The following is a 115,343-nucleotide window of genomic DNA, read 5'->3' on the forward strand; positions in this document are numbered from 1 at the left end:
TAGACTTCACCTAAAAGGTGCTCCTCTCTTTGGGTGATGTTGTCCTGGACAAACACCATTCTACCAAAGATTTGGAGCCCTTTTTATGTTTTTAATGCGCAGTACTTTCGAAATTCAGGTTTATTTATTGAAAGCCGGCCGGCATTTCAATCTATTTAACATTCAGCCCTTACACTCTTTTGAACACGCAAAGGATTGATCTGGTTGCATGTAATTTGGTAAAAATGACAAAAAAATTATCGACAAAAGCCGAGGGATGGAAGGCTCTATCACCTTTTTCCCTCGGTTCTTCAGACCACTATAATGGATTACAGTATCCAGTACCCTAGAACCCCGCCAATGCCCGCAAGTATGAACAGAACGCCTCCAATGCGAGCAGACACAACATAGAGTCCGGACGGTTCGGTTGCATCATGTGATTTCCAACTTTCGATGATGGTCCAAACAATCGACGGCCGTATTACCATTAACAACCCTAAAATAATAAGAAGCAAGCTAATGAACCCCATAAGAATGCCTCCTGACGATAGTAACTACCCCTTTTATAATAAAACACGAAAAGAGCGGTCTTGGTTGCAGGAATTTGAGGATTTTTTTCAGAATCGCAACCAACTCAAGACTGTTGGTGTTCTTCAATATGGTAGGAAAATCATGTGAAAGGGTGTTAATATGAAGCAAGTGAAACCGTTGGTCTATTTGTTTGCAGTGGTGGTATGTTCCATGCTTTTAGTTCCACCAAGCGTTACACACGCCGCTAAACCCAGTACAACCGAAGCGAAAACACCGCCTCCGCCAATCGAAATGACGATTGAAGGTTTTTTTGACCCATCCTTCAAATACCTCGATCAAGGCGATAGCAATACAGTAGACAAGGGGAATCAGACGGCCGAAGTTACAGTTACAACCATCGCGAAGCAAATCGTTGCCTCGATCGGGGCGACCATATATTTCGATAAATGGACGGGGAGCGCTTGGGTGCAGGTTGGCTCTCAAACGGTAAGTGCTTCGAATAAGATGCTGTTTAATGGATATGCGGTCTTCGGCACGGTTTCCGGTTACTATTACCGGGCGCGCACGGTGCATTGGGTCAGTAACAACGGCACATATGAGCAAGGCAATTACACGTCGAATACGATTTTAGCCAAGTAAAACAAACAGGGAGCGGCAGATATTAGCCCTCCCTGTGTTTATTTTATCCAATATTGTCGGCTACCTTAATAATATCGTCTTCCGCTAATCCGCCGGAGATCGAGATTAGAATGTTACCTGTCATATAGTCCAAACTGGAACGACCATCCTTCGTCAAGAAGAGAAAACCGTTCTGACCTTTGACATTAACTTTTTTGTAGTCACCAGCATCCTTATCAAATCCTGAAGTCACCGTTTCGTTTTTCTCCAACATGCGAATGGTTATCATGAACGATTTTCCTGCATTCGGATCCCTATAGATAAGGACAGCCTTCTTCGCGTTCTCTCCGCCTTTTGAAAAAACAAGGATATCATTCAAAATGAACGCCGGGGGTATATAGCCGATTTTAGGAGCTGGAAATAGCAAGTGGTCGCCCGCTTCTTCCCACGTTTCATAATGCTGCTCTTGAAGTACGCCGGAATCGATGCTTTTTCCTTCGTTTTCGAGTGGAGAGTCAGGAGGAGGCGCTGTTCTCGCCTTGCCGGTCGGTTCAGCATCGTTCCCGAAAATAAAACTCACGACACCCGATTGAATTTGCTTAATGGTCTGAAAGAACGGGCTGAATGCTTTTGTGGCTGTCGGTGATCCGACGATGAACGCGCCAATAAGAAATGAAGCGGCCACTACATATGGTAAAAGCAAAAACCGTTTATGCGATCGACGTGCTTTCAATTTTGGCTCAAGCCGCTGCCATGAAGGTTCGGGGTTTGCAACCGGCAATTGTTTTTTGACTGCTTCTTCAAAAGCAGTATCAAAGAGCCGATCAAATTCATCTTTGTTCATTTGCTCTCACCCCACTCCTTGATAAAGCGCTTTTTGATCGAATTCCGAGCTCGGTGCAACTTATATTTGATTGAATCCTCGCTTGTATGGAGTTCCTCTGCAATTTCTTTATACGACATACAGTTTTTCCAGCGCATTTCAATTAGACAGCGGAATTCTGGTTTAAGGTCCTGAAGATATCGACCAATCATGTCGGCCATCATTTTCATCTCAATGTGGTCCTCGATCATTTCTGCATCAGTAGCGTAGGCAATATTGTTATCTAAAAAAACATTATCGGAGTCAATTTGGTTGCAGTTTTTTTTATTTTTTCGGATGTAGTTGTATGTGGTGTTCCGAACGACAACTTTTAACCAGCTTTTCAGTTGGGTTTCATTATCAACAATTGGAACATTTCGAATCACCTTCAGAAATGCCTCTTGTATAATGTCCTCTGTGGCTGCATGATCTTTGACCATTTGTATGACCACCCTATAGACCAAGGTGTAAAACTCACGGTATACACTACGTTGAATGGTTATATCAAGCGCCGAAAAATTAGAGGAAGTCAAGAGAAGTAATATGTTTTCCAAATCCACTGCACCCCTTCCTTCTTTAGGGAGTGTGCCTCCCTTGTTGTGTCTTTCTAACATTCAAAGCATGCTCCCGCTTTTTATGGATCTCATCGACGGAGTAATCCTTCCGTTCCGGATATGAAACATAAGCTAATGGATCCTTGATCGGGGCACGTCCCATTGATTTAATCTCGATTCGACAAATCATCGGGGGACTTCTTCCGGCAAATATCGGAGTTCCGCATTATTCTGGGGGCTGCCGCCACACTCTCTGTTGCCTCGTCGCTGTATTCTACAATCAGATCCTCTAAGAACTTATCCGAAAACCTCTGCATGGCGGAAACAAATCCAGGTGCAAGCAAAATGGAGCATCGCCTCGTAGTTCTCCACTTCTTCTCCCAACGAACGAGCAGTCGGCGAAAACGGTTGATCCAGGAGTGGGTTGTTCGACCATCCATCGCTGTACCCGGTATCCCGGAATCGATGCCTTCTCTTACCGCGCGAACACAAGTTAAAGATGTATCCCAACTCGGCCACTTGTTCCCGAATGATCGGATAGTCGTATCCCTTATCCGGGTACAAATACTACGGGTTCTTTTCGTCCGGTTCCGGTCTTGGTGCAATTGCCTCAGACAGCGCGGTCTTGAACATTTTCATATCATGGAGATTCGCCCCATCTATAACGACGCCGTCCATCCGGCCACAGACTCCGTTTCGCGCCACGCTTGCCGCGATCCGTCGGATTAGGTCCCGTTCCTTTTCCCCAAGCGGAGCCTTGATCATGGCTCCGTCCACCGCTTGCCAGGTCTATTCAATACCTTTAAATTCATTGTACGCCTGTAACCCCGCTTCCCACATGCGTTTGAAAAGGCCTTGCTTTTGCCAGCATTGAAAACGATCATACATCGTACAAGCGGCCCCCATCTCACAAGGAAACGCTTTCCATTGGATGCCCGTGCGGAGCACGTAAAAGATTGCCGTCATCGCCTGATGATCGTCCATACGCGGACGACCGCTCTTCGGGTTTCGCGGTTCCACCGGTAACAAGGTTGGATTTTATTCCACAACTCATCAGGAATTGTAAAGGATTGCTGTTTCGGTGCGGTTGCCATGACGATCGTCTCCAAACTTTTCTCTTGAAGGAATTCGACATTTTCCACCGTTTTCCTACTTTTTCACAAATGGTTTCGGATAGGGTCTTAGTAGGAGAAGGCCAGGAAAAAAAGGGAATAGCCCAAATGCTTTCATATTTTCACGCATTTATGCTACGTTGGATTTGCTTTTGAGACCATGGTTTACGCCATGGAAGCGAAGCAGCGGGCTTGCGTGGCGGCGCAGGGCTCGCTGTTTTTGTTTCTGGCTTGGTTTCCTGACGACGGGATGGTTTTTGGGTTTCCCGTGATTCTAATGCATGTCCTTTATGCCAAATGACCAGCGTAACCTGCATAGTTTCCCGTACTTCCTCGCTTGTTTTCGTCTCAAAGGGCTGTGAAGGCTTTTCGGCTAGTGTATAAAGTTTCCCCTATAGGAAAGAGTTTGGCAAGAACCAATCTGTCTATAAGTTCGAACAGCAAAACATACTCCAAATCGGTCTCCGCAGGTAGAGGACGGTATGCGGATTCCGCCTCCTATGGTTCAACCGCAAAAGTGCGGTTATGTTTTTCTATGAGTTCCGGCAATGCTCGATTTGCTTCTTCCAGCGTATTTAAACCCAGCAGCCGAAGTTCAATGACCAAACGGTCTTGAAAGGTACCCCACAGTCGCTCTCCTGTCTCATAGTGACATTATCTCAAAATAGTTACACCGTGACATTATCACAGACGAATAACAATTTGAGTAATAACCTCCTTGACAATCTGCACCGGAAGGAACGGGCTATCGGGCGAAAACCCGGTTTGCCCGTTTTTACAATTTGCCGGAACTGATGAATATGTTCAAGGAAGTGGCCGACATCCAGACGGCTGACATGCTTCAGCTTCCCGTGCCGAAAGCCCACTTCCATAATGTGGCCGTGCCGCCGAGCGATTTTCAACGCGACATGGTTGCGGATCTCGCCCGCCGCGCCGAGCGGGTGCGGGCGAAAGAAGTGGAGCCGCACGAGGACAACATGCTGACGATCACCAATGACGGACGCAAACTGGCGCTCGATCAGCGGCTGGCGAATCCCCTGCTTCCCGACGACGAAGGCAGCAAAGTCAGCGTCTGCGCGGACAATGTCTTCCGGTATTGGGCGGAACATCAGGAGCAGCGTTTGACCCAGTTGGTGTTCTGCGATTTGTCCATTCCGAAACAGGATGGTGCCTTCAATGTGTACGACGAGCTGCGGCGCAAGCTGATGGAGAAAGGTGTTCCTGCCGAGGAAATCGCGTACATTCACGATGCCAATACCGAGGTCAAGAAAAAGGAACTGTTCGCCAAAGTACGCAGCGGACAGGTTCGGATACTGCTCGGATCGACATTCAAAATGGGCGCGGGCACGAACGTGCAAACGAAGCTGATTGCCCTTCACGACCTCGACTGCCCTTGGCGTCCGCGGGACCTGGAGCAGCGCAGCGGACGGATTATTCGGCAAGGCAACCAGAACAGTGAGGTTCACATCTTCCGCTATGTCACAGAGAACACGTTCGACGCGTACCTTTATCAGACACTGGAGAACAAGCAGCGCTTCATTTCGCAGATCATGACCAGCAAGTCGCCGGTCCGTTCCGCCGAGGATATCGACGAGACGGCGCTCTCCTATGCCGAAGTGAAGGCGCTGGCGACCGGCAACCCGTACATCAAAGAGAAAATGGACCTGGACATCCAGGTATCCAAACTCAAGCTGCTCAAAGCCAACCACTTGAGCCAGCGATATTCGTTGGAAGATCGGCTGCTCAAGCTGCTGCCGCAGCAAATCAAGTCCACGGAGGAACGAATTGCCGGCTATGAACAGGACGTCGCTTTGTATATACGTTCTCTGGCATCCGAGGCGGATGGGGCAGATAAATTCCCCGGCATGACGGTAAAAGATTACACCTACTCGGAGAGGACGGCAGCGGGCGCGGCTTTGCTGGACGCTTGCAAAGGAATGACTTCGCCTGATCCGCAGGAAATCGGCGGCTACCGGGGATTTTCCTTGTGGCTGTCCTTTGACAGCTTCCATAAGGAGTACAAGGTTACGTTGCGCGGCGCACTCGGTCATACGGTGACGCTCGGAGCGGATGCGGGCGGCAACATTAGCCGCATCAACAATGCCTTGTCCGACTTGCCTGCGAAGCTGGAGCATGCCCGCGAGCAGCTTGCCACCTTGCGGCAGCAAATGGAAACGGCGAAGGAACAAATCGCGGCTCCTTTCGAGAAGGAGCAGGAGTTGCAAACGAAAGCGGCGCGGCTTGCGGAACTGAATGCCCTGCTCAACATGGACAAGCGGGAAAACGAAGCCGTGGACAGCGTGCCGGACGAAGAAATAGAAGCACCGGAACGGCGGGCTGTGGGTCGTGAACGATAACGGTCTGGTATCGGGCTTTACATCCAAGGCCATGCCGATGTTTCGCATATTTGCGCACAATTGGCGTGTTGTAACATGCCGATGTCCCGGCGAAGTATTTCATCTTCCAGGACGAAAATGATATACTAAAAAGGAAAGGAATGGGGTGGTTTTCCGATGCATGACTTGCTTGATCCCCGCGTGGATATTGTTTTCAAACGCATTTTTGGCAGCGAACATAATCGGGATGTGCTGCTTGCTTTTTTGAACAGTACATTTCGCGAGGCGGGCGAGACGCCGCTGACGGAGATTGTCCTGCTGAACCCGTATACGGAGGCGGACGGCCCCGACGATAAGCAGTCGATCATGGACATAAAGGCCAAAACGGCAAAGGGCGAACTGCTGAATATTGAGATGCAGCTATTTAATCCGTATCATATGGAGAAAAGGACCCTGTTCTATTGGGCCGAGATGTACTATCATCAGATTCCGAAGGGCAGCAACTACAATGCGTTAAAAAAATGCGTGACGATCAACATTTTGAATTATTCCTGTCTACCCAATGATCGTTACCACAGCGTGTTTCACTTGCGGGAAGATCATACCGGGATTGCGCTTCTGGATGATATCGAGATTCATGTGATGGAGCTGACGAAGCTGGATCAGCATTCGATTCCGCTTGACCGGGGTGGATTAGTCAATTGGTTGTTGTTTTTGAAAGGCGTAGACAGATCGAATTGGGAGGTGCTCACGATGAAAGAACCAATGCTGAAAAAAGCGATGGACACGCTGGAATTTTTAAGTCAGGATGCCGCGGCGCGTATGGCTTACGACGCCCGGATGAAGGCGCTCAGCGACGAAAAGTCGCGTATTGAAGGAGCCAGAGCAGAGGCAAAAGCAGAGACCGCGGCTAGGCTTCTTGCCATGGGAATCGATATCCAAACCATTGCTAAAGCAACAGGACTGTCGGTTGAGGAGATTAAAGCATTAACTCCTCTTCAATAGTTCAGAAAATTAAAAGGTGCTTGCGATGAATGAACAGAAGCTGAAAAAAGCGATAGACACGCTGGAATTTTTAAGGCAGGATGCCGCAGCGAAGATGGCTCATATCGAACATGTATATGGCAGCCACTCCCTTTGGAGTTGGCTGTTTTTGCTTAATTTCTAATCCCAATTAGTGGCGTATCTATGCCTTTCAGCTAAAAACCGGAACTAATGAACTACAGGCGGAGGGAACGAAGATGAACGCTTTCTCGGATAAATTTGCATTGACCAGGCAACAGAGCGTGTTTCTGGCCAAAAAGAAATGGGATGAAAATATATATTGCGGCATGAAGATGGAGAACCGAAACATCACCTTCCCGCAGACGCGAACGATTTTGAACGGTGTGAACGTACCCGGTGTTACCTTGGACGACATTCAGGCCGTACTGAATATGCGGGATGCCTGGCGCTACCTGGTTACTACCATTGACGAGCCGACAACGCTGACATACATTTGCAAATTGGACGTATATGTGGCGAGAAATGAAGCGTTGGAATGGGGCGTTTTGCGAACGGGAAGAATCGGCATTCCCGGAACGGATGATGTGCCCCCTCTCACCGTAAGCGGTGAAATCGAGCAGGAATTGTCCGTGCTTTTGTCTGCGGATATGACAAATACCGAGAGGGCGATTACCGCTTTTCTGTGGGGCGCGCGGAGGCAGATGTTTTGGGACGGCAACAAGCGGACTTCACTTTTACTGGCCAACAAGCTGCTAATGGAAAAGGGAAACGGTATGCTGACCATTACAGAGAAAAACATGGAGAAGTTTAACGAGCTGTTGACAGCGTACTACAACACGAATGATATGCGCGCCATCAAGGTCTTCCTTTACGAGCATGCCATCGACGGCATCGAGTTTAAAGAAATGGAAAAAAGTGAACCGGACAGGGATCGGTAAGTCATCGCAATATCGATAGGAAAGCTTGCCTCGCTTCATCGCGCGGCAGGCTTTTTGTTGTTTGGGGCACTATGTGTTCGATTCGTAGCAATTCACAGATCGAAGATATGTCCGTCAGATAAAGTTATCAATCATATGACGAATTGGACTCCGATTTTGGGGTCCTTTTCTCATTTCCGGAGGAATGAACATGTTGTATGCCATCCCAAGCGGCGGATGCTTTTGTCCGATTCTACCGCCTTTTTGTTATAGAACCGGCTTGATCGAGGAGGGAGAAGCCGTGCCAACATTGGAGTTGATATCCAAAGAGAAGAACGGATTTGGCGACACGTATTATTACATCCGCGACTCAAACGGGGTGACCAGTCAAGTTTATGAAGGCGATTTAGACGCATTCATGAAAAAGAATGGAGTTACGAAGTTGAATGAAGGCAGCGCTTATACGTACCTCAAAAAGCGGGGTAAGGCACGATGAACCATATACCCATCGGACGCTGCCTGGATTTCCAAAAGGGGCTGCGGCAATGAGCTATGTAAACAAGGAACAGATCGAACGTGCCAAAAGACTGGACCTGCTCACATATTTGCATATGCACGAGCCGGCAGAACTGGTCCGATGCTCTCACAATGTCTACACCACCCGGACACATGACAGCTTGAAAATTTCCAACGGCAAATGGTACTGGTGGTCAAGGGGGATCGGCGGGCGCTCGGCGCTGGATTACCTAATCAAAGTGCGCGGCATGTCTTTTCCCGATGCGGTGCTGCAAATTGAAGGCGTTCATCCCGGCAACATGCTTACGGTTTCGCAATCGTGCCAACAACGCTCATCTCCAGCGCGGTTTGAGCTTCCAGAACCGTATGAAAACTCTCATCACGTCATCGCTTATTTGAGCAAACGGGGCATCCACCGCTCGGTGATCGACAACTGTCTGGAAACGGGAAGGTTGTATGAAAGCCTCCGCTACCACAACGCGGTATTCGTCGGATTTGACCAGGAAGGGACGCCGCGCTATGCGGCGATACGCGGTACGACAAGCACCCGTTATATGGGGGAAGCCGCCGGCAGCGACAAGCGGTATTCATTTTCCATTCCGGCCTCGGAAAACAGTACGGAACTGCATCTGTTTGAGAGCGCCATTGATCTCTTATCCTACTGTACGCTGGAACATCTCGCCGGCCGGGATTGGCGGCAGGTGCATAAGCTGTCGCTGGCCGGAATATACAGGCCCAGGACAAATGGGGAGGACTCTACTCCCCCGTCTGCCCTAACGCATTACTTGAAGTGCTTTCCCCAAGTAAATCGACTTGTTCTGCACCTGGATAATGATGAGCCGGGGCGATTGGCGGCAGCCACGATACAGAGGCTCCTCTCCCCCACCCTTCTCATATCCGATGAGCCGCCTAAGTTCGGAAAGGATGTAAACAACGAATTGATGGAATTCCGACGAAGACGCGGTGAACCATCCCGATAGCGGTAGACGCTGAACGGTTGGCGTCTTTTCTTTTGGGTTACGGAAAATTTTCGCAGCATGTGGATAAGATGTGAATAGATTGGGGATAAGCGCAAATTCATTGATTGTATAGCATGTAATAGGTATAATAAAATCACTATACAGCTATGCAAGGAGTGACCAAGATGATTATCAAACCTTCCGCCAGTATCCGGCAAAACTATAATGAAATCGCCGATCTATGCAAATCTTCCGGGGAACCGGTTTACCTGACCAAGAACGGTGAAGGCGATCTCGTCGTGATGGACATTGAGACGTTCTCCCGTCGCGAGAAGATGTTAAAGCTGCGCGAAGAACTGCTCGCTGTGCAAGAGGATCGTTTGGCGGGCCGTATTGGTGTAACGCCGGATGAACTGGACGCTTACCTGGAGGGCATTATTGACGAGGTTCAGCATGGAAAAGATGCCCCGTTATAAGATCGTCGTCTCCGATCGTGCCCGCCAAATGCTGGCGGTTCATGTGCGATTTCTTGCGGAGAAAAGTCCGGATGCCGCGCGGAAAACGAAAAACGAATTGCTGCATGCGATACGTTCCTTAGCGCAAATGCCGGAACGTTATCCTTTTCTCGAAGCGGAATTTATCCCGTCAAACAAGTATCACAAGATGTTCGTGGAAAAATGGTATCTGGTGTTGTATCAGATTCAGGGTGAAATCGTGTATGTCGATTTCATTGTAGACTGCCGCCAGGATTACCGCTGGTTGGTGCGATAACAAAAAAGTTCTGCGGAAGACGCCCGAGCGGATCGGCGTCTTTTTGTGTTTTTGGGGTTCTCTCTTGTTCCCGGCAGGTGCTTTGAAGGCGACGCGAGACGAATGTCTCGTGTTGCAGCAAGCACTGAATTTGGTCTCCCAAATTCGGCTTGTTAGGGGCAGGCCCCTAATACCCCACATCTAAACAACACGCTGTTTTTCAAGAATAAAGGTTGCAACAATGAACGGTATTTTTCAGAGACGGCAGAAGCCATTTAGCATTTTTATTAAGACCATTCTTTTGAAGAAAGAAGCGAAAGCGATGAGAAAACGAGGGATTCGCATTCAGGTATGGGTGAACAATGAAGAAGACGCAAGACTCCAAGCTAATGCGAAAAAATCCGGACTTTCACGGGAAGGTTATCTCCGTTCCTTGATCAATGGCTATATCCCGAAGGCGCTGCCGCCGCCGGATTATTACGCCATGATGCGCGAGCTTCACGCCATCGGCAACAATCTCAACCAACTGGCGGTGAAAGCGCATGCGACAGGCCATCTGGATCGGGCGGTGTTCCAGCAGGAGGCCGATCGGTTGCGCCGCGCGGTGCAGCATATCCAGGAGGCCGTGACTTCGCCGGAGAGAAGAACCGAGCAAGCGACTCCAAATGTGCATCCGCCGTAAAGGGGGCGTCACGTATGGCGACGACGGCGATATGGGATGTCACCGACCGATTGAAGCGGGTGATTGATTACGCCATCAATCCCGACAAAACAGCGCAAGATCGCGCCGAGAAGAATGAAGGCTTGCGGCAGGTGCTGGAATATGCAAAAGCGGATGTCAAAACGGAAAGGCAGCTTTATGTGAGCGGCATCAATTGCGACCCACTCACCGCATACGAGCAAATGCAGCGCACCAAGCGGCAGTTTCAAAAGACGGATAGCATTGTGGCTTTTCACGGGTATCAGGCGTTTGCGCCGGGCGAAGCTACGCCGGAGATCGCGCATGCCATCGGCGTCAAGCTGGCGCAGGAGCTATGGGGAGATCGCTTTGAAGTCGTGGTATCGACCCATCTGGACAAGGAGCATTTGCACAATCACTTCGTGCTCAACTCCGTTTCCTTTATAGACGGCAGACGGTATTACGACAACAAAGCCTCCTACGCACTTCTGCGGAGAACATCCGACCGGTTATGCCGGGAACATGCATTGTCAGTAATTGAGCAGCCCGAGCCGGGCAAGGCCAAGCACTACGGAGAATGGAAAGCGGATCAGGAAGGCAAGCCGACTTGGCGAGGATTGATTCGGACCGATGTGGATCAGGCGATTGCAGCATCCATGACGTGGACCCAGTTTATCGCTGCTTTGCAGAAGCAGGGCTATGAAGTGAAAACGACCGTGAAGCATATGGCGGTTCGTCCACCGGGCAAGGAACGCTTCGTTCGTTTGCGCAGTCTGGGAGAAGATTACACCGAAGAGGCTCTGAAGCAGCGTATTTTACGAAACCGTCTCCCCCGGCGGCAACCGTCTTTACCCATGCCGCGACGCAGACGGGCCGTTTGCAAAGGAACGCTTCGATCCGGCAGGAAGTTCAGCGGCTTGCAAGCATTGTACCTGCGCTATTTATATGAGATGGGCATATGGCCTCATTTTCGCGCGTCCCCCAGAAGGACGCATTTTTTATTGCGGGAAGACTTGCGGCATTTGGCGGTTATTACCGCGCAGACCAAGCTGCTCTGTCAGCACCGTATTTCCAGCAAGGATCAGCTTTTGGACTATGTATCTGTCACCCGGCAAGAGATGCGCTTGCTTTACGGCGAGCGCAAAGCGCTGTACAACCGTCTTCGCCGCTGCAAGGAGGAAAGCCAGATCGTTGCTCACAAAGAGCAAATTGCCGCGCTGTCCAAGCGGCTTGTCAAGTTCCGAAAGGAGGTGAAACTTTGTGCGGGTATCCTTTCCCGGTCGAGTGAAATGATGACCAAACTTTATGGGAACGAGCAGTACAAGCCATATCGAAAGGAGGACGCCATTCATGAGCAGTGGAGCCGAGGCGGCCGATCAGGTCGTCAACATGAGTCTGCGGGGCATCGAAGTGATGGCCAAGATTTCCGGCGAAGGCGCTAAGCATCTTGCCGTCTATTTGTTTGCCGCCCTGCAGGGGCAGAAGCGGACGAAAGGCAGCATCCGTCTGGAAAGCTTACTCCGCAGCGGCAAGGAATTGAAAGTGTTTGCCGTCAGAAACGAGGACCTGCCAACGTTCTGCAAGGAGGCCAAACGTTACGGCGTTCTGTACTGTGCCCTGCGGGACAAAAAGAATGTCGATGGGTTATGCGACGTGATGGTGCGGGCCGAGGACGCGTCCAAAATCAACCGCATCGTCGAGCGGTTCAAACTGGCGACCGTGGATACGGCCAGCATTAAAAGCGAAATTGAAAACTCCCGCAACGGAAAGCAGCCGGACCAATCAACACCCGGGCAACACCGGCAACAAGCATTGGACCAAACCCGGCAGAGGACAGAGGTACAAGGGGCGGCGGTCAAGGGAACGCCAGGAGCGAAGAGCACCGACGTTTTTTTGGACGAACTGATGCAGAAGCCCGAATCGACGCAGCCTGCTTCCCCAGTGAACGGCAACCCAAACCCTGCGATGGCGACGACGGAGCCGCCCCATCCGTCCGAGCCTACCTCCGGGCGCAGCGAAGCATCCGCAAGGGGTATGATTGAGCCGGATGGGCGGATAGCGCCGCAGCGGCCATCGATCCGCGAACTGCTGCGCGAGATCCGGGAAGAAAATCGGAAGGCGGAGAAAGAACGGCGTCAGATGGTCAAGGAATCGTCGCTGCCCAAGCGAAGCGAGCCACATAATGGAAAAGCGAAGACGGACAAAACCAAATCCAACGGAACCCGAAAGCGAGGGAAAGCGAAATGAACAATCTGGACGATTTATTCCGGCAGGAAGCATCCGGCCATTCTTCCACGAATTCGTCCGAGCAACCTTTTGACAAGGAAGCGTGGACACAGAAAAAGCAGGAACTCAGGCAATGGGCCTACGAGACGATTGATTCCGCCACGACCGCCATCTTGCAAAGCGGCGATGAATTTCAGCGGTATTTGGATGTGCAAAGCCGTTTCGACCGCTCCAGCGTATCCAATGCGCTTCTGATTCTCATGCAGCGGCCGGAGGCGACCCGCATCGCCGATTTTGATTCGTGGAAGGAACAAGGCGTGTTTATTCGCCGCAAGGAAACCGGCTTTTACATTTTGGAGCCGGGCGAGGAGTACCGGAGGGAAGACGGCAGTGCCGGCATCAGTTATAACCTCAAAAAGATGTTCGACATCGCGCAAACGACGGCTAACCCAAAACGGGAACAACCGGCCTATCCGGACGACCGGATGCGTATCAAAGCGCTGATGGATCGCGCCCCTGTTCCAATCGTCATTGGGGATGCGATGCCGCCGGAAACGCATGCGCTCTATCAGCCAGACATGCGGAATATTGTCATCCGCGGCGGCATGGATGCCGGGGACATTTTCCGGTCGCTCGCGCAGGAGCTGGCGCATGCGGAACTGGATCGCGGCGATGGCCGTTACAGCCGTTCCGATTTTACGTTCCATGCATATTGCGCCTCTTACATGCTGTGCAAACAGTTCGGCGTAGACACGTCTTCCTTTGGTTTCCATCGAGTGCCGGAGAAGCTGAAGGACATCGAGCCGCAGCACATTCGCGCCGAACTGACGGTGATGAAGGATGCCGCGCATGACATGGCCCGCAGGATGAACCGGATGCTGGCGCAGCAGCGGCAACAACAGCGGCCGGAACCTGCAAGGTAAGCGCCGTCAAGTTCAATTTTACTTGGGAGGGAGCGCCTGTGAAGGAAGAAGAACGGATTCTCTGTTTGGATTATTACGAGCATGGCATTGTGGTGCATGCGCTGAATGCGCTGCGTAATGATTTGATCGGCGAGAAGCGTCCCACCGACGCCGTCGATGATCTGTTGCTCAAAACGATTGAAGCCCCTTATCAAAAACATAAACGCCGGAGCCATCATGAGGCGCGTTGAAACCGCAAGGAGTTATTTGATACTCTTTGCGGTTTTTTTGATTCCCGTCGTTTGGGCGGGATTGCTCACCGCCCCTTCTCTTTCCGGCGGGCTTCCGGCGATGGTGGAGCATCTCAGCGCGGCGATCAACCACCCGTTCGACATTCAGTGGGTAGACGATACGCCGCGCTGCCTACTCATTTTTACGCTGGCCTATGGACTCGGCGTCTGTATTTACTTGGCCTCCCCGCGAAACTATCGACGACGGGAGGAGCACGGCAGCGCCCGCTGGGGCCGGGCGAAAAGCATATGCGCCAAATATAGAAGCAAGCAGCCGGGACAAAACAAAATTTTAACCAAGCAGGTTTGCATCGGGCTCGACGGTCGCAAGCATCGCCGAAATGTGAATGTGCTCGTCGTAGGCGGTTCCGGCTCAGGCAAAACGCGTTTTTATGCCAAACCGAACGTCATGCAGGCGCATACGTCGTTCGTTGTTCTCGACCCGAAAGGCGAAATCTTACGGGATACCGGTCATCTGCTCAAAGCCAAAGGGTATGACATCAAGGTGCTCGATCTGATCAATCCTCACCGCTCCCACGGCTACAACCCTTTCGCCTATTTGAACGACGACAAGGATGTGCTGAAGCTGGTCACCAACCTGATTCGCAATACAACGCCAAAGGGCAGCAATACGAACGACCCGTTCTGGGAACGTTCCGAAACGGCGCTGCTGGAGGCACTCATGTTGTATTTGCTTTATGAAGCCCCCCCGGAGGAACAGAATTTTCCGATGGTGATGGAGATGATTGCCGCCGCCGAAGTGCGGGAAGAAGACGAAACCTACCAGAGTCCGCTGGACGAGTTGTTTGAACGGCTGGCGATGCGCGACCCGGAGCATTTGGCGGTCAAACAGTACAACATCTTCAAACTGGCGGCGGGGAAAACAGCCAAATCGATATTGATCGGCCTAGGCGTTCGGCTGGAGAAGTTCAACTTGCATTCGATTGCCGGGATGAGCCTGGTCGATGAAATGGATTTGGCTGTCATGGGAGAAAAGAAGACGGCGTTGTTTGCCGTTATTCCCGATAACGACAGCAGCTTCAACTTCATCGTCGGGATGCTCTACACCCAGCTTTTTCAATGCCTGATGTATGAGGCTGACTACCGGCACGGCGGACGCTTGCCCGTGCACGTGCATTTCGTGATGGACGAATTTGCCAACGTTGCCTTGCCCGATGAATTCGACAAGCTGCTCTCCACGATGCGCAGCCGCGAGATTTCGGTTTCCATCATCCTGCAAAATTTGGCGCAGCTCAAATCGCTGTACAAGGAGTCGTGGGAATCGATCGTTGGGAACTGCGATGTGTTTTTGTACCTGGGCGGCAATGAACAATCCACCCACAAATACGTATCGGAGCTGCTGGGCAAGGAAACGATCGACACGAACACCTATGGCCAAAGCAAGGGACGCAGCGGCAGCTATTCGATCAACTATCAGTTGTCCGGCCGCGACTTGCTGACGCCCGATGAGGTGCGGCTTCTCGATAACCGTCATGCCTTGCTCTTTATTCGCGGCGAGCGTCCTGTTCAGGACGACAAATACGATTTGCTCAGGCATCCCCATGTCGCGCTCACGACGGATGGCAACGGTCCTCCCTACCAGCATGGGGGCACGGAACTTGCGCTCGATTGGCGAACCGTGACGCTTGATGAAAACGGAGAGTACGAGCTTCTGTCGGAAGAAGACATGGAGTCGCTATTTTTACGAGGGGAATGATGAAAATGAAGTTCAAAAAGAAACGGCTGCTGGCACTGTACATCATGCTGATGTTAACGGGAACCGTATTCGTCTCTACCGCTTATGCCGAGGGCGACCCGATGACGACGGTCAATAATTTGTCCACTTTCATATTCGGATTAATACGGGCCATCGGTATGATCATACTCGGCTTCGGCATTGTGCAGATCGGATTGTCGCTCAAGTCTCACGATCCTTCCCAGCGAGCGAACGGGTTCCTGACGCTCGCCGGCGGGATTATCATTACCTTCACGAAGGAAATTCTTACCCTGATTGCCGGTTAAACGGGAGTCGCAAATGAGGGGAACGGGCGATTTGTCCGTTCCCCGTTTACAGAAAAGGGGTGAGAATATGGCCAAAAACAGTTGGATTATTGACAATCTCGAACATGCGCTCGATACATGGAACGAGAAAATGAACGAAATCTGGCAGCTTGTTACCGAGTCGCCGGCCGACTTCAAGGGCGGCGGCGTGTGGCGCGTCATTACCGACATTCACGGCGCGTTGCAGGCGACGGGACTGGCGCTTCTGGTCTTGTTTTTTGTGATTGGCGTGGTGAAAACGTCCGGCAGTTTTGCCGAAATGAAAAAGCCGGAGATGGCCGTCAAGCTGTTTATCCGGTTTGTCCTGGCCAAAGCGGTCGTCACCTACGGGCTGGAGCTCATGATGGCGCTGTTTACCATTGTTCAGGGAATCATCTCCACGATGATGGGACGTTCCGGGTTCGGAAAGACGGAGGCCATGACCTTGCCGAACACCATTGCAAAAGCGATTGAAGACGTCGGCTTTTGGCAAAGCATTCCGCTGTGGGTCGTCTCCCTTTTGGGCAGTTTGTTCATTACGGTGTTGTCTTTTGTGATGATTCTCTCGGTGTACGGGCGGTTTTTTCGCATCTATTTATATACGGCCATCGCTCCCGTTCCGCTTTCCGCCTTTGCCGGGGAGCCAAGCCAAAATATCGGCAAATCGTTTCTCAAAGGGTATGCGGCCGCTTGTCTGGAGGGAGCGATTATCGTACTCGCCTGCATCATCTACTCCGCCTTTGCCTCCGCTCCCCCGGCGGTCGATGAAAGCGCGGGCGCGGTTACGATGGTGTGGACCTATATCGGAGAGTTGATTTTTAATATGCTCGTTCTCGTCGGCACGGTGAAAATGGCGGACCGGGTGGTGAGGGAGATGATGGGGCTGTAGCTTCATTCCGATTCTTCGCCCAGCAATTCCCGGACGGAAACATCCAGCGCTTTAGCAATCGCCACGACTTCGTAGTCTTGGACAAGCCGATACTGTCCTTCCAGACGCGAAAGACTGGTAGGACTGATGTCGAGACCAGCCGTTTGCAGTCTGGCGAGAAACTCCTTCTGTTTCATCCCCTTTGCCTTGCGGATGGCAACGACTCTCACACCGATTATATTTTTGTCGCCTGGCGGTTCTTTTCGATGTTTCATTTGTATGCACCTCACATTACAAGCAAAATTGTACGTGAGTGCATCGTTGTTTTAATGCGAATATCGAATTAAAATAAAATAAACCGATTTGCGCAATAAAATGGAGAGGCAATCTATCTTTCAGACAGCCAGGAACGCCGATCTAATGAAGACACGGGGAGGCCGACCGATGACACGTTTGCTAGGTCAATTAGAGGAGGAAAGAAGGAAGTTGAACGAACTGGAAAAAGAATCTCTTGAACAGGGAATTCCCCTGTTCGAGAATGAGGCGGTTCAGGCTCAAAGCCGGAAGGTAGACGAGTTGATCGTCCAACTGCACCGCAAGAGGGCCGAACGAGAGCACCAGTTACGCTAACACTCGTTCGCGAGGAGGGGGCAATCAATGCAATTACCGTCATGGTTTCAAAACGCGATTCAGCGGCGGTTGGATCACGTTACAGCTCGGATTGAACGCCATCCCGAGTTGCACAGATGTCGCGATGAAGAGGAATCGGCTTTTCAAGCGATGTTTTCCGGCGTGGATATGACGCAGTTGCCGACGTTTATGGAATGGGAGGACAAGCACCATTTTAAGCAGGCGATCATGAATGAATGGATATATTTGCAAGGCATGCGAGACGGTGCTCAGCTTGTATTTGCGCTTTTGGCAGATCCTCTTCTATCCGGTGATGAGTTGTTGGCAAGCTCGAAAAAGACAGAGCCAACTACGGATAAACCGGAGGATGGGGCCGAACTGTAAACCATAACGAGCATCGTTAATGGGAGGGCTTCAAATGGAAGTGAAAATCAACCGGGAAATCCGGGATTATACGGAAAGCTTATTCTTTGGACTGTCCTTGCGGCAGTTCTTTTTTTCTGTGCTTGCTGTTGGCGTGGCGATCGGACTATATTTTGGACTGCGCGGCCGCTTTGGCTTGGAAACGCTCAGTTGGATGTGCATTTTGGGGGCCGCGCCCTGCGCAGCCTTGGGTTTCATCAGCTATCACGGCATGACGGCCGAGCAGCTGCTTTGGGCGTATGTGAAATCGGAATTTCTGCTGCCAAGGCGATTCGTCTTCTATTCGACCAATATCTATGTTGAAGCGCTGAAAAAGAGCATGCATAGTCATGAGCAGGAAAGGATGAAGCGCCATGATTAAAACGCTCAGACGCATCATCAAGCAGGACAAGGAACGATTTGTCATTCCGAAAGGCGTTCAGCAAGTCATCCCGATTCGCGCCCTCTGGCCGGACGGGATTTTTTTTGTCGGCAACAAGTTCTCCAAATCGTATCGGTTCGAGGATATCAACTACGCCGTAGCGTCCAGGGAAGACAAGGAAGCGATGTTTTTGTCTTATTCCGAGCTGCTCAATTCCTTTGACAGCGGAGCGACCACGAAAATTACAATCCATAACCGGCGTTTGAATCGGGCCGATTTTGAAAGCTCGATTCTGATTCCGCTACGGCAGGACCATCTCGATGTGTACCGGCAAGAGTACAACGAGATGTTGCTCGCAAAGGCCATCGGCGCGAACGGAACGATTCAGGAAAAGTACGTTACCATTTCTGTCGTCAAGAAAAATGTAGAGGAAGCCCGTCAATACTTCGCGAGGGTCGGAACCGAACTGATGTCGCATTTTTCCCGTCTCGGTTCCAAATGTATCGAACTGGATGCAACCGACCGTCTGCGCATTTTCCATGATTTCTTTCGGAGCGGCGAGGAAGCGGATTTTCGTTTCCATCTGTCCGAAACAATGCGTAAGGGGCATGATTTCAAGGACTACATTTGCCCGGATACGTTCGAGTTTGAAAAAGATCATTTTCGGATGGGCCACTTTTTTGGCCGCGTCATCTTTCTGCGGGAATACGCCAGCTATATTAAGGACAGCATGGTGTCCGAGCTTTGCGACCTGAACCGGAATTTGCTGCTGTCGCTGGATATCATCCCGATTCCTACCGACGAGGCCGTTTGCGAAGTGGAGAGCCGTTTGCTCGGCGTGGAGACGAACATCACGAACTGGCAGCGGCGACAAAACCGGAACAACAATTTTTCCGCCGTGGTCCCTTACGATATGGAGCAGCAACGCAAAGAGAGCAAAGAATTTCTGAACGACCTGACCACCCGCGACCAGCGGATGATGTTCGGCCTGCTGACGATGGTCCACATCGCGGACAGCAAGGAACAACTCGACAGCGATACGGAGGCGCTGCTCACAACCGCCCGCAAGCATTTGTGCCAGTTTTCCACGCTGACCTACCAGCAAATGGACGGTCTGAATACGGTGCTCCCCTACGGCTTGCGGAAGGTTCACGCTCTGCGGACGTTAACGACGGAAAGCACGGCTGTCTTTATTCCGTTTCGGGCGCAGGAAATCGTGCATCCGGGCGGCATTTACTACGGACAAAATGTAATTAGCAAAAACATGATCATCGCCAACCGCAAACAATTGCTGAACGGAAACAGCTTTATCCTCGGCGTATCCGGTTCCGGCAAAAGCTTTACCGCAAAACGGGAAATCGTCAACCAGATGCTGGCCAGCGACGACGATATTATCCTGATCGACCCGGAACGGGAATACTCCGCGCTGGTAAACGCAATGGACGGCGAGACGATTCATATATCCGCCACCTCGCCCAACCATATCAATGCGATGGATATGAACCGGCAATATGGCGACGGAGCCAATCCGATCATTCTCAAATCGGAATTCGTCCTCTCGCTTTGCGAGCAATTGATTGGCGGTTACCAGCTGGGAGCCAAGGAAAAGTCGCTCATTGATCGCTGCACCGCCAGCGTGTACAGGAAGTATTTGCAGAGCAACTATAAGGGGCAGCCGCCGACGCTTCAGGACTTTCGCGCGGAACTGCTCAAGCAATCGGAGCCGGAAGCGCAGGACATCGCGCTTGCGATCGAGCTGTTTACTTCCGGCAGTTTGAATACGTTCGCCAAGCCGACCAATGTCAATGTCCATAACCGGCTCATCTGCTACGACATTCTCGACTTGGGCAAACAGCTTCTCCCGATCGGCATGCTGGTTGTTTTGGACAGCATTCTGAATCGGATTACACAAAATCGGGTTAAAGGCAAAAATACGTTTATCATTATCGATGAAATCTATCTTTTGTTTCAGCACGAATACAGCGCCAACTTTCTGTTCACGCTTTGGAAGCGTGTCCGAAAGTATGGCGCTTTTTGTACGGGCATTACGCAAAACGTGGACGATTTGCTGCAAAGTCATACGGCCCGGACTATGCTCGCGAACAGAGAGTTTATCGTCATGCTGAATCAGGCAGCTACCGACCGAGCAGAGCTTGCTGGGCTGCTTAATATTTCGGACCTTCAACTCTCTTATATTACCAATGTTGACGCCGGGAATGGCTTGATGAAGGTAGGCAGTTCCCTTGTTCCGTTTACCGACAGGTTCCCGCGGCATACGAAGCTGTATCGGCTGATGACGACGAAGCCTGGTGAATAGAAGGAAGCGGCCAGAAGGGGCTGGACTCAGGTTAGGTCAGCCCCTTCTTGTCGATGAATAATTATGATATCGACAAAAATACGATGAACTGCTTCTTAATACGGCGGACTATGAAATAAGTGCCAATTTCGAGTATAATAGGTATGGAATCATAGGCCTTTGAGAGCATTGGCATGAGGGAGGTTGTCATGGCCAAAATTATGATTGTGGACGATACGGCGTTCATGAGAATGATGCTGAGAGAGATCATAACCGACAGCGGCTTTGAAGTGATAGCGGAAGCGGAGAACGGAAAGGAAGCCGTGCAATTTTTCAGGCAGTACAGACCCCAACTTGTCACGATGGATATTACGATGCCCGAAATGGATGGCATTGCCGCCTTGAAGGAAATCAAACGAATGGATCCTGGGGCGAAAATCATCATTTGTTCCGCAATGGGACAAAAAGATCGAGTTGTCGATGCGATTACGTCGGGGGCCGCAGATTTTATCGTCAAGCCGTTTCAGAGGGAAAAAGTTCTGGAGACGCTGGCCAAAGCGTTGAAATAGTCGAGCGTTTATGAACAAGATTGGTCGCGTTACAGCTGTCGTTTTCGTTATCTCTCTTGTCGCAATTCTGCTAATTTATATTAAACTTGTTTATGATGTAGTGGATAAGGCCGTGGCCATGTCGCTCGCGGTCTTTTTGCCATTGGCCTACTTGTACGGCAAGCGGTTCGATGCGCTGCTGCGGCTCTCGCAAAGAGACGACTTGACCGGGGTGTATAATCGCGGGTTCATTCAGCGCCTCTTCCCCAAACTGGTTCGCCGATCTCAAAGGCTGCGAAAAAAACTGCTCGTCTTTTATGTTGATGTAGACAACTTCAAGGTTATCAACGACACCTACTCTCACGAAACCGGAGATCGTGTGCTATGTCAACTTTCAAGCCTGCTTACAAAAACAGCGAGCAAATACGACTATGTTGCACGATGGGGAGGCGATGAATTTGTAGTCATTGTGCCGCACACCGACGAAGAAGGAGCCCGGGTGCTCCAGAGACGCCTTGGCAGTGCGCTGTCCATATCGCTGAATGAATTAAAAACGCACGTGCACCTTTCTGTCGGCTATGCGGTTTGTCCCGACGAAAGCGCCGATCTTGGCGAGCTCTTGAGAAGGGCGGACAAGAGAATGTACAAGCAAAAATTCAGCCAACACAATGACTGACATGTGCGTCACAGACAAGGCTTAACGATTTGAACAAAGCCATTTTACGTTATTCCGGTTCTGAATTCAACCTACAACAAGGAGCGCTTAAATTTATGAAAACTGTACCTATCCGTCTAAATCGCATCCAAAATAAAATCGGCCTTGGTTTTCTGGTCGTCGTCATTTTTTTTGTCTTCGCCATTCTTAGCGTAACCCGGCAATTATCCTCTTTCCAGAAGGAAACAAGGTTCATTACGGATCATGATATGCAAGTACATAGTCTGGCCCAGTCCATTGAGAAGGATCTGGTAGATATGGAAACCGGTCAAAGAGGTTTTATTATAACCGGGGAAAACAAATATTTGGACCCGTACAATAACGGCAAATCCAATTGGCAAAAGCACTATGAGGCCCTTTTCCAGCTTGTGGCCGACAATCCAAGACAGCAGGACAACTTGAAAGCCATTCAAAAAAACGTGGAACATTGGATTCAAAACGCCGGCGAGAAAGTAATTGCCTTGAAAAAAGCTAATGACAACAAGGGAATCCAGCAGTTTTTCCAGGACGATCCGGGAAAGCAGGATATGGATGCCCTGCGCGAGCAGCTTGCGTCGTTCCGTTCCATCGAAAAACAGCTCACGTTGAATCGGGTGTCGGCGCTCGAGAAGAAAAACGGTCAACTCCGATTGCAGCTATACGGTTCTCTGTTGCTGGTACTTATCGTTTCGGTCATTTCGTCTTACTTCACCGGCGCATTGACGGCCAGAAACGTACGCAAAGTCGGGAATGCCATCGCAGAAATTGCCTCCTCCGGCGGCGATTTGACGAAACGAATTACAGTGAAAACCAAGGACGAAACGAAGGATTTGGCCGATCAAACGAATTTGCTGTTATCCAGTCTTCAAAGCATGATCGCCGATATTCAAATGAAGACCCTGGAATTGGAACGTTCCTCATCCATGTTGAAGGTTGGCGCTGACGAGAGCTACAAAGCGGCCGATCAAATCTCCGAATCTGTTCAGCGCGTAGCGCAGGGAGCTGAGCAGCAAGTATCCCAGACGGAAGAGATGTCGGCGATTTTGCAGGAGACGGTATCGGGACTGGAGCAGGTTGCCGTCACGACAACCGACGTTTCCGGACTTGCCAGGCGGGCGCAGTCCGTCGCGACGGAGAATGCCGGCGAAATGCAGGCAAATGCGGAAAAAATCGGCCGGATCGAAGAAACGTTTTCCGAAATTCAGGCTTCCGCCGCGGAACTGGCATCGCTGTCTGAAAAGATTCGGGATGTGGTCGGATATATTCAAGACGTCTCCAATCAAACCAATCTGTTGTCGCTGAACGCCGCCATCGAAGCGGCGCGCGCCGGGGAACAAGGGCGCGGGTTTGCCGTCGTCGCCGGTGAAATCCGCAAGTTGGCGGACCAGGCCGCACATTCGACCCTTGAGATTCATGAAACCATTGAAGTGATGTTGAACGGCATTAACGGACTCGTCCAGAAAGTAAACGAGAACAGCCATGGCGTCAAGGATGGCGTTCAGGCCATGCTGAAGGCCAGCGATTCGTTCCGGGCCATTATGAACGAAGTGAACAACTTAAGCGTTCAAGTCATGGAGGTTGCCGCTTCTGTGGGACAGATGTCCGCCGGCAGCAAAGCGATTGAAGGTTCCATTCGGGAAATTACGAAGATTACGGAAGAAACCGCTTCGTTCACGGAAGAGGTTGCGGCCATGACCGAGGAGCAGGCGGCCACGAGCCAGGAAATGCTGCAAACCGCTCGCCAGCTTGGCGAAATGTCGGATTCCCTGAAAGCGTTAGTCGGCAAGTTCAAAGTATGACTGCAAGTCCCGATCATCCGATGGAGATCGGGATTTTTTTAGTGTTTGCTCCCCTCATTGACACTGATTAAAAAGGGAACATATTGTCAACAATAAAATGGAATTGAAATATGAGGGGATCGTAATGGGGAAGACGAAAGGATTTTGGAGCCGCCGCCCGCGCTCCGATCAGAGCGAGGCCGAACGCTTAGCACATCAGGAAGAAAATCGGCAAGTCGATCAGGTTCTTTCCGCAAATCTGTCCGAGAATGTTCATGCGCTTCAGCGCTTGTATACCCGTTGTTCAGATGTGATTTTTCACGAGTTCTGCATAGGCAATTGCATGGAAGCTATGCTCGTTTATATCGACGGTCTCGTTCATATCGAAGAAGTGGATCAACATGTGCTCGCTCCGTTGCAGCGGGATCTCCCCATGGATTGCACGCTGGCGGATATTCGCGGAAAAATCGCTGTTTCCTCGATAAAAAAAGTGGATACGACAGCCGAAGTGATTGAAGAAATATCCGGCGGAAATCCCGTATTGCTGATGGAATGCGAGCCTCACGGACTGGCAATCGGCTTGCCGAAATGGGAAAAACGGGCCATCGACGAGCCGTCCGCCGAATCGGTGTTGCGCGGCCCTCGGGAAGGGTTCATCGAGTCGCTTCGCACCAATACGGCTCTGTTGCGGCGTAAAATCCGAACCCCTCATCTCAAAATCGTCACGATGCATATGGGGACTTATACGCGTACGCAGATTGCGCTCGCCTATCTGGAGGGGGTTGCAGCCCCTTCCTTGGTAGAAGAAGTCACAAGCCGTCTGCAACGAATCGAGATCGATGGCATTTTGGAGAGCGCGTACATTGAGGAATTGATTGAGGACAACCCGTTCTCCCCGTTCCCGCAATTGCTCTCTACCGAAAGGCCGGACGTGGCGAGCGCTTACTTGCTCGAAGGACATGTCGTCGTGCTCATCGACGGTACGCCCAGCGTGCTGATTGCGCCGATCACCTTTTACTCCTTGCTGCAGTCTCCGGAAGATTACTACGAGCGGTATGTTGTCGGTACCGCCATACGCTGGCTGCGCTATTTGTTCTTTTTGATCTCCTTGCTGGGTCCGTCTTTCTACATAGCGGTTATTACTTACCATCAGGAAATGATACCGAACGCTCTGTTGATCACAATGGCCAGATCCCGGGAGCAAATCCCGTTTCCCGCCATTGTCGAAGCATTGCTGATGGAATCGATGTTTGAAGCGCTGCGCGAAGCCGGCGCGCGGCTGCCGAAGCAAATCGGCACCGCCGTCAGCATTGTCGGAGCGCTGGTTATCGGTCAAGCGGCCATTGCCGCCGGCATCGTCTCTGCGCCGATGGTAATGGTTGTGGCCATAACGGGCGTCGCGTCGTTTATGGCTCCCCGCTTTACCGTCGGCATTGCCATCAGGCTGCTGCGGTTCCCTATGATGGTGCTTGCCGGCTTTCTTGGGCTGCTGGGATTGATTATGGGGGGCATACTCATTCTGAATCACCTGTTCAAACTGCGTTCGTTCGGCGCTCCGTATATGGCTCCCTTGGCCCCGATGCAATCACGCAGTCTGAACGATGTGCTCTGGCGCGCTCCGCGCTGGCTCATGACCAAACGTCCCCATATGACGGGGGCGTGGAATCCCAGAAGGCAGCCCGCCGGTCAACGTCCGGGCCCGCATAAAGGGGAGACAGACGATTGACGAGATCGGGTGCTATGTTGATGGGGGGGCTGATTGTCTCGTCGGTGCTGCTGTCCGGATGTTGGGATCGGACCGAAGTAAACGATTTGGCGATTCTTACGGCCGGTGGATTGGACTTGACGGAAGATCGGAAACTGGAGCTTTCCGTTAAGCAATATGTGGTATCGCCATCTTCCTCCGAACAATCGGGAAGCTTATCTTCAGACACCGGCGGAGGTTCCGGCAAGTCGGTCGTTCGTTCCTCCTGCGGTGTATCGATGGCCGATGCGGAATCCCATTTGCAGCAAGTGTTGAGCCGCAAAGTGTTTTGGGGCCAGGACGAAGTATTCGTATTCGGTCAGCGGCTGGCGAAAGAAGGACTCGCCGAACCGATGGAATTTTTGACGAGGCACCCGATTCCGCGGGAGCGGGCCAATGTTTTCGTCAGTCAGAGTCCCGCGAGCGAGATACTGGAACTTGATCCGCCGATTGAACGCTCGGTTTCGCAAGCTTTGCGCAAAATGGCCGAAAATGAAACCGGGCTGAATATTACGATAAAAGAACTGGCCGAAATGATGGCGGGAAGATCCAGATCGGCTGTCATTCCCTGGGTAGAAATCAAGCCTGGCGATGGAAAACAGGCCGCATTCGCATACATTATCGGCTCGGCAGTCCTGAAAAACGGCAAGATGATCGGACGAATGAACGATGCCGAGACGCGGGGAATCATGTGGTTGAGAAACGAAGTGAAAAAAGCGACGGTGACCGTTTCCCCGGGCAAAGGCAAGGGACTCGTGTCGCTTCAGTTGCTCAAAAGCCGCACCGAGTTAATCCCGCATATTCAAGGGAGGCAATGGAGCCTGACGGTTCGGATCGAGACCCGGGACGACATCATCGAAAATACATCGGATCTTGATCTTTCCGTGCCGGACCATATCAGCGAGTTGGAGCGCGAGCTCGAAGACGATATTAAACGTCGCATTCAAATGGCGCTAAAACGCGCGCAAAAAGAGATGAAAGCCGATATTTTCAATTTCGCGGACGCCTTCTATCGGAAGTACCCGAGGGAGTGGAACCGAAACAAGGACCGCTGGGACGATCTTTATTCCCATTTGGAAGTCAACGTACAAGCCAAGGTCAAAGTTGTCCGTCCCGGCATGACCAACAAAAGCATATTTAAGCCGGAACAGAGGTGACATTGGATCATGATATGGGGGGGATTGCTGGGCGTTGCCGCGGTGCTCGCTTTAATGATTTTGCATGATTGGCGCGCCATGCCTTCTTATACCAAGAGGGAGAAGACGGCTTATGGCGTCCTGACCGGATTGGGGGCGATATTGGCAATCCTGCTTGTTCTTGATCCCCAAATGCCGGGTCCTACGGAGTGGATGGATGTTATTTACAAACCGCTGGTGAACTTGCTGGAGAAGCTCGCCTTACAAAGGAGCGGGTGATGGGTGATGAAAAAAGAAAACATATCCGTCCTGCAAATCGGAAAAATGATGTATTTGGCGGTAACTCCGACGGCTATATTAAGCACGCCGGCAATTACATATAAATTTGCCAAGCAGGATTTGTGGATTTCTCCGATGTGGGCATTCAGCGGGGTCATTGCAATCTGGATTGCGCTCGGCATTCACCGATTGTTTCCGGGCGAAAATCTCGTTCAGGCAGGCGAACGCATTCTAGGTCGAATGTTGGGAAAAGTGTTTGGGTTGATTCTTCTGTTGTACTATTTGTATTTAGGCGGCGTCATCGTGAGGGAATACGGCGAATTTGTAGTCGGAGCGTTTCTTGTCCAAACGCCGTTGCTGGTAGTATCCGGGAGCATGGTGCTTGTATGCGCCGTTGTAGTTCGCAGCGGCGTGGAAATCATTGCGAGATTCGCCGATCTATTTATTCCTGTTTTTGCGCTTCTTTTTCTGCTTCTGATCCTCCCCCTTCTTCCGGAGCTTCATATTCTGAAGATGCTGCCGATCATGGGAGAAGGTATCGGGCCTTCCCTCTCCGGTGCGGTTGTATTGCAAGCATGGTTCAGCGAATTTCTGACGGTGTCGTTTTTAATTCCATTTGCAAACCGTGCGGGAAAAGTGAAAAAAAGCATGGCGATCACTTTGCTGGCCGTCATTGTGACGCTTGTGTCATCCAACCTGGCAACGCTGTTGCTGTTGGGGGATATAACAGGAAACTATACCTATCCCTTTCTGATTGTCGCCAGATACATCAACCTGGCCGATTTCTTTACGCACCTGGAGTCGATTTTTATGGCCATTTGGGTATTGGGGGCGTTCGTTAAAATATGTGTTTTCTTTTATGTAAGCGTATTGGGCACTGCTCAATGGATGGAGCTCCGGGATTACCGTCCGATCGTACTCCCCGTAGGCTTCTTGCTGCTATTAATGAGCATATGGGTTGCGCCCAACCTGCAGGAATTGACGCACGCTTTATCGACTTCGATCATTTTTTCGGCGCTGACGGTATTGGTTTGCATTCCCGCGGCGTTGCTCGGTTTGGCCTGGTTCAGAAGACTTTGGGAGAAGAAAAATATACAGGATTGAACCATCCATAATAAAATAATAGCGCCAACCTTCTGTTCACGCTGAGGAAGCGTGTCAGAATGCTTGACGCTTTTTACGCTCCCAAGTTTAGCAAAAAGTCGAGTTTTCTATCATGCAAGAGATTTTTGCTTCAAAGAAGTGGATAGAAGACTGGCTCTGCTGATCAATTCTCGAAAAGGCAGCGAAAAAAAGTCAGGTACGAGATAGCCGTTTATGATTCCCACCGATGCGGATAATGTAACGTTATGAATGACGACGGGTTGGGACAGGGCAGTTTCTAATTGCAAGGCCTCGTGCTCATTCCGGCATGTAATCACAACAAACTCATCCCCTGCGTACCTGCATACGTAATCCTGTTCGCTCGTTAATGCACGCAAGCGATTGGAGAACTCGACAAGAAAATCGTCCCCTACCGGATGCCCGTGCAATTTGTTGATTTCACCGAAATTATTGAGATCAATAAAGAGCAAACGGAAATGTTGGCGACGGTTCAGAAAATGTTCGCCGATATGTTGGATATAAGGTGCGCGGTACAGTCCCGTTAGAGGGTCAACGAGCTGGTTCAGTTTGATTTGAAGCTTCTCGCGGGTCACGATCCCGAGTACCCGATCTTCATGGACGACAAGAAGTCGTTCAATGCGATGCCGCTCCATCAATTCCAACGCTTCCCAAGCAAATTGGTCAGGCGAAATGCTGATCGGGCTTGGGGTCATTGCGTCGGCTGCAATCCGATTGGGGTGGGAAGAGCGGATGTCCCGCGACGTAATAATTCCTACGATTGTCCCATGATCTGTGACGGCCAACGAACCGATTTCAAGTTCATTCATTACATCCGACACATGCTGGACGCTTCTTTCAGTTGAAACCGTATAGACGGGGGATGACATGAATTCCGCCACCTTCATTGTAACTCCACCTCCCGCTGAACCGATACCGAAATTTTCAGTTCGGAACGAAGCACCATGTTGTCGCTGATCAACCGGTCCGCTTCTTCCATTATGATTTGCATCAGCAAACGTTCGTCCAACATTTGAAGAAGGGAGTTCCGAATCAAGACCGCTTCAATTTTGGCGTGCTCCAGTTTAACGATTGTAAATTGTTCCGGCGATAGCGCCTGCGCCATTCGCTTTACCGCTTCCGGCCCGATCGGGGCTTTTTTTCCGATGATCAACAAATCCTGCATGGGCGGAACTTCAAACTCTGAAATTTTTAAAGAGAGCGTTGCTTTGCGGAAATAGTTCAGTTTATCCTGCATCCTGATTACTCCTTCGTGTTCGGGTGAGACTTCACGTTCAACCGTTTACGTTAACCGATTCGGTTTTCCGAATAAATAGCCTTGTCCCATCTTGATACCCAAAGACAGCGCGGTATCCAAATCCTCTTCTTTTTCGATTCCTTCCAGGATCAGATTGGCCTCGTTATTGCAGTACTCGGCAAACAGTGCGACAACTTTTTGTTTTTTCCTGGATGTACTCAAGTCAGAAGCAAAGAATCGGTCGATTTTGATAAAATCAGGCGAGACGTCCACAATATTTCGAAAAGAAGTTGTTCCATCTCCTACATCGTCCAGGGCTATCAGGAAATTCAGTTCACGCAGCAATCGGATGGCATCTCTGAAAGAAGCGCTTTTCCATAAGAGGCCCTCATAAATGGACTCGTTAATCTCAAATACGATTTGGTTTCTATATAGCTCGAATCGCTCGGCAAGGGAGTCGAGTAAGTCGATAAATAAAGGCGAGACCAAAGTTGAAGGGAATATGTTAATAAACAACAGGTTATGTTCACGTGAGCCCGGAAATTCAAAGTAGGCTGAAATCGCCTGGAAAATTGAAAAAGAATCGACTTCGAACAACTTGTTCTGCTCCATGGCGCGCTGAAATAAAAGATCCGGATTCATGTTGGAGTTACTGCGAATGAGGGCCTCGTAACCAAGGATTCTCTTTTCGGGAAACCCCAAGATGGGCTGGAACACATGATAAAAATCGTTTTGTACTATTAATTGTTCAATATTCGGCATCGAGGCTACTCCCTTTGCTGAGAATCAAAATAAGAAGCCACCCCGATCTGGGGCAGCTTTGAGCTCGGAAGCAATAATTTCGGCAACCCAGCTACCATAGATATCATCCTTAGGCCTGAAGTTTTGCGCCCCCATTTTTCAATGGGTTTGCCGTTTCGTTTTTTATGATCCTGAAAGAAAGGGATCAGCCTGAGGACCTACGAATAGAACCTCCCCCTTTTGAATGAAGTTAGATCATTTACGACAAAATCCTTCTTTATACCCAATAATTCGCGCAAAAAGCGCCAACTCCTTCCAAACGGGTGTTCCTAAGAAACCGTATTTATCCAAAAAATCGGTAAAGACTTGCCATTTAACATAGAGAATCGCGGTAAATAAGCAGCAAGCGGTTGGTTCAGATCGTCCCAACCGCTTGCTTTTTTCATAGCTTGAATCACTTTTTACGAATCTTCGGTTGCCGGTTCCAACAGTTCCCGTAAAATACGATACGCTTGTCGCTGTTTGGCATCGTTGTGTTTGAGCAATAAGAGAATGCTGGCCCATAACCATCTTTTTTGTTGCAGATAGGACTCTTTCTCGTCGCTGAATAAATCGTATACGCTCATATGTAATGCCAAAGCAATTTTTTCAATCGTTTGAAGTTTGACGTTTTTTTCGCCGCGTTCAATCTGACCAAGATATGTCGCGGCCATGCCGATCGATTCGGCTAGTTTTTCCTGAGTCAAATTTTGCTCCAAGCGGTATAAGCGAATTTTTGCTCCGACTATTTGTGCAAAGGTAGACATAATGTCCCTCACAACCCCTCTCTATAGTAAAGTGTAGTCAAAGCAGTCGGAGGGATGGAGTACTCTTAAACTACAGTCTATTCAATTGATTGTACCTTGAAAATCTTTGCGATATAATTTTCCACGGAGTTTATTTTGTCACAAATTCCTTTAAGCCAATATTCGATAAAAAGGAGTCAGAAGTCATGCATCATTTCATGATCGCTGCGCAGACCGTATTGTATGGGAAGCGGCAGGAAATCGGCTTGAGCCATAATCAAGTGGTCCAGCTTTCCAAGGAGATTACAAGAATGACTCGACTATTGGAAAACGTAAGTCAACAGACTGAGAATGGAATGCGAGAAATAAGGGGGAGGGTTGCCACGAGGCTGCTTAGCAAGGAGCAACTGCTCGAATGTATAGCGACAGCTTGGAACATGGGACTTGAAGAAGAGTTTGTTGCTTTTTTGTTCAAGGAACTGCTATGGATGGAATCCGATACGAAATTGTCCGAAATGGAATAGGAGGTTGTCTTCAGAGAGAAAGCTTGATGGATGTAAAATGGTTACGGCATTGCTGCCGACGTGGAAGCGCGATTGATCGGATGTATCAATCGCGCCGCGAATCCATCATTTGAAAATCGGAATTTTCAACATCAAGGCTTGACTGGGCTTTAACTTGTACCTCCCCGTATTGGTCAGTTGAACATGGATTCGTATGTTTCGTAAAGAATCCTCATGCAGCACAAAATGATTTTCGTCTTCAATCCGGTGCCATACCGTGGGATAGCGTCGAAACAACGACTCGCCGAGACTATAAACATCGACCTTTCGCTCAAAACCCTTCCGGTAAGTATGGCGGATTTGTTCTTCAATCTTTCGTTCGGCCAAGTCGATCAATTCTTTCTCGGACATTTCCTGATGCAATTCGTTAATGCCTGCTTTTACCGTCAGCTCGACGTCAAAATAAACGCGAAGATCTTGAACCGACGGCCTGATGCGCACTTTTGGCTTCTCCATGACCAAAACAGCCGCTAACGATTTTCCGCGTTCGAGAGAAAGCGGCACGCGAACTGTTTTTTTATGCAGCCAGGGCAATCCATGCAAATCGTCCGGATCCAATTCTCCATGGTACCGATTGTTCCAAAACACGGTTATACCTGCATATTCCAAAAATGGATGCGTTTTTCTGCTAACTTCCCACTGATTCTTCTCGATACGCAGAGAAGGCAAGTAAGTCATGCGCGCAGCTTCTTTCAGCGTCATAACAAATTGATACAGCCTGATTGGCGGGATGATCGACCGTTGCCGATACGGTTCCTCCGGGCTATGCAAAATGGACATCATCGGGGACTCATTAAAGAAAGGAGTCGAGTTGAAAATATTTTCAATTGATTCTTTGGTACTAAAAACCCAAACCAAATAGCGGATTTCCCTGTAACGGTTCAGCAAATCCATTACATCCTGAAATTTGTTCTGTTTCAAAATAGGTTCGCTGAACACGAGCGCGGAAACATGCCCCCAAAACACTCTTTGTTGCGACGTCTCATATAAATGGTTTACCGCTTCCGTAAACGATGCGCCCGTTCCTTTCCCCACCCATACAGGCGCTTCTTTTGCTTTTTGCTGGCCTTCCAGCTTGGCGACGCTGGAAAAATCAATCAGTTGCAAATACACAATGTACTTTCCGTCGTCATAATCAAACCCGATAGCCGTTACATAACTGATATTTTGAATTTCCTTCATATTCCAGCAACCGGTCGTGATAACGAGCAGAACAATCAAGATTCCTGTTAATTTCACGCCTTTCATTTTGACTGTTCTCCCTGGTTCGTATCGTCAATCGGATGAAGCATCTTCGGACGCTTTCGCTTCCATGCCATTGGTAACCGAAACAATGCATGCGGCAAGTCTCTGAAATACGGAGGTGACATCGGAGCCAGATACGGGACCCCGAAAGATTGGAGAGACGCCAGCAAAACCAGCAATAAAAATACGCCCACAAAAAAACCATATAAACCGAAAATGCAAGAAAATATAAACAATACGATTCTCAGTATGCTTACTGCACCTCCTAACGCTTGATTGGTAAGCGTTGCGCCGAATACATGCGTAATCGCGCCGATGATCACGATGCCAGGCGACAAAATTCCGGCCCGAATGGCTGCGTCGCCCAAGATTAGACCGCCTACCACTGTAAGTGTCGAACCGATAGAGGAAGGAAGGTGAACACCGGCCTCGCGCAACATTTCAAGAAAAATCAAGGCAAGAAACATCTCCAGACCGGTAGATAAAGGGATTCCGAGACGATTCACAGTCAGCGTCGCAAGCAAATAAAACGGAAGTTGGTCTTGATGATAAGAAAGCAGGCAGAGCCAAAATGCCGGAAGCATGAGCGACACGAAAAAACCTAACAACCGCAACATCTGTCCGAACGTTGAGGATAACGCTGTAAAGTGGATGTCTTCCGGCGTTTTGATCAGGAGCATTAAGTTGGCGGGGCCTATGAGCGCTGCCGGCGTTCCGTCCACCAATATAACAAATCTTCCGTTCGTCAAGCAGTTGACGGTAAAGTCGGGTCTTCCGGTATACGCCATAAGGGGAAATAACGCCCATGTCGGTTCAATCATTTCTTCAAGTTCCGTAGCGCTGAATACTCCGTCTATCGTTATCTTCTGCAGGCGCTGTTTCACCTCCTGTATGACCTTTGGATCGGCGATATCGTACATATACATCAATCCGATCCGGGTTTGCGTACGTTCGCCAAGCACCATTTGCTCATAGGCTAACGAAGGCGATTTAAGCCGTTTGCGGATGAGCGCGGCATTGGTGGCCAACTCTTCCACAAAACAATCCTTGGCTCCCCGAACGGAGACTTCGACATTTGATTCTTCCGGTTTTCTCGCCGGAAGCTTGGCAATATCAACGGAACAGATGATCTGAAGCGCAGGAAAATACATGAGCAATTTGCCTTCAAACACCTGTTGTGTTGCTTTCCGTTGCCAATTATCATCCGGCAGACGTTCCAGTTGAAGCTGACTCGCCGTTTGAAGCATGCCCGCGTCCGTAAAGCCGTATGTCTCATAAAAACGTTGCAAACGGGGAAGCACCACCTCATGAATCATATGTTGGCTATCGCTCATCCCTTCGCAGAAGACGAATAGTACGGTTGAACGTTCCTCCAGTGCGTTCAAGGTGTAAGTATGATGCTTGACATCGGCGCAACGATTGAACAAATTTAAAATAACTGAAGCATCGGCCAGTTCAACGGCTGGCCGTTCGGAAGTTGAAGGGGATGGTTGAAAAGAGTCGGCGACAGATTTTTTGAAAACAAACGGCCTCAACCCCCTTTTGAACATGGGAATTCACCTCCTCATTCTGTTGGAAATCCAGATTTTCGCGACAAACAATGCCGTCAAGCCCAAAGCAGAGTAAACAGACGCCGGGAAAAACACGCTCCCAAGAAAATCGAGGAACAGTGCATCACTCACGGGCAGCACAACGACAACGATCATCAGCGCGCCGTATAGGATGAGCCACGGCAATCGCTTGCCCGGTTTCCAAATGTCAACCATAAGAAACAGGGCCAGCGAGACGCGAACAAACGTGCCGGAAAGCCACTGGTAGATGGAGAAGAAATCAAGGTGCGAAATATATTGCCCGAGTTGAACCAAACGCCATTGCTCGTATGCAGGGTAGCGTTGATTTGCCGCCTCAGCAGGTCCAAACACGGCGATGGCACCCATCAGCGGTCCCAGAATCAATCCGGCAAGCAGCACATTCACCAGCATGAGAGTGCCGAAGCGAGGACGTTTGGATAAATGCTCCTGATAAAAAAGGATGCAGATGATCTCCAAAAGCCCCCCAGCCGCATATAATGCGCCTTTCCATACAGGCTCCCACCCGAACTCGAAGACCGGAAACAGCAGGCTGTAATCCTTATACTTGTAGTTGGCTGTCATCACAAAATCGCCGAGCACGATCACAACCGGGAGCAAAATGCCGGTGACGATTGCAATCACGCGCAACCCGGCATATGCCGCCAATAGATTGCATCCGACTCCCGCAAGTACTAACGCCAAAGCAGGCGTCTGCGGCAAATAGGAGGCAATCGTCCATGTGATGGTGTCTTTTAGCGAAATGGCGCCCATTACGAACATATATATCGTGAAAAAAACGAGCATACCGGTTGCAGGCAGTTTGCCGAAATGACGATACAACCAGGTTTTGACCGGCGTCCCGTTCATGTTTTTGAGAATATAAGATAAACAGGCGATCCAGACTGGCGATGCTGCCAATACGGCTAAAACGGATACCCAGGCATCCCTTTTGGAAGCAGTCAGCAGAAGCGGGATAATAATCACGTGATTCAGAATGCCTATCGCCATCAGGATCACCATGTATCCTTGCAGCAACGAAATTTTTTGATTGACCGATGCGATACTTGTCACCACTTTCAGATGAACCTCTTCTTATGCTTTCCAAATCCCCCCCTTTCTAAAACAACGTGCATGGATGGACCAATAGCATTTTAATTCAGATGAACGGCAACGAAGGCTGACGACTACGTTCGTAGTATGCGAATCCGACGAAAGGCAAGGAGTTGGACCGTTGTTGTCGAATATGTCCGTAATGTGGTCATGAAATTGCATTGAATGTGCAACAATCGGTATCGCGCATCTAGCAACCTTATCCGCGGTTCGAGCTCGCCCGGACGCCAACGTCCGTCCTTTGATCCGATGTATGGGGGGCTTTTCCATTGGGCTTCCTCATGCCGAAAACAAGCTGCTTTCCTGGAAAACGAACAAAGAAAAAGAAGTCTGCGCTTTTTTGATCCATCACGAAGAGACGCCCGCGGATACCGCGCTCATCATTGAGTCGATTTGGCCGGGGTACGATGTGAAAAAGGCGAAAAGCTACTTGTATACTTGTCTGTCCTACTTGCGGAGAAGCTTGCAGGAGCATGACGTCCCCATAAGCGTAGACAAAGCCGGAAACGGGTTCACGATCCGGCTGGACGGGGCGGCTGCCGATGTGACGACATTCGAGGGGATGCTGGACGACATGTTGTCCGAATTTCCCGCCAGCAGCGGCATCAACGAATCGATCTATTTGGGGTATGTCGCGCAAGTTTCCGGGCTGCGCGACAAGGCGCTCACGCACGACTTGATTACGTTACAGCCTTTCTGATGATGTGATTGTATTTTGTCGGCTAGTACTCCCAACGGAAAAACGATTATTCCCTGATCGTATTCGGGCTGGTGTGCATGTTTTTCGCCCTGTTCACCAGCACGCGCGGCGAAAGAGTGTTGTTCAGCCTGTTCGGCTCCGTTCCGTTCTGGCTGTATCTTCGCATTCAGATGGTTTCGGCGATTGGCGCGGCATGGGATTTCTCCTGTACGTGTATACGGCGTTCCGTCCGGTTTACTCCTGATGGTTGATCCGGATCGGGTTGATATTTGGGACGGTTCTGGCGGTCTGGGCAATCGGCTTCATCCCCCGTTCGCGACGGATCTGTTTAGGCAACTGGTCACGATCTACGCCACCTTCCCGCAAAGTGGAGGGGAGCCTGTATCTGGCCTTCGCCGTGATCGCCCTGAACGTCTTTGCGCTGGTGCAAAATCTGAACGTCTATTTCGCCGTACCGGTTGATTCGGTGCCTCCGTTCGAACCGCTCGTGTACCTGCTGATGCTGGCATTGCTCATGTCGCTTCGCTTCTCCAACGCATTCCGGAAAATCGAAGAGCTCTCCGTTCAATTGCTGAAAGCGGACAAGCTGAAAGACGAGTTCCTGGCCAGAACGTCGGATGAGTTCAAGTCGCCGTTGCACGGCGTCATGCATATCGCAAGGTCGATGCTTGACAACGCCAATCATCCGCCGACGGCGGAGCAGCGCGAGAAGCTTGAATTAATCACGAGCATCACCGGCAGGCTTTCGCAGCTGGTTTACGATATTCTGGATTTTTCCAGGCTGAAGCAAGGTGAATTGGCCGTCGATTCGATGCCGGTCGATGTCCGCCCGGCTGTCGAGATGCAGGTGCGCATCTATTCGTTTCTGTGCGCGGACCGCAACATCCGGCTCGAAAACCGTGTCCCCGAACATTTGCCCTATGCGATTGCCGATGAAAGCCGGTTCGGCCAGATCGTCGGCAACCTGCTCGGACAACGCGGTCAAGCATACGGTGAACGGGAGCATTGTCGTCACAGCGGCGGAGAATCGCAGCATGATTGAAGTTTCGGTCAAAGATACGGGGGAAGGAATCGAAGCGCAGCACATCCCGCACCTGTTCGAAGCGTTCCAATTGTTTGATGAGCGAGCGGAACGCCGGGGCTTCGGGCTCGGGCTGTCCATCGTCAAACAACTGGTCGAGTTGCTAAAGGGAACCGTAACGGTATCTTCGACGAAAGGCGTCGGCACGACGTTCACATTCACCCTGCCGATCGCAGGCAACGCGGGAAACCGATAGCGGCTTCCCTGTTAAGCGAACGTCCGGTCAAAGCACCGGAGTACGCTTTCGTGACGCCTCATTATCTGAATTAAAAAGGGAAGCATACCAGCGGTCGATCTGGAAGTGGCGTTTCTGCATTCGCAGATCAAGCCGCATTTTTTGTACAACGTCGTTGCATCAAGTTATACGGATGCGGAACGTTCGCGAAAATTGACCGCGGATCTGGTCGATTATTTGCGAGGCAGCTTCCGGTTAAGCCATATGGAGAAGCGGATCGCTTTCGTGAAGAGTTCAACCTGATCCGGACATACGTCGATATTGAAAAAGCGCGCTTCAAGGATCGCTTACAATTCGAGGATGTACCGGGTGAGCATCCCTCCCCTGCTGCTGCAGCCGCTCGTCGAAAACGCGATTCGGCACGGGATCGGCAATCGGATAGAAGGCGGAACGGTCAAATTGACGACTTTTGAAACGGAGGGCGAATATTGGTTTGTGATTGAAGATAGCGGTGTCGGCATCGAGAGCGAACAGCTAAGTCGACTGCCGGCTTCCGGATCGGACAGGCGTCAGGGCGTCGGGCTGCTGAACATCAACAAGCGTTTGAGACACGAATACGGCATGGATCTGCGGATGTACGGTTATGCTAGCAGACGCACTGAGATTGGAGGGAACTGATGCAACCCTTACCTTCACGGATCAGACGAAGATCGGTGACTGGCCAACCAGGCGGTTGCTCTCGCTGTAAAAGCGGGAATCGTCAGCGGGTACGAGGACGGCAGCTTCCGACCGGATGCTCAGATCATCCGAGCGGAGATGATATCGATGATCGCAAAACCGCTGAAAGTCTCACTTAATTCGCATACAACAACGGGCTTTGCTGATGACGAAAACATTCCGAGGTGGGCAAAAGGCTCGGTGGAAACGATCCGCAAACTAGGTATTATTGACGGCCGAACGGCAGCAAATTCGTTCCGGACATTACGGCCACTCGGGCGGAAGCGGTAGCCATGCTGCTAAGGTTACAGGAACGAAGCGGTTACGGGTGTTTCAAAGACGACCGAGATGTAAAGGAGATGCCCCGAGGCATCTTCTTTCGTAGCCCTGCGAGCTTCCGGATTATGCTTAGTGGTGATGAAAAAGACAACAACGGACATGGGGCAGTATAACGAATGACGACAAGTTCCAACAGGAAAAAGGCAAACCAGTGCGAAAGACTGTGACGCAAAGCCACGGGTCTTCCGCATGCTTGCAATGATCGCCGGGTTACCCTCTCTAATGCTGTCAGGAAAAGGCACGGCCTTTCGAGGGTACGTGTCTTTTCGTTTTTCCAGAACAATCAACGAGGTGATGAAAAGATGGAGGAGCGTGCAAGTTATGCCGTAGAAGTTGATGAAGTCGTTCGTTGGAAAGAAGGCAGGATACAAGTATTGCTGGTGGACAGCGACCCCATTTGGCAACAACGGACGGCGGGGCTGATCAATACAGAGCCGGATATGAATATATTTCATATTGCAACAGATAAGGAATCAGCCATTCGAGCCAGCGCGCAATTGGATTTAGACGTGATGATTCTTGATCTGATACTTCATTCATCGCAACAGGATGGACTCCATACAATTTCCGAAGTTCTGAAAATGAAATCAATGCCAATCATTATCTTGACCTCCCTCTACGAGCCTGAAATCATTGTGGAAGCTGTGCTAGCCGGGGCGATCAATTATATTACCAAGATAAACTATGCTGATGTCGTAAATGCCGTAAGGGAAGCGTATCGGGGGCAACCTTCTCTTCATGCCGATGTTGCATCCATTATCCGTAATGAAATTGGGCTGGATAAGCGAAAAGAATTACATCGAATGCTGACGCCCACTGAAAAAGAGATCTTGCAGTTGATCGGTTGGGGCTATAGACAGCCGGTGATCAGAGAGTTATTAGGCGTCACAGCGAACACCATGAAATCGCACGTTCGTAACATCATTCGAAAATTCAACGCTTGCTCCATTCATGAAGCGGCGGAAAAAGCAAAACGAAGAGGCTTGTACGATCGGCATGATCGAATCATGTGTTAGCGATTCGTACTCGATTCGAGTCATTTTGCGTTCATTCGACACTTTATGAATTGATAGCGTGATGAAAAAATCACCCTCCATATTTAAGCGCTTTATAGGTAAAATGGTAGGTGCAGATGGATATTATTAGGAGGAATTTACCGGAGGTGAGAGTCGTAAAAAGCGGAACGAAGGTTGTGAAAATAGTACCTTGTCAACTTATGCCAAACTAGAAAAGAAGGGAAGATGACGATAGAAATGGAGAGTGAACAAAGTACAACGAAGTCGATTGACTGCCGAAACTGGCGGAAAACGTTAGGAAAGCATGCACAGCAAGGAGGGATTTGTGATGTCGCGGACCCGGTCTCCATTCCCTACGAGAAAGTTGAATCATGGCTAAAGTCCTATAAGGACTGGAAAGCGAGATTGAAGTATGTTCAATCCGAACTCACTTACATCCCAGAATTGACGCGCACCCTGGATATGGTTGCGGCTCATAGCAGCAGAAAACAGGAAACGGTATTGCGAACGGTCATTCGACGCATACAGATCACTGAACATGAAATCCCATTGTTGCTATCCAGAATCGGTCTGATCGACTACGCTCTCACGGCGCTCACCTCGGAAGAGGGCTTATTTGTTCGGTTGAGATATTTTGATAATCTGGGTCCTCAGAAGCCATGAGCCGCCTGGCACTTTCCCGCCGCGCATACTTCTATCATCGGAAGCGAATTTTACGCAAAATCTACATGAAAATCAAAGATCGGACGGTTTTGCTGGATTTGGAGTCTTCTCAAGCAGATTGAATGAATTCAGAAGATTCGTTGCGCATAGATCTGTCCCAGTAATTCAATTTTGAGGATTGGAGTGCCGGAATTGCATCGAACATGCACCGAACGCTGCACCGGATGTGCCTTTTTTTGCACGAAGTATGCACACGATATGCACAGATTTCGTGTTATGATGATAGTGTGGACAGACAGTGCAGCGGTAGCAACAAGAAAACTCTGTGGTCACTCTTTATCAAGCGTCGATTCTTTCCCTGCTACCCAGCGGAAAGGATTACGGCGCTTTTTTTATTGTGTCAATGCGGTCGTCGGCTAAATCCCGGTTGCCAAGGAGCTGAACCAAGCTTAGGGCAGCACCATACATCATAGCCCGCCTAATTTCTCACTCGGTGTTGCCAGGTGAGAAAGAGGGTGAAGGTAATGTATCCCTATTGCTCTTAACTGCAAACGGCGAATTAATCGGCAAGAATGTAATCCAATTGGCCTGGTCGCAATCGCGCGTTGGCGCTCTCTGCGGGTGGGTCTTTTTTGTTGTGCTTCCTGCTTGTCGGGGAGCGTTGGCTGTCGCTCCCCCCCCTCTGTTTTGGTTTGCCATTAAACCAAAATGGAGGGACTTGAATGAAGAAGATGAATTTGCGAGATATGTATCCTTTTTTCAGGTCGGATGTATGGGTTGATGTAGATGAAGAGGTTGCCGATGAAATCCGTCGCTTTGACTTAAAAGAGAGCGCTTACAGACTGCGGACGTATCGTCATAGGGCCTATTATTCGCTGGATCGCAACGACGGGATTGAGCAGCATGTTTTATTTCTCTCGATTTCACCGGAGGAGGTTTACGAGCGCAAGCTTTCACGGCAGCAACTCTATGAAGCTATGTGTCAATTGCCGGTGAAATCAGCCAGACGGATTTATGCCCATTATTTTTTGGGTATGAGCAAAGTCGATATTGCCAGAGCCGAGCATGTCGATGAGCGGGCGGTTCGTAAATCGATCCAACGAGGCTTGAAAAAAATGGAATACTTGCTCAAAAACATGTAATCGATTCGTCGGAGGGTCCGATTTTCCTGCCAAAATGAACGGTTATATAGAGGACCATGTTCAGACAGCGGCTGGTTGCAACCAGCCGCTGAATTCTCCATGAAAGGGGTATGTGACGATGCATCCGATTTGGTTTCGAGATGATGAACACGAGAGATTTTACGTTCAGATGTTGGATGCAGAGAAATGCAGCGATGGCTACCACCGGGCACTGTTCTATACATTGGGCATTTCCCGAGAAACCAGAAGTCATATCCGCGATTTATATGATTTCTCTAATGGCGGCATTAAGCCCGAAGGTCTTTCGGCCCCATGGCAAACCGGCGGTACCATCCGAGTGTGTCGGCTCGCCTTTAATTTATGGAACGGCTGGACCGAAGCAGGCGACGAACGTTACTCCACTCCCCACGAATTATTCGATTGCAGCTATGCCCCCTATTTTTTTGAAGCGATTCGTCTTCGTTACCCTGATTATTGCCAAAGTAACGAGAGAACGATCAAACGGCTGGCCGAACAAAACCGCTGAATGTCTGCCGACATTGGGAGTTGAATGGAACGATGAAGGAGATTAAAACGAGGAATGTTGTGAAGGACATTAAACGTTTGGAAAGATTCCCAAACGTGTTGCATCGTGTAAAGCGTTCAAGCGCTCATGCCAAGCGGCAAGTTGATCATGACAAGACGACTTCCCAGTCTCCAGTTGAATTTGCTCAGCGCCATTCCGCAGCGGCTACGAAAAAAACAATACGTGCCCAAATGGGGATGAGTGTGCGTATCAACAAGAGATTGATCCGGCACATTCTAAAAAGGAAGCCGTTTCCAGACGGTGATTCTGTCACAAGTCAGAGTCCGATTGATGTTCATACGGAGTCATCGATTTCGCGTACACCGCGACTTGCCCGTAGGATACGTCTGCGAAAGCCGGTTGATGGAAAATACATCTTGTCTTCTGGCTCGCATTCAGGAAAACAACGATTTATACGGAGCCGGGTCAATGCCCGGCTTCTGCATCGTTCTCGAACAGGCAGCTATCCTGACTGGATGCAAAAACGGGATATCGGCCCTCTAAAACCGGTCGGGAAGAAGGAATCATTCTCCGCCGCGGTATCTCATTCAGCAAATGGACGCGTGAAACCGTTAACCCGAGTCCCGTCTACTATAATGAAACAATCAGGTCATACGATCAAACGGAAAGCGCGAAATTTCAAGACGTTAGCGCCATTTATAAAAAATGGGCATCGGCTAGATCACGCTAACGATTATTCGGATGCTTCAACTGAAGGGAGAATGGATGCTGTCAAGGAAGCTCATCGGGCTGCGCATATGGCGATATCAGCTCGCCGGTCCATTCAAACCGCGCGTGCAGCCGCGAGATTGAATCGCCTTATCGTTAAATTGCTTGTAAGAGCCACTGCCTTGCTTGTCAAGGGATTGACGGCGCTTCTGGGATTCAGCGGTTCGGTAATTGTAGTTTTGTGCATTATCATGGCGGTAGCCGCTGTCATTTCCTCTCCGTTCGGTATCTTTGTGTCTGGTGAAAATACGGATGCCGATGTAAAGCCGCTTACCCGAATCGTTCAGGAAATAGACGATGAATTCGCCGCCCGAATTGCAGATATGCAGCGATCCGCTGGCCATGTAGACCGGGTGGAATATCATTATCCCGGCAGCGCGGACAACACTAGAATTGATAACTGGATGGACATTATCGTCGTCTTTGCCGTGAAGACCGTCACAGATGCGGAAAACGGAATGGATGTGGCTACGCTTGATGCAACAAGAATCGGTATCATTCGATCGGTGTTTTGGGATATGAATTCGCTGGAATCTCGTGTTGAAACGATAGAACATAAGGAAACGGTTACGGTAGAACATGAGGACGGGAGCACCAGCGAAGAAACGATTACCCGATATGAGCGCATTTTGCATATTACCGTCACTAGCCAAACTGCGGAGCAACAGGCAGATATATATCGCTTTACAAATGAACAGATGGAATTAATGAAGGAAATGCTGTCCGAGGAGTTCCGCCCGCTCATGTATGCAATACTTGGAAAAGGTGCGGATATTGGTTTGACGCCGGAGCAGCTTGATTTGGTTCAACAGCATTTGCCCAAAGGCGAACTGGGCAGTGAAGCCGTCAAATTGGCGCAGACTCGTCTAGGCGATCCTTACAGCCAACCGAAGGCCGGGCAGGGTAATTATACGGATTGCAGCTATCTCGTCCAATGGGTTTATCGTCAGCTAGGTATTAGCTTGCTGCGAACCGCAGCTGAGCAGGCCAGATTTTGCGTGGAGAATGGCCTTACAGTAGGCGCGGCCGACTTGGTTCCGGGTGACCTTGTGTTTTGGAGCTACGAGCGTAATGGTAGATTTATGGATATTACTCACGTTGGGATTTATGCGGGTGATGGCAAAGTTGTAGATGCTTCCTCAAGTCGCGGGCAGGTGGTGTTTCGGGACTTGTTTGATTCGGATAAGCAAGTGTTGTTTGGAAGGCCGAGTCTTTCTGATTCTTCGCAACAAAATTCCTCCCTGTCGGCAGAAAAATAGCGAAAGCAAGAACCAACTTTAAAAAAATGGTGCAACGGAGCGGATGTGACAAAATGGCCGGGTTACGAGTGAACGCTCATTTTTGTATTAATTTGGTTTATTTCCTGCATTCGGGTCTGCAACAAAATCAGTCCTATAGTCTATATATTTTCATTCCCTTACCATACCAGACGAAGCATGATGAAGATCGTGACAATGGAACATCCAGTTCCCTTCATTATCTGCTTCGAATGCAACAACGTACTCTTCCCCCGGCTTCAAATTCACCGTATCCTTAATAACGGAGGACCCTTCAAGCGGTTTCCCGTTTTTGTTTAGGCCTTGGAAGAAGTGCCCGTATAGGTGCATCGGATGGTCGTCGCTTATTGAGTTATTGACACGGTGAACTTTGACGGTATATCCTTATTTGATGTTTATCGGAACGGTATCCGCAGTAGTAGATGTCGTCTCTTATGTAGCAGTTTGATTGGATTTACGAAAAAAGTCATTTGTAATATGTATGCGGTGTGCCGAAGCCTTCTTCTCCTGTGTAATGACATGCGAGGCAATGGCGAGCTAACCGAATAAAAGCAGTCCTATCCAAACAACGATAGAACTGCTTTGCTTTACTTATGATCTGCTGTGCCGATTGGGTTATGGTTTAACTCCTTTTATAACGGCAGAGGCAAGGTAATCTTCCACCTTCGACCCAGGAACCCAATCTTTAATAAACGCCCTCGATTCCTCTTTCGGTTCGACCACCACATCCTTAAATCCACTTTGCGTTAGCATCGTTTTCAGCTCGTCAACGGACGAGGCCCCCGATATGCACCCCGAATAAAAAACATCCAAGTCGTTTTTGATTTCCGCCGGAAGCTCTGCCGTCATCACGACATCGGAAACGGCCAGACGACCACCGGGGCGCAAAACGCGGAACGCTTCATGAAACACTTGCTGTTTATCCGGAGAAAGATTGATGACGCAGTTGGAAATGATGACATCCATCGTTTGATCGGGAACAGGCAAATGCTCGATTTCCCCTAGCCGAAAATCGGTGTTCGTGAATCCTCCTTTGACGGCGTTATTGCGGGCGCGACTTACCATTTCCGGCGTCATATCGACCCCAATCACATGGCCGGTTTCCCCTACTTGTCGGGACGCCAAAAAACAATCGAAACCGCCGCCGCTGCCGAGGTCCAATACTACTTCTCCCGGTTTAAGCTCCGCGATGGCTTGCGGATTGCCGCAACCAAGACCAAGGTTTGCACCGTCAGGAACAGCGGTTAATTCTTCGGATGAATAGCCCAACTGCGAAGAAACGTCATCGGCCGATCCGCGGCAGCTTGAAGCTGGCGAACAGCACGAACCCGACTCCACTTTTTGTAAGGCGATTTCTTTATACCGGCTGCGTACATTTTGGCGAATTTGATCGTTCGTTATTTGATTCATGAATCTTCTCTCCTTCAACTTTTTTATCAAATCAGCAGTAGCTAGGGGTGCAACAAGCTGCTGTGTTTGCAATCGTGAGTTGCCGTCTCCAAAGGAACCGGCTCGATAACTCCGTGGGATTTTGCCATTTCCAAGCTTCCCGTGCCGAGCGCTCTATTTCACGCTGCTCCTGTTTCATAAGGTATTCCGTGGCAAACCAATTCAAGTTCATGGGAACTTGCCTCCCTACAAGTCATTTTTCACAAAACGTCGTAGTTTGCGAACAACGTATTTCGCGTCCCGCCCCACCCCCTTAATGTGGCGGAAGCAAAGGAACGCTGTCCTTCCAAGCCGACATAATACAGTCCCGGAACAGAAAGACTGATTTCGGCGGTCTGTAGCGGTTTCCCTTCGGCATCCAGCGCCCCGAGAGGGTGAAGGTAAGACAGATCGGGGCGATACCCGGTTGCAAAAATGACGGTTGCTACCGGTTCTTTCGTTCCGTCTGTCCAAACGACGCCATCGGAATAAAACGAGGTAAACATCGGCCGTTGGTCCGGCTTCCCAGCCTCTAGTCTTGCTCGGTAATCGTCCAAATCGGCAACGGAACTCGGACTTGGAGGCTTTTTGCCAAATCGCCAGAATGGAAAGGTATCTAAGCCGACAGCTCTGATCCAAAAATGAAGATCTATTCCCAATACTTTTGTTTTCGTAAGCTGAACGGGCCGAAGAACGGCGAGCAATGTATGGCTGCTGTCGGCAAGCTCTATTGCAATTTGAACCGCAGAATTTCCGCGCCCGACGACGACCACTCGTTGCCCACGGTAACGATCCGGATTGCGGTACGCGGAAGAGTGAAGGACTTCTCCTTGAAAGACTTCCTTTCCGTTTATGTTCGGCGTATAGGGATTATGAAAGGAACCGGTCGCATTGATGATCGTTCTCGTCAGATGACGTCTCCTGCAGCCGTTCGGATCGAAAAGCAGTTGTCGGTTTTCTCCACGGCAACAACCTTCTGATTCGTCCGGATCGGCAAGTCAAAACGTTGGTCATACGCCTTTAGATACTGAATCACCTCGTTTCGCAACGGGTAATGGGTCGCAGCTCCGGGTATCTTCATGCCTGGCAATGAGGATAACCGAGCTGGCGAAAACAGCTTTAGACTATCGTAATAGTGTGGCCAAGAACCGGTTGCCTGTTCGCTTGCTTCCAGGATCACAAATTGCAGCCCATTCTTCTTCAAGTAATATCCGGAAGCAAGACCGGCTTGCCCACCCCCGATAACTATTCCATCGAAAATCGCTGACATTCCAAGTCCTCCTTAGAATATTTGCAAAATGCAAGTATTATAGGAAAAAGATCACCCACAAGAAGGGGTGGAACAGCATTGGCCGGTTTTCGCCATCGCTTCGTTTAATAGCTTGATCGAGCGAATGACGGTATCTTTTTCAAAATCGTTCATGTGTGAGAAAATTTCGTTTAAATAGTCATTCATTTGCTGGTCAATCGACGCCGCAACATATTTTCCTTCTGTCGTTAAGGAAAGCAGCTTCACCCGCCGGTCATCGGGATCGGGCGTTTTCTTCACTAATTTCATCTTGATTAACGACTGGACTTGTCGGCTGAATGTCGTGATATCGGTCCCTAATGCCTCTGCTACTTGCTGGATGGAAGGCTTGTGTTGGCGATCAATTTCGTAAAGAATATGGCTTTGAATTAAGGAGATGTCGCAGCCACCGGCAGAACAGCAGTTTTTATTCAGAAAGCCAAAGCGACGAGTCATGATTTGAAATTGTTCACGTACATTTTCCACGGCGCCTCACCTCATGAAACAGTTATACAACAAATGATTGCAAGTTGCAAGTGTTTAATTTATCTGCAATGCAAAAAACAGGAACTCGGTTCTTAGACAGGATTTTTAAAATTTCATTTTTCGTATTGACTTTTTCCCATACATAAATAACAATATGGTTATATGGTTTTGGTGTGGGGTGATTATCACGACAATGGAATTTGAAAAGATAGCAGATATTCTGAAAGCTCTTGCCGATCCGACAAGGCTGAAAATCCTTTCTTTGCTCCGTGTTCGCGATTGCTGTGTGTGTGAACTGGTTCCCATCTTTAACATTTCCCAGCCAGCCATATCCAAACATGTAAGCCGTCTAAAAACGGCGGAACTGGTCCGCGAAACGAGAAAGGGGCAATGGGTGTTTTACTCCATCAATGAGAAGCGGTTAGAGGAAATTGGTTATGCTCTGTTCCACTTGCCTGATCTATCCGAGGATCTGCGGGAATTGGAGCAACAAGGACTAACGGTTATTTGCGAGTAAAGGGGGTGTACAGCAAGTGTGTAAACAAGAGAAAAAGCGACTTTCATTTCTGGATCGCTATTTGACGTTATGGATTTTTATTTCGATGGCGATAGGAATTGGCTTGGGCTACGTATTTCCCAACTTTGTTGCCGGTTGAATGAATTTCAAGTCGGAACCACATCGATACCGATTGCGTTTGGCCTTATTTTAATGATGTATCCGCCGCTGGCGAAGGTACGATACGAAGAAATCGGTCGTGTCTTCCGAAATGGCAAAGTGTTAACCATTTCATTGATTCAAAACTGGCTCATTGGCCCGATCTTAATGTTTTTCCTGGCTATTATTTTCCTCCAAGGCTATCCGGAATATATGGTCGGCCTGATTATGATCGGTTTAGCTCGTTGTATTGCAATGGTCATCGTTTGGAACGATTTATGCAAAGGGGATGCTGAGTACGCGGCGGGACTCGTTGCTTTCAACTCGATCTTTCAAGTTTTGTTTTATTCCGTCTACACCTTTATCTTTGTTACGATTTTGCCGGGATGGTTCGGGGTGGAAGGTGTCGTTGTTGACATTACGATGGCCGAAGTTGCCAAGAGTGTGTTCATTTATCTAGGGATACCGTTTTTGACCGGAATGATTACTCGCTATTCTCTTGTAAAAGCAAAAGGACGGTCCTGGTACGAAACGGTCTTTATTCCGAAAATCAGCCCCATTACGCTGATCGCGTTATTGTTTACGATCATCGTCATGTTCTCGCTGAAAGGCGAAATGATTATCCAATTGCCGTTCGATGTCGTGAGGATCGCGATTCCGCTATTGATTTACTTTGTCGTCATGTTCTTGATCTCGTTTTTCATGGGCAAAAAAGCAGGGGCTGGTTATCCGGTGACTTCTACACTGGCTTTTACCGCCTCGGGGAATAACTTCGAGCTGGCGATTGCCGTTGCCGTCGGGGTGTTTGGTATTCATTCCGGCTCAGCATTTGCGGCCGTCATCGGTCCTCTTGTGGAAGTCCCCGTGATGATTGCCTTAGTCAACGTCGCGCTCCGATTCCAGCGGAAGTATTTTTCAAAGCAAGCAGCTTAATATAAACAGGAGGACTCATCATGTCAGAAAACAAAAAACTCGTTTATTTCCTTTGTACAGGAAACTCTTGCCGCAGCCAAATGGCGGATGGCTTTTTGAAGGCTCTCGGTACTGATCGCTACGAAGTAAAAAGCGCCGGGTTAGAGGCACATGGGCTGAATCCCCGTGCCGTCCAGGTGATGAAGGAAGCTGGCGTCGATATTAGCAGCTATACATCTGATGTCATCGATCCGGAGATTTTGAATCTGGCAGACTATGTGATTACGTTATGTGGCCATGCAGACGAACATTGTCCGGTGATTTCGAATAAAAACGTCGTGAAATGGCATTGGGGCTTCGATGATCCGGCCAAGGCGACCGGCACCGAGGAAGAAATCATGAGCCAATTTCGAGCGGTTCGGGATGCGATTAAGTCGCGTATCGAAAAGTTTCTAGCCGAAGGTCGGTAAATTTGAACGGGAATGTAAAGTTGTAGACTAAACATTGTCATTACTCCATGGGCAGGATTAAATGAGTAAAGAAAGAAATGTATCCTCACCCTTAAGCCCATTCTCGTCTACATGAGGAGTGGTTTAGGATGGATTGCTGTACATGTTAAAGCTTCTGCTTTAGAAACCATTCATCCCGACAACTCTTATTTATTTTGTTCGAACTCTGCTTACGCAACCGTATATTATAGTGGGAATCATTCGCAATCATTTGCCGAGGATGACTTGAAAGTGGCTGTGTAACAAAAGAATCCGAGCATGGGCGTGTCTGTATGTTACTGTTTCAGTTGGACGAGAGAGCGCCTCGCAGTCGATCTCATTTTTGCTTAGATAAACGATAAGATTGTTAGAACACTTTTTTATTTATCCGCTCGACAATCATGGTAACGCTGAAGTGCAAGTTGCATAGCCATTCACCTCATTTCGTCTTTAGGGCGATTTCAAATGAGATTAGGCTATGTCCTTGCTGGATCAGCCTTTAAACTGGTGATCACTTCTTTTTGAGACTCCTTGTTTGATAACGCCGCGCATTCACGGAAAGCAAAATGTTTACAACCTAGACATTTATTCAAATCCAGTTGCAATAGCGCGAAGTTAAGTGCCTCACCGGTATGTCCAAAAAAATGTTCAGCCCCAATCAGCGTATACAACCCTGTTCTCTTCAATACATCTAAAGGCTGAGCTTGAATTCCGGATACAAGAATAATCCCACCAAATTTCTCGAAATGCTTCACCAAACTGGAAAGATTTGATTCACCCGTCGTATCCATAAAAGGTACTTTTCCCATGCGCAGCAGTAACACTTTCGGTCTTAGATGAATCGAATCCATAATGGACTTTTCAAACATGTTCGCGGCGCCGAAAAAGAGGGGGCCTTCGATGGTATAGATCCCAATTTGTGGACAATCGTGGCCTTCGGTCACCATATGAGCTTTCACTTTTTCATGTTTAACTGTTGGGTCAGGCAATACCTTGGAAACCAATAACCCATCACTCATTCGTTTCACAAACAGTATAACAGCCAAAATTAATCCGACTTCAACGGCAGTCGTTAAATTCGTAAAGACCGTTAGCAAAAAGGTAATGAGAAGGACAAAAGAATCGCTCGTTTTGATTTTTAAGACGTGGGCAAATTCTTTTCGTTCGCTCATGTTCCAGGCAACCAGCATTAGAATCGGTGCCATACTAGCAAGTGGGATCTCTGATGCATAAGGTGCAAACAAAATGAGCACCAGCAATACAACAATACCATGTATAATACCTGACAGGGGTGAGATCGCACCGTTTTTGATATTGGTTGCTGTTCGTGCAATGGCTCCTGTCGCTGGTATGCCTCCAAAAAGAGGGGTTACCATATTGGCGATGCCTTGCCCAATCAGCTCCCGATTGCTGTTATGACGACTGTCGGTCATGCCGTCGGCAACAACCGCCGATAATAAAGATTCGATGCTGCCCAACATGGCAATAGTAAAGGCGGGGCGAATCAAATTTTCAATGCGATCCCAGGTTAGATCAGGGAAATGAAAATGGGGTAGGGTGCTTGGAATAGCTCCAAATGACGATCCAATCGTTGCAACTTCCCCTTTAAAGAATACGGTCGCCACTATAGTGGATACGATAAGCCCTACCAAGGAACCAGGGACCTTCGGTAAAAATTTCGGTGTTAGGAGGATAACTGCCAAACAGACGACCGCTGTGATAATACTGTAGAGATTCGTAGTTGCGAGATGCGTTACAATTTCCTTCATATTTGGTAGAAAATTCTCATGTTTCTCGATACCGCTCAAACCTAAAAAGTTGGCAATTTGTCCGCTGAAGATTATGACGGCAATTCCAGCGGTAAATCCGATGGTTACAGGGCGAGGAATAAATTTTATCAACGCACCGAGTTTAAATAGCCCCATGAGAACAAGAATAATTCCCGCCAAAAATCCTGCAAGCAATAAATTTTCGTATCCATATTCCATGACGATCGCGAAAAGGATCGGAATAAATGCACCGGTCGGGCCGCCGATTTGAAATTTAGAACCCCCGAACAAGGAAATACAGATACCGGCAACGATGGTGGTATAAATGCCATATTCCGGTTTTACACCAGCCGCAATAGCAAACGCCATCCCTAATGGAATGGCGATAATACCAACAATGAGGCCTGAAATGATATCCTTGCGGAATGCGGCCGCATGGTATCCTTCAAATCTTCCCGTCCATTTCATCTGAATTACCTTCTCTTATTCATATATTTGATTATTTGAATATAAGTGAAATGTTACTCCTGTCATCGAATAATGTCAATCATAATAATCTCGTGTCGCTCCGCATGTTTCCGGCTGCAAAACAAAAAAACAAGGAGATCCTTGATGTTACTCATGGAACCCCTTGTTTTTCAGTTTAAGATTCATTTCGAATGACCTCAAGTAATGAAATGGCATCAACGAGATGATTATCGAAGATCTGCTTTGTGACTGCGAGTAGATCTTTAATCAACGGGTCACGTAACGAATAAATGACAGAAGTACCATCCTTTAAGCCCGTCACCACATTTTTATTTCGCAATACTGCCAACTGCTGAGAAACGGCTGAACCCTCTGAGCCTAAAATACTCTGTATCTCATTTACGTTTTTATCTCCTTCACTCAGAACCTCCAGGATTCGAATCCGCATGGGATGCGCCAGCGCCTTAAAAAAATCGGCTTTAAACTGTTGGATATTTTGGTTCATTGCTAACGCCTCCTTGATCACTATACTTTTGAATATATGAATATCATAACACAACTTTACCCAAAAACATTCTGGAAAGAAGGGCATACCGGCGCATGGATTGTGATTTGGTTGCCTATACAATACACTTTATATTCAAATACCTAATTATTTGATTAAAATAACATAAGGAGTGGATACGAATGCCGGACTCTACGAGTAATGACTGATCACATCAAGATTCGTCATCCTCGCATGAATTGACTACACCTTTCATGCAGGAAAGCAGACAAACCGCGGCTTCGCCCAAGGCGAGCAAAATTGTGCGACTAAAACAATTGCATTGTCCAAAGCGGAAGGGGAAGTATTCCGTTGGGTGATGCGAACCATACCCAATTTGAAAGAATCTCTGATTTGTGTTCGATGGTAGGTGATGGAGCGACCCGCCCAATCGTTTTTGGGCGTACAGCTCTGCCGGTGACTCGACCTGCTCTGCTATGTATGGAATGACTGCTTTGGGCACTTCGAATTTATGGAAGGGGAATCGCGCTTCATATTGGAAATGGAGTTGTCAAAAAAAGTGCAGTTTGAAAACACCCTCATACAGAAAACCCGTTACTAAGCTGCCTGTGACAGCATTCTTTCGCGATAAATAGCTGGGGGCCAGCCCCTGGATTAGAGGTGTAGATCCGCTGTCTGTTGTAGTAGACCATGATGTATCTGAAGATGATCGATTTAATATAGGCCATCGGATAGCGCTCCGTGTTGATCTTGTACAGCTTTTCTTTCTTTAGCGTAGCAAAAAAGCTTTCCATCCTTGCTTTGTCAAGCAACGCCCTGTGCCGCTCATGCTCTGAATGGCATCTCGTTTTGCTAGACGCTCTCGGAATGCATGGCTTGTGAATTGACTGCCTCGATCGCTGTGAAATATCATTCCGCGAGCATTCTTTGCTTTACAAGCGTTCTCAAAGGCCTGAATGCAGAGTTCCTTGCGCATGTTGTCGTCCATGGCGAGGCCCACGATCTCGCCGTTGAAACAATCCAGTACCGCGCATAGATATAACTTGCCGTCTAAACAAGGGACTTCGGTGATATCCGATAGCCACTTTTGGTTGGGTCCTGAGGATTTGAAGTCTCTCTGGATTAGGTTCTCGCTCTTGTGAGCTGCGGCATCCTCGCATGTAATACCGTTTGGATGACGTTTGGTTTTCTTCAGCAGGCCATGCTTCTTCATGATTCGGTAGACGGTGCTGTAGCTGGTCGTGATCTCTATTTGGGACAGCGCCAGCAGAATACGCTGGACACCGTAATTTCGGTTGTCTTCATGCTCTCCAATGATGTCTTTGATTTTGACCAGAAGAAGTTGCTGCCGCTCCTGTTTCGGTGTGGGCTTCAAGCTACGGTAATAGCCCGATTCGCTGACAGCAAGTACTTTGCACATTTCCTTGACGGTCCACTGATCCCGTCGTTCACGGATGTAAGCATAGAGCTGGCATGCCTTTACCGCTTCCGGTCTTTTGCGAAAAAACCGAGTGCATCCTTGAGAATTTCATTCGCGCGGCGCAACTCGCCTATCTCTCTTTCTAATTCGATTTCACGCGCAGTCTTATCGGCAGATGCATAAGCGCGTCCGCTCCCGATATGCGCTCCGTCACCGTGCAGGATTCTTCGCTTTCTCCATTCCTGCAAGGTATAGTAGGATACACCTAACTGCTCGGCGGTTTTCTTGGGTCCAATCTCATCGCTCAATCTTACTGCTTCTTCTTTGAATGCTTTGTCGTATCGATTCATTGTCTCTCGTCCCCTCGTCAGCTTTCATTTTATTTCATATGAGGGGGTTTTTCGACTGCATTTTTATCGTAGCACTCCATATTTGATTGTATCAAAAAATGGAAGCCGCGGAGGGGAGTTTTTTGGGCAAGCAGTTCCGATTTTACCCTAAAAATGAAATGAATATTAGAGGGACATTATTCAACCTCTCAATGCTCCTTGAAAACTGAATACAATCTTATCCGGTACGTTCCCCGCATGGCCTGGAAGGATAGCCAAATTGCAGGTGCGCCACGACCATTTTGCCGATTTATTTCTATATGTCTTTCATCAGAAACGGCAACCTGCGAGCGATTTTCCCATGCAATAAAAAATGGTGGTTCCATTTAAGGCGAAGACCCATGCGGAGGGATAATGATACTTCCGTCCAGCCACAGTTCATCGCAATGGGGGCGGCTTGCAGCGATCCTGGAAGAGGTTTGAACCCTATGAGGACGGCTAACCACTGTCCGCCGGATAAGATTTTTGAGAGAAGCAACCAAAACAGAGGCGGAAACAGAGATGCGCACACGCGGTTATGTTTGTTGCGCATCTCTGTTTTTCAACTTTTCTGGATTAATGGGAGGTTTTTATGAACCATAAACTCATCCGATACAGCATGCAAATCGCTATGATAAGACAATTGCTGGCATTATCTTTGATTACCGAAAACGAATTTCATTTGATAAAGAACAAAACGATGCGGGATTACGGCATCATTTCGGACCTTACTTCTTGATTCGCACATTTGTCGGTCCGCCCATCTCTTATTAAACTGATGGCAAGTAAATAAGAATGGAGGACAACACCATGGCTCTCGAAGTAGAAGTAATTAAAGCAAGTCGGAAAATATCGGATCGAAACGCCGGAAAGTTATCGGATGTTCTTCGCGTCGCCCCTTATGCCCGCGTAAGTACCGACACCGAGGAGCAATTGAGCAGCTACAAGTCGCAAGTCGCCTATTACACCGATCTCGTTAGCAAACGAAGCGACTGGGTGCTGGTTGATATTTATGCAGATGAAGCCATAACCGGTACTCAGGTAACGAAGCGCGAGGATTTTCAACGCATGATTAACGATTGTATGGACGGGAAAATTGATATGATCATCACGAAGTCTATCTCCAGGTTTGCAAGAAATACGCTGGACACGTTGAAATACGTCCGTATGCTGAAGGAAAAGAACATCGCCGTATTTTTTGAAGACGAAAATATCAATACGCTGACGATGGACGGCGAATTGTTGCTCGTCATTTTAAGCTCCGTAGCACAGCAGGAAGTGGAGAACATCTCCGCCAACGTGAAAAAAGGTTTGAAAATGAAAATGAAGCGCGGCGAACTGGTAGGCTTTCAAAGCTGTCTGGGATACGATTACGATGTGAATACGAAAAAGATATCCGTTAATCAAGAAGAAGCCGAAATCGTCCGCTATATTTTTGAACGATACACATCGGGAATCGGCGCTTACGTTATTGCAAAGGAACTGACTGAGGCGGGACATAAAACCAAGTACGGAAGAGTCGAATGGCAGGACACAACCGTTCTTGGTATCATAAAGAATGAGAAGTACAAAGGCGATTTGTTGCAAGGAAAGACATTTACCGTCGATCCCATATCCAAGAGAAGACTGGACAATTACGGCGAGGAAGATCAGTTTTATGTCAAAAATCATCATGAGCCGATTGTCAGCGAGGAAGTATTTGAAAAGGCGCAGGACATATTGCATCGAAGAGGCGAGAATCGCCGCCGCGGCGCGAAAGGCAAGCGGGACAAGTACAGCAGGAAATTTGCTTTCAGCAGCAAGTTGGAATGTGCTTTCTGCGGAAGCAACCTCTCGCGGCGGAACTGGCACAGTGGAACCCCGCATGAGAAGGTGATTTGGCAGTGCGTGACGGCCACGAAAAAAGGGAAGAAATACTGCTCTCACAGTAAAGCCTTGGAGGAAAAGCTGATTGAGGGTGCTTTTGTCGAATCGTACAAATTGGTATGCCGCAATAATTCGGACGTGCTGGACGAGCTTATGAAAAGAATGGAGTCGATGTTTAGCGACCAGAATCATCAAAAGCGACTGAACAAAATTATCAGCGACATTCAGGCCACGGAGCAAAAACGTTGCAGACTGATTGATTTGTGCCTGGATGAGAAAATAGACAGGGCTACTTACGAACAGAAGTATGCGGAACTCGATACTTCGCTTACTAAATTGCTCGAAGAAAAGGAACAGTTGGAGCAATCCGCGCAAGATGAGATTGACTTGGGAAAACGGCTTGAACATTTTCGCAAAGTGCTCCAAACGAATGAGGTTCTGACCGCATTCGACCGGAACGTATTCGAAAGCATCGTCGATAAAGTGATTATTGGGGAAAACTCCAATCAGGAAAGTCCCGAGCCGTACAAACTGACCTTCGTCTATAAAACCGGCTTTCATAACAGCATCCAAAGCAAGATGCATAAGCAAAAAAAGTCCTTGCGAAGTGAAAGGGGGAGAGTGCCTTCCTATTCCGAGAACAACACATGTGGAGTGCGTAATAGGAATGCAACGAATCGATACGTAGAAATCCTTTATTTCCAACACTTTGCGCGATTTAAGACTTTTGCGGCAGACGGCAGTGACTTCAAAAATAAGACCTGGATTTGGACGTAGGGTGTGTAGATATGGTTAACGCAGGAGTATAGTTTCACGAACTTTTTAACAACGGATTGTTTACATCGAGGAATATCCAAGAGAACGTTCCTTCAACTTCGAAGGCGTTCTTTTTTATATTCCATCAATGTTCAATATCGTCCAATTTTATTTACTATATGATATGCCGTATGAATCTAACTGGATTCTATATGTCCAATCGTGTCCCATATTCGCTTTGACGCCTTGCTCCACGCGTCAATGACGCCCTAGAGCCAAGCCGTATGCGAACGCTGCGGCTTCGTTTCGCAGTGCGGGCGGCTTCTCATCTCGGTCCGGAAATAGATCCGAGGGGCCGAATTCTCCCGATGCGATGATTTGCATATCAAAATTAGAATAATGGGTGTTTGTACTCCAAATTGTAAGAATCGGCAAAGGGCGTTCAGGACTCGGGCAGCTTCTTCAATCCGGCCGCATACAGCGGACCGTGCACCAGAATGGTTGTCAGAATGCGCGCCATTTCCTCGGGCGACTCTTGCATGCCGCTCTCCAGCCATTGTTGAATCACGCCGATGTGCGCCGATCCCACGTATGTAGCAAAATACTTTGCCGGAACGAGGCATTCTTCTTCATTGATCAGCACGTCCGGGCTTTTCCCCAGCATCGTCTCCCGAAAAAAATCTTTAAACCGGGTGTGGAACGTCATGTCTCCCTGCGGTCCCAATGCCGCTTTCATGAATCGGCTATGCTCGTTCAGGAACTCGAAGATGGTTACAACGAGCGGATAAATCGCCAATCGGGGCGGCGAATGCCGCATCTCCGCCGTCACCGATGGGACCGTCTTCTTCACAAGTTTGGACAGCCGGACCATGATCTCTTCTTCGCACTTGGCCATCAGGTCGTATTTGTCCAGGTAGTGAGCGTAGAACGTGCCTCGGTTGATTCTGGCCCGCGTTGTAATGTCTTTGACCGTCATCGCTTCGAACCCCTTCTCTTCGATCAATTCCACCAGCGCATCCCGTATCGCCTGCTGGGTGCGGACGACCCGCAGATCGGTCGTGTGCTCGCGCATTCGAATCCCCCCGACTTTCTTCAAAATTTAACCCGACACCTTGACCTGATGTGTTCATTATACGACACATCCGCCATGTTTGCTCATTGAGCCTTACTTGCCCCGGCATCATAATAATCCACAAGGTGATGTTGTTGAACATACATACAAGACGCGTTACAAGAACGGAGGAGAATGATGAGCAGAGCCAATGTGCAATCACGGAAGGGACGAGCAGCCAAGCTGCTCCTTATCGCGTTGGCGATCATGTTGGTGAACGTGGTTCCCCTGCTGCCGGCAGACTGGGGGAGCCGCGCTTACGCGGCAGCGGCGGAGAACTATACGATCGACACTGTCGTCGGAACCGGTACGGGGGGCTTCTCCGGAGACGGAGGGCCGGCCACTTCGGCCCAATTTAACATTGTTTACCATCTTGCCGTAGACGCCGCCGGAAATCTGTATATTCCGGATCAGTATAATCATGTGATTCGGAAAGTGGATACGTCCGGCATCATTACGACGGTAGCCGGAAGGCCCGGAGTCGAGGCGAACTGGAGCATCCCTTCGGGAGACGGCGGACCGGCGACCTCGGCTACATTGCGATACCCTTCATCCGTGACCTTCGACAGCGAAGGGAATATGTACATAACGGAACTCGGCTACGAGCGCGTACGCAAGGTGGATACGAACGGCATCATCAGCACGGTGGCCGGCTCGAGCACGGGCCAACTGGGCTATTCCGGCGACGGTGGACCGGCGACTTCGGCCCTGCTGAACCGTCCGGTGGATGTTGCGGTGGACAGCACCGGCAATTTATATATCGCGGAAATTTTTAATCATACCATTCGGAAAGTGGATAAGTCGACCGGCATCATCAGCACGGTAGCCGGGACGGGAGCTGCCGGTTTCTCGGGCGACGGCGGGCCGGCGAATTTGGCGCAGTTGAATACTCCCTATTCCATTGACTTTGACGGCAGCGGGAATATGTATTTCGCGGACCGAAATAACAATCGGGTGCGGAAAATAGATACGTCCGGGAACATCAGTACGGTGGCCGGCACGGGAGTTGCCGGTTATACCGGCGACGGAGGTCCGGCGACGGCGGCACGTATGTGGAGCCCGATCGGACTCACCGTGGACGACGACGGAACGCTGTACGTCGTGGAGAACGGCAATCACGTCGTTCGGAAAATAAGTCCGACCGGTATCATCACGACCATTGCCGGGACCGGCGCCTTCGGGGATTCCGGAGACGGCGGCCCGGCGACATCGGCGAAATTGAAAGTCCCTATCGGGATCGATCTAGACCATAACGGGAATCTGTATGTATCGGACAACGGCAACTACAAGATCAAAAAGCTTAAAGCGGTTACCTACACGGTCACGTTCGATAAGAACGGCGGGGATACGGAGGCGACACCCACGACCTTGAACGTGACGGACGGTGAAACAGTGGATGCCCTTCCCGCACCGCCGACCCGTCCCGGCTATGCATTCGCGGGATGGAACACGCTGCCGAACGGCAGCGGAAGCAGCTTTGACGCGACGACCGCCGTGAGCGGGAATGTGACCGTATACGCCCAGTGGAGTCTGAATCCTCCCGGCGCTCCTGCCAATCTCAGGGTTTCTCCCGGAAACGGTCAAGTGTCTTTGGCATGGGACAGCGTAGCTTCGGCCGTCTATTATCGCGTATATATCGGCACCGCATCCGGTACATACGACGCCTTGCCCTTGGCCACGGTGACGGGAACCACCTATACGGCTACGGGTCTTATAAACGGTACGCCCTATTATTTCGCGGTGAAGGCGCACAACGCCGCGGGAGCCAGCGGGTTCTCGAACGAGGCGAGCGCGACGCCGAACGCGACGCAATCGACGTCGGACTCTCCGCAAGATGCGTCGAACTCCTATTCCCAATCCGAACGACCTACGGTTAACGTAGTAGACGGCAACGGCGGTGCCGTTGTGTCGACCGCTTATATCGTCCGATCGTCCGCTTCCGGCGGAAACCGGCAGGCAGCGGTCGAACTGACGAACGATCAGGCGGCCCGTGCGGTCGACAAGCTGAAGGCGCTCGGTTCCGATTTCGCGAAAATGCTGATTCCGGACGACAAGGACGGGGACGCGGAGTTGATCGTGAAGTTCCCGAAGGCTTCGGCCGATCGGCTGTCCGACAGCGGGATCAAGATGGAGATTACCGCGATGCAGGCGCGTCTCGTCATTCCGAACGCGGCTTTCGAAGGGGTTATGGATGAGCTTCGTTTCCGCATCGAACCGGCTAAGGAAGAGGACCGCCATTCGATCGAACGGCAAGCAACGGCGGATCCGCTCGTACTCGAAGCCGCGAGAGGCGGCAAGGTCGAAACCGTCGGCCGTCCGATGACGATCGGTTCGAACGCGAGCGGCGGCGAATACGAGGCGATTCTGCCGCTGACCGGTGCGCCGCTCAGCGACGAACAGCTGAAGAAAGCCGCGGTCTTCGCGCTGTATGACGACGGCACGAAGGAGCTGGCGAAAGGAAGCATCGTCCCCTATGACGGTGAAAACCGGCTTGGGATCCGGTTTCCCGTAACCGCAGGCAAGACAGGCACGTTTACCGTCATCCGTTGGACGAATCCGGAGCATAAAGCCTTTCTGTTCGGCTATGCCGACGGGACTTTCGGTCCGGACCGAAACATAACCCGCGCGGAAGTCGCCGCGATGCTGGTCCGGGTCATCGACCGGGGCGAGGTCGCTGCAGCCGGGAAATTCCCGGATATTACCGAAGCATACTGGGCGAAGGCGTATATTGACCGCGTCGCCAGGATGGCCTTGATGATCGGATATCCCGATGGCAGCTTCATGCCGGACGCGCCGATTACGCGGGCGGAGATGGCGACCGTGATCGCCCGATTGCTGCCGGAGGAGACAGCCGGGAGCGCGGGATTCACCGATATCGCCGGAAGCTGGGCGCAAGCCGGCATCGGGAAAGCGACGGCGGCGGGTATCGTAAACGGGTACGAGGACGGCACGTTCCGCCCGGATTCGACGCTGACCCGCGCCGAGGCGGTCGCGATGATCGACAGGCTGCAGGGCCGGGGACCGCTAGACGGAGCGCCGCAGCAATGGCCGGACGTGACGCAAGCCCACTGGGCATACGGCTATATCCAGGAATCCTCCATGGACCATTCCTACGAGAAGCAGCAGGACGGCACGGAGAAGTTCATTCCGGAACCGTAAGCCGGTTCCATCGGACGGCGGGGCTAACGCCCCGTCTCCGGTTGAACGGGCTTGCTCTGTGATTAGGCTGAAAGGATCGCTTTACGGCGATTTGCATGCCAGTGGGAAGGACGACGTCAAATTTTCTAACGTCGGAAACCAAAACAGCCGAAAGGGCCATCTCGGAACGGCCCTTCCTTTTCATTTTCCGAATTCATACATCGCCTCTACTCTGCAGCTTTTCCTTGCCGTCGCGGTAAACATATTGTACGTGTCGAACGGGATGATGCGGCGGTCCGGGATCGCAGCATTGGCAACACAGCGGCAAGGCGGGGAACTTACGGAGAGATTGGAACTCACCGTACACCACAGTACGATGTGGATGTCCAAGTTATACTGGTATAATCGCGCACGATTGACGAAGTGGGATGCAAAGGAACGCCAGTGAAATCGCTGGCTAAAGAAGTTAAGTGCTCTGCCGAATGCATGAATTAAAACCGCCGTTATAGGCCGCAATTCGATGAATAACGAACATCGGAATGCCGTATGAGGGAAAAAACGATAAACCGATGGACTCTGCGTCCGCAGGGAACAGACGAGGAAAATTCGGAATGGTAGAAGTAGAAGATGAGGAAATGGATGATAGTTGTAAATCAGATCGTAGAATGTGGGAGTGTCTAACATGTTATTCATGAAAAGGCGAAGGGTCATGCCTCTTGTTTTGTCTTTCGTGTTGCTGCTGACCGCGGCGGTTCCTTTCGGTTCCGGGAAGGCGAATGCGGCTCGAACGGGAGTGGGAAGCGGAATCGTGCAAATCGCCGCGGGATATCAATCTTCGCTGGCGCTGAAGTCGGACGGCACCGTGGTTGCTTGGGGAGATAATAGTCAAGGTCAAACGGATGTGCCGGCCGAGCTTACCGTGCCGGGGACCGTGATGGATATAGCGGCGGGATCGTATCATTCGCTGGCGCTGAAATCGGACGGCACCGTGGTTGCTTGGGGATATAATAGCAAAGGTCAAACGGAAGTGCCGGACGAGCTTACCGAGCCGGGGACCGTGATGGGCATCGCGGCGGGATATCAACATTCGCTGGCGCTCAAATCGAACGGCACCGTGGTTGCTTGGGGATATAATGGCCAAGGTCAAACGGGAGTGCCGGACGAGCTTACCGTGCCGGGGACCGTGATGGAAATCGCGGCGGGAGGTATTTATTCGGTGGCGCTGAAGTCGGACGGCACCGTAGTTGCTTGGGGAGTCAGTACGCTCGTGCCGGACGAGCTTACCGAGCCGGGGACCGTGATGGATATCGCGGTGAAAGCGGCAAACTCGTTGGCGCTGAGGGCAAACGGCACCGTCGTCGCCTGGGGAGATAATAGTCACGGTCAAGCGAATGTGCCGGCCGAGCTTACGGTGCCGGGGACCGTGATGGATATAGCGGCGGGAGCGTATCATTCGCTGGCGCTGAAAGCGGACGGCACCGTGGTCGCTTGGGGAGATAACGACCAAGGTCAAACGGAAGTGCCGGACGAGCTTACCGTGCCGGGGACCGTGATGGATATCGCGGCGGGAAACAATTTTTCGCTGGCGCTGAAAGCGGACGGCACCCTTGTCGCCTGGGGAGATCATAGTGCGGGTCAAACGACCGTGCCGAACGGGCTTGCCAAGCCGGTCAAGGGTGGCGCTGTCGCGGCGGGAGCGATTCATTCGCTGGCGCTGAAGTCGGACGGCACCGTCGAAGCCTGGGGAGGCAGCCCGGGAGACGTCTGGGGTGACGACGACCCGGAACTTGGTCAATTGACCGTGCCGGACGAGCTTACCGAGCCGGGGACCGCGATGGATATCGCGGCGGGATCGTATCATTCGCTGGCACTGAAAGCGAACGGCACCGTTGTCGCCTGGGGAGATAACCGTTACGGTCAAACGGACGTGCCCGGGCTCTCCGGCGTGAAGGCCGTCTCGGCGGGAACGCAGCATTCGCTGGCGCTGACAGCGAACGGCACCGTCGTCGCTTGGGGAGATGACTATTATGGTCAAACGACTGTGCCGCCTGGACTCTCCGGGGTGGTGGCGATCGCGGCGGGAGGTTTTCATTCGCTGGCGTTGAAAGCCGACGGCACTGTCGTCGCCTGGGGAAATAATTCCAGTGGCCAAAGGATCGTGCCGTCCGGACTCTCCGGGGTGGTGGCGATCGCGGCGGGAGGGCTTCATTCGCTGGCGCTAAAAGCGGACGGCACCGTCGTCGCCTGGGGTGGCGATTTTCATGGTCAATCGTACGTGCCGGCCGGGCTTACCGGGGTGGTGGCGATCGCGGCGGGAGGGCTTCATTCGCTGGCACTGAAAGCGGACGGCACCGTCGTCGCCTGGGGAGATGATTTCTATGGGCAATCGGACGTACCTGCCGGACTCTCCGGGGTGGCGGCGATCGCGGCGGGAGGGACTCTTTCGCTGGCGCTGAAGTCGGACGGCACCGTCGTCGCTTGGGGAGCCGGCCCGGGAGATAGTGATTATTACGGTCAAACGAACGTGCCGGGCAATGACCGTCTGAGCGGCCTGACGGTACAGGAGGGCAATATGGATCCCGTGTTTTCCCCTTCGATCACCGCTTATACCCTCGACGGCCCGTTGGTATCGAGCGTGCATATCACGCCAACGCTGGCAGACCCGACTTACGCCGAGCTGTATGTCGACAACAAGCCGCTGGCCAGCGGCAGCACGGCGACGGTAAGCGTCTCGGGAGCATCGACGGTCATCCCTGTTCGGGTTGAACCGTATTTGAAGCCGCCTCGGACGTATACGATCACCGTGCATGGAGACGGAGAGCCTCCCGACGTTCAGTTCGCCGCGAACGGTCATGCGACGCCTTCGCAAACGGCGGAAAGCACTGTAACCGTGACGGATGCGGAAAGCGGCGTCGATACGGCCTCGCTGCAATACGCCTGGACGCAAAGTACGGCCGTTCCCGCAGACGGCTGGACGGCTTTTGCCAGCGGCGACCCATTGCGGCGGGCCAGCGGAGACGGCAACTGGTATTTGCATATCCGCGCGCAAGATCTGGCCGGGAATGTCGCCGACGCGGTATCGAACGCGTTCGTGCTGGACAACACGGCGCCGGAACTTACGCTAAACGGCAGCAATCCGATGAATATCCCGCAAGGCGGGACGTACACGGAACCGGGGGCGGTGGCGACCGATGCGATCGACGGCGCGATTCCGGCCTCGTCCATCACGATTTCGGGCGCCGTGGACACGACGCGCCTCGGAAATTACCCGGTCCAATATGCGGTCGCGGACCGCGCAGGCAATACCGCTACGGTAACCCGAAGCGTGTACGTGTACGACGGAGACGCGCCGGCGATTTATTTGAACGGAACGAATCCCATGACGGTGGAAGCGAACAGTCCGTTTGTCGATCCCGGTGCAACGGCGCAGGATGTGCAGGACGGCGACATTTCCGCTTCGATAATAGTGACCGGAACGGTGGATTCGACGACCCTTGGCACTTATACGCTCTTCTATAATGTTTCCGATGCTGCAGGCAATGCGGCTGCGACCGTGACGCGCGCGGTCTATGTGAACGATACGCAGCCTCCTGTTCTCACGTTGCTCGGCGATCCCGTAATGAGCGTGCCGGCTGGCGCAGCGTTTGCCGATCCCGGAGCGCAAGCGACCGATGCCTATTACGGCGACATCTCCGAACGCATTGTCGTGACCGGAACGGTAGATACAAGCCAAGCGGGCGAGTATACGCTGCGGTACAATGTGGAGGATCCATCCGGCAATGCCGCCGCGGAAGCGACGCGCACGGTGACGGTCACGGCTCCTGATGACTCCAATGGCTCCGACGGTTCCGACGGCTCCGAAAATACGGGGAACTCGGGAACGAACGAATCCTCAGGCAGCGGCGGGCCTGCGGCCATCCGCTAGGTGAGCGTCAAAATCAACGGAGTGGTTAAGCGAGTCATCGCATCGTACGAAACGTCCGGCGGGCAACGTATAACCCGGATTTTCCCGACGGCGGGGCAATTGTCCGAAGCGTTGGCAACTAAGCCGGACGGCATTCGGATCGAAGCGCAAGACATCGGAGATTCGGTCAAGATGGACCTTCCGGCCGCTCCGCTGCTGCACGCGCTGGAAGTTCGTCCCGACGCCCTGTTGGAATGGAGCGTTAACGGAAACGGCCTGCGCATTCCGCTCAACATCCTGCAAGGCGTTCCGAAGGAAGCGACCGTTACCTTCGGGATCGCGGCTGCTGCGGGTTCTGTCAGCGACGCCGGGAACGGAGCGATCGCGAGAGCGAGGGGAGTGCCGCTGCTCCCACATCCGGTCGTGTATTCGCTTCAGGCAAACGACGGCAGCAGCATCGATTGGGGCCGAACGTACGCGACTTTGACGGTCGCTCTGCCCGAATCGGCCAATCCGGATCAAGCGACTGCCGTACGCATCGATGAAAACGGGCGGATGCGGTTCGCGCCGGCTGTTTTCTCGAAAGACGGGTCGCCCCTGGTGACGATTCGTTCGCCTTATAACGGCGCTTATTCGGTCCTCCGATCGGATCATTCGTTTGCGGATTTGAACGGGCATTGGGCGCAAAAGGATATCGTCTTGATGGCGAACAAGCTGCTAGTCGAAGGAAGAACGCAAGACCGATTTGTGCCGGACGATCCTATCAGCCGCGCCGAATTTGCCGCCATGCTCATGCGTTCTCTCGGCCTGGACGATGAACCAGACGGTTCGGCGCCTTTCCGGGACGTGGCGCCGGGAGCCTGGTATGCGGGAGCCGTCCGGGCCGCTCAACAACATCAGCTCATCGGCGGTTTCGAAGACGGGACGTTCCGGCCGGAAGCACCCATTACCCGCGAACAAATGGCGGTCATGATCGTCAGGGCGATGGAGTACGCCGGACATGCGCCGAACGCGAACGGGGCCGCGACGAGAACGTTCGCCGACGAATCGGACATCGCGCCATGGGCAGACGCCGCGGTCGGTCGGCTGATTGGAGCCTCCATCATCCGCGGTTTGACCGAAACGAAGTTCGGCCCCCGGGAATATGTGTCCCGCGCGCAAGGCGCCGTCCTGTTGAAGCGGATGCTGCAGGCGATGCAATTTATCAATCCGTAAGCTTTAAGGTTTTTCGAGTAGATATGCGGGGCCCGTACCCCTGGGGCAGATTGTTGACAAAGCACCGTATTTCGCGGGGCTTTCGGTAATAGCCTCCGGAAGTGCTGCGCAAGGAATGGAGGAGGCGATTTTGCAATGAGCTGAGTTATCCTGTGGTAGTCCGGATGACTTTTCATATAAAAAGTACAACCATGAAAAAAGAGGGGTTCTCGCCCCTCTTTACGATTTACACGAATACTTCTCCGATTTGTCTTTCGTCATATGCTGTGCAATTCCGCCTGAGTGAATCCCTTTATTCGGGCGGGATTGGGTCTCTTCGAAGGTTGGGAGCGGGCAACTTTTTCAACAATAGTTCTCCATCATTTTGCTTATAAAATTTCGAAACTCTTCCACATATGTCCGGGGCTCGACGATTTTGAGACTCGTACCGAAGCCTGCCAAAAATTGAAACCCCGTATGGTTTTGAGGGACAAGAATGGTTGCCAATAACCATTCCGAACTATGCGCTTCAATGCTTTTTCGACCGTACCGTTCGATGAATTGATCTTTTATGCTCGGCGAAATCAATGCTTTAATCGCGACCAATTCCGGTGGATAGGCGGCTTCGCGTTCTTGCTCGGACGAATCCTCTCTAGGGTGGAACGTTTTTTCATCCATCGCAAGATGATCGATTCGAGATAATTTAAACGTCCGGTATCCTTGACGGTGTAAGCAGAAGCCTTTCAAGTACCAGCTCGTTTCGCTGAAATGAAGCCCGTACGGCTCGACGATTCTATTCGTCGCCGTGCCGTTTTTATCGATATAATCGAATGAGACGAGCCTTCTCTTTACTATGGATTCTTGACAGAGCTTCAAGGTTTGAAGAAGTTCAGACCGACCCTCCCATTCATAAAACGACAGTTGAACGGAACGATTCGGAGACAGGGGGCCAACCATGGCCTCTATTTTTTTTATCGTCTTTTCCACTTCTTCGCTTATGAAAATTTGTTCCAATCCGCTCAACGCAGTCAATATGTTCCCGATGTCGGCGTTGCTTAACAGACGTTTATCCACCTTGTATTCATCCATAATACCGTAGCCGCCGTTCACGCCATTGACGGCATAGATCGGGATATTGGACAAACTCAAGGTTTCCATATCGCGAAGGATCGTTCTTTTGGAAACATGGAACAATTGCGCGAATTGTGTTGTGGAAACGACCTCTTTTTTCAGCAGGATCATGATAATAGAAATGAGTCTCTCGACCTTGTCCATATTCGCCCTCATATTTCTTGATTTTTCTCGGAACGGTGACATTAAGCTGTCACCTTTTATTGATTATACTACATGTATCTAAAGAAGGAGGTTTTGCTTGATGTCGGCTATTGCCTATTTAAACTTTGATGGAGTTGCGGAACAAGCGATTGCATTTTATGCGGAGGCTTTCATGGCGACCGAAGTGAAAAAAGTGAAATTCAAAGATTTCCCGCAAGATCCGAACTATCCGTTGACGGAAAACGAATTGAACATGATCATGGAGTCTTCCATCGCATTCGCGGGCGGGAAAATCATGGCGTCGGATATTTTGCCTTCCATGAAGGGGGTAACGGGCGAGCTGGTAAAAGGGAACAACGTATGGATTAGTCTAGTCATCGAGGATGAACAAAAGCTGGAACAATACTTCAAGCATTTGTCCGTTGGCGGCCATGTGGTGATGCCGTTATCCGCTACTCCTTGGTCATCGTGCTTCGGCCTGCTGGTCGATAAGTTCGGGGTATCCTGGAAATTCAATCGTGACGCCGATCGGTTTCTCGATCAAGTGCTTTCCAACAAATCGTAACGCCCCCGAAAATGGTCTTGAACCCGAGGCCGTTTCTGTGACAAGAACAGCTATGAATCATCAATTTACGATCCTTCTTTTAAACGATAGTTGTATTCGGCCGTGACAGGATTGTGCACATCAGCAATCCATGAGAAACCGGGCATGCTGTTGGATGATAAGATGCTGCATAAGGACGTGTAATCCGGATGATGAATGTGCGAGAAAACCAGGGAGGAGAGTCAGTCGCATGGCAAAGATCGTTTTCGCATTGAACCAGTCTCTGGACGGGTTCGTCGACCACATGGCATTCCAACCCGATCCCGTGCTATTCCGTCATTTCATCGACGACATGCGCGGGCTGGCGGGCATCCTGTACGGGCGCCGCATGTACGAGACGATGCGGTATTGGGACGGAGACCCTTTTGAATGGGATGCGCCGGAACGGGAATACGCAGCGGCGTGGCAAAGCAAACCGAAGTGGGTAGTGTCGAGGACGTTAACGTCCGTCGGTCCGAACGCTTCTCTGATCGAGGGCGACCTCGCAGCGGCCATACGCGGGCTGAAGGCTCAGCATGAAGGGGAGATTGAAGTTGCCGGGCCGGAGCTGGCGCACAGTCTAACGGAACTCGGTCTCGTCGATGAGTATCAACTCTATCTCCATCCGGTCGTGCTCGGTCACGGCAAGCCGTTCTTCGCCGGTCCGCGGCCGCCGCTGCGCCTCGTGGCGAGCGATCGAATTGGCGGGCAGGTGATCAGGTTGACCTACGTTCCGGCTTAGAGCTTAGTGGTGCGGCTGACCCAGCGGCAGAGGGATACGTTAGTTTAACAAACGGCGATTGTGAAGGCTGCTGGTAGGCGGCCTTCTTTTATGCGATTACGGCAATGCACCTATGTTCATGTCATCCGACAATCGCAACTGCCTATATATTTTATTTTGTTGAATTGTAACTCCAATTCATTAAATCGTAGAGTTCGCTTTTAGGAAAAGGACTATCCAAAACAATAGAAATCCAATGCTCCTTATTCATATGGTACGCAGGCAAAATTCCTTGTCGACTCCTCAATAAACCATTTAATTCTGGATCGCACTTCAAGTTCATGATGTCGACTCTTCCTTCCCCGGATAAACCTAATTTGATTCGTGGTACATTCATTATCACTCCATACCACTTGCCATCCCCGTTATGTCTTAATACCGCATAATCCGGATGCTTGAACCAAGGGTAGTCCGGCTCTGTGTTGAACTTTTCCTTTACATAAGTAAATATATCTTCTCTATTTATCAAAAAAACGACCTCCCGAAATACCCGTTTATCGATTGGTTATACAAATATGTATTGTCCTGTTTTGTGCGAGAAGGAGCTTGGCGGCCCGCTTGTCGACATGCACGTTCGTCTGCCCTTTCAAATTGCGATAAGCACATAAGCCGCCGCCGCGTCCATGTTAATGGTCTTTAAGCAAACCCGATGCATTCGCTTATACCGCTGAATCGGAGAGATCTTAGGGAAAAGCTGCCGTCACGTATTCCGAAAAACGTTGCGCCGCTGGCGTCACAAACTTGTCCCTTTTCTTCACGAGGCCGATTTCGCAGATGCATCCTTCGTCTTCGATGGGCAGCCACACCAAACCGTCGAGCAGTAATCCGTTCGTTTTGGGAAGAATCGATAACCCGAGTCCGGCCGCCACAAAGCCCGCCACCGTCATCAAGTCCTCCGCTTCGTACGCGACTGCCGGTGCGAAGCCGAACCGGTCGAAGCAGCTTTCTAGTGTAGACTTAAGTCCACAGTAATGTTTTACTTCGATGAACGGTTCGCCGGTCAATTCCGTGAATTTGATCGCTTTCTGCTGCGCGAGGCGATGAGTAGGAGAAACGACGACATACAAGGGCGCCGCCACCATGGGTACCCATTCATAATCGTCTGACTCCAGTTTGGCGGATGAGATCATAAGATCGCATTCACCGCGTTCCATATGGCCTCTAATGAACGTATGATTCCCCTGCACCAATTCGAACCGAATTTTCGGGTGCCGTTGATGAAACTCGCGAATAAGCTTGGGTACAAGCTCCGCGCCCAGTATATTCAGATAGGCGACACGGATGACCCCGGATTCGGGATTCACTTGTTCTTCGATCGCTTGCTTTCCCCTCTCCAGCTCGGATAATGCGCGCTCCACCGATTCGGCAAACATTCGTCCGTAACGGCTAACTTGGATATTGCGGCCTCTTCGCTCGAACAACGGTACCCCCAGTTCTTCCTCCAATTTCGATATGGAGTGGCTCAAGGCCGGCTGCGTAATCGCCAACGCTTCGGACGCCTTCGTCACATGCTGAAGCCGAACGACAGTAAGAAAATAATCGAGCTGAGTCAGCTCCATCTTAGTCATCTCCGATTCATTAGTAATATTCATGATATTGATTATTATAATAAATTGGACGATATGAATAGTCAAATGTAAGCTTAGTGCAAAGGAGATGATGAAGATGAAAGCGACAGTAAGCATAAAAACGGTTGACATCGAAACAAATTTCCGAGGCATGCCGGAAGTGCTGCATCCCGTACTGATCTGGGACGATCGGGAGGCCGTCTTGATCGACGCCGGCATTCCATACCGGCTGCCTGTCATGAAAGAAGCTATGGCTCAGGCGGGAATCCCCTTTGCCAAGCTCAAAACAATTATTTTAACCCACCATGATTTGGATCATATCGGAGGGTTGACGGAGCTTCTGAACGCCTTTCCGCATAAGATCGACGTACTCGCCACCGAAGAGGAAAAACCTTATATTCAGGGGGAGAAGCCGCATCTGAAGATAACCCCCGCATTCATCGATCGTTTTCGCGCCGCGCTCCCTGCCGAACTGCCTTCGGAAAGACGGGATGCAATCCTTCATTTATTGGAGCATCCGCCGACGGCCAAAGTGGATCGAATCGTAACCGACGGGGAGGAACTCCCCTTTTTTGGCGGGATGGAGGTCATTCATACGCCGGGCCATACCCCCGGACATATCAGCCTTTATCTGAAACAGCACAAGATTCTTATTACCGGGGACGCCATGATGATCGATAACGGGTGCTTCGTAGAACCCGACAACAACGTTGATGCGGATTTGGCAAAATCATCATTGAAAAAATTCCTTCCTTATGACATCCAAACCGTCATCTGTTATCACGGGGGGCTTTGCGAGGAAAACGTTAAACATCGAATCGAGCGACTGGTATACAGCTGAATAAGATTGCCTCCATCATCGAAGCCTGAGAAACGTAAACGATACCGGGAAGTCGGCGTGAACACGGTCTTCATCGGGTTAACTGTATTTGCTGCTGCCGGCCGTTATTAAAGTCGACGTTACGTCTACGCCATATAGGGACATCCGCCATGGAGGTCCCTAGTGGTCATCAGGATTATAATCGCGCCGGACCCGGTTTCACAACAACAACTCCATGGCCGCGCGTTCCTGCTCCGCGATCTCGAGCAAAAGCTTCGACGCCTGCTGCAGCTCCTCATGGTTGCCGGTTTTTCCCGCACGGTCGATGCAAGCGGAGACACTGGACCACATCGGAGCGATTTCCGTAAACAAACGGTACGATTGTTCGATTCCGGGGTCTTCCAACCGTTCGACGCATTCTTTCAAGAAATCGCGATACAGATTCCGGAACAGAGCGCCGCCGGTTCCCGCCCGCTCCATCAGCAAGGCGGTCAGGCCGAAATCATGCTCGACATTGTTGCTTCGGGAAGGCCACTTCAAAATTTCGGCGCTCATTTTGACGATGCCTTTGTTCCCGATATTGCGGATGGGCGGGTTCAAGTAGTCATGCGCATTCCGGGTCAAGGCGGCGCGTAGAGCGGGCTCGAGCGGCGGCAAGGCGTCGATCGGCTCGAGCGTAAACGAACGATTCCGGGAGCTCATGGGCCCTTTCGCGTTTCTGGCTTCGGCCAAGCTGGTCAAACGCGTCTTGACCCGCCCGCCTTGTTGTCCGGTGTCCGCCATGTAGGCGTATTCGTCATCGATGCCGTATAGGACCGCATAGTGGCCGGCAAAGTGCACCTTGCTCGTGAAGTAGTCGAGGTAATAGGAATCCAATTTCAGCCCGACCGGCATTCCGCGATCGATACAGCTCCGTACGTTCTGCCACGCTTTCTCCAAGGACGACGTTTCTTGAATGCGGACGGACAAACCGAGCCTGTCGGCGAGGTTGGCCGTCAGTTCATCCGGCTTCACCCTGCCTCCGATGAACGGAAAGTCCATCCCCTTCGAGTCCCAATAAATAAATCCGAGTCCATGCCCGAGTCCGAACAGCAGCGGCTCCGACAGCCGGATTCCCGCAAATTGCAGCAAATTGCCCATGGCGGTCGTTTCGCAATGCTCGCCTGGATAGGGAACGAAACCTTCAATGATGGGGGCCATATTCGCCTGTCTCCTCCAATAATTCGTTTATGAGATTGAAAACGAACGATCGTTCGCTTTCGATGAGGCTTATCGGGTGCAGGAACAGCGCCCTTACGTTCAGCGGCAATCGATCGCCGCCCTGCGATTCGTACTTCTGCTTTATTCGGGTTGAAGCGCCTTGAAGGACATCCAGCCGTTTCCGCAAAGCAACGAGAGCCTCGTCCTTCCCGATTAGAGGCAAAGCGGCCAAGCCGAGATCGAAGCGGTTGTCGCGCTCCCGTGTCGACGACAGGCTGTCCAGGATTTCATCTCTCAGCTTGGCCCTACCGGCATCGGTGAGGGAGAACCGGGTCGGCATCGGTCCCTTGCCGGATTTGGCGTCGGGCTCCTCGGATGCGATCCATCCTTTATCGCTCAGCTTCTTCAGTCCTGCGTAGATGGATGTCGTGCCGATATTCGCCCACTCCCGATAGCCTCGCCGATCGACCAGCTTCTTAAGATCGTACCCGGACGCTTGCCGACATTCCGCGATCATTTGCAGCAGCATGAATTCGACATTCGAAATAGGGTGCATGGAGAGACCTCTTATCTTTAATATTTCATATATGGAATATAACACTAGTGTAATAAAAGTTCAATAGCCGGTCCTATCAAGAATGGCAAGTGCGGACGACTCATCCTATTCGATCGGTTCAACTTGTCTGTGCGGTACATCGGGAAGGCGCATTTGCGGCGAGTTTGTTAACCAATCTAAACCGGTCGCGCTCTGGTCAGCTCCACACAAGGGGCAATTCATTGTTTTCGCTGAAATGTATTTTTTATAACAAAATGATATATTATTTTATTATAAATTTCTGATATAATAAAACCGATCGAATGAATAAGGAGGAAATGGACGATGTTCAAGAGCGGCAATGTGACGGTAATGGTTGCGGATTTAAACAAGGCGGTACAATTTTACGTAGACACGCTCGGATTAAAGCTGCAGCACGAAACGGAAGGGCATTTTGCCCAGATCGAAGCACCGGGGCTGACGATCGGGCTCCTGCATTTTACCGGGGATCAAGGTTCTCAACCGGGCAAATCGGGCGGCATGTCCATTGGGTTTGAGGTCGAACAATTGGAGTCGGCCGTCGAGACGCTGAAGTCGCGCGGCGTTGAATTTCATGACGCTGTAGAAGGCAAAGCGGCCCAAGTCGTACATTTCAGCGATCCGGACGGCAATACCCTCTACTTGATTTGCAATCGTTAAGCCATCGGAGTATATGGGGACCGGAAAAGTCGCGACGTTCGCGGCTTTTCTATTTTCTCGCGGCCGTATGGTATACTGTTGTTTACTTGGTAGCATAAGGGGGGCCATTCGCTTGAATGAATTGTTCATACTCGGCGAATTGATGAACAACCCGATGCACGGCTATTTGCTGCATCAGATTTTGAACGGAATTGTCGGGCCTACGCGAAAAATAAGCTGGGGGGCGCTTTATCCGCTTATTCACGAGATGGTCGCGGACGGGCTGATCGAGCAGGTGCCCGATGAACAACCGGAGGGCGCCAAACGGGGCAGAGGCAAAACGATCAAGACTTATAAACTCACCGATGAAGGCAGAATCCGTTTTTTTCGGTTAATGGAAGAACCGATTCCGTACTCGCCGGATTACGAGCTGCATTTTTATACGAAGCTTAAAAATTTTGATCTGATCAGTAAAGAATTGCAGTTTTTAATTTTGCACCAATACAAGGATTACCTGCGGTATGAAATGCGCCATGAGGAAGAACGGTTGGAGTATGCGAGCAAGGATGAGCGGATTCCGTCCGGGGAACAGCACTATATTCTGATCTTTTTCCGGCATCGGTTGGAAAAGCTCCGATTGGATGAAGAATGGGTTTTACGGTTAATCGATAGCCACCGAGAGAATGGAAAAGGGCTTGAACGGGAGTGAAACCTGAAGCGCTTGAGCGCCTTTTATCAGAAGTTAATATCGAATGGAAGAAACAAGGGCGGTGGGCAATACGGTGGACGGATACCTTGAATTCGTTATAAGAAAGGCCAAGGAACAAAATAAAGTATTCATCATTGATAGCGGCGAAGGACGAGATTTTAACGACCCGATTACCGGATGGTACGTTGAAGATTGAGCGGTTGGTTAGTCGATGAAGAATGAGCAGACGAGCTTTCTTCAGATAGGCGGAAGGCTTACGAGAAATATAGCGACTACTACGTATTTGTTAAGTGGTCAATAAACGGTGACGGAGGAATATCGATTCAATTTGTGCCTATTGAAAAGTATTAATGAGCAGGAACGAGCACGATAACTACTCCATTGTCGGCGCTCTGTCATAAGCCGGAACATAATTTCAATTGACGGCCATTGCTGGAAACGATATACTGTGTTAAATTCCATACCCGTTAAACGCTGTGACCGGGAGTATTAAGGATTCCTATTGTGCAGAGAACTGTCGGATCGGTGCGAGACAGTCAATAGCTTCCCCAACTCGCCCTTGAGCGGTAAGGCCGAATTCAGTAGGTCTTGACGGCTAACCCCCGTAAACAGGTTTAAGATGGTTCGTTCAAGCTGTGATCCCAACGAATCAAAAAGAGTGGTACCGCGAAGGAAAACCTATCGCCTCTTTACAGGCAATAGGTTTTTTTGTATTCCCTTCGAACACAACAAACCAGTGAGGGCAGGTGTTATCCGATGGAAAACGTTATCGACTATTATTCCCGTTTTGACGAATGGGGCAGGCTGGACAGGGAACCGTTGGAGTTTATCGTGAACTGGCATTACATGAACCGACATTTACCTGCGCATGGCCATGTATTGGATAATGGGGCGGGGCCCGGAAAATATGCGATGGAGCTGGCGAAGCAAGGATTTCATGTTACTCTTGCGGATTTGACACCGAGACTGGTTGAAATGGCGAAGGAGAAAGCAAGCGAATTGGCCTTAACGGAACGATTCAAGGGATTCCATCCGTTAAATGCTACACGTTTAGAGGGATTGCCCGATGAGGAATTCGATGCTTCCCTTATGTTAGGGCCACTTTACCATTTGCAAAAGGACGAGGAACGAATAAACGCCGTAAGCGAATTATTCCGCGTTACAAAAAGGGGAGGCGTCGTTTTTGTCGCATTTCAAAGCAGGACGAGAATGACGATTACTTCGTTGCAATATCCGCAGCACTGGAAACCGAATGATCGTCTAGAATCCATAAACGAGTTTCGTTCTACCGGGGTGTTTAATCATGCGGATCAAGGAAGGTTTACGGGAGCCTATTACTTCAACATTGATGAGATCAAGCCCTTCATGGAGAATAGTGGATTCGAAACCATCGACTTGATCGGTTCTTCCGGTATCGGCGGGTTATTGAGCGACGAGCAGAAGCGGTACTGGGAAGAAAAAGGCGAGTCTCGGCAGCTGATGAGCTTGCTTATCGAGAGCGCGAAGGACCCGGCGGTCTTGGGCATTTCCTCGCATTTGCTGTATATCGGCAGAAGGAAGGAGTAGAGGCGGGCGGAGGCGTTCCTCGCATTTCGACATCAGCCGAAGAGGAGTCACGAAAGAACCGTGACCATGACGAGATTGAGGAGCCGGTCAGCCGATGTTCCGGCTTCTCCCGGAACGAACGGTTTATGTTTGCGGCACCTCCAAGTCGATGTGCTCCGATTTCCAGGAACATATCCCCTCGCCACTCGGCCGTTCGTTCGAGTGAAAACCACCCTGACGTATCGCTGCATGTCCAGTTATGGTTTGGGGAATTATGTTTTTGCGGTTTGCGAAGGCAATAAGCCACGATCATCCAAGGATAAATGGTTCTTCATTGATTAAAACATGCAAGGTCAATTTCCGTAAAAGGAAAGGTTGGCGGCTTGCCGGAGAACGTGATACGTTAGGAGGAGCAGGGTGAACGATCCTTTCAGGCCGGGAGTGAACGCTAATGGGACATGAGCGAAATTGGGCGGGTAATCTCGTGTATGGTGCCGCAGAACTCCATATTCCCGATACCGTGGAGCAAGTTCGGGAGCTTGTCGCCCGCCGGGAGCGCGTGAAGGTGCTCGGGACACGGCATTCGTTCAACGATATCGCCGATACGTGCGGCAGCCACCTCTCGCTCGAGAGGCTGAACCGGGTGATCGGGCTGGACGAGAACAACGGCACCGTGACCGTGGAAGCGGGGATCCGCTACGGGGAACTGAGCGAATTTCTGCACGGCAAGGGCTACGCGCTGCCCAATCTGGCCTCGCTGCCGCACATCTCCGTCGCGGGGGCATGCGCCACGGCGACGCACGGGTCGGGGGACCGCAACGGCACTCTCGCTACGGCGGTTCGCTCGCTGGAGCTCGTGAACGCTGAAGGGGAGCTGGTCACTTTTGTCCGGGGCCAAGAGGACTTCGACGGAGCGGTCGTCGGACTCGGGGGACTGGGCGTGGTCGTCCGGCTCACGCTGGACGTCGTCCCGACGTTCGAGATCAGCCAGCACGTGTACGAAGGCTTGCCGCTCGCACGCCTGGAGAAGCATCTCGACGACATCTTCTCCGGTGCTTACAGCGTCAGCTTGTTCACGGACTGGAAGGCGGCGGCGTTCAACCAGGTATGGCTGAAGCGAAAAGTCGACGACGCATCTGCCGCTTCGCTCGCATCCGAGTGGTTCGGCGCCACGCCCGCCGATGCGCCGCGGCATCCGGTGCCCGGACACGAGCCGGAGCCTTGCACCGGTCAGATGGGCGTGCCGGGAGCGTGGTACGAGCGGCTTCCGCATTTTCGCCCCGAGTTTACGCCAAGCGCGGGAGACGAGCTGCAGAGCGAATATTTCGTGCCTCGCCGGGACGCTTACGATGCCTTGCACGCGATTTCCGGCTTGCGGGAGCGCATCGCGCCGCTTCTGCATGTGTCCGAGGTTCGCACGGTCGCGGCGGACGGCCTATGGATGAGTCCTTGCTACGAGCGGGATTCGGTCGGCATCCATTTTACGTGGAAATCGGACGAAGAGGCGGTTCGCCGGTTGCTGCCGGAAATCGAAGCGAAGCTGGCGCCGTTCCAGGCCCGCCCGCATTGGGGCAAGCTGTTCGTCATGCCGCCCGATCGGCTTCAGCCGCTGTACGCGAGGCTGCCCGACTTCCGGAGGCTGATGCGGAGCTGCGATCCCCGCGGGAAGTTTCGCAACGCCTTCTTGGAGCGTTACATCGTGGCCAACGGTTTGCTCCCTCGCGATAATTCCTGAGCTGAGTCTGGATTAAGCCTGCACAACAGAGACTTTCATTACATTAGGTTGCTTCATCCGTTTCGAAGGGGGACTGGCCATGAGCCTGGAAAAGCCAGCAGGCATCTTTTCTTATAAAATGTTCGGCTTGTCTCTGCAAGCCCTCGTCGTTCTGACGAAGCAGAAGGATACATGCCCGAGCTGGGACATCGCGCAGCACCTCCGATCGGAGGCGACTCAACTGAGGCGCGTGCTGGCCAAGCTGGTGCGGGAAAACATTCTGGAGACGAAGGAAGGCCGGGATGGCGGATATCGGTTGAAGAAGCCGGCGAACACCGTTACGCTCGCGGAGGTCTATACGGCGCTCCGGATGGAGGAGCCGATATGCGGCGGGCTTATGGATACGGCGGGGGATCATCCGCTCGGCGACAAGATGAACGCCGTATTCGCCGATTTGACGACGGAGATCGACCGGTCCGTGCTGGACGTTCTGAGCCGGTACACGATTGCCGATCTGGCGGACCGGGTTCACGGAACGAAATAGCTCGCGCCCGAGGGAGCAGGGAACCGGTCGTGTCTCGTACGGAATCGGGACGATTGACATCCGGTCCGGCTTTCCGATATACTGTGTATGAAATAACAACAGTTAGAGATTCTTTTTTTTTGAGCTAACTGTGTTTATATTTTACACAGAAAAACGGAGGGATTCGCTGATGGAGACTCGAGTGGAAACACGGGAAGCCGATCTGTTCACAGTCATTCGCGAGCGTCAATCGATTCGGGGCTACGACCCGAACGTTCAAATTTCGGAGCAGGAGCTCCGCGAGATGATCGAGGAAGCCGTGCTGGCGCCCTCGTCTTCGAATTTGCAGCCCTGGCGCTTCCTCGTCGTGCAGGACCCGGCCGTGAAGGCGAAGCTGCAGCCGATCGCCAACAACCAGAAGCAAGTGACGGAGTCATCGGCGACGGTCGTGCTGCTGGGCGATACGGAGGCTTACAGAAACGCGGACGTCATCTACGATCGTGCGGTCGAAGCCGGCTTGTCCAAGGAGTTCAGAGATTCCTACGTACCGCGGATCAAGGAATATTATACCCGCTTGACTCCCGAAGCCGCCCGTTCGATCGCCCTAATCGACGGCGGGCTGGTGGCCATGCAGTTCATGCTCGTGGCCAAGGCGAGAGGGTACGATACGGTGCCGATGGGCGGCTTCTCGCCGGAGAAGCTGATTGAGGAGTTCGACATTCCTTCCCGTTATGTGCCCGTCATGCTGATCTCGGTAGGCAAAGGCGCGGCTCCCGGCTTCCCGAAGGCGCGCCTGACCGTCGACGAAGTGACGTTCTGGAACAGGCTGGACGGAATCGACCGATAAGCCGACGGCGCGGTAAGGCTTCGCTCGTGATGAGCGGGGCCCTTTTTCATGTACAGGGCCTATGGTATGGCCGCCTATGACGCTGCGCGTCGCCGGAACGTACATACGATGAGATCGTACGGGCGCTGTCCCAAGTTAGTGATCTGAAGGCGGAAATGACAGGCTAATTATTTTTTCGAAGGCACGGAGTTGGCTCTCCGTGTCTTTTTCTTTTTATGCTGGTAGATGCAGGATGTTACATAACCTAGAATATAAGTAAACGTGGAGCAGCTTAGGGGTGATTGTTTGAGACTTTTTAATTTTTCGGAGCGGATAGAATATGAAGATTTAATTCGTGGCAGGCACAATAGATGGGGAAATGATGCCCTTCTTTTCAGGGTAAATAGAGGGTTGGGGAAGCTAACCACAAGATACGGGAAAGATAACAAAGGCGATACATATGGATTCTTGCTGTTAGATAATAAGCCATTAATTAACAGCTATGGAGAAGAATTATACTGTCCAACCTGTGCCAAGATTTTAAGTATTGGTTTGGGCAGAGAAAAAGTGAATATGAGTTTAATCGACACTGTTAGACACTCACAAGATTTAAGCGATATCACTAATGCTTTTGAAACTATTAAACCAATGCTATCCCTATTAGAGGACGGGTATTACTTTCTTACCCGCATTGAAATGATTCCAACTGACGGGGAAGGGAATTTTTTCTGGAATTTAACCAGTTCAAAGAAGCTCTATAAAGCAACGGCACCTGTGTATTATAAGTTCCATGTTAGTCCGGGCACTCCTAAATTTCTGCTTCCATCGCAGGGTATTACTATGTTGAACAAGGAAAGAGTTCACCATTATCTAGATCAAATAAAGAATGGGAAGACCATGACCGGACTTGCTTTTTACTATGGAGGGTTCATGAGTACATTATTAGACGGGCACCATAGAGCAACCGCAGCTTATATGGAAAATAAGAGTATCGATTGTTTGACCATATTAAAAGTTACTGGATTCGGATTTCATCAAGACAATAAGCCAAATAAGATTTATGTTGGCGGCGAAACGTACGATTTCAATTCATTTAGTAATCCGGAAGGGATTTGTAACTATTTAAAAAAGATTTTCGAATCAAGAAAATCCAACCTTGAGGTTCAGGAGGTTGCGAGCCTTCTTGAAGATTGTCAAAACTTATGGATAGGCGAGGAAGCCTCTAAAATAGGAATCGATCTTGGACAAAGAGTATATCCAGACTATTTAGCAATTGCGTTCTCCGATATGGCTGGAGATGTATCAGATGAACGTATTAACGAGGCTATGGCCAGGCGGGATGACGAGGCGGAGTTTGAGCTGGAGATGATGTTTAAGAAGCTGCAAATACAAAAACCTAATAAAGCGTTTGAACTTTCAAAAAGAATAATCAATGACTCGAACTGGGCAATGCTTCTTGAAGATGCATTTCGTTACTTATCAACACTAGACAGTTCGGAGGTTGAGGATCTATTTATCAAATATTGAATTGATTCCGAATATGATTCAAAGAATGTATGCCGAAAAATAGCAGATGAATATTTGAATAATCGGTAACCTTGAACTTAAAAGTGTTCGTTTCGTTCCCTAACGCCCCAAGCCCTTTCGCAGAGAGGGCTTTTTCACATTCGCATCGGTCTTTCTAACGATTTTCGTTACCAAAACGAACGTTCCCCGTATTATGATAGACAAGATCCGACAAACGGCAGCGGATCGGAACCGAATTCCTTTTCATAACTCGAATCATTGGAGAAGTTCGGCCGTACATTGGATTGAACAATAACGGAGCAGAGGTTGTCCATCTATGAATAAGCCCTTTATCGATCAAGCCGATACGTGGTATAGCCGGGCCGAGCGGAAGGCGGCGCACTATTACGCCTCGCTGTATGCGCAGGTCGCGGAGAAAGCTTATGTGCCCCTGCTGACGGAAGATTTCCGGGCGTGGCAGCGGAATCGGATTCGTCCGCGTTCGTGGCTGTCCTTGTTGCCGCGGGGGATGAATAAGCCGGATCCCCGGGACGATATTCGCTCTATGCGATGGTTGGCTCGCACGGGCAAGCTGGAACGGTACTTGCACCGCAGCATGTCGTACATCTATATGAGGGATTTGGGCAAGGAGCTGGACAATCCGGCCACGCAGGACAAAATTCGGCGCGCGGTCGCCGACGTCCGCGAGCAGTTGACGCGTTCCGCCGCCGCGAGCCGGGACGATCAGCCGGACTATATGAGCTTGGCGTGGCTGTATCGGCGAGCGCAGAAGGAAGGCGTCGAGTCCGCGGTCATCTGGGTGATCGACAAGCTGAAAACCGTCGCCGCCCGCATGCCGGAGGAATTGAACCCCGAGCATGCGCAGCGCAAGCTGATCAAAATTATGGTCGGGGTCGTGATGCATGCGATCGACGAGCTGGACGACGAGCCGTCGTCCGCGGAACGCGCCCGGCGAATCGACGAAGCCGTTCGGCTCGGCTACTCCTATGGTCTGACGTATCCGTTCGTCGACGACCTGCTCGATTCCCGATTATTGACCGCGCGGGAGAAAGAACGATATTCCGCCCTAATCCGCACCGCGCTTCTGACCGGGACCGTGCCGGAGCTGGGCGAGTGGGCCGAAGAGCGGATGGAGCTGATCCGGTACGTGCACGCGGAGCTCCGGGAAGCGTTCGACTATATCGCGGGGCGTCAGCGGCCGGAAACGCGAAACACGTTTTTCGAGCAGGCGTACGTGTTTTTCCATGCCCAGGAGGCCGACCGGAAGAAGGACCTGTCCAACCCGGATTATACCAACGAGGACCTGTACATCCCCATCATCTTGAAGTCCGCTTCTTCCCGTTCGATCGTCCGTTCCGTCATTCACGCCCCTGCGGACGAAGGCTTCGACAACCGGACGTTTTATTACGGCATCTACAACCAGCTGGCCGACGATTTCGCGGATATGGCCGAGGATACGCAAGCCGGCGCGGTTACGCCGTACACGTATTATTTGAAATACCGCGACCGGCGCCCCGATCTGATCAACCCCTTCGAGCTGTACTGGACGGTTATCGCCCATTTGATCCATCGCGTCTACCGCTCCGACGCCGAAACCCGCGACGTCATCCTCGACCGCGCGATCAACGGATTAAAGCGCTGCAAGGCGCGGCTGGGAGAGAAAGCGTACCGGGAAACGATGGACCTTTTCGCCTCCGGGCACCCGGAATTCAACCGGCTCGTGCAGCGCATGGTACGCAGAGCGGACGACGTCGATTTTTTCGACAAGCTGCTGCGGGACCAGATGGTCGCCGTTCTCAGAAAGAGCCGGGACGATAAGAAACGTTTTCTCGATACGATCGAAACGATCCGCCGGCGCATCAACGACGTTCTGCCGATTGCGAAGCCCGACGAAGCTTTGCCGATGAAGGAGACGCTGATTGACGCGGCGAATTACAGCCTGGAAGGGGACGGGAAGCGGCTGCGGCCGATCCTGACTTGGGTCATGGGCGTAGACGAATACGGTCTGGACGCCGCGGCGATCGTGCCGCTGCTGCGATCGTTGGAATATATGCATACCGCCTCCCTCATCTTCGACGACCTGCCGTCCCAAGACAACGCCTCCACCCGCAGAGGGCGTCCGACGCTGCATCGTCTGCATACGAGCGCCACGGCGGAGCTGACCGGGCTGTTCCTGATTCAGAAGGCGATCGGGGAGCAGGCGTCGCTGGACCGGTTTCCCGCCGAAGCCGTACTCGCCCTGATGCAGTATTCGGCCCGGAAGGCGGAGGACATGTGCATGGGGCAGGCGATGGACTTGGAAGCGAAGGGCAAGGCATTGACGCTGGAGCAGCTGAACGCGATGTGCTTCTACAAAACCGGCGTCGCCTTCGAAGCGTGCCTCGTCATGCCGGCCATTCTCGCCCGGGTCCCGGAGCCGGAAATCGCGGCGCTGAAGACGTACGCCTACCATGCGGGCATCGCCTTCCAAATTCGGGACGACTTGCTGGACGTGGAGGGCGATCGGCTCCTGCTCGGGAAACCCGTCGGCCATGACGCGGAAAACCGCAGCTCGACATTCGTGACCGTCCTCGGCTTGGACGGGGCCAAGAAAGCGATGTGGGAGCACTACTGCCTGGCCGTGGAAGCGCTGAAGGAGAAGCCGCGCGGCACCGCGTTTTTGAAAAGCTTGTTGAATTATATGATCAATCGCGATCGGTAAAAAACGGTTGCGGTCAAAGAAAGGAGCGGTTGCATGCCTTTTCAGATACAGGAAGCGATCGAGGTGCTGGAGCGTACGCCGCAGACGCTGGAAACGTTTTTGGCCGGGTTATCGGACGGGTGGCTGGCGTGCAGGGAAGGGGAGGGAACGTGGAACGTCTCCGAGGTGATCGGGCATCTGATCGAGGGCGAGAAGTCCAATTGGGTGCCGAGGCTGGAATTCATTCTTCGCGAAGGCGAGAGCAAGCCGTTCCCCGCGTTCGATCGGCATTCCCACTTGAAGGAAGAACCGGAGAAGCCGATCGGGCAAAAGCTGCACGAATTCAAAACGATCCGAGCCCGTAATATCGCCAAGCTTCAAGAGCTTGTCGGGGACGCGAGGCAGCTCGAACGGACGGGGATGCATCCAGCATTCGGCACGGTGAAGGTCCGGGAGCTGCTTTCCGCGTGGGTCGTCCACGACCTGACGCATATAGCGCAAATCGTACGGGTGATGGCCGAGCGATACCGGACGGACGTCGGGCCTTGGAGCCAATACCTGGGTATATTGAAAAAAGCCCCTTCCGAGTAAAGGGGCTTCGGTGCCGACGGTTATTCGGCAGGCCGGACACGCTGCAGAACGGCTTTGATGAGCTGGCTGCGGTTTTTCACTTCCATCTTCGCATACACGGAGCTTAGGTGCTTCTTGACCGTAACGACACTAATGAAAAGCCGTGACGCGATTTCCGGATTGGAGCAGCCTTCCATGATGCATAGGGCGACCTCGCGCTCGCGCTCCGTCAAACCGCGGCCGACGAACGGATCGCCTTGCGCCGTGCCCTCCGTCGCCTTGTCCGGCCGCGCCCCGATGCGGTTCAGCATGGCCGCCAAAAAGGCGTCCAGCTTCTCTCCCCGCGTATCCAAGACGAAGGTAGGCGTCGGGGTTTTCCCGTCGTAGCTGCAATGGACGACGCCGGGCACCTCCTCGAACCCGAGCCCGAGGTGGGAGTCGCGGAACATCGGAAGCGGGGGCGGGGAAGCGAAGAACAGCTTGCCCGAGCACATGTAATTGTACATCTGGGATGCGGCTTCCTTAAGCAGGACGGAGTCCGTCCAATCCCCGATATCGATGCTCCGGATGAACCAGCCGGCTTGCTCGGACTCCGGCACGTCCAGCCTGTTGCGCTCCGAAGCCGATAGGCTGCGAATATAGGGGCCGGAGAACGGATTGCGTTCCAAGTAACGCAGCGTCCCCCGGTTCATCGGAACGATGGCCGACAGACCGTGCACCGATCCGTCTTGCCCTCTCATCAGCATGACCGACGGCTGACCAAGCCCGAGCAGCTCCTCCAAATCGAGCCCCTCGATCGTATACAGCAATTCCTCCGCCGATAGCGTCAGCTCCAGCCGGGCGCCCGTCATCGGATCGACGCCGCTGCGGGAAACCGGCTTCGCTTCCCGGCGCCGCCGCTTCAAGTACTCGGTCCCTTCCCCGAGATTGGCGGCCGTTAGCGGCTCCCACGTCCACTCCGTCTCTCCCGGCGTATTCAGGTGCGCCCGGATCAAGGCATCTCCGATATACCCGAACAGCTCGGCCACTTCCCAAGCGACATCCCTTTGGCCGCGGGCTTCCTTGATGACGGATGCGTAGTAGCGGACGCAGCGCTCCGTCAGTTTGCCGAAGCGTCCGGGCGTCCGTTCTTTCAGCAGGCCGCGAATCGATTCCCGCATCAGGTCGTGAAGAATCCAGCCCCTGTCGATTTTCCGGACGAACGAAAGGTTCACGAGCCTCTCGAACGCATCCGTCCTTACGTCCCGTTCCATGACGTATGCGACCACTTCCTGATTGAACGCCTTCAGCATGGAGGCCGCCTCTACGAGGTGACGAAGCTCTTCGTCCGGCACCTCCTTCAACCAAGACGAAGCGAGCTCCGTGGACCATCCGGCGTCCGTCAGCGGACCGTTCCCGGCGAGTAGCTCCGTCGAGACGGCCAGCGACAGCGAAAGCGCGTGCCCTCTCGTACGCTCCCAAAGCCGCTCCGCCTGCGCTTCCTCGGCAAGGCCGCACCGACGAGCATAGTCCGTGACGTCCTGCCGAGTCAGAGGGCCGACGGCGAGCCAGAGGACGCGCTCTCTCCAGGCCGGGGATACGAGCCACGGCCCCTTGAGCGGATGCCGCCCCGCCAATATAACCAGAATGCCCGGGGCCAAATCGCTTAAAAACCGCTCTCGCACCCATCCATCCAACCCGGTCATATCCTCGTACGTATCCAAAGCCACGACGACGCGGCGATGCTGCGCCATCCGGTTCAGCCCGGCCCTCAGCGCGTCCAGCGGGTCTTCCTCTCCGCCGCCCGCTCCGAGTGCGGCCGGAAGCTGAAGGAGCAGCCGTCTGCACAAATCGTCGCCCGTCCGGCTGAATTCCCGGCTGTCCAGCTGCAGAAACGCCGCTCCGCGCCGGTTCGCCTGCCTGCGGAACGTATCGAGCAGCGTGCTTTTGCCGACGCCGCCCGTGCCGTACAAGTTCCACACGGGCCGCTCCAACGGCTCGCCGGACAAAAACCGGTCGAACAGCGCTCTCTCCCGGTCGCGGCCAACCCAATAGGGCTCTTCGCGGTCGCCGATGCCCGGCTGGGCCTTCGGCCTGCCCCGTTCGAATCGCAATAGGTCTCCGTTCATGCCGAACCTCCCGTTTTCCCCGTCTCTAACGGCCATCCGCCCCTGAATGCACCTAAAGTATACTACCAAATTATACCGCGGTATAGTGTTCCGATCAGCCATTCGGATGATAAGGTGGAGACATGCGAAAATGGCATGAAGGTAAGAGGGAAGGAGGAATTCGGACTTGTCTGATGCGGCATTGCCGAGAACGATCGAAAATCCGCTCGTCCGGGATCGGGTAACGTTCATCGAGACCGGGGCGGAATCCGGAGGCGCCCATGAGCGGGTGGAGGTCGAGCTGGCACCCGGAGGGGGAGTGGATCCGCATTACCATCTCGCCTTTACGGAGCATTTTGCGGCGGTACAAGGCCTGCTTCATCTGGAGCTGGACGGCCGGCATATCGAGCTCCGTCCCGGTCAAACCGCCTCGGCTCCGCCGGGGGTGCTGCACCGATTTTTCAACCCGGGCCGGGAGAAGATCGTGTTTCAGGTCAAGGTGGCTCCGGCCAGACGCTTCGAGTCGATGCTCCGCATTGCATACGGCTTGGCCCGGGACGGCAAAGTGAGGAGGAAGAGCGGCATTCCCCGCAGCGCGCTCGATATGGCCGTCCTGTTCGAGCTCGGCGAGACGTACACGGGAGCGATGCCGTTAGGGCTGCAAAAGGCGATATTCGGCCTGCTGTACCGGATCGCCAAATGGAGGGGCGCGGAACGAAGGCTGTTCGACGCGTATTGCGGAGGAATGAACGGAAAGGATGATCGATAATGGGAATTTGGATGATCAAAATCGCTTCGTTTTATTTTCTGGTCGGGGTCGTGATGGGGATGGGGATGTCCATGACCGAAAGCTACGGACTCAGTCCCGTTCACGTGCATTTAAACTTGATCGGATGGGTGTCGATGGCGATCGGCGGGCTCGTGTACGAACGGTTCCCCTCGGCGGCCCGTACGTTGGGCAAGCTGCATTTCTGGATGCATAACGCAGGAGTCCCCCTCATGATGGGCGGGCTGGCCGCCTATATTCTCGGCTTCCCCGTCCTCGCTCCGCTGATCCCGGTCGGCGGCATCCTGATCGTGCTCGGCACGCTGCTCTTCTTCCTCAACGTCGTGCGCAACGTCCACGGCGTCCGGGAAGCCCAGGCCGACCGATCGGCGTCTCGTTCCACCCCCGCAGGATAATCTTGTCGCACCCGGGAGAGAAACGCCGCTCGGCGGACGCCCCGTCGTCCGGCGTTCCACTCCCCGCTTGGGCGACGGGACGCCCCGTCAATCGGTCAGCTCGGCCAGCTTCGCGAAGTAAGCGAGCCCGTCCGCGTCGACGGCGCTTCTGCCGTAGGCGTCGAGAAACAGCCCGTTATAGGCGTCGGTTTTCAAATTGAACGCCAGCGTCCAAAGCCCCCAGTACAAGTCGCAATGCCGGTCTCCCACCCCGCCGCTCCCTACGTCGATGAACCCCTTGAACGAAAAACGATCCATGACGATGTTCGGCAAGCAATAGTCCCCGTGAATGACGGTATCGTCCGCAGCCGCATAGCGGATCTCCTTCAGCGCGCCGAGGTTTGCTTCCTTCTCCGCCGCTTCCCGTACCATTTCGGCCGTACGATCCCGGTAGGGGCAGCCGTCGGTGGGGAGGGAGTGGAGCATGCGCAAATATTCGCCGAATGCGCCGGCCAGCCGACGAGGGTGATCGAGATGCGATCGTGCGGTACCGTCTTCGCCGCTAACCGCTTCCGTCAATAAATAGTCGCTTTCCGCGTCGGATTCGTAGGCGATGACGGCCGGAGCCAACCGGTGTCCGTGCAAAAACGCCGTCATGCCGCATTCCCGTTCCAGAGCGCCTTTGCGGCTTATTTTCAGAAAAGCGGAGACGTCTCCCTCGATCCGGTACGTTCGCGCCGTATCGGAGCAGCTGCTGTCGGAAATCACGGCGCCTTTCAAATACGGTCGAATGAGAAGCGGTACCGCCTCCCTATCGAGTGAAACCTTCGTTCTGTCCATTCGCTCCATCCTCCCGAACAATCGTTTGGCATCCATGATACCATAGAGTCGAAGGCCGGTTGCGGGAAAATTCGGCCATAATCAAAATGTCGTGCGTCGAAGCCGCACGCGTCATGGTACGATGTGGCGAGGGCGCTCCGGTATGGTATTCCGGCTTGCGAACGAAGCGGGCGAACGCCCGCGATGCGATCGGGCCAACCTTTCCGGAGCCTCGGTCCTAAGCGGGATGATATGCGTATAGGGAGGGGATTGCCGTGAGACCGCCTTTATGCGGCGAAGACATTCCGGATGCGATCGTGCAAACGTTGGGCGGCATCCGATCGATGGCGTTTCCCCGTCAGGGACATACGTCCGACGTCGCGATCGTCCATGCGGCCGAAGGGACGTTCGTTCTGAAACGGGCGAGCGGCCCGCTTTACGGCGGATGGCTTGCGAGAGAAAGGGACGTGTTGAGGTTGTTGTCCCGAACCGCTTTGCGGGTTCCCGCCGTTTACGGCTTTTGGGAGGAGGAGGGCGGTACCGGCGATAAGGCCGCTTGGCTGCTGATGGAGCGGTTGCCCGGACAATCGCTGCGGACGGCTTTGCAGCACGAGCGCGATTCGGCCGTCCGATCCCGCGTCCTATACCGATTCGGCCGCCTATTGCGGGAGATTCACGCGACTCCGTGCCCGGCCGAGCTGAAGTCCGAGGGCGGCGGCTGGCTCGATGCGATGCTGGCGCAGGCGGAGTACAATCTGGCGAACTACGATGTAGACGGGACGCCCGAGCTTTTGCAGCGATTGAAAAACGACAAGCCCGAGCCGGTCGGGCAAACGCTCATTCACGGCGATTTTACGATCGACAACGTTCTCGTGCACGAGGAACGCATAGCCGGCATCATCGATTGGAGCGGCGGCGCTTGCGGCGACCCGAGGTACGACGTCGCATTGGCCGTTCGGCCGAAGCCGAATCTGTTCCAAACGTCCGAGGATCGTCAGTCGTTTTTCGAAGGCTACGGGGAGGCGAGCTTGACGGAGGACGAGTTCGTTTATTTCGAAAGCGGACTGTATGCGTTTTTTTAATTTTTGGAAGAGACTATTCCTTCATCGAAAGAGGTGATGTCGTGTTTATCGCTGCGGCCAAGCTAAAGCGCCGTTTTCTGGCAAAGGGGCGATTTTACAAGATTGCGCTGGATGGCGGAATCGAAGTGCGCTGTAGAAGCGTTTTGGACATTATCCGAAAAGATTACGCTTGGGAGGAGAACGACCCGGACGCGCTTGTGGTCATGATGAATCCGGGAAGCAGCACGACGATAGGGCTCGCACAAGAGCAGGAAGACGGGGGAACGTACGGTCATTCGCAAGTAGATTTGGCGGAAAACATCAAAGCGACGCCATGGTACGACGCAATTCCCGATCGAACACAATACCAAGTCATGCGAATGATGAGTCATTACGGTTGGGACTATGTTCGAGTGTTGAATTTAGGCGATATTCGGGACGTCGACAGCGACGAATTTATACGAATGGTTCGGCAGTATGACAATCCGCATTTCAGTATTTTCTCGCCGGATCGAGACGAAGAACGGCGGGCTTTACTTGAAGGTTTAACGGATAAGCCGATTGTGGCGGCCTGGGGAGTCTCGCCGGCGTTGGAGGAATTGGCGGTCCAAGCCATGCGATGCTTGCCCGGCGTCGTTCATGGGCTTAAAGGGGAAATGGATTATCAATACTTCCATCCTTTGCCTCGAAAATGGGGGGAGCCCCGGAAATGGCTGGAGCGCTTTTTGCAAGAAGTACGATTTGAAAAGACCGAGAGCCGGACTAGTTAATCAAACTCCAATGGGTCGAAAAACGGTGCCGAAAAAACGCGAGGCCGCCCGACGGGCGGCCCGCTTAACGTTCGCTTTCGCGGCGGGCATCCGGCGAAGAGGTGCCGAATAGCGCTTTCGCGACGGTTATCGCGTTCAGCACTTTGGGAAAGCCGGTATACGGGGCGCATTGCAGCAGCGCCTCGACGATTTCCTGCTTCGACAGGCCGACGCGAACGGAAGCATGGAGATGGACGCGCAGCTGCGGCTCGCATCCGCCCTGGGCGACCAAGGCGCCGAGCGTGACGAGCTGGCGCTGCCGGGGAGTCAAGCCCGATCGGCTGTAAATTTCGCCGAACGCGAATTCGACAAGCTGGTCCGCCAAGAGCGGCGCGATATCGGCGAGAGAGTCGACGACCGCGGCGCCGTGGCTGCCGTCGATCTCGTCCAGCTTGGCCAGCCCTCCCTCCCGCCGTTCCTCGGCATGATGGAGAAATTCGTCCTCGACGGTTACCTCGATCCGCTCTTCCTCGAAAAGCCGCTTCGCGACGCCGATTGCATTCAACGCGCGGGGGAAGCCGCAAAACGGAATGCAGTGGGTGGCGATTTCGACGATTTCGTTCGGCGTCATTCCGACTTTCAGACCGAACCGCATATGCCATGTCAGCTGATTCGGCGTATCGCCCAACGCCAGAAGAGACGCGATCACGACCGTCTCTCGCTCGGAATAGGAGAGGACGGGGTTGCGGAACAATTGGCCGAAAAACTCGATAATATATCGGCCGATGTGCGGAGAAACGGCGTTCAAGCCGTCGAGAACGGCTTGGATGCCGGCTTCGTCCGTTTCCCGGAACAGCCGCTTGCCGAATGCAAAAGATTCGTTCATCGTTCCTCTCCTCCCTTGCCGGGGCGGTCCATTTCCCATTTCCGGTATGTGTCGATTTTCTCCACGATCACGTCGTAATGCTCTTGCAGCTTCGCAATTTGTTCGGCCAGCTTCGCCTTGTGGGCTTCGAGCAGCAATCTCCTTTCCCGGGTCGTTGCGGGCCCTTGCCTCCTTAGGTCGGCAATCCGCTGCATTTGCCTGATGCTCATGCCCGTCGTGCGAAGCCGGGCCAGGAACCGGATCCAGGCCAAATCGTCGGCCGAATAGCGGCGGCGTCCGTTCGTCTCGCGGGCGATGGCGTGGATCAGGCCGTTTCGTTCGTAGTAGCGCAGCGTGTGCGCGGTAATGCCCGTCAGCTCGGCGACGGCTTGTATGCTCAAATAAGGTTCCATAGCGGTATTGTACCTCTTCGAGCGCGCTCGAAGTCAACCGTCCGATGAAGGCGATTGTCACTCCCCCATATTGCTGACAAATAGCGGCTTCCCTTCGCTCAGCAGCCGCGGAATCATGTCCTGCACGAGGAAGGGCAGGACGTTATGGCGCCTAAGCTCCTCCACGGTCGGCTCGATCCAATAAAATTCCAGATGGGACTCCGCCGATGGCGGGGCCGCGTCCGACGTCAGCCCGTCGCACCGGACTTCGAACAGATGGTTGATTTCATGATAATGGTTCTCCTCCATCCCGAACTCCACGACGCCAAGAAACCGGACGATATCGCAGGACGTAACGCCCAGCTCCTCGCGGAGTTCGCGCTTCAGCGCCGCTTCGGCGCCTTCCCCGAGCTCGACGCCGCCCCCGGGCAAAAACGAATGGGCGCCTTTCATCCGGACGACCAGCATCCGGTTGCGATCGATAATCAAGGCGCGCGCGATATGACGGAACGTTATGCTCAAACTCGGTCACCCTCCTCCACAAATTGGAACCACATCTATTCGCTACGGCCCCGGCCGTTTCCTGCCGGAGGGACCGCTCCGCGCCGGATCGAAGGCCGCCGGGGAAGGAATTTGCCCTCCTTCTCGCGAATCCGTATATCGACAATCATCGACAAGGCCGGAAGGGCAAGGAGCGCTACCATGAACAAGCAATGGCTCGCGATCGTCGCGGGCGTTATTCTGGTCTTGATTTTGCCGGCCTATACGGTCGCCCAGATGCTCGTAACCCATAACCGGAATCCCGTGGCGAGCTCGGGGCTGCTCGACCTGAGCGGCTGGAGCTTCTCCGCGGACGGTGCGGTCCGGCTGAACGGCGAGTGGGAATTTTACCGGAACCGGCTGCTGACCCCCGACGATTTCGATCCGGCCCGGTCGTCCGGAGAGATGCCGAAGCCGACCGGCACGGTTACGCTGCCGGGCAAATGGAACGATTACATAGCCGAGGACGGCGAGCCCGCTCCGACCGGCTTCGGCACCTTTCGACTGACGGTACGGCTGCCGGACGACGCGGAAGGCGTATACGGCATCCGGACGACCAACATCCGGACCGCGAACCGTATTTTCGCAGCCGGTCAAGAAGCGGGGGCGAGCGGTGTACCGGGGCGTTCGCCGGACGATGCGCGCCCCGGCAACATCCCGTATGTCGGCTTCGTTCACGTATCCGGCACCGAGGCGGACATCATCGTTCAAGTGTCCAACTTCGTCTATTCCTCCGGCGGCGTCTTCTCGCCGATCTTGTTCGGGGACGTGCACTCGGTTACGGACAGCAGGGAGTTCGGGCTGTTCGCCGATTGGATGACGCTGGCCGGTTTTTTGATCCCTGCGCTCTACTTTTTGTTTTTGTACCGGCTAAGGCGGCGGGAACGCTCGCTGCTGCACCTGGGCTTGTTTTGCCTATCCGCGATCGTCTACGTGGCGACGCACGGGGAGAAGCTGCTCGCCGGGGCGTGGCCCGGAATGCCGTACGAGACGTTTCTCAAGACGCAGCTGGTCTCGTCGGCTTTCGTCTATTACTTTCTGATGCGCTATGTGGAGGCGGCCATCCCGGGCTCCGTTCACCGGATCGCCCTCCGTCTGTGCGACGTCGCGACCGTCGCGGCCGTGATCGTCGCGGTCGGGCTGCCGACGCTCGTGTTCTCCAAGCTGGAGCCGTTCCTGTTCGTGTACAGCCTGCTGACCGTCATCTACATGGCCGTCGCCATGGTGCGCGGAATGCGCGAGCGGTCGGAGGATGCCGTATTTATGCTGATCGGCGTTGTCAGCATCCTGCTGGTCATTCTCCTCAATCTGGTCAGCTTGGGCGGCATGACGGACGCTCAGATGCTCGTCCCGTTCGAGATGCTGCTGTTCGTCATAACGCAGGCGCTGCTGCTTGCGGGACGTTTCGCCCGAACGTTCGAGGAAGTGGAGCAGCTGTCCCGGAAGCTGCTGACGCTCGACGGCTTGAAGGACGAATTCATGGCGAACACGTCCCACGAGCTGCGTACCCCGCTTCACGGCATCGTCAACATCGCCCAGTCGCTGCTCGAAGGGGCGTCCGGCAAGCTGAACGGGAAGCAGGCCAACGACCTGTCGATGATCGTATCGACCGGCAAACGGTTGTCCGCCCTCATCAACGACATTCTCGACTTCGGAAAGCTCAAGAACGGCGAAATCGTCCTGAAGCGCCAACCGGTCGATCTGCGGGCGGTCGTCGGATCGGTGATGGACGTCACGCTTCATCTGGCGGGCAGCAAGCCGATCCGGTTCGTGCAGCGATGGCCGGACCGGCTGCCGTGGCTCGATACGGACGAGGATCGGCTTCGGCAAATTTTGTACAACCTGCTCGGCAATGCGGTCAAGTTTACGCACCGGGGCGAAATTCGCGTGGAAGCCGAAGTCGGAGAAAGCGGCGTAACCATCTCGGTAACGGATACGGGGATCGGCATCGAGCCGGAACGGCTGGACGATATTTTCAAAGCGTACGACCAGGCCGGCGCCACGGCGCACAGGGAATACAGCGGTACCGGACTCGGCTTGAGCATTACGAAAAAGCTGGTGGAGCTGGGCGGAGGCCGAATCTGGGTCGAGTCGGAGCCGGGACGCGGTTCGGCATTCCGCTTCACGCTCCCGTCCGCGGACGTGCCGCCGGATGCGGAGCGCAAGACGGCTGTCGTTCCGCTGGCCGGAACGGCCTCCGGCGACGGCGAGGCGCAGGCGGAGGACGACGTGCCGGGCGTCGGCCCGGAAAGCGAGCGGTTCACCGTCCTCCTCGTGGACGACGACCCGGTCAACTTGCAGGTGCTGCGCAACCTCCTCTCCATCGAGAGCTACAGACTCGTCGCCGTCGGCGACGGAGCGGCGGCGACGGCGTACATCGACTCGGGGAAGCCGGTCGATCTGCTCATTGCGGATTGGATGATGCCGGGCATGTCCGGCATCGAGCTGTGCCGGTCGGTCCGCCGGCGGTACTCCTTGTTCGAGCTGCCCGTTCTTCTGCTGACGGCCCGAGGCTTGCCGGACGACGTCCGTGTCGGCTTTCAGGCGGGGGCGAACGATTTTCTGCGGAAGCCCGTCGACGCCGACGAGCTGAGAGCGCGCGTCCGCACGCTGCTGGCGCTGCGCGATTCGGTCCGCAAGGCGATATCGTCGGAGCTCGCGTTTTTGCAGGCGCAGATCAAGCCGCATTTTCTGTACAACGCCTTGAACACGATCGTCGCGCTGCTGCCGTCCGATCCGGACAAGACGACGAGGCTGCTGCTCGAGCTGAGCCATTACTTGCGCGGCAGCTTCGATTTTCAGAACCGTGAGCAGCTGACGACGCTGCGCAAGGAGCTGGCGCTCGTCCATTCGTACCTCGCGCTGGAACAAGCCCGGTTCGAGGAGCGGCTCGAGGTCGTCTACGACATTGATGCCGAACTGAACGGTCTCGTGCCGCCGCTGTGCATTCAGCCGATCGTGGAAAACGCGATCCGGCACGGCGTCATGCAAAAGGAAGAGGGCGGGACGGTGCGCATTACGATTCGGGAGACGGTCGGAACGATCGGGATCGCCGTAGCGGACGACGGAGTGGGGATGGAGCCGGAACGCGCCGCATCCGTCTTGGCCGGCGTCGTCCGTGAAGGCGGCGAGGGCGTCAGCGGCGTCGGGCTTCGCAACATTCACGCGCGGCTGCTGACGCTGTTCGGCAAAGGGCTGACGATCGACAGCGGCGTCGGCCGGGGGACGGCCGTCCGCTTCGAGGTGCCCGACGCGTCCCGCATGCGGCGCTAGCGAACGAACGAAGGGAGTCGTGTCATGAAAGCGATTTTGATCGACGACGAGAAGCCGGCGCTGCTTCAGCTCGAGAGACTGATCGAGGCTCACGGCGGCATAAGCGTGGCGGGGAAATTTACCCGGGCCCAGGAAGCGCTCGACCATTTGGCGAGGGAGAAGGCGGACGTCGTGTTTTTGGATATCGGCATGCCGGGCATGAACGGGCTGGAGGCGGGCGAACGGCTTCACCGCATCGATCCGGACGTCCAAATCGTCTACGTGACGGCCTACAACGAGTATGCGGTCGAAGCGTTCGAGCTGCACGCCATGGATTATTTGCTGAAGCCGGTCGATCCGGAACGGTTCGCCAAGACGGCGAGCCGGCTCGATGCGCATCTTCGGCTCGTACGAGCGGTTGCGGAGACGACCGCCCCCGCGGGGACGACGGTATCGTGCTTCAAGCGGCTGACGCTGGACGAATCGCTCGGGGTCGGCGGCCAGCTCAAGTGGAGGACGCAGAAAGCGCAGGAGCTGTTCGCGTTTCTTCTTCATCAAAGGAGCAAATGGATAACGAAGGATGCGATTCTGGAGGCGCTCTGGCCCGAGCTCGGGCTCGACAGAGCGGTGACGCAGCTGCATACGACGGTTTATCTGGTTCGTAAAATGTTAAAGGAGTGGGGCATCGGCGCGAAGATCGAATACGCCCAAGACGGCTACTGTCTCCTGCAGGAAGGCTTCGTGACGGATGTGGAGCTGTTCGAGCGCGATACGGCGATGCAGCGCGTGGAGACGGAGCGGGATTGGCAGAGGCTCGACCGCGCGCTGGCCTCCTACCGGGGCGACTATCTGGAAGAGCACGACTACCCGTGGGCGGAGCCGGCGAGAGAGGAGCTGTACCGGCAGTTCATCCGGTCGAGCTTTCTGGCGGCCGCTTATGAGCGAATCGCAGGACGGGGGCGGGATGCGGTTCGGCGGCTGTCGGCGCTCCGGGAGAAGGAGCCGTACTCCGAGGAGCTGTGCCGGACGATGATGGAGACATACGCCTCGCTGGGGGATTATGCCGGCCTGGCGAGCCATTACGAATCGTTCGTCGCGCAGCTTCGGGACGAGCTGGACGCCCGGCCGGACGGACAGACGGTGCGGTTATACGAACGGTTGATGAGCGCAGCCGAATAAATCGTGGGGAAGCAAACGTGCCCTCGCCGAAACGCGGCGGGGGTATTCGGCGTTGCTGTGGATGTCGTATATTTCTTTACAGTTATATAACCGTATGGTAATATAAAGGCATGAAAACCGACATCTTATTCGAAGTGCTGGCCGAATCGAACCGGAGGACGATTCTCGATTGCTTGCGGCAAAAGGAGCGTTCGGTCGGCGAGCTGGTCGCCTTGTCGTCGCTCAGTCAGCCCGGCATATCGAAGCATTTGCGCATCTTGCGGGAAGCCGGCCTCGTATCCGTGCGCAAAGACGCGCAGAGACATCTGTATTACTTGCGGCCGGAGCCTTTGGCCGAGCTCGACCGTTGGCTGGAGCCTTACCGGACGTTCTGGTCCGGCAAGCTGGATGCGTTGGAACGGCATCTGGACGACATGGACGAGACGGAGCAACGCGCGCGAATCGATCATAAGGAGGAATAAGCAGTGGAGGGAAAAGTAAGCCGAACGGACGAAGGCCATGTCGTACGGTTCGAACGCCGCTTGAATCATCCGGTCGAACACGTCTGGGCGTCTATTACGCGGCCGGACCGGATCGTCGATTGGCTGACGGCCGAAGCCGACATGGAGCTGACGGAGGGCGGCAAGCTCGAGCTGCGGTGGAGCAATGGAGACGTCGTGACGGGTTCGTTCGTCAAAGTCAATCCGCCCGTCGAACTGGAGTACACCTGGAACGAGCCGGCTGCCGGCCGCTCTTCGGTAAGGTGGGAGCTCCAAGAAGACCGCGGCGGCTGCCGCCTCGTGCTCACCCATACGTTCCGCCATTCCGATCCCGGGGAAATCCCGAACTTTCTCGCCGGCTGGCACGTTCACCTGGACGTGCTGGAAGCGGTGCTTCAAGACCGGCGTAGCGACTATCCGTGGGATCGGGTCAAGGAACTCCGGAAGAAATACGCTTCCGGCTTGAACGACGAGCAGGTCTCGAGAAGCGGCTCGGAGGCATGACCGCTAGCATGTGAAAAGGCCGCTTTCGCTTCCGGCTCCGGAAACGAAAGCGGCCTTGCTTTATTTCCGTCACAGCGCGTTCAGCAGCCGCTTGATCGTGATGAAAGCTTGCTGCCGCGTGTAGCGGCCGGCCGGGTCGAACGCGTTATCGCCGATGCTCCCCATCACGGCGGCGCCGTTCGTCTTGTCCTTGACGGACGCAACGAACAAAACCGCCGCCTTCGCCCAAGCCGCTACATCGCCGTCGTCGGCGAACGAAGCCGCCGCGGCGCCCGCTTCGCCGAGGCCGAGCGCCTGCGCCGTTCTCGACAGCATGACCGCCGCTTCCTGGCGCGTGATGTCGCCGTACGGATCGAACAAGCCGCCGTCTTTGCCGCTGACGATGCCGAGAGCGTAAGCGGCCAGCACGTCGCGGTCGTCGGTGTCCCGGAAGGCGGAGCGATCGATCCGTTTTCCCCGCTCGGCCAGCAGTCCGTCGATCGACTTGCCCGTTTTCACACTCAGCAGGCGGACGGCCAGCTCGCTGAAATCGGCGCGGGTGATGGCGTTCGCGTAGCCTATCCGCATGGCGTCCGGTACGAGACCGGCGGCGATCGCCGCATCGACCTCGCCCTTCGCCCAATCGGCCGGCTGATCGAGAGCCGGGTCCGGGCTTTGCCGAACGGCCTCGGCCAAGTTGAAAAACCGGACCGAATAGGTCAAAGAAGCGGGATCTCCGTTCACGTCCAAAATCCCCGTAACCGAAACGGTATATTCGTCGCCATCCTTATAGCTGCCGCCGATTCCGTCGGGCCGGAATACAATCGTGCTGCACAGCTCGTCGCACGGATTGTCGATGACGCCGAACCGGTTCGTCCCCGCATCCCCCGTGCCGGAAGCGCTCATTTCCCAAACCTTTTGATCCGATTTGCGCAGAAGACGTACGGTCGCCTGCGGCAGCGACTTGCGATCGTAAAAGTCCGGACTGAACGAGATCGACCAAGGATCGGAGCCGCCGAAGAAGGAGGTGGGGAAAAATCCTTTGTTCGGCCATGCCACATAGTCGTATTCGACCTCGGGTGCACTCGCGTCGGTTCTCGTAAGCAAGGAGGTGTAGCCGCCCGCATAGCCGAAGCCGATTTTTTGCAATCGGGGCTGAAGCGCCCAACGGCGGTAACCGGCGCCGTCCGACAGCCGGCCCGTCTCCTTGACGTAATTTTCCACGGCCCCCGCGAACGATCGGTGTCCCGAGCCGATCAAGCCGCTAGACGAAAGCTTGTAGCCTTTATCGAAAAACGCGGCGTCCATATCGTCCGGCTTGACCGGCCGGAACGTCATCTTTTTGACGGCCGACATGACGGCCGCTTGGTGCTGCGCCTGCTCGAGCAGCTGGTCGTCCGCCGCGACGCCCTCCGGCATCCCGGCCAAGAAGCGTACAAAGTTCAAGAGGCGAACCCCGTCGGCAATAAATCCTTCCTGCAGCGTGCCGGCGGCGTACGGCGCCTTCGCGCTCGGGAACTCGACGTAGGTGCCGCCGTCATGGGAAGGCTGATACGCCAGCCATTTCCGTACGATCTGTTCCTTGGAACGGCCGAGCGACAACCGGGCCGACGTACTTTCATCGGGGCTTGCCGACGCTTGCCCTTGCGGGAAGAGGATCTGCTCCACGCCGGAATAGTCGCTGCCCCACATCCAGACCGTGCCGTCCGTCTTCAAGACGGCCGAATCGCTCTCTCCCGCCGTAACGGCAGCGCCGTCGGCTATGCCGGCCAGCGCGACCGGAAGCGGCTCGATCGAATTCGTGCCGGGGCCGACGCGGCCGCGTTCGTTGCTGCCCCACGCCCAGACGGTGCCGTCCTTCTTGAGCGCGACCGAATGATCGCCTCCGCCGGAGATCGCGGTGACATCCGACAGGCCGGCTGCAGGAACGGGAGCGGACTTGTTGGCGGTCGTGCCGTCGCCGAGCTGGCCGTAGCGGTTGTTCCCCCACGCCCAGACGGTGCCGTCCTTCTTCAAGGCGAGGGAATGAATCCGGCCTGCGGAAATGTGTACGACATCCGACAGCCCCGACACTTGGACCGGCACGGACGAGCTGGCGTTCGTGCCGTTGCCGAGCTGACCGAACGCGTTGTAGCCCCACGCCCAGACGGTGCCGTCCTTCTTGAGCGCGAGCGAATGAAAGCCTTTGGCAGATACGGCGACGACGTCCCGCAAGCCCTTGACCTGAACGGGCAAGAAGGCGTTCTCGTTCGTCCCGTCGCCGATTTGGCCGTATTTGTTGTAGCCCCAGGCCCAGACGGTCCCGTCCCGCTTTACCGCCACGGTATGATTGCCTCCGGCGGCGATGCCGGCGACATCCGCTAATTGGCGGACTTTGGCGGGTTTTTCCCGGTTTTGCGTCGTGCCGTCGCCGAGCTGGCCGTAGCTGTTCCACCCCCACGCCCAAACCGAGCCGTCGCGCTTCAAGGCGGTCTCGTGCTGGCCGCCCGAGGAAACCGCGGCGATGTCGCTCAAAGGGGCCAGCGATGCGGGGGTCGCCGTGAACTCGCGGCCGTTCATGTCCCAACCCCACTGCCACGCCGTTCCGTCCCGTTGGACCGCCAGCGACGAGCCCGATCCGGCGGATAGCTGCGCGATGCCGGCGTCCTTCGTCTCCGCTTCCGCCTTGGAGACGGACGGAACGACGGGGAGAAGGAGAGTTAGGGCGAGGGCGGCGGCGAGGAGCCGGGCTATGCGTTGCTTCATACGTGTTCGCCTTCTTTCCTGTTACTCCGAATAGGTGATATCTTCGTATCGATTCTAGTTCCCAGGCACGAGGGGGGTCCACGGACTATAAGTCACATCGGAACCGGAATTCGACAATGATATGGAACTTTCGAACTAGAATCGAATATAATAGATATAGACAAGCGATTGACAATGGGAGGCAACCCACCATGGATATTCGTGCCGAATTCGGATTGCGGGTCAAAGAATTGCGCGCCCGGAGCGGGATGTCGCAGGAGATGCTGGCGTACCGCTCCCGGCTGGACCGAACCTACATAAGCGGCGTGGAGCGCGGCGAGCGGAACGTCAGCCTCGTGAATATCGAGAGAATCGCGGCCGCACTGGACGTACCGCTCCAGTACATGTTCTCGAACGAGCGGTTCTCCGCCAACCCGGCGTACCAGCAAAAAGATTTCAAGGTGCCGTTTCTCGAACGGTTTCAATATCGGATGGACGGCGACAGCCGGCTGCTTACGTTTCAAGTGTCGGGATTGCTGACTCCCAAAGACGTCGACTACATGTCTTCGACGCTGCTTGGCATTTGCTCCGCTTTTCGGGAGGGCGAGCTTCGCGTATTCGTCGATCATCGCGATATGAAGGGGGCGGACGGCGAGCCTGTCGTGTACTCGCCGGAGGTGGCCGAGAGGGCGGTCGCGTTCCAGGAAAGGCTGAATATCTACAGCAGCAAGGTCGTCGTCCTGTGCAATTCGGAATTCATGGTCCACCAATTGAACCGGGTGACGACCGAAAGCGGCATTCATTCGATTCATCTGTTCGGACCCGACAAGGAGACGGTCGGCAAGGCGTATCAGCTGCTGGACATCAACGGCAACGATTTGATCCGGAACGCGCCGTAAGGGGACGGCAAGAAGACCGACCCGCTAGGGAACGGTCTCGACGGGGACGATCGTCTCGGCAGTCAACCGATATAGTGCATGTTCGAGATTTGGAACGAAGCGAAGGACGACAACGGCACCATCACGTTTTTCTCGTTGGCCATCTGGCACTGGCCCAGCAGCCCGGCCAGCCGGCCGCTCGTTTGGTCCAAGTAAGCCTTGAAGCGGGTTTTCCATTCGTGGTCCGCTTGAAGCTCCTGTACGCCGAACTGAAGCAGCGGCAAGTATTGGTTATGAATTTCGATCGAAGCGGCCGGGACGGACTCGTAGTAAAAGACCCAGCCCTTTTTGGCGTTCAAGCCGATCGGGTCGGTTACGAAATCGGTCAGATGGACGGTGACCGTATCGGTTTTGAAATCGGCGAAGCCTTTCAGTTTGGCGCAGCCCTTGATGGCAAAGCTGCCGTCGCGCGTTCTCAAGGCGATGTCCATGCCCAAGGTCAAGTCGGAATAGTACCGGTTGAAGTCGTCGAACGTGAATGGGGTGCTCATGGCTTCTACCTCCTGTTAGTCGTCTGTCGGCGAGCTTCGGCTTCGCCGGCAACGGATCGTTTGGAGACCGACCAGCTTGCCTCCGCGTGCAAGACCATTATAGGAAGAGGCTCGATTCGTTTCCACGGACTATAAGTAACATTTTCCGGCAGCGTGTGGAGCGCTCGATGCTCTGCCGACGCCGACGGACCGGTTGGACCAAACCGGCCATGAAAAAGAGGCCAGCCGGAAATTCCGGCTGACCTGATCATACGAGAAGGAGTCCCGGAGCCGGGACTCTATTTATGTTCGGCGTTCCGTTCCTATGCCGCTTTACGGCTCGTATCCGCGAAGCCATCGCTCCGACTCCTTCTCGTCGTACGGCGGGTATACGTCCGGATGGAGCCGGTGGGCCAGCTTTTGCAAGCCGGCGACGAGCAGCGGCGACGGCCGGCAGTACAGCGACTCCTCCATGACGAGCACCCGGCCTTCCGCCACCGCGCGCAGCCGGTCCGCGCCGGGGCGCTTCGCCACCGATTCGGGCTTCACAAGCTGCTCGCGCACGCCTACCCAGGCGAGCAGGACGTAGTCGGGGTCGCGCCGCAGCACGTCGTCCCAGTCCGTCTTCACCTTGGCGTCGGAGACGTCGGCGAAGACGTTCGCGGCGCCGGCCAGCGCGCTGACCTCCGTCAGCCAGTTGGCGCCGCCCGGCGAGAATACCGGCTTCGGCCACCATTCCCAGTACAGCGACGGCTTGTCGCCGCACCGCCGGCTCAGCTCCGCGTACCGCTCCAGCTCGGTCTCCAGCCTTCGCCGGGACGCCCGCGCCGCATCGGGCACGCCGAGGGCGTCGCCGACGACGTCCATATTGTCCGCGATGTCGGCGAAGCTTTTCGGATTCAACGTGACGTGCGGGATGCCGCGCTCGACGAGGCGCTCCACGTTTTTTTCCATGCCCGGTACGGAGAGCGAGGCGAATACGAGATCCGGACGCAGCGCCTCCAGCGCGTCCATGTCGATATTCCGGTCCGACCCCAGCCGGGGGAGAGACGCGACGGACGAAGGCCAATCGGAGTAGGCGTCAGTCCCGACGAGATGCCGGTCCATTCCCATGAAGCCCAACAGCTCGGTATTGCTCGGACAGAGCGAGACGATTCTCATCCGGCAAGCACGCTCCTTTCCGTTTCCGTTGGCGGTACCCGAATTATTTCACCAGCTCGGGATAGATGCCCTTGGCGATGCTGAGCAGTCCTTTCGTAATGCGCGGACCCGGGCGCGACAGCGTGTCCTGATCGACGGCGATGACGCGCTTCTCGCGGATCGCTTCGATTTTGTCCCAGCCGTTGCGCTTCGTGATGATCTGATCGAGCGTCGTGCCCGCTTTGTCCTTGGCGCCGGACGTATAGAAGATGACGTACGGGTTGTCCTGAATAATTTTCTCCTCGTTGATCTTGTTGAAGCCTTTCGTGTCCGAGGCGATGTTGATGCCGCCCGCCAGCGTGATCAGCTCGTCCATGAATTCGCCCTTGCCGACCGTCCAGCCCGGGGAAAATTCGATATACACCTTCTTCTTCTGCTCCGGCTTGAGGCCGGCTACCGCCGTCTTGACCGATTCGATTTCCTTCTTCATGCTGTCGACGAGCGCCTTCGCTTCCTTCTGCTTGTCCGTTATTTGGCCGACGATCAAAATGTTGGCGAGAATGTCGTCCACCGACTTCGGCTCGAATTTATATAGCGGCATATTCAAGCCGCGCAGCTTGGCGAGCGCGTCGTCCTTGATCGAAATGCCGGTAATGACGAGGTCCGGGTTCGCCGCCAGGATCGCTTCCGCGTTCGGAGCGGATACGCCGCCGACCTTCGTCTTCGATTTCGCTTCCTCGGGGTAGTTGTCGAAGTCGGAGACGCCGACGACTTTGTCGCCCAAGCCGAGCGCGAACAGCATTTCCGTCTCCGCCGTGGACGTCGAGACGATGCGCTGCGGCGCTTTCGCGATCGTAATCTCCTGACCGCTGGCGTCCTTCAGCGTCAACGGATATTTCGTCGCGAGCGCGTCGTCCTTCTTGTCCTCGGCTTTGCCGTTCGCCGGAACGGAGCCGTTCGGATTCGCGGAGCCTTGCGTCGCGTCGGGCTTCGAGCCGCAGGCGGCCAGCGTCAGCGCGAGCAGGAGAGTGAGTAGCAGGGATAATGCTTTGTTCATCGTGCATCTTTCCTTTCGGGGTAGGTTGGGAGACCGGAAGCTGTGACAACCGAAAAGACATGCTTTCCTGGCGCAACGAAAAAGCCCCCGTTCCGTCCGGAACAGGGGCAGCGTCAATCAAGGATCGTTTGCGATCGGCACGGCCCCGCCGCATCATGCGCCGCGAAAGGGCAAGGCGGACGCGCGTCTTCCGACGCTTCCGCACTGCTTCCGCGGGCCGACGCCGCGCGGCGCCGTGCCGCGATGGTCGATTCACCCGATTAAGCCGATCCTTTTCCGCGAAGGATTTCGTTGGCTAAGCCGGATAGGCAGGTTTCCTGGCTCTCGGGTGTCGCGAGCTTCCCGCCTTCCCGTTCCGGCGTGCGGAACAGTGGCTTGAGCGAATCTTGCGGACGTCTGCGACGACGGCTGCAAGACCGGTATGGGAAACTCCCCGATTCACAGTGGCGGGACCGCGCCGGATTTGCACCGGCTTCCCTTTTACCCCCGCATTCCTCGTCGGAACGCAGGGCACCTATCGGCATTCATGCAATTGGATAAGTCCAAGCTCGAATCTCTTTGGCGATTATAGCACAAGGTAGAAGTAAAGAGAACTACAACGGGATACAAAAATGGGCTATAATCGGATGCATGATCGATTAACGTCATAAATGAAATGGAAGTCGAAGAGGCCGACCGTAACGGCAACGTGCGAAAGGGTCCAGCTTCGGGATGCCGATCGCCCGCGGGAGAGCGAGGCGCAGGCGCGGAGCGGCGGCAGCAAGAGCACGAACGAGGGTCCGGGCCGTAAAGGAGCTGCAAAATCATGTCCGTGCTGGATAAGCTGGCCGTTTCCCGGGGACTGCGGGACGAGTCGGCGAATGTGGAGCTGGCCGAAAGCCTCGCCCGGTCCCGCGACGCCGAATCGATCGCGGCGATCGTCCGTCATCTGGACGATCCGAACAAAGCGGTCCGCCACGACTGCATCAAAGTGCTGTACGAAATCGGCGCGGCGGCGCCGGAGCTGGTGGCGGACTATGCGGATCGCTTCCTCGCGCTGCTGAAATCCCGCGACAACCGGCTCGTCTGGGGAGCGATGACCGGGCTCGCCGCCGTGGCGGAAGTGCGGGCCGACGAGCTGTACGAACGCGTGGGCGACCTATACGCTGCCGTTCGCGGCGGGTCGGTCATCACCGTGGACAACGGCATTCTCGCGCTGTCGCGCATCGCGGCGGCCAACGAGGAATACGGGCGGGCGATCGAGCCGTTTCTGCTCGAGCATCTGGCGGCATGCCGGGCGAAGGACGTGCCGCCTCATGCGGAGAACATCGCTGCGGCGATCCGGCCGGACCGGCGTGACGCCTTTGCGGATGTGCTGTTGGCGCGGAAGGGCGGGCTGAGCGCGGCCCAGTCGGCCCGGGTGGACAAGCTGCTCAAGCGGCTGGCCGCCGCCGGGACCGGAGGCGGGACGAATACCGAAACCTATCCGAGAGACAAGTAAAGGAGAACGACATGATCCGATTTGGAGTGATCGGCACGAACTGGATTACGGAATCGTTTCTCGAAGCGGCCAAGACGGTGGACGGGTTCGCCCTGACCGCCGTCTATTCGCGCACGGAGGAGCGGGCGCGCGAATTTGCCGCCAAGCACGGCGCCGCGCATGCGTACACGGATATCGAGGCGTTTGCCGGAAGCGGGGAGTTCGACGCGGTATACATGGCCAGCCCGAATTCGTTCCATGCGCGGCAGGCGATCGCCTGCCTGCAACGGGGCAAGCACGTGCTGTGCGAGAAGCCGATCGCCTCGAACGCCCGCGAGCTGCGCGAGATGATCGACGCGGCCCGCGGCAGCGGAGCGGTGCTGATGGAGGCGATGAAGTCGACGCTCATGCCCAATTTTCAAGCGGTGCGCGATCATTTGCACCGGATCGGCCGCGTCCGCCGTTATTTTGCGAGCTACTGCCAATACTCGTCGCGATACGACGCCTACAAGCAGGGCAACGTGCTGAACGCGTTCAATCCCGCGTTTTCCAACGGCGGGCTGATGGATTTGGGCATCTATTGCTTGTATCCGATGGTCGTGCTGTTCGGCAAGCCGGACCGGGTGACGGCGAACGGACTGCTGCTCGAATCGGGCGTGGACGGTCAGGGCAGTCTGCTGCTCGGTTATGCCGGCATGGACGCCGTCGTCCAATATTCGAAAATCGCCAACTCCGGGGTTCCGTCGGAAATTCAGGGGGAGGACGGCCAGATCGTCATTCATAAAATCAACCAGCCGGAAAAAATCGAGCTGCGCCTCCGGGACGGAACGGTCGAGGATTTGACGAGGGGGCAGGCGGGGAACACGATGGTGTACGAGGTGAAGGAGTTCCTCGATCTGATTCATAGAGGGGAAAAGCAGTCCGCCGTCAATTCGCACGAGCACTCGCTCTGGACGTTGGAAACAATGGACGAAGCCCGCCGGCAAATGGGGCTCGTTTACGCGGCGGATCGATGACTCGCCGTTGGGCGGTGAGGGGAAAGCCCGGGGAACGCGCCCGGTTTTCTAATTGTCGGCGGTTCACTTCGTGTTATGGATCGCCAGTGCCCGCCCGCTCAAACACGCTCGGAAAGCAGAGCAAGCCCGGACGACGTCCGGGCTTATTTGCCATTCGCCGGCGGACGGTTTCCCTTCAATCCGGCGAATAGCCGGGCCCGTTTCGGCAGAAGCTTTGAGGGTATGAACTCATTTTGACTGATCACTCATTTCAATCCCAGAGAGGAGCCCGATCATGACAACGGCGGCCGTATTTTCCCCGTTTCTCGAACGACACGCGGTCAAGAAGTACGATCCGAACGCCAAAATGTCCCGCGACGAAATCAAAAAGCTGCTCGAAATCGCGCAACAGGCGCCTTCGGCTTGGAACCTGCAGCCTTGGACGTTTCTCGTCATCGACGAGCCCGAGGCGAAGCAAAAGCTGCTGCCGATCGCGTTCGGCCAACAGCAGGTCGTCGACGCCTCGATGACCGTAGCGGTACTGGGCGATCTGGAGGCGCAGCGCAACGCCGAGTCCGTCTATCAGCCGGCCGTCGCGAGCGGGATGATGACCGCGGAGGTCAAGGACCGGCTGGTCGGTCAAATCGAGTCCGCCTACGCCAACCCGCAAACGGCCCGCGACCAAGCGTTTCTGAACGCTGCGCTTCCCGCCATGCAGCTGATGCTGGCCGCGAAAAGCATGGGCTACGACTCCTGCCCGATGGGCGGCTTCGACGCGACCAAGCTGTCCGAAGCGTTCCGCATCCCCGACCGGTATATCCCGATCATGCTGATCGCGGTCGGCAAAGCGACACACCCGGCTTATCCGAGCACGCGCTTCGAGGTCGACGCCGTGACGAAGTGGAATACGTTCTAGGCCGCGACAAATCGTACCGTTCGTCCACTTTTCCCTTGACGTCCCGTTCTCCCTGATTCATACTGACAGACGTGTCATGTACTTCAAAGAACGGTGGCGAACATCCGAATGAAGCCGCATTCCCTATATATGGAATTTACCCGTGCCGAGTGGGCCGCTTTGCGCGATCATACGCCCCTTCCTTTGTCCAAGGAAGAGTTCGAACGGCTGAAGGGGCTCAACGACCAGATCCCCTTCGAAGAAGCGGAGCAAATTTACCATCCGATTACGCGTCTCATCAACTTGTATGTGGCCGCCTCGCAGCAGCTGTACCGGTCGGCCGCCGATTTTACCGGGAATCACGAGGGGAGAACGCCGTTCGTCATCGGCATCGCCGGCAGCGTGGCCGTCGGCAAAAGCACGGCGGCCCGCCTTCTCCAGCTGCTCTTGTCGCGCTGGACGAACCACCGGAACGTCGATTTGGTGACGACCGACGGCTTCCTGCTTCCGAACCGGGTGCTGCAGGAGCGCGGCCTGATGAAGAGAAAAGGATTTCCCGAGAGCTACGACATCAAGCGGCTGCTTCAATTTTTGAAGGATATCAAGGCCGGCAAGCCCGAGGTCGCGGCGCCGGTCTATTCCCATCTCGTCTACGACGTCATTCCGGATAAGCGGCAAATCGTCCGCAACCCGGATATTTTGATCGTGGAAGGCATCAACGTCCTTCAGGTGAGCAAAGAGGCGCAAGTATTCGTCAGCGATTTTTTCGACTTCTCGATTTACCTCGACGCCGACGTAGCCGATATCGAGCGTTGGTACATCGAGCGGTTCCGCATGCTTCGCGATTCGGCGTTCCGCGACCCGGAGTCGTATTTTCACCGGTATGCGACGCTGTCCGAGGAAGAGTCGGTTTCGACGGCGAAGCAAATATGGGAAGAAATTAATGCCGTTAACTTGCGCGAAAATATTTTGCCGTCCAAAGGGCGCGCCCGTCTGCTGCTTCAAAAAGGCTCGAACCACGAAATCCGCAAAGTGCTGCTGCGGAAATAAACGCGTTTAGCTTGAATAATATTTCCAAGCGGTTGACATGGGAATTTATCCTATGTTAGTGTTGCTTTAACTGATACGAACGGAGGGGTTACGTGTGTTAAACTAATTCTTCGATATTCTTTGCACAATGAAGGAAATAGTGGTTTAAGGCTATTTAGTGTGCATAGTAATCGAAGAATGGTTTACCATCGCGGTAACCCGGTTTAGTTTTTATGCGATTGGGGATAGGGGTAACTCTATTCTTATGTCGCATAGACTGGATTTGAAGAAAATGAAATGAACCCTTTTGTGATTTATCCGGTGACAAGACTACGAGTCTATACGGGTAATCATTTATTGCGTTCATTCTTATTCTCTTTTTCGATTACGGTATGCACAGGCCTATAGCCTGTGTTTTTTATTTTGTACATTTCCATTGGAGGAATCCGCGTGAACGAACGATTAGTAAAAGTAGATGGAATTAACTTATGTACAGACAGTTTTGGAAAATCGGTTAACCCGGCCATTTTGCTGATTATGGGCGCCCAATCCTCAATGATTTGGTGGGAAGAAGAATTTTGCCAGCGTTTAGCGGATGCAGGGCGTTTTGTAATTCGTTATGATAACCGCGATGTTGGACGTTCAACAACTTACGAACCTGGCCAACCGGGTTATTCTTTCGAAGACATGGCAGATGATGCCGTTAGAGTATTGGATGCTTACAAGATCGAGCAGGCGCATATCGTAGGCATGTCCATGGGCGGTATGTTGACTCAAATGATAGCTCTGCGGCATCCGGAGAGAGTTTTAACTATTACCCTCCTATCAACGTCCAATTTTGCTCCGCATCTCCCCCCGATGGAGGAAAGGATTATGGATTTTTTCTCGAATATGGGGATTATAGACTGGACTAACGAACAATCGGTAGCCGAATTTGCTATTGAGAGATCAAGAATCCTAGTGGGTTCAAAGCATCTTTTTGATGCGGAAAAAGTCGGTGTTTTGGCTAAAAAAGAATTTGCCAGAAGTAACAATATGGCCAGCATGACGAACCACGCCTTGCTGACTGGTGGGGAATCCTATCTAGTTAGGACGAGTGAAATAAATGTACCCGCTCTGATTGTACACGGTACTGAAGATCCCATTATCCCTTATGAACATGGAACGAATCTTGCTAACGAGATCCCGGGTGCGGTGTTACTGACATTGGAAGGTACGGGGCATGAACTTCATAATGATGATTGGGATTTAATTATCGATGCTATTTCAAAGCACACTTCAGTACAAAATCAGTTCAGCTAAAGGCAGACGATAGTTCAATCGCTTCGCAGTTCGTATCCACAACAAATCCCATGCGCATGGTGTTCTCAAGGTGAAACAGGAAGCAGGCCGGCAAGTCCTAGCTTATAATTTGCTTAGCTCGGCACAACCTCAAGACCTCGCATGCGTATCTGGCCGACTGATCGCGACTTTTCAGCCGTATGTCGATCTTCTCGGCCGGCGGCGGATACGCTTGGGAGGCACGAGCCGCTACGCTGATGGACCGTTTTCTCGACAGGAGGAAGGTTCGTCGTAAAGGGATGCTCCCGTTGCCGGCGTTTTTTTGCTGGTTGGCGCGGTGCGAGGTATGGTACAATTTGACTCGAATTCGAAGCAGGCTCGACGGTTCGTTGTCGTCCCTGCCGATTGCGAGGCGATACCGATGGCGACGATCCTCTGGATCAACGGCGCGTTCGGGGCGGGCAAAACGCAAACCGCCTACGAGCTGCACCGGCGAATTCCCGAATCGTTCGTGTTCGACCCGGAAAACGCGGGCTATTACATCCGCAAAAACTTGCCCAAGGGCGCGGCCAAGGACGATTTCCAAGATTACGCCATGTGGCGGGAATTTAATTATGCGATGCTAAATCATTTACGCCGTGAATATAACGGCGTCGTGATCGCGCCGATGACCGTCGTCAATCCCCGCTATTTCGAGGAGATCGTGGGACGGCTGCGGGACGACGGCGCGATCGTCCATCATTTCGCGCTGTGCGTCTCGAAGGAAGAGCTGTACCGGCGGCTGCGCGGCAGGGGCGAAAAGGCGGATTCGTGGCCGGTTCGGCAAATCGACCGGTGCGTCGAAGGCTTGGCCGCCGAGGTGTTCAAGCATCATTTGCAGACGGACCATATGCCGATCGAAACCGTCGCCGAGACGATCGCTTCGATGTCGGGCATTACGCTGGTCCCCGACCGGAAAGGGAAGCTGGGCAAAAAGCTGGACCGGCTGAAGACGCAGCTCAAGCATATCCGCTTTTTCGGATGAAAGCGAGAACCGAACCGCCTCGATCCCCGGGGCGGTTTCTTCGTTTCGACGCACCGGAACGTTTCGAGAGGAGAGCGGGGAGGTGCCATGCCCGGAAATCGCCGCAGTGTAGGCGGGATAGTGTACATTTGTACCTTATCCGGCCGGAAGAAGTGGCGATTAGCCGAAATAGCGCACAAATGTACGCTAAGTGCGGCGCCATGCCCGGAAATCGCCGCAGTGTAGGCGGGATAGTGTACATTTGTACCTTATCCGGCCGGAAGAAGTGGCGATTAGCCGAAATAGCGTACAAATGTACGCTAAGTGCGGCGCCATGCCCGGAAATCGCCGCGGTGGGGGCAGGATAGTGTACATTTGTACCTTATTTGGCCGGAAAAAGTGGCGATTAGCCGAAATAGCGTACAAATGTACGCTAAGTGCGGCGCCATGCCCGGAAATCGCCGCGGTGGGGGCAGGATAGTGTCCATTTGTACCTTATTTGGCCGGTGGTGCGGTTCGGCTTCGTGACGACCGCGCACGCCCAAGCGGCTTGACATGAGCCTATAATTAGAATAACATCTAATTAGACAAATGACAAATTTCATTTCCGCTCCCCATTTTGACGAATCGAGGCGATCAAGATGCAATTGGACAAAATCGTCCGCTACCACAAGGCGCTCGCCGATCCGACCCGCGTCCGCATGCTTATCTTGCTCGCCGACGGCGAGCGGAACGGGCTGGAGCTGGCCGAGAAGCTCGGCATTTCGGCCGCGACGGTGACGCATCACGCAGCGAAGCTGCGCGAGGCGAGCTTGATTCACGAGCGGCGCGACAAGAACACGATTTACTTTTCGCTCGACCGGTACTTCATTCGCGCTCATGCGACAGCGGTCGTCGATTTGATCGAGAAGCGAGACGGAGAGGAGGAACTGTCGATGGACGACAAGAACGAGCGGCTGAAGCAGTCCGTGCTGAAAAACTTTTTCGCGGCCGACGGCAGGCTGAAGCATATTCCCGCGCAGCTGAAGAAGAAGCTGATCGTGATGGAGCATCTGGCTTCCGGCTTCGAGCCGGGACGCAAGTACGCGGAGAAGGAGATCAATGAGAGCATCAAGCGGGTGCACGACGATTACGCGACGATTCGCCGGGAATTCATCATGCATCAGTACATGTACCGGGACAACGAAGTGTACGAGCTGAACCCGCGCCGCATGTGGACGAAGTGGGAGACGTTGTCTTGACGCATCGAAAGCGAATCGGCACGAACGGGCCGGGGGCGATGCCGTCCCCGTAACCGCGGTTCGGATCCGCGGAGCTTGCAACATTTTCCGAAACCGTTATGCTAACCTTATACGGAAACAAGCCACGGCTGCCCCTCTTCTAAAGATGATCGGTTCACCTTTAGCGGGATCTACCGTGGCTTTTTCCGTTCAATCTTCCAGGAAACGCGAGGTGGACGGGTGAGGAGTAACGGTAGTGGAGTAGCAAGAGCGCGGCGCCGGCCGCTCGCCGCGTTCGCGGCGGCGGCATCCTTGCTGGCCGTAGTCGTATTGGCGGGCTGCGGCGGCGCGGATCGGGAGACGGCGTGGCCGTACGGCGGCGGACGGGACCCGGGGGCGGGGAACGGACAGGCGGTGCCGAACAAGGCGAAGCGCGTCTCGATCGATTTCTGGTATACCTGGTCGGGCGACTTTCGCAACGAATTCCAGAAGACGGTCGTCGACGCGTTCGTCCGGGATCATCCGGAGCTCGAGGTGAACATGACGTTCCTCGAAGGGACGGGCAGCACGCAATATTCGGACAAAATATTGACGTCGATCGCGGGCGGCGAGCCGCCGGACGTCCTGCTGTTCGACCGGTTTCTGATCCAATCGTGGGCGTCGAAAGGGCTGCTGGAGGATTTGACCCCTTACCTGACGGAGGACAACGTGTCGCCGGCCGATTACGATCCGCGGATTTGGGCGGAGACGGTGTACGAGGGCCGCGTCTACGGGCTTCCTTGGGTGATCGACGGGAGGGCGATGTACTACAACAAGACGATGATGGCCAAAGCCGGGCTCGACCCGAATCGCCCGCCCCGCACGATCGACGAGCTGGACCGGATGGCGGAGCGGATGTTCGCCGCCGACGCCGAGGGGCGCTATACGCAAGTCGGCTTCATTCCGTGGATGGGACAAGGCTTTTTGTATACGCAGGCGTGGAACTGGGGAGGCCGATGGGAGGACGCCGAAGGGCGCTTGACGCCGGACGACCCGCGCAACGCGCTGGCGCTCGAATGGATGGCCGGATACGCGAACAAGTACGACATCGCCCGGCTGCAGCAATTTTACGACAAACGGTCGTCGTACGGCATCAATCCGTTCGTGGGCGGCAACGTCGCCTTTTCGTTCGACGGGAATTGGGTGCTGAACGACTTGCGCAAGTACGAGCCGGGCTTCGACTGGGGCGTGGCCCCGATGCCGTCGGCGGGCGAGGCGGAGCAAACGACGTGGGTCGGCGGCTGGTCGCTCGTCGTACCCAAGGGCGCGAAGCATGTCCGGGAGGCGTGGGAGTTCATCCGATTCGCCGCCGGGCGGGAGGGGGCGCTGCTCTGGTCGAAGCGGCCGAACGCCGGCTCCGACATGACGGCGCTGCCCGCGGTGAACGAGGAGCTGAAGCTGCGTGACGATCCGCATCTTCGCGTCTTCCTGGACATGCTCCCCCAGGCGAAGGTGAGGCCGGTAACCCCGCTCGGCTCGCTGCTGTGGAACGAGGCGATGCGCGTTCAGGAGCTCGCCGTCAACGGCAGGGGCAATCCGCGCCAGCTGCTCGCGGACGTCAAGAAGCAGCTGGAGGAACAGTCCGCCAAGCTCGGATTGACCCAAAAATAAGACACAAAATCAAAAAGTGACCCGCTAGGCGGACGAACGCCGATCCCTTATAATGGAAAACCACAAACCGGCCTAAACGGGAAAGCGCTTACGTATGAAGCAAAACCGAATCGAGCGACAGAACGGGAGGCGACAACCATGTACTCATTGCTTATCGTGGACGACGAGAAATGGGTCCGGCAAGGGCTGCGGACGACCGTCGATTGGGCGTCGGAAGGCATCGAGGTGATCGGAGAGGCGGCGGACGGCGCCCAGGCGCTCGAGCTGATGCGGGAGCGGACGCCGGACATCGTGCTGACCGACGTCAAGATGCCGGAGCTGGACGGTCTGGCGCTGATGGAGGAAATCCGCTCGAGAGGGTGGGCGTGCCAGGTGGTCGTGATCAGCGGGTACGACGATTTTCATTTCGCCCGGCAGGCGATCAAGTGCGGAGCGGTCGACTACATTTTGAAGCCGATTCAGGAAACGAATCTGGTGGACGTCATCCGAAGATGCGCCGACCGGCTCGACACGCGGAGCCGGCAGATGAGCCAGATGAGCAGCTTGCACCTCAGTCTCCGGGAAAGCGTGCCGCTCGCCAAGCAGCGCCATCTCGAGATGCTGCTGACCGGGGAACGGACGTACGGCGCCTCTCTGCTGGCGGAAAAGTGGCAGGCGCTGCGCATCCCGCTCACCCCCGAGCGCATACGCGTCGTCGCGGCGTGGGTGCACGACTGGGGCGAGAAGGGGAGGACGGACGAGGACAAGCGGGCGATCGCGTACGCGCTCGGCAATATGGCCGAGGAGATCGCCTCCCGGACGGGAAGCGCCGTAGCCTGTCCCGTCCGCGGCCGCGAGGCGCAGCTGGCCGTGCTGTACTCCGGCCGGCACGGGAGCGGGGCGAAGGCGCCGTTCGCCGAGCTGATCGATTTCGCGGCGCGTTATTTGGGCGTCGGCGTGACGCTCGGCGTCAGCGGGGAGCGGGACGCCGTCTCGCTGCCCGCCTCGTTCGAGGAAGCGGTCGAGGCGTCGCTGACCGCCTTTTACGAAGGGTTCGGCGCCGTATACGAATGCCGCGCGTCCGTTGCCCCCGAGCCGTCGCCGGCATCGCTGCCGGCCGAACCCGGCGGCTCCTGGTTCAACCGGGTGCTGCACGCGATGAAGCTGGGCGACGAGCCGGCGATCCGCGCCTGCATCGAGGAATGGCTCGATCCGCTCCGCGACCGGAAGCCGGATACGCCGCCCCACGTCATGTACCGGACCGTCTCCCGCACGCTGGAGAGCCTGGCGGCGCACTGGGGGCAGCATACGAACCTCGACGAAAAGGCGGATCGGCCCGAGGACGAGTCGCCGCCGGTCCGGATGCCCGTCTGCACGATTGAAGAGCTGCGCGGCCGGCTGCCGGAGCTGCTGCTCCGCTGCGCCCGCGAGGCCGGGCCGGGCGGCGGCCGCAGCCGCATCGTCCAGCTGGCGCTCGCCTACATTCACCAGCATTACGCGGAGCCGCTGTCCATGAACGACGTCGCGGAGGCTCATCACGTCAACGCGTCTTATTTCAGCAGCCTGTTCCACGAGGAGGTCGGCGAAACGTTCAGCAAATACGTGATGCGGCTGCGGATGGAGAAGGCGAAGCGGTTTTTGAAGGAGTCGACGATGAAGGTGTACGAGGTGGCGTACAAGGTCGGCTACAACGATTACCGGCATTTCGCCAAAACGTTCAAGGACGCGGTGGGCGTGACGCCCGCGCAGTTCCGCGAATGGGGCTCCGCCACTTGACGACGGGAATGTTCGGGAAACGGTCGCGCTATCGCCTCTGGTCGTTCGGATACAAAATGTTCGTCTTGTATGTCGTCAGCATGACGGTTTCCGTCTCGCTGATCGGCTATTTCTCGTACCGGAAGTCGACCGAGATCATCGAGATGAAGGTCGGTCAAATCGCGCTGGAGACGATCCAGCAGGCCGACAAGCGGATCGATTCGATATTGGCCGAATACCAAAACCGGTCGCAGCTTTTGCTCGGCTACAAGCCTTTGCACAAGGGCATCATGGACGCGTTCAAGGACAACTACGACCGGATTCAGACGAACGCCGACATCGACAACTTCATCTCGACGACGATCAACGCCGAGAACGACATCGCCCGCCTGTACGTGTTCGGCGAGAAGGCGAACTCGTACCGGTACGCGGAATCGGAGAACAGCGCGTTCGCCGTCTGGCCCGCCGTCGGACCGGAAATCGCCGGCCAGGACTGGTACCGGGACATCGCCGCGGCGGGCGGCCGGGTCGTCTGGCTCGGTATTCGGCCGTCGGTGCTGCACGGCAACGCCTTGAGCTCCATCGCGGAGCCGGCCGGGGAGAAGCGGGAGCGCAGCCGTCCGGAGGCGTCTCCCGTCTTCGCGTTCGGAAGGGCGATCAAGGACGTGTACGGCACGAACGAGACGATCGGCGTCGCCCTGTTCGAGATGAAGCCCGATCGGATCCGCGACATTCTCGGCCAGGTCGACTTCCATTCGTCCGGCGTCACGTTCATGGTCGACGGAGCCGGTCGTATCGTCGGCACGCCGGACGACGACCGGCTGGCGGGGATCGGGACGTTCGAGCTGAGCTTGCCCGCCGCCTCCCCGGGCGGCATGATGCGGACGAGCTACAAGGGGCACGACACGGTGCTCGTCCACGATCCGATGTACATCGAAGGCTGGAAGCTCGTCGGGATGGCGCCGGCCGATCATTTCATCCGCGATTCGCTGGAAATTCGCGGATTTACCGTCGTGCTGGCCGCAAGCCTCGTATTCGTGGCGGTCGCTCTGGCGCTCGTCGCCTCGAGCCGGATGAGCAAGCCGGTCCGCCGCTTGATGCAGGCGATGAAGAGGGCGCGCGAGGGCGACTTTCAAGTGCAGATCGGCGAGAGGCGGCGCGACGAATTCGGCGTCCTGTACGACAGCTTCAACCTGATGGTGTCGCGCATCAAAAGCTTGATCGACGAGCTGTACATCCAGCGGCTGCTGCAAACCGAGCTGCAGCTGAAAATGATGGCCTCGCAAATCAACGCGCATTTTTTGTACAACACGCTCGATTCGATTCATTGGATATCGCGCATTTACAAGGTGGACGAAATCAGCACGATGATATTCGGCCTCTCCAACTACTTGCGCATCAGCTTGAGCGAGGGGAAGCCGGAGGTGACCGTGCGGGAAGCGGTGCAGCTGATCGACAGCTACTTGTCCATCCAGCAGGTCCGGTACCAGGACCGGTTCACGGTCCGGATGTCCGTCGACGAGACGCTGTCTGACTATTCGGTGCTCAAAAACATTTTCCAGCCGATCGTCGAAAACGCG

The 115,343-nt window shown here is 53.5% G+C and carries 110 protein-coding genes, 4 pseudogenes, 3 riboswitches and 1 other annotated feature (1 of these 118 running past the window's edge); of the genes and pseudogenes, 79 read left to right on the forward strand and 35 right to left on the reverse strand.

All coding sequences use genetic code 11. From position 1 onward, the window contains the following. Nucleotides 1-308 precede the first annotated feature (308 nt). Nucleotides 309-509 (reverse strand): DUF6199 family natural product biosynthesis protein, encoded by a 201-nt coding sequence (locus DLM86_RS33120; RefSeq protein WP_110843090.1) that lies wholly within the window; start codon nt 507-509, stop codon nt 309-311. A 160-nt stretch (nt 510-669) separates the two neighbouring features. Between DLM86_RS33120 and DLM86_RS26495 the strand changes: the two genes are divergently transcribed. Continuing rightward, the gene (locus DLM86_RS26495; RefSeq protein ID WP_146250299.1) at nt 670-1,149 is read left to right on the forward strand and encodes a hypothetical protein; all 480 of its coding nucleotides are present in this window, start codon (nt 670-672) and stop codon (nt 1,147-1,149) included. A gap of 43 nt (nt 1,150-1,192) precedes the next feature. Here DLM86_RS26495 and DLM86_RS26500 read toward each other — a convergent pair whose 3' ends face one another. The 3 genes and pseudogenes from DLM86_RS26500 to DLM86_RS26510 all read right to left on the reverse strand — a co-directional run bounded on the left by DLM86_RS26500 (nt 1,193) and on the right by DLM86_RS26510 (nt 3,638). Then, on the reverse strand, nt 1,193-1,972 hold the full coding sequence (locus DLM86_RS26500) for a DUF4367 domain-containing protein (RefSeq protein WP_110843092.1): 780 nt from the start codon (nt 1,970-1,972) through the stop codon (nt 1,193-1,195). Beyond that, entirely contained in the window at nt 1,969-2,604 is a 636-nt protein-coding gene (locus tag DLM86_RS26505) for an RNA polymerase sigma factor (RefSeq protein WP_245954940.1), read from the reverse strand. The genes DLM86_RS26500 and DLM86_RS26505 overlap by 4 nt, the downstream gene beginning before the upstream one ends. 237 nt (nt 2,605-2,841) lie before the next feature. Then, nucleotides 2,842-3,638 (reverse strand): annotated as a pseudogene (locus DLM86_RS26510) (IS5 family transposase). An 818-nt stretch (nt 3,639-4,456) separates the two neighbouring features. Between DLM86_RS26510 and DLM86_RS26520 the strand changes: the two are divergent. The 16 genes from DLM86_RS26520 to DLM86_RS26590 all read left to right on the forward strand — a co-directional run bounded on the left by DLM86_RS26520 (nt 4,457) and on the right by DLM86_RS26590 (nt 17,165). Continuing rightward, entirely contained in the window at nt 4,457-6,013 is a 1,557-nt protein-coding gene (locus DLM86_RS26520) for a helicase-related protein (protein WP_245954942.1), read from the forward strand. Between the two features lie 156 nt (nt 6,014-6,169). Then, entirely contained in the window at nt 6,170-6,997 is an 828-nt protein-coding gene (locus DLM86_RS26525; RefSeq protein WP_110843095.1) for an Rpn family recombination-promoting nuclease/putative transposase, read from the forward strand. Nucleotides 6,998-7,022: 25 nt separating this feature from the next. Further along, the gene (locus DLM86_RS32215) at nt 7,023-7,160 is read left to right on the forward strand and encodes a hypothetical protein (RefSeq protein WP_158289672.1); all 138 of its coding nucleotides are present in this window, start codon (nt 7,023-7,025) and stop codon (nt 7,158-7,160) included. Between the two features lie 73 nt (nt 7,161-7,233). Beyond that, nucleotides 7,234-7,935, forward strand: a complete 702-nt coding sequence (locus tag DLM86_RS26530; protein WP_110843096.1) for a Fic family protein — start codon at nt 7,234-7,236, stop codon at nt 7,933-7,935. Nucleotides 7,936-8,125: 190 nt separating this feature from the next. Beyond that, nucleotides 8,126-8,410: a hypothetical protein gene (locus DLM86_RS26535; RefSeq protein WP_110843097.1), complete on the forward strand. Its 285-nt coding sequence runs from the start codon at nt 8,126-8,128 to the stop codon at nt 8,408-8,410. A gap of 49 nt (nt 8,411-8,459) precedes the next feature. Then, a complete protein-coding gene (locus DLM86_RS26540; RefSeq protein ID WP_110843098.1) occupies nt 8,460-9,410 on the forward strand; it encodes a DUF3991 and TOPRIM domain-containing protein in 951 nt (316 codons plus the stop codon). Between the two features lie 164 nt (nt 9,411-9,574). Further along, entirely contained in the window at nt 9,575-9,865 is a 291-nt protein-coding gene (locus DLM86_RS26545) for a type II toxin-antitoxin system Phd/YefM family antitoxin (protein WP_110843099.1), read from the forward strand. Then, nucleotides 9,843-10,160 (forward strand): type II toxin-antitoxin system RelE/ParE family toxin, encoded by a 318-nt coding sequence (locus tag DLM86_RS26550; RefSeq protein ID WP_110843100.1) that lies wholly within the window; start codon nt 9,843-9,845, stop codon nt 10,158-10,160. Before DLM86_RS26545 ends, DLM86_RS26550 begins: the two co-directional genes overlap by 23 nt. Nucleotides 10,161-10,380: 220 nt before the next feature. Then, nucleotides 10,381-10,821 (forward strand): plasmid mobilization protein, encoded by a 441-nt coding sequence (locus DLM86_RS26555; RefSeq protein ID WP_245954943.1) that lies wholly within the window; start codon nt 10,381-10,383, stop codon nt 10,819-10,821. A 14-nt stretch (nt 10,822-10,835) separates the two neighbouring features. After that, nucleotides 10,836-12,260: a relaxase/mobilization nuclease domain-containing protein gene (locus DLM86_RS26560; protein WP_110843101.1), complete on the forward strand. Its 1,425-nt coding sequence runs from the start codon at nt 10,836-10,838 to the stop codon at nt 12,258-12,260. Then, nucleotides 12,169-13,065 (forward strand): PcfB family protein, encoded by an 897-nt coding sequence (locus DLM86_RS26565; RefSeq protein ID WP_110843102.1) that lies wholly within the window; start codon nt 12,169-12,171, stop codon nt 13,063-13,065. The genes DLM86_RS26560 and DLM86_RS26565 overlap by 92 nt, the downstream gene beginning before the upstream one ends. Next, nucleotides 13,062-13,967, forward strand: a complete 906-nt coding sequence (locus tag DLM86_RS26570) for a hypothetical protein (protein ID WP_110843103.1) — start codon at nt 13,062-13,064, stop codon at nt 13,965-13,967. Before DLM86_RS26565 ends, DLM86_RS26570 begins: the two co-directional genes overlap by 4 nt. A gap of 38 nt (nt 13,968-14,005) precedes the next feature. Beyond that, nucleotides 14,006-14,197 carry a hypothetical protein gene (locus tag DLM86_RS26575; RefSeq protein ID WP_110843104.1) on the forward strand — a complete coding sequence of 64 codons (192 nt, stop codon included), beginning with the start codon at nt 14,006-14,008 and terminating at the stop codon, nt 14,195-14,197. Continuing rightward, entirely contained in the window at nt 14,184-15,953 is a 1,770-nt protein-coding gene (locus DLM86_RS26580) for a VirD4-like conjugal transfer protein, CD1115 family (protein WP_110843105.1), read from the forward strand. The genes DLM86_RS26575 and DLM86_RS26580 overlap by 14 nt, the downstream gene beginning before the upstream one ends. Before the next feature lie 5 nt (nt 15,954-15,958). Next, nucleotides 15,959-16,258 (forward strand): glutamyl-tRNA amidotransferase, encoded by a 300-nt coding sequence (locus DLM86_RS26585; RefSeq protein ID WP_425454001.1) that lies wholly within the window; start codon nt 15,959-15,961, stop codon nt 16,256-16,258. Between the two features lie 13 nt (nt 16,259-16,271). Next, nucleotides 16,272-17,165, forward strand: coding sequence for a VirB6/TrbL-like conjugal transfer protein, CD1112 family (locus DLM86_RS26590; RefSeq protein WP_245954945.1), 894 nt, complete (start codon nt 16,272-16,274; stop codon nt 17,163-17,165). A 2-nt stretch (nt 17,166-17,167) separates the two neighbouring features. On the opposite strand, the gene DLM86_RS26595 is transcribed toward DLM86_RS26590, so the two are convergent. Next, complete coding sequence (locus DLM86_RS26595) at nt 17,168-17,419, reverse strand: helix-turn-helix domain-containing protein (RefSeq protein WP_054819090.1); 252 nt, start codon at nt 17,417-17,419, stop codon at nt 17,168-17,170. Nucleotides 17,420-17,630: 211 nt separating this feature from the next. Here DLM86_RS26595 and DLM86_RS26600 point away from each other — a divergent pair, with 211 nt between their 5' ends. The 11 genes from DLM86_RS26600 (at nt 17,631) to DLM86_RS26650 (ending at nt 28,137) form a co-directional block, all read left to right on the forward strand. After that, nucleotides 17,631-17,774 (forward strand): aspartyl-phosphate phosphatase Spo0E family protein, encoded by a 144-nt coding sequence (locus tag DLM86_RS26600; RefSeq protein ID WP_245954946.1) that lies wholly within the window; start codon nt 17,631-17,633, stop codon nt 17,772-17,774. Between the two features lie 27 nt (nt 17,775-17,801). Further along, a complete protein-coding gene (locus DLM86_RS26605; RefSeq protein ID WP_110843108.1) occupies nt 17,802-18,158 on the forward strand; it encodes a hypothetical protein in 357 nt (118 codons plus the stop codon). Between the two features lie 34 nt (nt 18,159-18,192). Continuing rightward, complete coding sequence (locus DLM86_RS26610) at nt 18,193-18,558, forward strand: PrgI family protein (RefSeq protein ID WP_110843219.1); 366 nt, start codon at nt 18,193-18,195, stop codon at nt 18,556-18,558. Continuing rightward, the gene (locus tag DLM86_RS26615) at nt 18,551-20,875 is read left to right on the forward strand and encodes a VirB4-like conjugal transfer ATPase, CD1110 family (protein ID WP_110843109.1); all 2,325 of its coding nucleotides are present in this window, start codon (nt 18,551-18,553) and stop codon (nt 20,873-20,875) included. The genes DLM86_RS26610 and DLM86_RS26615 overlap by 8 nt, the downstream gene beginning before the upstream one ends. A gap of 188 nt (nt 20,876-21,063) precedes the next feature. Continuing rightward, on the forward strand, nt 21,064-21,423 hold the full coding sequence (locus DLM86_RS26620) for a response regulator (RefSeq protein WP_110843110.1): 360 nt from the start codon (nt 21,064-21,066) through the stop codon (nt 21,421-21,423). A 10-nt stretch (nt 21,424-21,433) separates the two neighbouring features. After that, complete coding sequence (locus tag DLM86_RS26625) at nt 21,434-22,078, forward strand: GGDEF domain-containing protein (protein WP_110843111.1); 645 nt, start codon at nt 21,434-21,436, stop codon at nt 22,076-22,078. Nucleotides 22,079-22,107: 29 nt separating this feature from the next. Further along, nucleotides 22,108-23,895 carry a methyl-accepting chemotaxis protein gene (locus DLM86_RS26630; RefSeq protein ID WP_146250300.1) on the forward strand — a complete coding sequence of 596 codons (1,788 nt, stop codon included), beginning with the start codon at nt 22,108-22,110 and terminating at the stop codon, nt 23,893-23,895. A gap of 124 nt (nt 23,896-24,019) precedes the next feature. Next, on the forward strand, nt 24,020-25,600 hold the full coding sequence (locus tag DLM86_RS26635; RefSeq protein WP_110843220.1) for a spore germination protein: 1,581 nt from the start codon (nt 24,020-24,022) through the stop codon (nt 25,598-25,600). Further along, nucleotides 25,597-26,775: a Ger(x)C family spore germination protein gene (locus tag DLM86_RS26640; RefSeq protein ID WP_245954948.1), complete on the forward strand. Its 1,179-nt coding sequence runs from the start codon at nt 25,597-25,599 to the stop codon at nt 26,773-26,775. The genes DLM86_RS26635 and DLM86_RS26640 overlap by 4 nt, the downstream gene beginning before the upstream one ends. A gap of 9 nt (nt 26,776-26,784) precedes the next feature. After that, nucleotides 26,785-27,033: a hypothetical protein gene (locus tag DLM86_RS26645; RefSeq protein ID WP_110843114.1), complete on the forward strand. Its 249-nt coding sequence runs from the start codon at nt 26,785-26,787 to the stop codon at nt 27,031-27,033. Between the two features lie 6 nt (nt 27,034-27,039). Further along, nucleotides 27,040-28,137: a GerAB/ArcD/ProY family transporter gene (locus DLM86_RS26650; RefSeq protein ID WP_245954958.1), complete on the forward strand. Its 1,098-nt coding sequence runs from the start codon at nt 27,040-27,042 to the stop codon at nt 28,135-28,137. A 110-nt stretch (nt 28,138-28,247) separates the two neighbouring features. Here the strand turns inward: DLM86_RS26650 and DLM86_RS26655 are convergent, their stop codons facing one another. From DLM86_RS26655 to DLM86_RS26670, 4 genes are all read right to left on the reverse strand, one after another. Beyond that, nucleotides 28,248-29,042 (reverse strand): GGDEF domain-containing protein, encoded by a 795-nt coding sequence (locus DLM86_RS26655; RefSeq protein ID WP_110843116.1) that lies wholly within the window; start codon nt 29,040-29,042, stop codon nt 28,248-28,250. Further along, a complete protein-coding gene (locus DLM86_RS26660; RefSeq protein WP_110843117.1) occupies nt 29,039-29,392 on the reverse strand; it encodes a hypothetical protein in 354 nt (117 codons plus the stop codon). The genes DLM86_RS26655 and DLM86_RS26660 overlap by 4 nt, the downstream gene beginning before the upstream one ends. 45 nt (nt 29,393-29,437) lie before the next feature. Then, nucleotides 29,438-30,154: an EAL domain-containing protein gene (locus DLM86_RS26665; protein WP_110843118.1), complete on the reverse strand. Its 717-nt coding sequence runs from the start codon at nt 30,152-30,154 to the stop codon at nt 29,438-29,440. Nucleotides 30,155-30,232: 78 nt separating this feature from the next. Next, a riboswitch (cyclic di-GMP riboswitch) is annotated at nt 30,233-30,316 on the reverse strand. Between the two features lie 278 nt (nt 30,317-30,594). Then, nucleotides 30,595-30,939: a helix-turn-helix domain-containing protein gene (locus tag DLM86_RS26670; protein ID WP_110843119.1), complete on the reverse strand. Its 345-nt coding sequence runs from the start codon at nt 30,937-30,939 to the stop codon at nt 30,595-30,597. Between the two features lie 185 nt (nt 30,940-31,124). On the opposite strand from DLM86_RS26670, the gene DLM86_RS26675 reads away from it, so the two are divergent. Then, on the forward strand, nt 31,125-31,442 hold the full coding sequence (locus DLM86_RS26675) for a hypothetical protein (RefSeq protein ID WP_110843120.1): 318 nt from the start codon (nt 31,125-31,127) through the stop codon (nt 31,440-31,442). A 105-nt stretch (nt 31,443-31,547) separates the two neighbouring features. On the opposite strand, the gene DLM86_RS26680 is transcribed toward DLM86_RS26675, so the two are convergent. The 3 genes from DLM86_RS26680 to DLM86_RS26690 are packed head-to-tail and all read right to left on the reverse strand — an operon-like array spanning nt 31,548 to nt 35,371. Beyond that, on the reverse strand, nt 31,548-32,729 hold the full coding sequence (locus tag DLM86_RS26680; protein ID WP_110843121.1) for a Ger(x)C family spore germination protein: 1,182 nt from the start codon (nt 32,727-32,729) through the stop codon (nt 31,548-31,550). Then, the gene (locus DLM86_RS26685) at nt 32,726-34,276 is read right to left on the reverse strand and encodes a spore germination protein (protein ID WP_110843122.1); all 1,551 of its coding nucleotides are present in this window, start codon (nt 34,274-34,276) and stop codon (nt 32,726-32,728) included. Before DLM86_RS26685 ends, DLM86_RS26680 begins: the two co-directional genes overlap by 4 nt. A 6-nt stretch (nt 34,277-34,282) precedes the next feature. After that, a complete protein-coding gene (locus tag DLM86_RS26690) occupies nt 34,283-35,371 on the reverse strand; it encodes a GerAB/ArcD/ProY family transporter (protein ID WP_245954950.1) in 1,089 nt (362 codons plus the stop codon). A 376-nt stretch (nt 35,372-35,747) separates the two neighbouring features. On the opposite strand from DLM86_RS26690, the gene DLM86_RS26695 reads away from it, so the two are divergent. The 11 genes from DLM86_RS26695 (at nt 35,748) to DLM86_RS32535 (ending at nt 43,793) form a co-directional block, all read left to right on the forward strand. Further along, a complete protein-coding gene (locus DLM86_RS26695; RefSeq protein WP_146250301.1) occupies nt 35,748-36,107 on the forward strand; it encodes an AfsR/SARP family transcriptional regulator in 360 nt (119 codons plus the stop codon). Nucleotides 36,108-36,354: 247 nt separating this feature from the next. Further along, nucleotides 36,355-37,149 carry a sensor histidine kinase gene (locus DLM86_RS26700; protein WP_146250302.1) on the forward strand — a complete coding sequence of 265 codons (795 nt, stop codon included), beginning with the start codon at nt 36,355-36,357 and terminating at the stop codon, nt 37,147-37,149. Beyond that, nucleotides 37,040-37,384, forward strand: coding sequence for a sensor histidine kinase (locus tag DLM86_RS32220; protein WP_127486797.1), 345 nt, complete (start codon nt 37,040-37,042; stop codon nt 37,382-37,384). The genes DLM86_RS26700 and DLM86_RS32220 overlap by 110 nt, the downstream gene beginning before the upstream one ends. Before the next feature lie 105 nt (nt 37,385-37,489). Beyond that, nucleotides 37,490-37,666, forward strand: coding sequence for a histidine kinase (locus DLM86_RS33255; protein WP_158289674.1), 177 nt, complete (start codon nt 37,490-37,492; stop codon nt 37,664-37,666). A gap of 66 nt (nt 37,667-37,732) precedes the next feature. After that, nucleotides 37,733-38,041, forward strand: coding sequence for a sensor histidine kinase (locus DLM86_RS26715; RefSeq protein ID WP_158289675.1), 309 nt, complete (start codon nt 37,733-37,735; stop codon nt 38,039-38,041). Nucleotides 38,042-38,080: 39 nt separating this feature from the next. Beyond that, a complete protein-coding gene (locus tag DLM86_RS33260; protein WP_221481916.1) occupies nt 38,081-38,371 on the forward strand; it encodes an S-layer homology domain-containing protein in 291 nt (96 codons plus the stop codon). Nucleotides 38,372-38,551: 180 nt separating this feature from the next. Next, nucleotides 38,552-38,637, forward strand: a riboswitch (cyclic di-GMP riboswitch). 84 nt (nt 38,638-38,721) lie between these two features. Then, entirely contained in the window at nt 38,722-39,435 is a 714-nt protein-coding gene (locus DLM86_RS26725; protein WP_110843129.1) for a response regulator, read from the forward strand. Nucleotides 39,436-39,660: 225 nt separating this feature from the next. Then, nucleotides 39,661-40,098 (forward strand): hypothetical protein, encoded by a 438-nt coding sequence (locus DLM86_RS26730; RefSeq protein WP_146250303.1) that lies wholly within the window; start codon nt 39,661-39,663, stop codon nt 40,096-40,098. Nucleotides 40,099-40,820: 722 nt separating this feature from the next. Next, nucleotides 40,821-41,240, forward strand: coding sequence for an RNA polymerase sigma factor (locus DLM86_RS26735; RefSeq protein ID WP_110843131.1), 420 nt, complete (start codon nt 40,821-40,823; stop codon nt 41,238-41,240). A gap of 118 nt (nt 41,241-41,358) precedes the next feature. Further along, a complete protein-coding gene (locus DLM86_RS26740; RefSeq protein WP_110843132.1) occupies nt 41,359-41,766 on the forward strand; it encodes a DUF6075 family protein in 408 nt (135 codons plus the stop codon). A gap of 32 nt (nt 41,767-41,798) precedes the next feature. Beyond that, nucleotides 41,799-43,793, forward strand: a complete 1,995-nt coding sequence (locus DLM86_RS32535) for a C40 family peptidase (RefSeq protein WP_211326593.1) — start codon at nt 41,799-41,801, stop codon at nt 43,791-43,793. A 153-nt stretch (nt 43,794-43,946) separates the two neighbouring features. On the opposite strand, the pseudogene DLM86_RS26750 reads toward DLM86_RS32535, so the two are convergent. The 4 genes and pseudogenes from DLM86_RS26750 to DLM86_RS26765 form a co-directional block, all read right to left on the reverse strand. Then, nucleotides 43,947-44,231 (reverse strand): annotated as a pseudogene (locus DLM86_RS26750) (multicopper oxidase domain-containing protein); the annotation flags it as partial. A gap of 195 nt (nt 44,232-44,426) precedes the next feature. Then, the gene (locus DLM86_RS26755) at nt 44,427-45,221 is read right to left on the reverse strand and encodes an arsenite methyltransferase (protein WP_110843133.1); all 795 of its coding nucleotides are present in this window, start codon (nt 45,219-45,221) and stop codon (nt 44,427-44,429) included. Between the two features lie 225 nt (nt 45,222-45,446). Then, nucleotides 45,447-46,509: pseudogene (locus DLM86_RS26760) on the reverse strand (NAD(P)-binding domain-containing protein). A gap of 51 nt (nt 46,510-46,560) precedes the next feature. Further along, on the reverse strand, nt 46,561-47,013 hold the full coding sequence (locus DLM86_RS26765) for a MarR family winged helix-turn-helix transcriptional regulator (RefSeq protein WP_110843134.1): 453 nt from the start codon (nt 47,011-47,013) through the stop codon (nt 46,561-46,563). 193 nt (nt 47,014-47,206) lie between these two features. Between DLM86_RS26765 and DLM86_RS26770 the strand changes: the two genes are divergently transcribed. The 3 genes and pseudogenes from DLM86_RS26770 to arsC all read left to right on the forward strand — a co-directional run bounded on the left by DLM86_RS26770 (nt 47,207) and on the right by arsC (nt 49,050). Next, the gene (locus DLM86_RS26770; RefSeq protein WP_110843135.1) at nt 47,207-47,530 is read left to right on the forward strand and encodes an ArsR/SmtB family transcription factor; all 324 of its coding nucleotides are present in this window, start codon (nt 47,207-47,209) and stop codon (nt 47,528-47,530) included. Between the two features lie 85 nt (nt 47,531-47,615). Then, nucleotides 47,616-48,601 (forward strand): annotated as a pseudogene (arsB, locus tag DLM86_RS26775) (ACR3 family arsenite efflux transporter). Nucleotides 48,602-48,621: 20 nt separating this feature from the next. Further along, nucleotides 48,622-49,050: an arsenate reductase (thioredoxin) gene (arsC, locus tag DLM86_RS26780; protein WP_110843136.1), complete on the forward strand. Its 429-nt coding sequence runs from the start codon at nt 48,622-48,624 to the stop codon at nt 49,048-49,050. A 494-nt stretch (nt 49,051-49,544) separates the two neighbouring features. On the opposite strand, the gene DLM86_RS26785 is transcribed toward arsC, so the two are convergent. From DLM86_RS26785 to DLM86_RS26810, 4 genes are all read right to left on the reverse strand, one after another. Continuing rightward, nucleotides 49,545-51,305: a SulP family inorganic anion transporter gene (locus tag DLM86_RS26785; protein WP_110843137.1), complete on the reverse strand. Its 1,761-nt coding sequence runs from the start codon at nt 51,303-51,305 to the stop codon at nt 49,545-49,547. A gap of 175 nt (nt 51,306-51,480) precedes the next feature. Continuing rightward, complete coding sequence (locus DLM86_RS26790) at nt 51,481-51,810, reverse strand: ArsR/SmtB family transcription factor (protein WP_036684721.1); 330 nt, start codon at nt 51,808-51,810, stop codon at nt 51,481-51,483. A gap of 769 nt (nt 51,811-52,579) precedes the next feature. After that, nucleotides 52,580-53,266 carry an IS3 family transposase gene (locus DLM86_RS26805; RefSeq protein WP_110843138.1) on the reverse strand — a complete coding sequence of 229 codons (687 nt, stop codon included), beginning with the start codon at nt 53,264-53,266 and terminating at the stop codon, nt 52,580-52,582. Between the two features lie 23 nt (nt 53,267-53,289). Continuing rightward, nucleotides 53,290-53,580, reverse strand: coding sequence for a transposase (locus tag DLM86_RS26810; protein WP_110843139.1), 291 nt, complete (start codon nt 53,578-53,580; stop codon nt 53,290-53,292). An 828-nt stretch (nt 53,581-54,408) separates the two neighbouring features. On the opposite strand from DLM86_RS26810, the gene DLM86_RS26820 reads away from it, so the two are divergent. After that, nucleotides 54,409-56,241: a recombinase family protein gene (locus DLM86_RS26820; RefSeq protein ID WP_110843140.1), complete on the forward strand. Its 1,833-nt coding sequence runs from the start codon at nt 54,409-54,411 to the stop codon at nt 56,239-56,241. A 421-nt stretch (nt 56,242-56,662) separates the two neighbouring features. Here DLM86_RS26820 and DLM86_RS26825 read toward each other — a convergent pair whose 3' ends face one another. Beyond that, nucleotides 56,663-57,292 (reverse strand): TetR/AcrR family transcriptional regulator, encoded by a 630-nt coding sequence (locus DLM86_RS26825; protein ID WP_110843223.1) that lies wholly within the window; start codon nt 57,290-57,292, stop codon nt 56,663-56,665. A gap of 177 nt (nt 57,293-57,469) precedes the next feature. Here DLM86_RS26825 and DLM86_RS26830 point away from each other — a divergent pair, with 177 nt between their 5' ends. The 3 genes from DLM86_RS26830 to DLM86_RS26845 all read left to right on the forward strand — a co-directional run bounded on the left by DLM86_RS26830 (nt 57,470) and on the right by DLM86_RS26845 (nt 65,588). Continuing rightward, nucleotides 57,470-60,490: an NHL domain-containing protein gene (locus DLM86_RS26830; protein ID WP_158289677.1), complete on the forward strand. Its 3,021-nt coding sequence runs from the start codon at nt 57,470-57,472 to the stop codon at nt 60,488-60,490. A 661-nt stretch (nt 60,491-61,151) separates the two neighbouring features. After that, a complete protein-coding gene (locus DLM86_RS26840) occupies nt 61,152-64,394 on the forward strand; it encodes an RCC1 domain-containing protein (protein ID WP_110843143.1) in 3,243 nt (1,080 codons plus the stop codon). A 99-nt stretch (nt 64,395-64,493) separates the two neighbouring features. Further along, nucleotides 64,494-65,588: an S-layer homology domain-containing protein gene (locus DLM86_RS26845; RefSeq protein ID WP_146250304.1), complete on the forward strand. Its 1,095-nt coding sequence runs from the start codon at nt 64,494-64,496 to the stop codon at nt 65,586-65,588. Nucleotides 65,589-65,930: 342 nt separating this feature from the next. On the opposite strand, the gene DLM86_RS26850 is transcribed toward DLM86_RS26845, so the two are convergent. Continuing rightward, nucleotides 65,931-66,842 (reverse strand): helix-turn-helix transcriptional regulator, encoded by a 912-nt coding sequence (locus tag DLM86_RS26850; RefSeq protein ID WP_110843224.1) that lies wholly within the window; start codon nt 66,840-66,842, stop codon nt 65,931-65,933. A gap of 100 nt (nt 66,843-66,942) precedes the next feature. Between DLM86_RS26850 and DLM86_RS26855 the strand changes: the two genes are divergently transcribed. Then, a complete protein-coding gene (locus DLM86_RS26855; protein WP_110843145.1) occupies nt 66,943-67,407 on the forward strand; it encodes a VOC family protein in 465 nt (154 codons plus the stop codon). Nucleotides 67,408-67,636: 229 nt separating this feature from the next. Next, entirely contained in the window at nt 67,637-68,167 is a 531-nt protein-coding gene (locus DLM86_RS26860; protein ID WP_110843146.1) for a dihydrofolate reductase family protein, read from the forward strand. A 151-nt stretch (nt 68,168-68,318) separates the two neighbouring features. Here DLM86_RS26860 and DLM86_RS26865 read toward each other — a convergent pair whose 3' ends face one another. Both DLM86_RS26865 and DLM86_RS26870 read right to left on the reverse strand, forming a co-directional pair. Next, on the reverse strand, nt 68,319-68,675 hold the full coding sequence (locus tag DLM86_RS26865) for an MmcQ/YjbR family DNA-binding protein (protein ID WP_110843147.1): 357 nt from the start codon (nt 68,673-68,675) through the stop codon (nt 68,319-68,321). A 214-nt stretch (nt 68,676-68,889) separates the two neighbouring features. Continuing rightward, on the reverse strand, nt 68,890-69,765 hold the full coding sequence (locus DLM86_RS26870; RefSeq protein WP_110843225.1) for a LysR family transcriptional regulator: 876 nt from the start codon (nt 69,763-69,765) through the stop codon (nt 68,890-68,892). 106 nt (nt 69,766-69,871) lie between these two features. On the opposite strand from DLM86_RS26870, the gene DLM86_RS26875 reads away from it, so the two are divergent. Beyond that, the gene (locus tag DLM86_RS26875; protein WP_245954952.1) at nt 69,872-70,615 is read left to right on the forward strand and encodes an MBL fold metallo-hydrolase; all 744 of its coding nucleotides are present in this window, start codon (nt 69,872-69,874) and stop codon (nt 70,613-70,615) included. 198 nt (nt 70,616-70,813) lie between these two features. On the opposite strand, the gene DLM86_RS26880 is transcribed toward DLM86_RS26875, so the two are convergent. Both DLM86_RS26880 and DLM86_RS26885 read right to left on the reverse strand, forming a co-directional pair. Continuing rightward, nucleotides 70,814-71,794 carry a BtrH N-terminal domain-containing protein gene (locus DLM86_RS26880; protein WP_110843149.1) on the reverse strand — a complete coding sequence of 327 codons (981 nt, stop codon included), beginning with the start codon at nt 71,792-71,794 and terminating at the stop codon, nt 70,814-70,816. Further along, nucleotides 71,778-72,350: a PadR family transcriptional regulator gene (locus tag DLM86_RS26885; RefSeq protein ID WP_110843150.1), complete on the reverse strand. Its 573-nt coding sequence runs from the start codon at nt 72,348-72,350 to the stop codon at nt 71,778-71,780. The genes DLM86_RS26880 and DLM86_RS26885 overlap by 17 nt, the downstream gene beginning before the upstream one ends. A gap of 324 nt (nt 72,351-72,674) precedes the next feature. On the opposite strand from DLM86_RS26885, the gene DLM86_RS26890 reads away from it, so the two are divergent. From DLM86_RS26890 to DLM86_RS26930, 10 genes are all read left to right on the forward strand, one after another. Next, nucleotides 72,675-73,028 (forward strand): VOC family protein, encoded by a 354-nt coding sequence (locus DLM86_RS26890; protein ID WP_110843151.1) that lies wholly within the window; start codon nt 72,675-72,677, stop codon nt 73,026-73,028. Between the two features lie 112 nt (nt 73,029-73,140). Then, complete coding sequence (locus DLM86_RS26895) at nt 73,141-73,716, forward strand: PadR family transcriptional regulator (RefSeq protein WP_110843152.1); 576 nt, start codon at nt 73,141-73,143, stop codon at nt 73,714-73,716. A gap of 43 nt (nt 73,717-73,759) precedes the next feature. Next, nucleotides 73,760-73,912, forward strand: coding sequence for a hypothetical protein (locus DLM86_RS32230; protein WP_158289678.1), 153 nt, complete (start codon nt 73,760-73,762; stop codon nt 73,910-73,912). A gap of 271 nt (nt 73,913-74,183) precedes the next feature. Next, nucleotides 74,184-74,408, forward strand: a binding site (T-box leader). Between the two features lie 64 nt (nt 74,409-74,472). Then, entirely contained in the window at nt 74,473-75,282 is an 810-nt protein-coding gene (locus DLM86_RS26900) for a class I SAM-dependent methyltransferase (RefSeq protein ID WP_110843153.1), read from the forward strand. Nucleotides 75,283-75,712: 430 nt separating this feature from the next. Next, entirely contained in the window at nt 75,713-76,996 is a 1,284-nt protein-coding gene (locus DLM86_RS26905; RefSeq protein ID WP_110843154.1) for an FAD-binding protein, read from the forward strand. A gap of 79 nt (nt 76,997-77,075) precedes the next feature. Then, nucleotides 77,076-77,519, forward strand: coding sequence for an Rrf2 family transcriptional regulator (locus DLM86_RS26910; protein ID WP_110843155.1), 444 nt, complete (start codon nt 77,076-77,078; stop codon nt 77,517-77,519). Nucleotides 77,520-77,688: 169 nt separating this feature from the next. Continuing rightward, the gene (locus tag DLM86_RS26915) at nt 77,689-78,345 is read left to right on the forward strand and encodes a nitroreductase family protein (RefSeq protein ID WP_110843156.1); all 657 of its coding nucleotides are present in this window, start codon (nt 77,689-77,691) and stop codon (nt 78,343-78,345) included. A gap of 261 nt (nt 78,346-78,606) precedes the next feature. Continuing rightward, nucleotides 78,607-79,851 (forward strand): hypothetical protein, encoded by a 1,245-nt coding sequence (locus DLM86_RS26920; RefSeq protein ID WP_146250305.1) that lies wholly within the window; start codon nt 78,607-78,609, stop codon nt 79,849-79,851. 316 nt (nt 79,852-80,167) lie between these two features. Beyond that, entirely contained in the window at nt 80,168-82,552 is a 2,385-nt protein-coding gene (locus DLM86_RS26925) for a polyprenyl synthetase family protein (protein WP_110843158.1), read from the forward strand. A gap of 33 nt (nt 82,553-82,585) precedes the next feature. Beyond that, a complete protein-coding gene (locus DLM86_RS26930) occupies nt 82,586-83,122 on the forward strand; it encodes a DinB family protein (RefSeq protein ID WP_110843159.1) in 537 nt (178 codons plus the stop codon). 20 nt (nt 83,123-83,142) lie between these two features. Here the strand turns inward: DLM86_RS26930 and DLM86_RS26935 are convergent, their stop codons facing one another. Further along, nucleotides 83,143-85,209 (reverse strand): helix-turn-helix transcriptional regulator, encoded by a 2,067-nt coding sequence (locus tag DLM86_RS26935; RefSeq protein ID WP_158289679.1) that lies wholly within the window; start codon nt 85,207-85,209, stop codon nt 83,143-83,145. 166 nt (nt 85,210-85,375) lie between these two features. On the opposite strand from DLM86_RS26935, the gene DLM86_RS26940 reads away from it, so the two are divergent. Beyond that, nucleotides 85,376-85,957, forward strand: coding sequence for a cupin domain-containing protein (locus DLM86_RS26940; protein WP_110843226.1), 582 nt, complete (start codon nt 85,376-85,378; stop codon nt 85,955-85,957). Next, nucleotides 85,957-86,370, forward strand: coding sequence for a heme-copper oxidase family protein (locus DLM86_RS26945; protein WP_110843161.1), 414 nt, complete (start codon nt 85,957-85,959; stop codon nt 86,368-86,370). Before DLM86_RS26940 ends, DLM86_RS26945 begins: the two co-directional genes overlap by 1 nt. 87 nt (nt 86,371-86,457) lie before the next feature. Here the strand turns inward: DLM86_RS26945 and DLM86_RS26950 are convergent, their stop codons facing one another. Further along, nucleotides 86,458-87,189 carry an aminoglycoside 3'-phosphotransferase gene (locus DLM86_RS26950; RefSeq protein WP_110843162.1) on the reverse strand — a complete coding sequence of 244 codons (732 nt, stop codon included), beginning with the start codon at nt 87,187-87,189 and terminating at the stop codon, nt 86,458-86,460. 254 nt (nt 87,190-87,443) lie between these two features. Between DLM86_RS26950 and DLM86_RS26955 the strand changes: the two genes are divergently transcribed. Together DLM86_RS26955 and DLM86_RS26960 are read left to right on the forward strand one after the other, a co-directional pair. Continuing rightward, nucleotides 87,444-88,250 (forward strand): phosphotransferase family protein, encoded by an 807-nt coding sequence (locus tag DLM86_RS26955; protein WP_245954954.1) that lies wholly within the window; start codon nt 87,444-87,446, stop codon nt 88,248-88,250. A gap of 41 nt (nt 88,251-88,291) precedes the next feature. After that, nucleotides 88,292-88,999 carry a hypothetical protein gene (locus DLM86_RS26960; protein ID WP_110843163.1) on the forward strand — a complete coding sequence of 236 codons (708 nt, stop codon included), beginning with the start codon at nt 88,292-88,294 and terminating at the stop codon, nt 88,997-88,999. 64 nt (nt 89,000-89,063) lie between these two features. On the opposite strand, the gene DLM86_RS33125 is transcribed toward DLM86_RS26960, so the two are convergent. Genes DLM86_RS33125 through DLM86_RS26975 form a run of 3 tightly spaced genes read right to left on the reverse strand, consistent with a single transcriptional unit; the run spans nt 89,064 to nt 90,757 of the window. Beyond that, nucleotides 89,064-89,864 carry a carboxymuconolactone decarboxylase family protein gene (locus tag DLM86_RS33125; RefSeq protein ID WP_158289680.1) on the reverse strand — a complete coding sequence of 267 codons (801 nt, stop codon included), beginning with the start codon at nt 89,862-89,864 and terminating at the stop codon, nt 89,064-89,066. Then, nucleotides 89,861-90,256 (reverse strand): MerR family transcriptional regulator, encoded by a 396-nt coding sequence (locus DLM86_RS26970; protein WP_110843165.1) that lies wholly within the window; start codon nt 90,254-90,256, stop codon nt 89,861-89,863. The genes DLM86_RS33125 and DLM86_RS26970 overlap by 4 nt, the downstream gene beginning before the upstream one ends. A 57-nt stretch (nt 90,257-90,313) precedes the next feature. Beyond that, a complete protein-coding gene (locus DLM86_RS26975) occupies nt 90,314-90,757 on the reverse strand; it encodes an NUDIX domain-containing protein (protein ID WP_110843166.1) in 444 nt (147 codons plus the stop codon). A gap of 180 nt (nt 90,758-90,937) precedes the next feature. Between DLM86_RS26975 and DLM86_RS26980 the strand changes: the two genes are divergently transcribed. The 4 genes from DLM86_RS26980 (at nt 90,938) to DLM86_RS26995 (ending at nt 96,189) form a co-directional block, all read left to right on the forward strand. After that, the gene (locus DLM86_RS26980) at nt 90,938-94,048 is read left to right on the forward strand and encodes a hybrid sensor histidine kinase/response regulator (protein WP_110843167.1); all 3,111 of its coding nucleotides are present in this window, start codon (nt 90,938-90,940) and stop codon (nt 94,046-94,048) included. Between the two features lie 24 nt (nt 94,049-94,072). Beyond that, a complete protein-coding gene (locus DLM86_RS26985) occupies nt 94,073-95,206 on the forward strand; it encodes a response regulator (RefSeq protein WP_110843168.1) in 1,134 nt (377 codons plus the stop codon). A 110-nt stretch (nt 95,207-95,316) separates the two neighbouring features. Next, nucleotides 95,317-95,667 carry an ArsR/SmtB family transcription factor gene (locus tag DLM86_RS26990; RefSeq protein ID WP_110843169.1) on the forward strand — a complete coding sequence of 117 codons (351 nt, stop codon included), beginning with the start codon at nt 95,317-95,319 and terminating at the stop codon, nt 95,665-95,667. 3 nt (nt 95,668-95,670) lie between these two features. Continuing rightward, nucleotides 95,671-96,189 (forward strand): SRPBCC family protein, encoded by a 519-nt coding sequence (locus DLM86_RS26995; protein ID WP_110843170.1) that lies wholly within the window; start codon nt 95,671-95,673, stop codon nt 96,187-96,189. A 69-nt stretch (nt 96,190-96,258) separates the two neighbouring features. Here DLM86_RS26995 and DLM86_RS27000 read toward each other — a convergent pair whose 3' ends face one another. Continuing rightward, nucleotides 96,259-98,913: an RCC1 domain-containing protein gene (locus DLM86_RS27000; protein WP_110843171.1), complete on the reverse strand. Its 2,655-nt coding sequence runs from the start codon at nt 98,911-98,913 to the stop codon at nt 96,259-96,261. Between the two features lie 191 nt (nt 98,914-99,104). Between DLM86_RS27000 and DLM86_RS27005 the strand changes: the two genes are divergently transcribed. Then, on the forward strand, nt 99,105-99,791 hold the full coding sequence (locus tag DLM86_RS27005; protein ID WP_110843172.1) for a helix-turn-helix domain-containing protein: 687 nt from the start codon (nt 99,105-99,107) through the stop codon (nt 99,789-99,791). A 62-nt stretch (nt 99,792-99,853) separates the two neighbouring features. Here DLM86_RS27005 and DLM86_RS27010 read toward each other — a convergent pair whose 3' ends face one another. The 3 genes from DLM86_RS27010 to DLM86_RS27020 all read right to left on the reverse strand — a co-directional run bounded on the left by DLM86_RS27010 (nt 99,854) and on the right by DLM86_RS27020 (nt 102,497). Next, on the reverse strand, nt 99,854-100,321 hold the full coding sequence (locus tag DLM86_RS27010) for a hypothetical protein (RefSeq protein WP_110843173.1): 468 nt from the start codon (nt 100,319-100,321) through the stop codon (nt 99,854-99,856). Between the two features lie 312 nt (nt 100,322-100,633). After that, on the reverse strand, nt 100,634-101,461 hold the full coding sequence (locus tag DLM86_RS27015) for a cobalamin-binding protein (RefSeq protein WP_110843174.1): 828 nt from the start codon (nt 101,459-101,461) through the stop codon (nt 100,634-100,636). Nucleotides 101,462-101,504: 43 nt separating this feature from the next. Further along, nucleotides 101,505-102,497: an ABC transporter substrate-binding protein gene (locus tag DLM86_RS27020; RefSeq protein WP_110843175.1), complete on the reverse strand. Its 993-nt coding sequence runs from the start codon at nt 102,495-102,497 to the stop codon at nt 101,505-101,507. 290 nt (nt 102,498-102,787) lie between these two features. Beyond that, nucleotides 102,788-103,030: riboswitch (cobalamin riboswitch) on the reverse strand. A 272-nt stretch (nt 103,031-103,302) separates the two neighbouring features. Between DLM86_RS27020 and DLM86_RS27025 the strand changes: the two genes are divergently transcribed. The 10 genes from DLM86_RS27025 to DLM86_RS27070 all read left to right on the forward strand — a co-directional run. Beyond that, nucleotides 103,303-103,977: a hypothetical protein gene (locus DLM86_RS27025; RefSeq protein WP_110843176.1), complete on the forward strand. Its 675-nt coding sequence runs from the start codon at nt 103,303-103,305 to the stop codon at nt 103,975-103,977. Nucleotides 103,978-103,988: 11 nt separating this feature from the next. Continuing rightward, nucleotides 103,989-104,972, forward strand: coding sequence for a Gfo/Idh/MocA family protein (locus DLM86_RS27030; protein ID WP_110843177.1), 984 nt, complete (start codon nt 103,989-103,991; stop codon nt 104,970-104,972). A 274-nt stretch (nt 104,973-105,246) separates the two neighbouring features. Further along, nucleotides 105,247-105,867 carry a nitroreductase family protein gene (locus tag DLM86_RS27035; RefSeq protein WP_110843178.1) on the forward strand — a complete coding sequence of 207 codons (621 nt, stop codon included), beginning with the start codon at nt 105,247-105,249 and terminating at the stop codon, nt 105,865-105,867. A gap of 108 nt (nt 105,868-105,975) precedes the next feature. Beyond that, nucleotides 105,976-106,896, forward strand: a complete 921-nt coding sequence (coaA, locus tag DLM86_RS27040; protein ID WP_110843179.1) for a type I pantothenate kinase — start codon at nt 105,976-105,978, stop codon at nt 106,894-106,896. Between the two features lie 429 nt (nt 106,897-107,325). Next, nucleotides 107,326-108,177 carry an alpha/beta fold macrolide esterase gene (gene mle / locus DLM86_RS27045; RefSeq protein WP_110843180.1) on the forward strand — a complete coding sequence of 284 codons (852 nt, stop codon included), beginning with the start codon at nt 107,326-107,328 and terminating at the stop codon, nt 108,175-108,177. Between the two features lie 400 nt (nt 108,178-108,577). After that, nucleotides 108,578-109,180: an AAA family ATPase gene (locus DLM86_RS27050; protein ID WP_110843181.1), complete on the forward strand. Its 603-nt coding sequence runs from the start codon at nt 108,578-108,580 to the stop codon at nt 109,178-109,180. Between the two features lie 620 nt (nt 109,181-109,800). After that, nucleotides 109,801-110,400 (forward strand): DUF2087 domain-containing protein, encoded by a 600-nt coding sequence (locus DLM86_RS27055; protein ID WP_110843182.1) that lies wholly within the window; start codon nt 109,801-109,803, stop codon nt 110,398-110,400. Nucleotides 110,401-110,691: 291 nt separating this feature from the next. Next, on the forward strand, nt 110,692-112,029 hold the full coding sequence (locus tag DLM86_RS27060; protein WP_158289681.1) for an ABC transporter substrate-binding protein: 1,338 nt from the start codon (nt 110,692-110,694) through the stop codon (nt 112,027-112,029). A 138-nt stretch (nt 112,030-112,167) separates the two neighbouring features. Beyond that, entirely contained in the window at nt 112,168-113,784 is a 1,617-nt protein-coding gene (locus tag DLM86_RS27065; RefSeq protein ID WP_110843184.1) for a response regulator transcription factor, read from the forward strand. Next, a protein-coding gene (locus tag DLM86_RS27070) for a cache domain-containing sensor histidine kinase (RefSeq protein WP_158289682.1) crosses the window boundary here: on the forward strand, nt 113,781-115,343 show its 5' portion. Its footprint extends 303 nt past the window's final position; 1,563 of the gene's 1,866 nt are visible here — the first part of the coding sequence; the start codon lies at nt 113,781-113,783; its stop codon lies off the right edge, out of view. Before DLM86_RS27065 ends, DLM86_RS27070 begins: the two co-directional genes overlap by 4 nt.

It is taken from the genome of Paenibacillus flagellatus (genome assembly GCF_003217775.1).
In the GTDB taxonomy this organism is placed as follows: domain Bacteria; phylum Bacillota; class Bacilli; order Paenibacillales; family NBRC-103111; genus Paenibacillus_AB; species Paenibacillus_AB flagellatus.

Excerpts from the sequence above, each read along its gene's own strand:
- DLM86_RS26535 (WP_110843097.1), top strand. The coding sequence starts at position 8,126 with ATGTTGTATGCCATCCCAAGCGGCGGATGCTTTTGTCCGATTCTACCG.
- DLM86_RS27000 (WP_110843171.1), bottom strand. The coding sequence starts at position 98,913 with ATGAAGCAACGCATAGCCCGGCTCCTCGCCGCCGCCCTCGCCCTAACT.
- DLM86_RS26500 (WP_110843092.1), bottom strand. The coding sequence starts at position 1,972 with ATGAACAAAGATGAATTTGATCGGCTCTTTGATACTGCTTTTGAAGAA.
- DLM86_RS26890 (WP_110843151.1), top strand. The coding sequence starts at position 72,675 with ATGTTCAAGAGCGGCAATGTGACGGTAATGGTTGCGGATTTAAACAAG.
- DLM86_RS26880 (WP_110843149.1), bottom strand. The coding sequence starts at position 71,794 with ATGGCCCCCATCATTGAAGGTTTCGTTCCCTATCCAGGCGAGCATTGC.
- DLM86_RS26565 (WP_110843102.1), top strand. The coding sequence starts at position 12,169 with ATGAGCAGTGGAGCCGAGGCGGCCGATCAGGTCGTCAACATGAGTCTG.
- DLM86_RS26790 (WP_036684721.1), bottom strand. The coding sequence starts at position 51,810 with ATGAACCAAAATATCCAACAGTTTAAAGCCGATTTTTTTAAGGCGCTG.
- DLM86_RS26610 (WP_110843219.1), top strand. The coding sequence starts at position 18,193 with ATGGAAGTGAAAATCAACCGGGAAATCCGGGATTATACGGAAAGCTTA.
- DLM86_RS26650 (WP_245954958.1), top strand. The coding sequence starts at position 27,040 with ATGAAAAAAGAAAACATATCCGTCCTGCAAATCGGAAAAATGATGTAT.
- DLM86_RS27025 (WP_110843176.1), top strand. The coding sequence starts at position 103,303 with ATGTCCGTGCTGGATAAGCTGGCCGTTTCCCGGGGACTGCGGGACGAG.
- arsC (WP_110843136.1), top strand. The coding sequence starts at position 48,622 with ATGTCAGAAAACAAAAAACTCGTTTATTTCCTTTGTACAGGAAACTCT.
- DLM86_RS26620 (WP_110843110.1), top strand. The coding sequence starts at position 21,064 with ATGGCCAAAATTATGATTGTGGACGATACGGCGTTCATGAGAATGATG.
- DLM86_RS26580 (WP_110843105.1), top strand. The coding sequence starts at position 14,184 with ATGAGGCGCGTTGAAACCGCAAGGAGTTATTTGATACTCTTTGCGGTT.
- DLM86_RS26770 (WP_110843135.1), top strand. The coding sequence starts at position 47,207 with ATGGAATTTGAAAAGATAGCAGATATTCTGAAAGCTCTTGCCGATCCG.
- DLM86_RS26725 (WP_110843129.1), top strand. The coding sequence starts at position 38,722 with ATGGAGGAGCGTGCAAGTTATGCCGTAGAAGTTGATGAAGTCGTTCGT.
- DLM86_RS26840 (WP_110843143.1), top strand. The coding sequence starts at position 61,152 with ATGTTATTCATGAAAAGGCGAAGGGTCATGCCTCTTGTTTTGTCTTTC.
- DLM86_RS26825 (WP_110843223.1), bottom strand. The coding sequence starts at position 57,292 with ATGCGCGAGCACACGACCGATCTGCGGGTCGTCCGCACCCAGCAGGCG.
- DLM86_RS26785 (WP_110843137.1), bottom strand. The coding sequence starts at position 51,305 with ATGAAATGGACGGGAAGATTTGAAGGATACCATGCGGCCGCATTCCGC.
- DLM86_RS26885 (WP_110843150.1), bottom strand. The coding sequence starts at position 72,350 with ATGCACCCTATTTCGAATGTCGAATTCATGCTGCTGCAAATGATCGCG.
- DLM86_RS26875 (WP_245954952.1), top strand. The coding sequence starts at position 69,872 with ATGAAAGCGACAGTAAGCATAAAAACGGTTGACATCGAAACAAATTTC.
- DLM86_RS26595 (WP_054819090.1), bottom strand. The coding sequence starts at position 17,419 with ATGAAACATCGAAAAGAACCGCCAGGCGACAAAAATATAATCGGTGTG.
- DLM86_RS26625 (WP_110843111.1), top strand. The coding sequence starts at position 21,434 with ATGAACAAGATTGGTCGCGTTACAGCTGTCGTTTTCGTTATCTCTCTT.
- DLM86_RS26820 (WP_110843140.1), top strand. The coding sequence starts at position 54,409 with ATGGCTCTCGAAGTAGAAGTAATTAAAGCAAGTCGGAAAATATCGGAT.
- DLM86_RS26925 (WP_110843158.1), top strand. The coding sequence starts at position 80,168 with ATGAATAAGCCCTTTATCGATCAAGCCGATACGTGGTATAGCCGGGCC.
- DLM86_RS26545 (WP_110843099.1), top strand. The coding sequence starts at position 9,575 with ATGATTATCAAACCTTCCGCCAGTATCCGGCAAAACTATAATGAAATC.
- DLM86_RS27015 (WP_110843174.1), bottom strand. The coding sequence starts at position 101,461 with ATGAGAATCGTCTCGCTCTGTCCGAGCAATACCGAGCTGTTGGGCTTC.
- DLM86_RS26910 (WP_110843155.1), top strand. The coding sequence starts at position 77,076 with ATGAGCCTGGAAAAGCCAGCAGGCATCTTTTCTTATAAAATGTTCGGC.
- DLM86_RS26635 (WP_110843220.1), top strand. The coding sequence starts at position 24,020 with ATGGGGAAGACGAAAGGATTTTGGAGCCGCCGCCCGCGCTCCGATCAG.
- DLM86_RS26590 (WP_245954945.1), top strand. The coding sequence starts at position 16,272 with ATGAGGGGAACGGGCGATTTGTCCGTTCCCCGTTTACAGAAAAGGGGT.
- DLM86_RS26850 (WP_110843224.1), bottom strand. The coding sequence starts at position 66,842 with ATGGACAAGGTCGAGAGACTCATTTCTATTATCATGATCCTGCTGAAA.
- DLM86_RS26675 (WP_110843120.1), top strand. The coding sequence starts at position 31,125 with ATGCATCATTTCATGATCGCTGCGCAGACCGTATTGTATGGGAAGCGG.
- DLM86_RS27055 (WP_110843182.1), top strand. The coding sequence starts at position 109,801 with ATGCAATTGGACAAAATCGTCCGCTACCACAAGGCGCTCGCCGATCCG.
- DLM86_RS26735 (WP_110843131.1), top strand. The coding sequence starts at position 40,821 with ATGAAGAAGATGAATTTGCGAGATATGTATCCTTTTTTCAGGTCGGAT.
- DLM86_RS26680 (WP_110843121.1), bottom strand. The coding sequence starts at position 32,729 with ATGAAAGGCGTGAAATTAACAGGAATCTTGATTGTTCTGCTCGTTATC.
- DLM86_RS32230 (WP_158289678.1), top strand. The coding sequence starts at position 73,760 with ATGGAAGAAACAAGGGCGGTGGGCAATACGGTGGACGGATACCTTGAA.
- DLM86_RS26950 (WP_110843162.1), bottom strand. The coding sequence starts at position 87,189 with ATGGACAGAACGAAGGTTTCACTCGATAGGGAGGCGGTACCGCTTCTC.
- DLM86_RS26830 (WP_158289677.1), top strand. The coding sequence starts at position 57,470 with ATGAGCAGAGCCAATGTGCAATCACGGAAGGGACGAGCAGCCAAGCTG.
- DLM86_RS27030 (WP_110843177.1), top strand. The coding sequence starts at position 103,989 with ATGATCCGATTTGGAGTGATCGGCACGAACTGGATTACGGAATCGTTT.
- DLM86_RS26870 (WP_110843225.1), bottom strand. The coding sequence starts at position 69,765 with ATGGAGCTGACTCAGCTCGATTATTTTCTTACTGTCGTTCGGCTTCAG.
- DLM86_RS27005 (WP_110843172.1), top strand. The coding sequence starts at position 99,105 with ATGGATATTCGTGCCGAATTCGGATTGCGGGTCAAAGAATTGCGCGCC.
- DLM86_RS26945 (WP_110843161.1), top strand. The coding sequence starts at position 85,957 with ATGGGAATTTGGATGATCAAAATCGCTTCGTTTTATTTTCTGGTCGGG.
- DLM86_RS26530 (WP_110843096.1), top strand. The coding sequence starts at position 7,234 with ATGAACGCTTTCTCGGATAAATTTGCATTGACCAGGCAACAGAGCGTG.
- DLM86_RS27020 (WP_110843175.1), bottom strand. The coding sequence starts at position 102,497 with ATGAACAAAGCATTATCCCTGCTACTCACTCTCCTGCTCGCGCTGACG.
- DLM86_RS33120 (WP_110843090.1), bottom strand. The coding sequence starts at position 509 with ATGGGGTTCATTAGCTTGCTTCTTATTATTTTAGGGTTGTTAATGGTA.
- DLM86_RS26900 (WP_110843153.1), top strand. The coding sequence starts at position 74,473 with ATGGAAAACGTTATCGACTATTATTCCCGTTTTGACGAATGGGGCAGG.
- DLM86_RS32535 (WP_211326593.1), top strand. The coding sequence starts at position 41,799 with ATGAAGGAGATTAAAACGAGGAATGTTGTGAAGGACATTAAACGTTTG.
- DLM86_RS26525 (WP_110843095.1), top strand. The coding sequence starts at position 6,170 with ATGCATGACTTGCTTGATCCCCGCGTGGATATTGTTTTCAAACGCATT.
- DLM86_RS26730 (WP_146250303.1), top strand. The coding sequence starts at position 39,661 with ATGACGATAGAAATGGAGAGTGAACAAAGTACAACGAAGTCGATTGAC.
- DLM86_RS26645 (WP_110843114.1), top strand. The coding sequence starts at position 26,785 with ATGATATGGGGGGGATTGCTGGGCGTTGCCGCGGTGCTCGCTTTAATG.
- DLM86_RS26930 (WP_110843159.1), top strand. The coding sequence starts at position 82,586 with ATGCCTTTTCAGATACAGGAAGCGATCGAGGTGCTGGAGCGTACGCCG.
- DLM86_RS26615 (WP_110843109.1), top strand. The coding sequence starts at position 18,551 with ATGATTAAAACGCTCAGACGCATCATCAAGCAGGACAAGGAACGATTT.
- DLM86_RS26685 (WP_110843122.1), bottom strand. The coding sequence starts at position 34,276 with ATGTTCAAAAGGGGGTTGAGGCCGTTTGTTTTCAAAAAATCTGTCGCC.
- DLM86_RS26655 (WP_110843116.1), bottom strand. The coding sequence starts at position 29,042 with ATGAAGGTGGCGGAATTCATGTCATCCCCCGTCTATACGGTTTCAACT.
- DLM86_RS27010 (WP_110843173.1), bottom strand. The coding sequence starts at position 100,321 with ATGAGCACCCCATTCACGTTCGACGACTTCAACCGGTACTATTCCGAC.
- DLM86_RS26555 (WP_245954943.1), top strand. The coding sequence starts at position 10,381 with ATGAACGGTATTTTTCAGAGACGGCAGAAGCCATTTAGCATTTTTATT.
- coaA (WP_110843179.1), top strand. The coding sequence starts at position 105,976 with ATGAAGCCGCATTCCCTATATATGGAATTTACCCGTGCCGAGTGGGCC.
- DLM86_RS26740 (WP_110843132.1), top strand. The coding sequence starts at position 41,359 with ATGCATCCGATTTGGTTTCGAGATGATGAACACGAGAGATTTTACGTT.
- DLM86_RS32215 (WP_158289672.1), top strand. The coding sequence starts at position 7,023 with ATGAATGAACAGAAGCTGAAAAAAGCGATAGACACGCTGGAATTTTTA.
- DLM86_RS26550 (WP_110843100.1), top strand. The coding sequence starts at position 9,843 with ATGGAAAAGATGCCCCGTTATAAGATCGTCGTCTCCGATCGTGCCCGC.
- DLM86_RS26970 (WP_110843165.1), bottom strand. The coding sequence starts at position 90,256 with ATGGAACCTTATTTGAGCATACAAGCCGTCGCCGAGCTGACGGGCATT.
- DLM86_RS26755 (WP_110843133.1), bottom strand. The coding sequence starts at position 45,221 with ATGAATCAAATAACGAACGATCAAATTCGCCAAAATGTACGCAGCCGG.
- DLM86_RS27065 (WP_110843184.1), top strand. The coding sequence starts at position 112,168 with ATGTACTCATTGCTTATCGTGGACGACGAGAAATGGGTCCGGCAAGGG.
- DLM86_RS26665 (WP_110843118.1), bottom strand. The coding sequence starts at position 30,154 with ATGCCGAATATTGAACAATTAATAGTACAAAACGATTTTTATCATGTG.
- DLM86_RS26660 (WP_110843117.1), bottom strand. The coding sequence starts at position 29,392 with ATGCAGGATAAACTGAACTATTTCCGCAAAGCAACGCTCTCTTTAAAA.
- DLM86_RS26915 (WP_110843156.1), top strand. The coding sequence starts at position 77,689 with ATGGAGACTCGAGTGGAAACACGGGAAGCCGATCTGTTCACAGTCATT.
- DLM86_RS26505 (WP_245954940.1), bottom strand. The coding sequence starts at position 2,604 with ATGTTAGAAAGACACAACAAGGGAGGCACACTCCCTAAAGAAGGAAGG.
- DLM86_RS26520 (WP_245954942.1), top strand. The coding sequence starts at position 4,457 with ATGTTCAAGGAAGTGGCCGACATCCAGACGGCTGACATGCTTCAGCTT.
- DLM86_RS26670 (WP_110843119.1), bottom strand. The coding sequence starts at position 30,939 with ATGTCTACCTTTGCACAAATAGTCGGAGCAAAAATTCGCTTATACCGC.
- DLM86_RS26540 (WP_110843098.1), top strand. The coding sequence starts at position 8,460 with ATGAGCTATGTAAACAAGGAACAGATCGAACGTGCCAAAAGACTGGAC.
- DLM86_RS27050 (WP_110843181.1), top strand. The coding sequence starts at position 108,578 with ATGGCGACGATCCTCTGGATCAACGGCGCGTTCGGGGCGGGCAAAACG.
- DLM86_RS26905 (WP_110843154.1), top strand. The coding sequence starts at position 75,713 with ATGGGACATGAGCGAAATTGGGCGGGTAATCTCGTGTATGGTGCCGCA.
- DLM86_RS26980 (WP_110843167.1), top strand. The coding sequence starts at position 90,938 with ATGAACAAGCAATGGCTCGCGATCGTCGCGGGCGTTATTCTGGTCTTG.
- DLM86_RS26860 (WP_110843146.1), top strand. The coding sequence starts at position 67,637 with ATGGCAAAGATCGTTTTCGCATTGAACCAGTCTCTGGACGGGTTCGTC.
- DLM86_RS27035 (WP_110843178.1), top strand. The coding sequence starts at position 105,247 with ATGACAACGGCGGCCGTATTTTCCCCGTTTCTCGAACGACACGCGGTC.
- DLM86_RS26810 (WP_110843139.1), bottom strand. The coding sequence starts at position 53,580 with ATGAATCGATACGACAAAGCATTCAAAGAAGAAGCAGTAAGATTGAGC.
- DLM86_RS26495 (WP_146250299.1), top strand. The coding sequence starts at position 670 with ATGAAGCAAGTGAAACCGTTGGTCTATTTGTTTGCAGTGGTGGTATGT.
- DLM86_RS26985 (WP_110843168.1), top strand. The coding sequence starts at position 94,073 with ATGAAAGCGATTTTGATCGACGACGAGAAGCCGGCGCTGCTTCAGCTC.
- DLM86_RS26855 (WP_110843145.1), top strand. The coding sequence starts at position 66,943 with ATGTCGGCTATTGCCTATTTAAACTTTGATGGAGTTGCGGAACAAGCG.
- DLM86_RS26990 (WP_110843169.1), top strand. The coding sequence starts at position 95,317 with ATGAAAACCGACATCTTATTCGAAGTGCTGGCCGAATCGAACCGGAGG.
- DLM86_RS26570 (WP_110843103.1), top strand. The coding sequence starts at position 13,062 with ATGAACAATCTGGACGATTTATTCCGGCAGGAAGCATCCGGCCATTCT.
- DLM86_RS32220 (WP_127486797.1), top strand. The coding sequence starts at position 37,040 with ATGAAAGCCGGTTCGGCCAGATCGTCGGCAACCTGCTCGGACAACGCG.
- DLM86_RS26935 (WP_158289679.1), bottom strand. The coding sequence starts at position 85,209 with ATGAACGGAGACCTATTGCGATTCGAACGGGGCAGGCCGAAGGCCCAG.
- DLM86_RS26560 (WP_110843101.1), top strand. The coding sequence starts at position 10,836 with ATGGCGACGACGGCGATATGGGATGTCACCGACCGATTGAAGCGGGTG.
- DLM86_RS26585 (WP_425454001.1), top strand. The coding sequence starts at position 15,959 with ATGAAGTTCAAAAAGAAACGGCTGCTGGCACTGTACATCATGCTGATG.
- DLM86_RS33125 (WP_158289680.1), bottom strand. The coding sequence starts at position 89,864 with ATGAACGAATCTTTTGCATTCGGCAAGCGGCTGTTCCGGGAAACGGAC.
- DLM86_RS26605 (WP_110843108.1), top strand. The coding sequence starts at position 17,802 with ATGCAATTACCGTCATGGTTTCAAAACGCGATTCAGCGGCGGTTGGAT.